This window comes from Pseudooceanicola sediminis (genome assembly GCF_003575965.1).
Taxonomy (GTDB): Bacteria; Pseudomonadota; Alphaproteobacteria; order Rhodobacterales; family Rhodobacteraceae; genus Pseudooceanicola; species Pseudooceanicola sediminis.
The window spans coordinates 57,672-144,458 of the sequence record NZ_QWJJ01000015.1 but is presented as its reverse complement, the minus strand read 5'-3'; the positions used below and the strand labels follow the sequence as shown (position 1 = coordinate 144,458).

Sequence of the window (86,787 nt, the reverse complement as noted above, 5' to 3'; positions counted from 1 at the left end):
CACCGCCACCCGTTCCGTCCGCCCCGTCTCGCGTCCCGTCGTGCGCCTCAGCGCCGCCGGTGAAGGGGGTTCTAGAGTTTACCACCCAAACCCGCAACCCCTTTTTCAATGAAAACCGATATTTTTTGAAGTTCATCAAAAATCGTTTAATTACAGCCGGTTGGAGGCAGACCAATCCAGCTGGCCCGGGATCGCCTTGCCTTGGCATCTGCCCGCGACGGGTGGTCAGGACAAGATATTGGGTTACCCACAGGCTTATCCCCAAGTGCTGCGAAAACCTGCCCGGAGTCACCGGGAATCGACCGGCAAGCGACTCGAATCTCTCTCCCCGGAGGATGAACGACCCCGGGCAGGCGCCTCCCGCCCCCTTACGAGTCACTTGCGGTTTCAACGTCGGTATCTGGGCGGTATCTGGGCGGTGCGATTGCGGTAATCAGCCCCCCGCCAGATGCGGGACATGCGCAGCCCCTGCGCTGTCGTGAGTATCCGCCCCCTCACACGCCTGAGCCGACGATGGGAAAGCGACGCCGCTGGCCCGGGGAGGTCGCACGGCAGGGCCAAGTCGGGAGGCGCAGGGTCGCGTCGGGGTCCAGCACAGACCGGAAGGGAACGCCCCCCCGGTCGACCGCCCGCCTTACGCCTGCACTTTCGGATCCGGGAACGGGAGGGCAGGCCTTATCCGGCAGAATGAGACCTTGCACAGCCCTGCCCTGTCACCAACCCGACGGGGTGCTGAACAAGGAAAGCCAAAAGCGCGCGCCACATCCGCAATGGAGAGGCGCACCACCCATGCGGCCATATGGAGAAGTGAGCGTATCAGGCCGGAGAGATGTCACCGGACCCACAGGACGAACCGCCCCCTGCTGACAATGCGCGAGAGGATCGCAGCGAGACGGAGGTGCGGACGCCCCCTACCCTTAATAGGGAGGGGAGAGCATTGCGGGGCGTGCGGGCGGGGTCGCCTGTTGGGTTACGCCGGCCCGCGAGCGCATCGGCGCAGCGATATCAAAGATAGAGAGAGGGAGGGAGGGAGGTTGCGAGAACCGGGAAGCCCGGAAACGACAAAGGGCCCCGCGGGGCCCAGCATCGTCGTTTCGTCATTGGTCGGGCTGAGAGGATTCGAACCTCCGACCCCCTGCTCCCGAAGCAGGTGCGCTACCAGGCTGCGCTACAGCCCGACCGTGGAAGGCGGGGTACATAGATTGCCGCGCTTTGGCAAGAGAGAAACCGCGCCGATCAGGACGACTTGCGCAGACGCATCAGCGGACCGATGCGCATGGCGGACGGCGTGCCGATACGATTGCGGGTGCGCAGCACAGGTTGCTGCGATGTCCGCCCGGCCAGGGATTCACGCAGCACGATATAGAGACCCGATGCGATGATCAGCCCCGCCCCTGCGATCACGTTCACCCCCGGCAGCTGATCGAACAGCAGATAACCAAAGGCGGTGGCCCAGATGATCTGGGAATATTGCATGGGCGCGACGATCGCGGCCTCGCCCGCCGTGTAGGCGGCAATCACGCAGAGCATCCCCAGGATCGACAGGCCCGCGATGGTGGCGAAGCCCAGCATGTGCATGCCCGCAACCGGATGGTAGTTCGACGGCAGTAGGATCATCGCCAGCCCCATCAGCGCAAAGTTGGCCATCATCGGGTACAACAGCATGACCACGCTCCGCTCGTCCCGGCCGATCTTGCGCACGATGACCGAGGCGAAGGCCCCGGCGGTCGCGGCGACGAGGGCCGCGAGGTGGCCAAGGTTCAGCGACGCGCCACCGGGGTTCAGCACGATGCCGACGCCGATCAGGCCGACGATCACCGCCATCCAGCGATGCAGACGCACCTTTTCGCCCAACAGCGGGATCGAGATCACCGTGATCAGCAGCGGGGTGGCGAAGAAAATGGAATAGGCATCGGCCAGCGGCAGCACGGAAAATGCGTAGAAAGCCGAGCTGTTGGCCGTGACCGTGAACAACGTCCGCAACAGCATCCACCAGGGATGCGCCGGAATCAGCGTGCCCGGCTTGGCATCGCGCATCAGCATCACGCTGGTAAGCGGAAAGCCGAACAGGACTGAGAAGAAGACGATCTGGAAAGACGAGTAATCCGCGCCCAGCAATTTCACGACCACGTCGTGACTGGAATAAACCGCATAGGCGAGCAACGCGAAAAGGATACCCCGAGTATTTCCAACCATGGCAAAAGCGACTCCTGAGTGCTGTTGCGACAACACTGGCGCTGCGGTGCGGAATGGCAAGGGTCGGCTGGGCGGCTGGGGTCGAACCTGCGCAGATTTTGCGCAGGTTCGCTGTTGTGCCTTACAGGCTGGCGTTCAGGGCCGCGACAACGGCATCGCCCATCTGGCTGGTGGTGGCGGGGGTCACGCCGGCCTCGTTCAGCAGATCGGCCGTGCGCACGCCATCGGCCAGAACCTTTTCAACCGCAGTTTCAAGGCGCGTTGCCTCTTCTCCGAGGTCGAAGCTGTAGCGCAGGGCCATCGCAAAGCTGAGGATACAGGCACAGGGGTTGGCCTTTTCCTGACCGGCGATGTCGGGGGCGGAGCCGTGCACGGGTTCGTAGAGCGCCTTGGGGCGGCCATTGGCCATCGGCGCGCCGAGCGAGGCCGAGGGCAGCATCCCGAGCGAGCCGGTCAGCATCGCCGCGAGGTCGGACAGCAGGTCGCCGAACAGGTTGTCGGTGACGATGACGTCGAACTGCTTGGGCCAGCGGGTCAGCTGCATTGCCCCTGCGTCGGCGTACATGTGGCTGAGCTCCACATCCGGATATTCGGCGTCGTGGATTTCCTGCACGACATCGCGCCACAGGATGCCCGATTCCATGACGTTGGCCTTTTCCATCGAGCAGACCTTGTTGGACCGCTTGCGCGCCATTTCAAACGCGGAGCGGGCGACACGGGCGATTTCGGATTCCGTGTAACGCTGCGTGTTGATGCCGACGCGTTCGTTGCCCTCGCGGATGATGCCGCGCGGTTCGCCGAAATAGACGCCGCTGGTCAGTTCCCGGATGATCATGATGTCGAGGCCGGAGACGACATCCTTTTTCAGCGACGAGAAGTCCGCCAGCGCGTCAAAGCACTGGGCCGGGCGCAGGTTGGAAAACAGGTCCATTTCCTTGCGCAGACGCAGCAGGCCACGTTCGGGTTTCACCGAGAAATCGAGGTTGTCGTATTTCGGACCGCCGACAGCCCCCAGCAGCACCGCGTCGACCTCTTGCGCCTTGGCCATGGTGGCGTCGGTCAGGGGCACGCCATGCGCGTCGTAGGCGCAGCCGCCGACGAGGTCTTCGCTGACGTCGAACGTGATGCCACGCTTGTCCGCATACCAGTCGATGATCTTGCGGACCTCGGCCATGACTTCGGGGCCGATCCCGTCACCGGGGAGGATAAGAAGCGAGGGGTTGCTCATCTTGGGCTGTCCTTCCTGAAAGCTTTGCGACCTCGGGTAAACGTAGCCGGGGCAAAGTTCAAGATTTGACGGAGGTCAGCGCGGCAGGAGGAGATCGACCCAGACCAGGCGGTGGCGGCTGGCGCGCGCGGCGGTATCGGCCAGGGGCGGCGTGTCGGGCCACAGCACGCCGCTGGCCTCTAGCGTGAGATCGGCGGAGGGCAGCACGTAGTCGACGCGCATCGGGCCGGGGCCGTCGGTTTGCGGCCAGTCGACGGTGTGGTTGCCCTGGGCGCCGCGCGGTGCGGGGTCTTGCAGCGCGGGATGTGTCAGCAGGTCACGGATCGCCTGCCGCCGCCCCGCGCCGCGGTCCGGGTCGAGGTTGGCACCGCCAGCGATCACGAAGGGCGGAGAAAGCCGCGCCGGGTCGGTCAACGCCTTGGTCCAGAACGCGATTTCATCGTGATTGCGCCGACCGTTGCGGTCCTCGGGCCCATCAAACACCGGGGTCGTGGCGCGAAATATCGCGAGGGAGAGGCGGAAGGCGCCAACGTCGACCGGCACGATCCAATGACCGAGAGAGGAGAGGCGCTGGACGTCGTGGCCGGGGTCTTCGGGGCGCATCAGCGTGCCCGGCTGGTCGCGCCACAACAGGGCCGAGAAATCCTGCACCGGCGCTGCGATCGCAAAGCGCGACAATACCGCCATACCACCCGCGCCGCTGAAACGACCATAGCCCTGAGCATCGCGCGCCTCGCCCCGCCGACCGTTGCCGTCGAGATCGAGGCCGGTGGGCATTCCCGTGTTGGGGCGGGGCGCAAAGGCGTGCTCAAAAGGCGTGGCGAGGGTGGCATTCAGCGCCCCGAGGGCCAGCCCCTCGACATCGAAGTCGACCCCGGAGAGGACAAGGATGTCGGGCCGTGCGGCGGTGATGATCTGCGCGACGGCGGCAACTTGCGGATCTGCGCCGCCAAGAATATCGCGCAGCAGCAGGCCGGGGCCGTCGCGCCCAAGCTCGGTGTCGTAGTAGGCGACGCGGATCGTTCCGGCGCCGACGCTCAGCGGGATGATCATACATATCAAAAGGATAGAGATCAGAGCCCAGCGGGACAGCCCGCGAAAATTGCCAGCCATTGATCTGCCCCCTGCCCTAGCAGCCCGTTTGCCGTGTTGACGTGGCCGCACCTGCTGCCTGCGCCTGGTGCCTGCGCCTGGCCGTTGATCACTGGATCCTGGCTAGGTCAGAGCGGCTAAGAAACGGTTAACCCTGTCTGGGATGCAACGAAAAAGGCCCCCGGTGAGGGGGGCCTTCGGCATCGGGCAAGAGAGCTGTTTCAGACCCAGGGGCGGGCCTGGGCGGCCTGGGCCTCGAACGTGTCGATGGCGGCGGATTTTTCCAGCGTCAAACCGATATCGTCCAGCCCTTCCATCAGGCAATGCTTGCGAAAGCTGTCGACCTCAAAGCTGAAAACTTCTCCGTCCGAGGTGGTAACGGTCTGGTTTTCAAGGTCGATTTCCATCCGGGCGTTGGCGCCCTTTTCCGCATCGCTCATCAGGACATCGACGACTTCTTGCGGCATGACGATGGGCAACATGCCATTCTTGAAGCAGTTGTTGAAAAAGATGTCGGCAAAGCTGGTCGAGATCACGACCTTGATGCCGAAATCCGCCAGTGCCCAAGGCGCGTGTTCGCGCGAAGAGCCGCAGCCGAAATTGTCACCGGCGACAAGCACTTGCGCATCGCGGTAGGCGGGTTTGTTCAGCACGAAATCGGGCTTTTCGCTGCCGTCGTCGTTATAGCGCATCTCGTCGAACAGGTTCACGCCGAGGCCCGAACGCTTGATCGTCTTGAGGAACTGCTTTGGGATGATCATGTCGGTGTCGATGTTGACCAGCGGCATCGGCGCCGCAATCCCCGAGAGTTTTTCGAACTTTTCCATCTGTCGTCTCCTGGCCGGAGGGCACGTCGGTATCCTGTCGGTATCGTGTCTGTACCTGATCAGTTTTTCAGGCGGTCGGGAGAGGGATGCAGCCCTGCCCCGTCTGACCCTGTGCCTGTCCGATGTGCCCTCAGTCTCCGGTGTGGGTGAAATTGAAATAGGTGTGAGGCGCGGGCGGCAGGGACCGCCAGCGCGAAATCGTTCAGTGGCCCTTGCGTCGGATGAACCACGTAAAGGCAAGCAGGCCGATCCCTTCGGACAGCAGCTGGAAGCCCAGCAGAATGCCCAGCAGGGTGCTGGCCGCCGCGGCGATGTTGAAGAACACGAGCAGGCCGATCCCGATGGAGGCCGCCGCCGAAAGCAGCATGACCCAGCGTAGCCGCGTCTGGCCCAGTTGCAGCCCCATCAGCAGGCGCACGACCCCCATGACCAGAAAGACCACGCCAAGGATCAGCGTCAGCGACACGGTACCCGCCAACGGGTTGGCCAGCATCCAGACCCCGGCGACGATGCTGAGCAACGCCACGAAGCCATTGAAGAACCGCCCCGAGACGCCACCGGCGCGAAACAGGATCCAGGCCTGCACCACGCCGCTGAGCAGGAAGAACACCCCGACGATGGTCGTGACGGTCAAGGAGGCGGCAAAGGGGTTGGCCAGGGCCAGAATGCCGCCAAGTGCCAGCAGCACCCCGATCATCAGCAGTATGGATGATACGCGCATGGTCATTTCCTCTTTCCGTTGCCCGGCCTCGGCCAGCGTCTGCCTACATCATGTCCCGCACGTCGGTCAGCTTGCCCGTGACAGCCGCAGCCGCCGCCATCGCGGGGGACATCAGGTGGGTGCGTCCCCCCTTGCCCTGCCGCCCTTCGAAGTTGCGGTTGGAGGTGGCGGCGCAGCGTTCACCCGGTGCCAGTTGGTCGGGGTTCATCGCCAGGCACATCGAGCACCCCGCGAGGCGCCATTCGAAGCCGGCCTCGATGAAGATGTCGGCAAGACCTTCTTCTTCGGCCTGGGCACGCACGAGACCCGAGCCGGGCACGACCATGGCGCGCATCCCGTCCTTGATCTTCTTGCCTTTCAGGATCGCGGCGGCGGCGCGCAGATCCTCGATCCGGCCATTGGTGCAGGACCCGATGAACACGGTGTCGATGGCAATGTCCGAGAGTTTCTGACCCGCTGTCAGGCCCATGTATTCCAGCGCGCGCTTGGCGGCCTCGACCTTGCCACCGGAAAAGCTTTCGGGGGCGGGCACGACATCGGTGATCGCCAGCACGTCCTCGGGCGAGGTGCCCCAGGTGACGACGGGGGCGATATCTTCGCCCTTGATGGTGATCACCTTGTCCCAATGCGCGTCGTCATCGGAGTACAGGGTCTTCCACCAATCCATCGCCGCTTCCCACTGGGCACCCTTGGGGGCGTGGGGGCGGCCGTTGACGTAGGCAAAGGTCGTGTCATCGGGGGCGATCAGGCCCGCACGCGCGCCGCCTTCGATCGCCATGTTGCAGACGGTCATGCGGCCTTCCATCGACAGCGACCGGATCGCCTCGCCGCAGTATTCGATGACATATCCGGTGCCGCCTGCGGTGCCGGTCCTGCCGATCACGGACAGGGTGATGTCCTTGGCGGTGACACCGGGGCGCAGCTGGCCGGTGATCTCGACCTTCATGTTCTTGGATTTCTTCTGGATCAGGGTCTGGGTGGCAAGGACATGCTCAACCTCCGACGTGCCGATGCCGTGGGCCAGGCTGCCGAAGGCACCGTGCGTCGCCGTATGGCTGTCGCCGCAGACCACGGTCATGCCCGGAAGGGTCCAGCCCTGTTCGGGGCCGACAATATGCACGATGCCCTGACGGACATCGTTGACCGGATAGTAGTGCACGCCGAATTCGCGGGCGTTCGTGTCCAGCGCGTCGAGCTGAATGCGCGAATCCTCGTTGTCGATCACGCCCGAGGCGCGGTCGAGCGTGGTCGGCACGTTGTGATCGGGCACCGCGATGGTGCGTTCGGGCGCGTGCACCTTGCGGCCGGTCATGCGCAGACCCTCAAACGCCTGCGGGCTGGTCACTTCGTGCACCAGGTGACGGTCGATATAGAGAAGGCAGGTGCCATCGTCGGCTTGTTGCACGACATGGGCGTCCCAGATCTTGTCATAGAGGGTTTTGGCTTGCGAAGACATGGCGGTCCTCTCCCTTGGAATTTCGTGGATTTTCGGAAATGGGGGATTTCGAATGATGGAACGCACGGGAAAGACCCCGCGCCAGAATCATAGCTGGGCGAGGATCGTCAGTGTCGCGCCAAAAAAGCGCCAGGGCAGGCGCGCGCGGTCATCCATGTCGAAAATCTGCGTCATGAGACGCTATGTATTCCGAAGCTTGATTCCCTGCAAGAGCGGCTGAAGCACCGCCGGCATACGCCACGCGGCATCTGTCATCTCGGGCGTCATCTCGGGCGTCATCTCGGGATCCGCGCGGCTATGGCCGGTCAGGATCGCATTCTGGCCGATCCGGGTCAGTACCGCGTCGGAGCGCGCCACCTCGGCGCGCAGCCGGTCGACCGGGCTGATCGCGGGGGCCGCATCGCCAACCGTCCGGGTCAGCACACCGGGCGCGCCGCACCAGGCTTCGGCCACGTCCGCGACCTCGAAAATCTCGACCGAGAGGTTGTCCAGCACGGCCGCATGGGCATGAAACATCCGCGCCATCGCATAGCCCAGGCTGCCCGGATCGGCGCAGAACGCGATCCGCAGCCCGATGTCGTCACCGGAGGGCACAGAGGCGGGTGCGCAGGCGGCGGAGGCGACCGCACCATCCAGCCGCCGCAGATAGGCCTGGATGTGCGAGGATGTCAGGTGCGTGCCGGTCAGCTGGCGCAGGTCGATCAACGCGCGCGGGGCGCACATCGTCCCCACCATCTGAAAGGATTGCGCCGCAACCTGGAGCAATTCGGGCGGATGCGGCGTACCGACCACCTGTGCCACAACCAGATTCGAGGCCGGATGAAGCACGACCCGGAGCGTTTTCAAATCTCTATTCATTTTTCAACCATGACAGTACGTGCGACTCGTATGGGGATCTCTCCCATCAGGAAATAAGCATGTATACAGCAGAAAAGCGTTCTTTTTGCCCTGAATGACGCAAATTGGCGTCTCTTTTTTGCCCGGCGCGACGCAATCCCGCATCATCCTGTCCAGAAATGGCTGCAAAGCGGCGGACTCGTGGCCAGAGGGGGGGGCGCGACGGCTGGACGGGCTACCTGAGAACAGGGCGCGCCCCGTCGGTTGCGCGACAGGTCGCCGCCCGCGCCGCAATGTGCCAGAGTGCACGGAGACACCAGGCGGAGGATACGTGACGCAGATGCAGGATTTCGAAACGTTGCTTGCCGCGATGATGGCGCGGGTCGAGGCGCTGAGCCAAACCCTGTTTCGCCCCTGGAACGGCTATCAGATCCTGATCGCACTGGGACTGTTCGTGCTGGCGCATGTCGGTGCCAAACTGCTGCGCCCGCGCCTGCATGACTGGTTGCGCACGCGCGAAGGCTGGCCCAAGTGGCGTCTGCGAATGCTGCTGGTCCTGCTCAAGCGGCTGCGACTGATCCTGTTCGTCGGGCTGTTGTGGCCAACCATCTGGATCATGCAGGAAACCACATGGCCATCGCGCAGCTACCTGCTTGGCATCCTGGGATCGCTGGCCTTTGCCTGGCTGGCGATCACGCTGCTGACCCGCCTGATCGCGAACCATGAATTGCGCATCCTGGTGCGGGTCGGCGGCTGGGTCTGGGCAACGCTGATGATCCTGGGCCTGTCGGACGATGCGCAGGTCCTGCTGGACCGCGTGTCGTTTTCGCTGGGGAATACGCGGTTGTCGGTCTGGGTCCTGTTGCAGGCGGCGGTGCTGCTGACCGCACTGCTGAGCCTGGCGCGCTTTCTGGCCCATGCCAGCGCCGCCAGCATCAGCCGATCCCGCGACATCAGCCCTTCGATGCAGGTTCTGGCGGTCAAGTCGGTGCAGATCCTGCTGTACGGAATCGCCTTCTTTTCAGGGTTGCGGGCCGTCGGCGTCGATTTGACCGGCCTCGCCGTGCTGTCGGGCGCGATCGGCGTCGGCCTTGGGTTCGGCCTGCAAAAGGTCGTCTCGAACCTGGTCAGCGGCGTCATCATCCTGCTGGACAAGAGCATCAAGCCGGGCGACGTCATCAGCCTGGGCGAAACCTTCGGCTGGATCAACGCCCTTGGCGCACGATACGTCAGCGTGGTCACGCGTGACGGGCGCGAATACCTGATCCCGAACGAGGATCTGATCACCGGACAGGTGGTAAACTGGTCGCATTCCAATGAATTCGTGCGCCTCGATATCCATTTCGGCACCTCTTACGCCAGCGACCCGCACAAGGTGCGCAAACTGGCGATCGAGGCTGCGCGCGGGGTGTCGCGGGTGCTGGTCGACCGCCCGCCGGTCTGCCACATCACCGGGTTCGGGGACAGTTCCGTCGACTATATCCTGCGCTTCTGGATCCGCGACCCGACAGGCGGGCTGACCAACATCCGCGGCAATGTGCTGCTGGCCCTGTGGGACACCTTCCACGCCAATGACATCGTCTTTCCCTTTCCCCAACGAGAGGTGCGCCTGCTGGAGGGATCGTCGCTGCAGATGCAGCGCGGAACCGGCCCGCAGCCCGCGGAGAGCGAGGCCGGCGCGCGACCGCGGCCCGATCTGTCGTCCTTTCCGCACGCCGGACCGGAACAGGAAGGGCCCGAACAGGAAGGGCCGGAACAGGAAGGACGGGCCCCCACAGACCCCAGGGCGGCGGGACCGGACACCAAGGCGTGAGGGAACCCCACCGCGCCGCAGCGTGTTTGTTGCGAAAGGAGGTCTCCATCATGGCCCACAAGCTGACCCTGAAAGAGAAAACCAGTCTGACGCATGACGTGAACCAATACGTCTTTACCCGGCCCGAGGGGGTAGAGTTCACCCCGGGCCAGGCGACCGAATTGTCACTGGAAGATCCCGCGTGGCAGGACGAAGGCCGCCCCTTCACCTTTACCTCGCAACCCGAGGATTCCACGCTCGAGTTCGTGATCAAGTCCTATCCCTCTCATGACGGCGTGACGGAGCAGCTGGGCGCGCTGAAGCCGGGCCAGTCGGTCGAGATCGTCGACCCCTTCGGCGCGATCAGCGACGCGGGGCCGGGCACCTTCATCGCCGCCGGGGCCGGGCTGACACCCTTCATCCCGATCCTGCGCCACCGGATGCAGGCGGGGACGCTGAAGGGCTGCCGGCTGATCTACACCAACAAGTCGGAGGCCGACATCATCCTGCGCGAGGAATGGGAGGCGATGCGCGATCTCGAAACGGTGTTTACCGTGACGGACGAACCGGGCAAGACGGTGCGCCGCGCCCGCGTCGACCAGGCCTTCCTGGCCGGGGTGATCGACGACTTCAGCCAGCGGTTCTATCTCTGCGGGCCCGGGGATTTCGTCGATGACGTGCGCGACGCCCTCAAGGCCCTGGGCGCCAAGGCCGACCGGATCATCACCGAAGAGGGTTGGTAGGGCATCCGCCCGGCACCGCCAATGCGGTGCCCGCGCCGGGCCTTCTGCGACCGGCCCTTTTGCGAAATGCCGGTCCTTATGCCGGGCGTTTTGCAAAATCAGGTGCCACGGGGCCTTTCCATTCGCGCCGCGACCCCTTAAAGGCCGCAGATCGAACGCACGCCAGATGCCGCCAGACAGCGCTGCCCGTCCCGCCGCCCCGACCCGCCGACCGGCCCCACCAGGGCCAGGCCCGGTGCGCCGGGACCGGCTACAGGACAGGTACGCTGGCGTCGCTCTCGGGCCTGCGCGCGCGCAAATGCGCGCCCGTGTGCGACCGATTGTACGCGTTTCGTTGAAATGAACGCCCGGCCTTGCTATCTTGGCCCCATGCCCAGCACCGGGGTTCCGGCGGTGCGCTGCCAGGGAGGACTATGTCCTGTCACTCGACGCAACTGCGGATCACTCCGCGCATGAAGGGGCCACGCTCATGACGGCTCCGAAAGAGCTCTCGTCCAAGGACCAGCTCGACCTCATCCTGCAATCGCTGGACGACGACAAGGCCGAGGAGATCGTCACGATCGACCTCGCCGGGAAATCGTCGATCGGGGACTACATGATCGTCTGCTCCGGCCGCTCCTCGCGGCAGGTCTCCTCGATTGCCGACAAGCTGTCCGAACGTCTCAAGCACGCCTCGGGTCGCACGGCCAAGATCGAAGGCAAGGAAACCGGCGATTGGGTGCTGATCGACACCGGCGACATCATCGTCCATGTCTTCCGCCCCGAAGTGCGCGAATTCTACCAGCTCGAAAAGATGTGGCTGCAACCGGGCAGCGCGGCCCCGTCCGCCTGAGTCCGGCAGCCCCCTCATGAAGCTGCATGTCTGCGCCATCGGCCGGCTCCGCTCCGGGCCTGAAAAGGCGCTGATCGACGACTACCTGGATCGCGCCGGCAAGACCGGACGCGCCTTGGGACTGGGCCCCGCCTCGGTCTCCGAAGCCGAGGACAAGAAGGGTGGCGGCATGTCCGCCGAAGCCGCCCTGCTGACCCGGATGATCCCCGACGGTGCCGCCATCGTGGCGATGGACGAACGCGGCAAGCTCCTCACCTCCCCCGACTTCGCAAACCAGCTTGGCCGATGGCGCGATGACGGCATCCGCGACGCCGCCTTCCTGATCGGCGGCGCCGACGGGCTCGACCCGGGCCTGCGCGCCCGCGCCGACCTGGTCCTGTCCTTTGGCAAGATGGTCTGGCCGCATATGCTGGCCCGCACGATGCTGGCCGAACAGCTCTACCGCGCCACGACGATTCTCGCAGGCGCCCCGTACCATCGCGAATAATCGTTTCCCTGGTCCAAGTATCCCGGGGGAATCCGCCGCAGGCGGATGGGGGCAGCGCCCCCTTTGTGACCCCATCCCCGCAGAACCCGCCACTTTGGGCCCGGTTTGCGCGAACCCGGTTCACCCTGCCCCTGCAACCCGCTAGAACGGCCCTGAAACAGGCAAAGGATCAGATCAGATGCGCATTCCCAAACCCGTCGTCCTGTGCATCCTCGATGGCTGGGGGCTCAGCGACACGACCGAGGCAAACGCCCCGGCCCTGGCCGACACCCCGACCTATGACCACATCATGGCCACCTGCCCGACCGCGACGCTGATCACCCACGGCCCCGATGTCGGCCTGCCGAAAGGCCAGATGGGCAACTCCGAGGTCGGCCACACCAATATCGGCGCGGGTCGCGTCGTGGCCATGGACCTGGGCCAGATCGACCTGGCGATCGAAGACGGCTCCTTCGCGGAAAATGCCTCTCTCAACGACATGATCGCGACGCTCAAGGGCACCGGCGGCACCGCCCACGTCATGGGCCTCGTCTCGGACGGTGGCGTGCATGGGTCCCTGCCGCATATCATCGCGGCCGTGCAGGCGATCACCGGCGCCGGTGTTCCCGTCGCCCTTCACGCAATCACCGACGGCCGCGACGTCGCCCCGCGATCCGCGCTCGGCTTCCTTGAGGAACTGGGCGCGGCCCTGCCCGACACGGCCCGCATCGCCACCCTCTCGGGGCGCTACTACGCGATGGACCGCGACAATCGCTGGGATCGCGTGCACTTGGCCTATGACGCCATGGTCAACGCACGCGGTGAAACCGCCGCCACACCCGAGCAGGCCATCGAACAGAGCTATGCGGCGGGCAAGGTCGATGAATTCATCCTGCCCACCGTGATCGGTGATTTCGGCGGCGCACGGGACGGTGACGGCTTTTTCTGCCTGAACTTCCGGGCCGACCGCGCCCGAGAGATCCTTGCCGCCATCGGCAAACCCGATTTCGATGGCTTCGACACCGGCCCGCGTCCGAAATGGGCGGCGCTGCTGGGCATGGTCGAATATTCCACCGATCACTCGACCTACATGACCACTTGCTACCCCAAGCAAAAGATCGTCAACACCCTCGGCCAGTGGGTCGCGGCGCACCACAAGACCCAGTTCCGGCTGGCCGAAACCGAAAAATACCCCCATGTGACCTTCTTCCTTGATGGTGGCGTCGAGGTGCAGAAGGACGGCGAAGACCGCTTCATGCCGCTTTCGCCCAAGGTCGCGACCTACGACATGCAACCCGAGATGTCCTCGGTCGAGGTGACGGACCACTTCGTCACCGCGATCGAACAGGGCTATGACCTGATCATCACCAATTACGCCAACCCCGACATGGTCGGCCACACCGGTGACCTGCAAGCCGCCATGGCGGCCTGTGCCGCCGTCGACAAGGGGCTGGCCCGCGTCGTGGCCGCGCTGCAAAAGGCCGGTGGCGCGATGCTGCTGACCGCCGATCACGGCAATTGCGAGGTGATGGTCGACCCCGTCACCGGCGGGCCACATACCGCCCATACCACCAACCTCGTCCCCGTCGCCCTGATCGGCGGGCCCGAAGGGGCCGCGCTGCGCTCCGGTCGCCTCGCCGATATCGCGCCGACGCTGCTACAGCTGATGGGGCTGGAAAAACCGGCCGAAATGACCGGGGAAAGCCTGATCGAATGATCTCGGGGCGACTGGCCCCCCTGCGCACCGCCACCCTGCTTGCGGTGGCGCTCGCATTTGCGCAGGGCACATCTGCGCAGGAAATGCCGCAGAACGTGGCGACGCAAGACGTGGCGACGCAGGCCCGCGCCGCGGCGGACGATCTGGATGCGGCCTCGCGGGCGCTGGACAGCGCCGCTCGGGCAAGCGACCGGACAGCGGCCCTGACCGACGCCATCCGCGCCTACGAAAAAGGCCTGTCCGCGATGCGCCAGAGCCTGCGCGAGGCCGCCCTGCGAGAGGCCAGCTTGCAGCGTGAATTCGACGCCCAGCGGGACGAGATCGCGGCCCTTCTGGCGGTGCTGCAAACCCTGTCCCTCGAACCCGCGCCGGTGCTGATGCTGCATCCCTCCGGCCCCATCGGCACCGCCCGGTCGGGCATGCTGATGGCCAAGGCCGCACCTGCCCTCAGCGACAGGGCCGTGGCCCTGGGCCAGCGACTGGCCGAGGCGAAGGACCTGCGCACCATCCAGCAAGGCGCCGCCGATCAGCTGGCGCGCGCCCTTGCCGGCATGCAGCAGGCCCGCACCGACCTGTCGCAGGCCGTGTCGGAACGCACCGATCTGCCGCGCCGCTTTACCGCGGACCCGATGAAGACGCAGCTGTTGATCGCCACCACCGAAACCCTGCGCGATTTTGCCGCCAGCCTGCCCGATATCGCGGATGATAGCGCCGGGGCAGATCCCGCCCTGCCCGAGCTGCACATAGACAAGGGGCATATTCCCCTGCCGGTGCAGGGACGTGTGCTGCGCCGCGCGGGCGACAGCGACGCCGCCGGGATCACCCGCCCCGGGCTGGTTCTGGCTACCCGCCCCCGCGCGCTGGTGACCACGCCGACGGCGGCGACCCTGCGCTATCTCGGTCCCCTGCTGGACTACGGAAACGTGATGATACTTGAACCGCAATCGGGCATACTCTTCGTGCTTGCCGGACTGGATACGGTTTATGGAAAGATCGGCGAAGTCCTGCCCGCCGGCGCGCCAATCGGCCTGATGGGGGGCAACGACCCCGCTGCGGGCGCGATTGTGGCACAGGCGCAAGACGGCTCTGGCGGTGACCGCCCGGAAACGCTTTATATAGAGGTCAGGCAGGGAAACGAACCGCAAGACCCCGAAACCTGGTTCGAACTCACGAAGGATACGCAATGATGAAGAAATTCGCCATGGCAGCAATCGCCGGCATGACCGTCGCGGTTGTCGCCACGACGCAGCTCGCCCCTCCGCTGCTCGCGCAGGACAAATCCGACGACGCCAATGTCTACGAGCAGCTGGACCTTTTCGGCGACGTCTTCGAGCGGATCCGCAGCCAATACGTCGAACCCGTCGATTCCAAGAAACTGATCGAAGCCGCGATCTCGGGAATGCTGACCTCTCTCGATCCGCACTCCAGCTACCACCCCCCGGAAGAGGCCGCGGACCTGCGCGTGCAGACGCGCGGCGAATTCGGCGGCCTCGGCATCGAGGTCACGCAGGAGGACGGCTTCGTCAAGGTCGTCTCGCCGATGGATGACACCCCGGCGGCCATCGCCGGCGTCGAGGCGGGCGACTTCATCACCCATGTCGATGGCGAAAGCCTGCTGGGCCTGACACTGGACGATGCGGTCAAGATGATGCGCGGCCCGGTCGGGTCCGAAATCGTCGTCACCATCGTGCGCGAGGGCGAGGCCGAACCCTTCGACATCACCATCGTGCGTGACACGATCAAGCTGACGGCGGTGCGCGCCCGGACCGAAGGCAATACCGTGGTTCTGCGCATCAGCGCCTTCAACGACCAGACCTTTCCCAACCTCGAAGCAGGGCTGAAGGAACAGATCGACGCGGCCGGCGGCATCGACAGGATCAACGGCGTCGTCGTCGACCTGCGCAACAACCCCGGTGGCCTGCTGGTGCAGGCGATCAAGGTCTCCGACGCCTTCCTCGACAAGGGCGAAATCGTCTCGACCCGCGGCCGCAACCCCGGCGAGGGCGACCGCTACAACGCCGAAGCGGGGGATATGATCGACGGCAAGCCCATCGTCGTGCTGATCAACGGCGGGTCCGCCTCGGCCTCCGAAATCGTCGCGGGCGCCTTGCAGGATCACCGCCGCGCCATCGTCGTGGGCACCAAGTCCTTCGGCAAGGGCTCGGTCCAGACGGTGATGCCCCTGCGCGGCGACGGCTCGATCCGGCTGACCACCGCACGCTACTACACGCCGTCGGGGCGCTCGATCCAGAACCTCGGCGTCTCGCCCGACATCGTCGTCGAACAGCCCCGCACCGACCCCAACGCCCCCCCCGAGGAAGACGACACCCCGGCCCGCGCCATGCGCTCCGAGGCGGACCTGCGCGGCACGCTGGACAACGATTCGCTCTCCGAGGACGAGATCAAGAAGATCGAGGAAGAACGCGCCAAGGCCGAGGAAGCCGCCAAGCTGCGAACCGAGGATTACCAGCTCGCCTACGCGATCGATATCCTCAAGGGCCTCTCGGCACTCGGACCGCAATACAGCGTCACCGCCACCCCGGCCTCCGACGAAGCGTCGGTCAAACCCTGAGCAACGCCGCCTGCCCCGAAACAACCCCCGTGCCCGTCCCGGCACGGGGTTTGTTCACCTGAACAGACGCCCCCGGCGCATCGCGGGCAGCGCAGATCGTATTGGCCTCTCGATCACGGATACAGGCGTCACGGACCGCGACCCCATGCTGCGGGCGCACATCCGACTATTCGTGACATCCCGCCCCTTGCCCGCCTCGGCCAGGCCCTCCGGATAGCCGGGACAGGAAAACCACGCTCCACGCCCTCTCCCCCCGAAACAGGCCCACGCCACGACGCGCGTCATACCAGCAACGCGTCCGCCAAAGCGGCGCATCAAACGCCCGCGCCCGCTCGACCTCCGCGATCGCAATCGCGCGGTGGCGCAGCATCTCACGCACCCCTCCCCCTGTCATCTGGCGATAAATACCCCCGCCGGAGGCCTCCTCCAGCCGCAAGACGCAAAACGGCCCGGACATCGCCCGGGCCGCTGCAAAACGCACTCTTCCAGAAGAGTTCTCAGAAAAACGCCTGCAAACCGGTCTGCGCCCGGCCCAGGATCAACGCATGTACATCATGCGTGCCCTCGTAGGTGTTCACCGTCTCAAGGTTGGCCGCATGGCGCATCACCTTGTATTCGATCTGGATGCCGTTGCCGCCGTGCATGTCGCGGGCCATACGGGCGATATCCAGCGCCTTGCCACAGTTGTTGCGCTTGATCATCGACACCATCTCGGGTGCGGCCATCGCCTTGTCGAACAGTCGTCCCACCCGCAGCGCCGCCTGAAGGCCCAGCGAAATCTCGGTCTGCATGTCCGCCAGCTTCTTCTGGAACAACTGCATCTGGGCCAGCGGCTTGCCGAACTGCTTGCGGTCCATTCCATAGTTGCGCGCACCGAACCAGCAATCCTCGGCAGCCCCCATGACGCCCCAGGCGATGCCATAGCGGGCGCGGTTCAGACAGCCGAAGGGGCCTTTCAAACCACTGACATGCGGCAACAGGGCCTCTTCGCCAACTTCGACGTTATCCATGACGATCTCGCCGGTGATCGAGGCGCGCAAGGACAGTTTGCCGCCAATCTTCGGGGCCGTCAGACCCTTCATGCCCTTTTCCAGCACAAAGCCGCGAATCGCACCGTCATGTGCCTCCGACTTTGCCCAGACGACGAAGACATCCGCGATCGGCGCGTTGGAAATCCACATTTTCGACCCGACCAGGCGATAGCCGCCCTCGGTCTTGATGGCGCGGGTCTTCATCCCGGCGGGGTCCGACCCGGCATCCGGCTCGGTCAGGCCGAAACAGCCGATCCATTCGCCGCTGGCCAGTTTCGGCAGGTACTTCATACGCTGCTCTTCGCTGCCATAGGCATAGATCGGGTACATCACGAGAGAGCTTTGCACCGACATCATCGAGCGGTAGCCCGAATCGACCCGCTCCACCTCGCGCGCGACAAGACCGTAGCTGACGTAGCCGGCACCGATCCCGCCGTATTGCTCGGGCACCGTGACGCCCAGCAGGCCGACTTCGCCCATTTCGCGAAAGATGTCGGGGTCGATGCCTTCGTCCAGGTACATCTTGTCGACCTTGGCGGCGAGGGTACCTTGCGCGAACTGGTTGGCCGAATCGCGGATCATCCGCTCTTCCTCTTCCAGCTGATCCTCCAGCAGGAACGGGTCCTCCCAGGCAAAGCTGGACATGTTCGGGCGATCCTTGTCCTTCAGGACGGGCTTGGTGGGGGTATCCATCGGTATCTCCTGCATTCTGTTGGGCACAGGTTAGGCGATTGCAGCCCCCGGCGCTAACGAGTAATTCTGCAAGGGTCATGAGTTATTCGCATGAAGGTGGCACGGATGCGCAAGTCATACATACCTTCGGTGGGCGAGCTTGAAGCGTTTTGCGCATGTGCGCGCATCGGCACCACCACGGGTGCGGCGCGTGATCTGGGACTGACGCAAAGCGCCGTCAGCCGCTCGATCGCGGCGCTCGAGGATCGCCTGGGGGTGGCGCTGTTCCTGCGGGCCCGCCAGCGTCTGTCACTGTCCGACGCCGGCCGCAGTTTCCTGCGCGAGGCCGAGGCCCTGCTGGAGCGGCTGGATGCGGCGGCGACTGGCGTCATGGCCTTTGCGGGCCAGCAATCGGTGCTGCGCATGGCCGTGCTGCCGAGCTTTGGGCGCAGCTGGCTGATCCCGCGCCTGAGTGCATTCCAGGCCGCCGCGCCGGGCATAAGCTATGACGTGGCCGCCCGGCTGGAGCCGGTGAATTTCGACACCGCGCCCTTTGACCTTGCCATCCAGCGGTCCAGCCACCGCAGCGCAGGCGCACAGCACCTGCATCTGCTGGACGAGGTGCTGGTTGCCGTCGCGGCCCCGTCCCTGGTCGCGCCGCGACGGCGACAGGGCGGGGCGTTGCGTGACATCGACCTGCCGGAGCTGCCACTGTTGCAGCAGAGTACCCGTCCGACCCTGTGGCCCGACTGGTTTCGCCAGGCCGACATCGATCCGCGTCGGTCGCTGCGCGGGGCGCGCTTCGATCATTTCGACATGGTGGTGGATGCCGCCATCGCCGGCCTCGGCATCGGGCTGGTGCCTGAAATCATCGCCCGTGCGGCCTTGCAGGACCGGCGGCTTGTCGCCGTGTCGGAGCGGCGGCTGGAAACCGGGCAGGCCTATACGCTGATCTATCCCGAGCGCAGCGCCGCCCGCCCCGGATTTGCGCGCTTCCGCGACTGGCTGAGTGCCGAAATCGCCGGGATATGGGCCTGAGAGCGGTATCCGGGGCAATGTCGCGTCGGCCTCCGGCGGGGATATTTCCGACAGGGAAACCTGCGGGGCGGCGCATCGGGCCCGCGGGCCGTGCAGATGACGGTGCCGTGAAGGGGGGTGAGATTGCGCTTGGCCGCACGTCGGTTAGGATGGGGCGACACGCCTTGCGCGCAGATGTCAGGAGTAGACATGACACCACAAGAGATCGAAAGACTGCCCTATCGCCCCTGTGTGGGCGTGATGCTGGTCAACCGGGACGGTGCGGTCTTTACCGGCCAGCGGATCGACAGCGAGGTTGCCGCCTGGCAGATGCCACAGGGCGGGATCGATGCCGGGGAGAGCCCCGAAGAGGCCGGTTTGCGGGAATTGTGGGAAGAAACCGGCATCACCGCCGACAAGGTGATGATCGAGGCCGAAACAGCCGAGTGGGTCACCTACGATCTGCCGCCGGAGCTGGCCGGGCGGATCTGGGGCGGGGCGTTTCGCGGGCAAAAGCAGAAATGGCTGCTGATGCGGTTCCGGGGGGCGGATGACGATGTGAAGATCGACACCGAACACCCGGAATTCAGCGCTTGGCGCTGGATGACACCGGACGCCCTGGTTGACAACATCGTGCCGTTCAAACGCGAGGTTTATGCCCGCGTCCTGGCAGAATTCGGAGAGCGCCTATGACCACCCTCACGCAGACCCTGCCCCAATCCCTGGTCCAGCACCCTCTGGTGAAATCGAGGCGCAGGCGGGCCTCAGCCGCGCTGTGCGCCCTCGCCCTGGCGACGTTGGTCGCGGGCCCGGCGCAGGCCCTGTCGTGCCTGGCCCCCGACGTGGCGCGCAGTTTCGACGAGGCCAGCACCTCGGACGCCCGATACATGGTGCTGCATGGCACCCTGGACCGGGGAACGCCGAGCCTGCCAGAGCAGGATCTGACCAACCCGGACCCCGAGGTGCAGCGCCTGCCCGCCCTGGTGCGCGGCAAGGCATTGACCGAGGACGGTTTTTCAGCCGCGGTGCAGGCGCAGATCACCATGGAGCTGGGGTGTACCGGCCCGTGGTGCGCCGCGCTGCCGGAGAACGGTGAAGTGCTGGCCTTTATCGAGCTGACCAACAATGGTCCGATCCTGCGGCTGAATGCCTGTGGCGGGCATCTCTTTGCCGATCCCAGCCCCGAGCAGATTGCCCTGATCGAGAGTTGCCAGGCCGATGGCTGCCCGGCAGGGGAGGAGGCGGAGGAAGAGGGCCAGCCCGCCTCGCCCGCCGAGAGCGCGCCTGAGGCGGACATCGAGCCGCAGGTGCTGCCCGAGACGAAGTAGCGTCAGGGCACACGCGCCGGGCCGGGCCGGGTCAGGGTCAGGGACGCCAGTCAAAGAAGCCGGGGCCGGCTTGTCTGAGCAGGTCGTTGGCCATGTCGCGCCCCAGGGCCGCACCATCCTCGATCGGGGCGGTTCGGTCATCGGTGAGGGATCGCGAGCCATCCGGGCGCAGGATCTCGCCGCGCAGGCGCAGCGTGCCGCCATCCAGTTCGGCCAGGCCGGCGATGGGGGTTTCGCAGGACCCGTCGAGCGTGGCGAGGAACGCGCGCTCGGCGGCGAGGCGCTGCGCGGTCACGTCATCATGGATCGCCTCGAGCAGGGCCGCGGTGGTCATGTCGTCGCGGCGGCGTTCGATGCCGATCGCCCCCTGGGCGATGGCGGGCAGCATTTCCGAGGGGTCGAGCGCGGCCTTGGCGACGTCGGCCATGGCGAGGCGATTGAGCCCGGCCATGGCAAGGAAGGTCGCCCCTGCCACGCCTTCGTTGAGCTTGCGCAGGCGGGTCTGCACGTTGCCGCGAAATTCCACCACGTGCAGGTCCGGCCGGCGCACGAGCAATTGCGCGCGACGGCGCAGCGAGGAGGTGCCCATGGTGGCCCCCTGCGGCACATCGGCCAGCGCCGGATAGGACAGCGAGACGAAGGCATCTCGCACATCTTCGCGCGGCAGGTAGCAATCGAGTACGAGCCCGGCGGGCTGTTCGACCGGCATGTCCTTCATCGAGTGTACGGCGATATCGATTTCCCCGTCGAGCATCGCCTGTTCGATTTCGCGGGTGAACAGCCCCTTGCCGCCGACCTCGCGCAGGGATTTGTCCTGGATGCGGTCACCGGCCGTCGAGATGCGCAGGACATCGAAGGCCGTGACCGGCAGATCGAAGGCCGCGGCAAGGCGATCGCGCGTTTCATGCGCCTGGGCCATTGCGAGAGGCGAGCCGCGGGTGCCGATCTTGAGCGGTCGGTCGGGTGTCGGAAGAAGGATTTTCATGCCCGAAAGCTCTATTGTGGAGGGGCGAGAGAGGCAAGAGGCCAGGACGATCCGCGCGCAGGCGTTGTTTTCCCCTTCGGGGAGGATATTTGGAACAGGGAAACCGGGGATGGGTCATCCACCCCGGCCGCATCGCTTGACAATCCGGGCGGTGGACGCGACCAGAGGGGTCAGTTTTGGAAGGGCAGCACATGAGCGAGAAGACAATCCTGCGGGCGTTGAAGGGCGAGGTGCTGCCGGTGCCGCCGATCTGGATGATGCGACAGGCGGGACGGTATCTGCCGGAATATCGCGCCACTCGCGCCAAGGCGGGGGATTTCCTGTCGCTCTGCTACAACCCGGAGCTGGCGGCGGAGGTGACCCTGCAACCGATCCGCCGCTATGGCTTCGACGCCGCGATCCTGTTTGCCGATATCCTGCTCTTGCCGCAGGCGCTTGGGGCCGATCTTTGGTTTGTCACCGGCGAGGGGCCTCGCCTGTCGACGATCACGGACCGTGCCGGGTTCGATGCACTGAAACCGGCGAGCGATGTCCATGCCGTGCTTGCGCCCATCTACCAGACGGTGAAGATCCTAGCGCGGGAGTTGCCGAAAGACACCACGCTGATCGGGTTCGCCGGCGCGCCCTGGACCGTCGCGACCTACATGATCGCCGGGCGCGGGACGCCGGACCAGGCGCCGGCCCATGCCCTCATCGCTGAAAACCGCCCGGTGTTCGAAGCCTTGATCGAGCGGATTACCGAGGGGACGATCGAGTATCTTTCGGCACAGATCGAGGCGGGGGCGGACTGCGTCAAGCTGTTCGACAGCTGGGCCGGATCGCTGTCGGGAGAGGATTTCGACCGCTACGCTCTGGCACCGACGCGCCGCATCATCGCCGAACTGAAGGCCCGCCATCCCGACATCCCGATCATCGCCTTTCCGCGTGAGGCCGGCGCGCGATACATCGGATTTGCCAAGGCGACCGGCGCGGATTGCGTCGCCATCGACAATTCCGTCAGCCCCGAATGGGCGGCGGCGCATGTGCAGGTCGACGGCTGCGTTCAGGGCAACCTGGCCTCGGCGCACATGGTTACCGGCGGCGAGGCCCTGGTGCAGGAAACCCGCGCGATTGTCAGGGCCTTTTCAAAGGGGCCGCACATCTTCAACCTCGGCCACGGCATTACGCCGGACGCCGATCCAGACAACGTGCAACGCATGATCGACGCGGTGCGCGGCGGCTGAGATTGCCTGCGCGCTAGGGGGCATTGTCGCTGCCGTCCCGGGTCGGTTCGGCGGTGCCGTCCTCCATCGCCTGAAGGGTACGATCCATCGCGCGGCGCTTGTCCAGCTGGATGTTCAGCGACGCGCCGAGCAATATCAGGAACGCGGTGATATAGAGCCAGAACAGCATCGCAACCGCCGCCCCGAGCGATCCGTAAACCTCGTTGTAATTGGCGAAGTTCGTCAGGTAGAGCGAAAAGGCGACCGAGGCGATGCCCCAGCCCGAGACCGCCAGCCCGGCCCCAGGGGTTGCCCATTTCAGACGTTGGCCACGGTTGTTCGGCCCGTAGCGATAGATCAGCGACAGACCGATCAGCAGTGCCAGGATCGCCGCCAGCCAGCGCACGATCTCGATCAGGATGCTGGTGACAAAGCCGAGCGGCACAAAGCTCAGCACGACGGGCAGGATCACCACGGAGCCCAGTGTGACGATCCCTACCCCCAGCAGCGCCACCGTCAGCGTCAGGGCGGTCAGGTAGTGGCGCAGGTTGCCCCGGTTCGGGTCGCCATGGATCATGTTCAGCCCCAGGATCAGCGATGCCACCCCGGAGCGCGCCGACCAGATCGCCACGCCCAGTGAAAGCACCCCTGCCCAGCCGAGTGTCGACCCGCTGCCCGAACTGATCTTGAGAACCTGGTTCTCGACCAGGTCGAAGATCTGATCGGGAATGATCTCGCGCAGCACGCTCAGCTCATCCACCACGACGGATGGATCCGACACCAGACCCCAGAGCGATATCATGGCAGCAATACCGGGAAAGAACGCCAGCATGCCGTAAAAGGCCACGCCCGCGGCAATCAACCCCATGTTGATCTCGCCTATCTGCCGACCCATTGCCGTCAGCAACTGCCAGAACCGTTTCAACGCATGCAAGACCGATTGCCCCCGGGATGTCCGCCTGTGCCAAACCTAGCGTGATGGCGCGGCCCGCACAGCCTTGCAACCGCGCGCGGGTGGATTCGGTTGGCGGGCGCGGCAATCCTGCATCGCCTCGCAAAGGCCTTCATGTGGCGTGGTCCGCAAGACGGGACGAAAGTCAGGTTGCCGAACGGCGCCGCGTCCGCAAGGTGCCTGTGCCGATAGCCATTTGCTCAGATCCACTTGGCCAGTGGCGGCAGGCTCATCAGCACGGCATTGGCATCATGCCCGGTTTCCAGGCCGAACCGGGTGCCCCGATCATAGACAAGGTTGTACTCGGCATACAATCCGCGGTGCACCAGCTGTGCCTCCTTGTCGGCCCCGTTCCATGGCTGTGCCATGCGCGCCGCGACCAGCGGGCGATAGGCGGGCAGAAACGCCTGGCCGACATCGCGGATAAAGGCGAAATCCGCGGCCCAGTCCCCCGAACAATGATCGTCCAGAAAGATCCCGCCAACACCCCGCGCACGCTTGCGATGCGGGATATGGAAATACTCGTCCGCCCAGGCCTTGAAGCGGGGATAGAACGCTGCATCGTGCCGGTCGCAATGGGCTTTCTGCACGGCATGGAAATGTGCGGTGTCCTCGGCGTATTCAATGCAGGGATTCAGGTCCGAACCGCCGCCGAACCACCAGGCATGGGGGGTCCAGAACATCCGCGTGTTCATGTGGACCGCCGGCACGTGCGGGTTCTGCATATGCGCAACCAGGCTGATCCCGCTGGCCCAGAAACGCGGATCTTCGGCCATCCCCGGCAGCCCCTTGCGCGCGGCCATGGCCGCCTGCGCGCGCGCGCCCAGCGTTCCGTAAACGGTGGAAATATTCACCCCGACCTTTTCGAACACCCGACCACCGCGCATCACGCTCATGACCCCGCCACCGGCATCCGATCCGTCGTCCGATGTGCGCCGCGTTTCGCTCACCTCGAATCGTCCCGGCGCACACTCGGCCATCGGCCCGCACACCAGTGCATCCTCCAGCGCCTCGAAGGCGGCAACGATCTCGTCGCGCAGCGCACGAAACCACGCGCTCGCCTGTGCCTTCTCCGTTTCCATGCTGTCGCTCATACCCGGCTCCCGTGTCATCTGGCCAGAAATACCCCCGGGGGGCCGCGCACCGCGCGGCGGGGGCAGCGCCCCCTCCTCACCCCGACGTCGATGGGTCCGCCGGATCAGTGGGCGGGTGCCGCAACCGGATCCAGCAGGGTGCGCCCGCCATCCACGGTCATGATCTGGCCCGTCATGAAGGACGAGGCCTCGCAGCACAGGTATTGCACCGCCTCGGCCAACTCGCTCGGCGGGGCGATGCGATGCAGCGGGGTATGTTCCTCGATATCCAGGCGATAGTCGCGATTGTCCTTCAGCGTCTCTTTCAGGCTCGACGACATCACCGACCCGAAGGCAACGGCATTGACCCGGATGCGATGCGGCGCCAGGGCCACGGCCAGGCTGCGCGTCAGCTGGTCCAGCGCGGCCGAGCTGACGGAATAGGCCAGCAGATCCGGGTGGGTGCGCCGTGCCGCGATCGACGACAGGTTCACGATCGCCCCCGCCTGACCTTCGGTCTGGCCTTCGGATTGCTTGATCATCCGCTTTGCCACCGTCTGGCTGACCCGCAGCGCCGTCAGCAGGTTCTGCTGCAACAATGTCTCGACGGCATCGTCATCCGGATTCAGCGGGTCCGACGGAATCACCTGCCGCGACGCGTTCACCAGGATATCCACGGTGTCGAAGGCGTCGATGGTTGCCGACAGCAAGTTCGCGATGCTCAGCTTTTCACGCAGATCGCCGGCGAAATAGCGCACGTTGCTGTCGTCGCTGATCTCGCCCAGCTCGGCCTGCAATCGCGCTTCGTCCATGTCGGCAAAGATCACGTTGGCTCCCTTGTTGGCAAAGAGCTTGGCAATGGCCAGCCCGATCCCGTTGGCCGCCCCGGTGACAATGGCCGTCTTGCCGGCAATCGAAAATGTCATCTGTGTTTCCCGTTTCGTCCCGCGCGCGGTGCACGGCCTGCGTGCTCCGATGCGGTCTCTTTGTCCTTGTGTCCCGCGCCGGACCTTACGCCCTGCGCCGCCCCTTGGCGAGTCGGGCGCTCCGCGCTCAACACCTTGAAGCTGCGGTCGCCCCCCAGGGCACTGACCTTGCCGAAAATCTCGTCAAGCACGGTCTCGTAGCCCAGGTGCCGGTTGGCCACCAGGTACAGGGTGCCGCGCGTCGACAGCAGCCGCGCCGCGGCCCGGATAAAGGCACGCCCCAACTCCGGATCGGCGGTGCGCCCGGTGTGAAACGGCGGGTTCATCACAACTGCATCGTAGGGGCTATCCCTGCGCCATTCGCGCGCGTCCTCCCAGTGAAAACTTGCGCGCGGGTCGGAAATGTTCGCGCGGGCACACTCCAGCGCCGCGTGGTCCGCCTCGATCAGGTCCAGCGTGGTGATCGCGTCGTTTTCCAGCAACCGCGCCGAAAGATAGCCCCAGCCGGCCCCGAGGTCGGCCACCCGCCCGCGCAGCGGCGGCAGGGTGTCGGCCAGGAACCGGGACCCCGGGTCGATCCCGTCGGCAGAAAACACACCCGGCGCAGTGACGAAACCGCCCGCGACCGTTTCGGTGCCCCCCTGCCAGTCGGCAAAGACGTCGCCGGCCATGTCGCGCGCCGACATCCAGAACATCTTGCCATGCGCCTTGTTGACAGGCCCCTCGACCGGCACGCGGGCCCGGCTCTCTTTCAGGATCGATTCGATCCCGTCTTCCTTCTGTCCATCTACGATGACCACACCGTCCGTCAGCCCCCGCGCCGTCGCGATCAGCGCCCGCGCGGCCGCCTTGGCCCTGGGCAGGCACACCAGCACCGCGTCATAGCGCCCCTCGGGGGCCACGGCGCAGCCATAGCCAGCGGCGGCAAAGGCGGCGTGATCGGGCCTGAACCCGGTGATCACATGGCAGCGATCCTTCGGCAGGGCCGACAGATCCGCACCGGCGCGCGGGGACAATATGGCGATGCGGCCCTCGGGCAGCACCAACCCGCCAGCCTCGAGGGCCAGCGTCAGACGAGCTCCGGTCATATTGGAAATTATTCCTTTTCCATCGTGCATTGCAGCGGATGCTGGTGCTTGCGGGCGAAATCCATCACCTGCGCGACCTTGGTTTCGGCAATCTCGTGGCTGAACACGCCGACGACCGCGACACCCTTCTTGTGCACGGTCAGCATGATCTCGAATGCTTCCGCGTGGGTCATGTGAAAGAACTGCTCCAGGATCAGCACGACGAATTCCATCGGCGTGTAATCGTCGTTCAGCAACAGAACCTTGTACAGCGGCGGGCGCTTGGTGCGCGGACGCGTATCGACAACGACATTGATGTCGCTGTCGTCGTCGGTTCTGTCTGCCATCATCGTCGGCCGGTTCATCGTCATAGCACTCAATCACCCGTCTCGGGGTACCGGGGCACCCGGATCGGGCGCAGGGGCACCCGTCACGGGCACATAGGGGTTTCGGGCTTTGAGTGAACTATATAACGTCCGCCCCGCCGGTTGAAAGACCTTCGGCGGGAAAGGCATTGCAAAAATGACGCAAAACATCACCACCATTGGCTTTGATGCCGATGACACGCTCTGGCACAACGAACGCTTCTTTCGCCTGACCGAGGGGCGATTCGTCGACCTGCTGTCGGATTATGCGGAACGCGACCACCTGGAGCGTACGTTGCTGGACGCAGAGCGTCGCAACCTGGGGCGCTATGGCTATGGCATCAAGGGTTTCGTGCTGTCGATGATCGAAACCGCGATCGAGGTGACGGACGAACGCGTGCCCGCCGCCGTCATCCGCCAACTGATCGACGCCGGACAAGAGATGCTGCGTCACCCCATCGACCTGCTGCCCCACGCCCGCGCCGCCGTCGAAGCGGCCGCACAGACCCACCGCGTGCTGTTGATCACCAAGGGCGACCTGCTGGACCAGGAACGCAAGCTGGCGCAATCGGGCCTTGGCGATCTGTTTCACGCGGTCGAGATCGTGTCGGACAAGACCGCCCCGGTCTATAGCCAGATATTCAACCGCCACGGAGACGGCGCCGCCCGGGCGCTGATGGTCGGCAATTCGCTGAAATCCGACGTCCTGCCGGTGATCGAGGCCGGCGGATGGGGCATTCACGTGCCGCATGGCGACACCTGGGCATTGGAACACGCCGAAGCCCCCGAACAGACCGACGGCAGCCGGTTCCGCGAACTGCCCGACCTTGGTCAGCTGGCCGCCCTGATGCGCGATATCGGCTGAATCCAGCGCCCCGCGCCGGTGATTCCGGCAGGTCTCAGCGCAAAAGCGCCGGTTTTGTGCGTGCCAAGATCGCGATCAGCGGCGGGGCCGTGCCCCCGGCGCAGGGCACGGCGCGCGCGCAATGGCGCGGACGACTCGGCGTGGGGCGGGCGATAGTCGCATAGCTCAGCGTCGCTTCACGTCCACTCACCAAGGCGTTAGTCCCTTGTTCTGTTGCATTTGCGTCAACACTGTGCCGGAAATGCGCCATTGACGGACCCTGTCCGCTGGCCGGTCTTGTAGGTGTCGCGGGTCACGTCACCACATATTGGCACTGCCGCCGCAAGGTGCAGCCTCGCCCTGCAATCCATTGAAACAATGCGCTTTGCCCGAAAGACACCCTGTGTTAGCCTTTTTCACAATAAAGAATGGTCAGCCGGAAAATCGGCGACCCAATCCGGACCAGCCGGAAATCCGGCGGCATCGAGGCAGATAGGTGACACAGTGACGGCGCGGCAGAGCAGTCGTCCCCTTTGGGGGCTCATTTCGACATTCGCAGCATTTCTTCTGGTGCTATTTCTCTCCACGGCAGCACAGGCAGCGCCCTATGCCGCCATCGTGATGGATGCCCGCACCGGCGAAGTCCTGCATTCAAGCAATGCCGATACCCGCCTGCACCCGGCCTCTCTCACCAAGATGCTGACGCTCTACATCGCCTTCGAGGCGGTGCGCAAAGGCGAGGTCAGCCTGGACACCGAAATCCGCGTGTCACGCAACGCCTCGCAGGAACCGCCCTCGAAACTGGGCCTGCGCGAAGGCCAGCGGATCAAGCTGCGCTACCTGATCCGGGCCGCTGCCGTGAAATCCGCCAATGACGCCGCCACCGCCATCGGTGATTACCTCGGCGGCAGCGAACCCGCCTTTGCCGCGCGGATGGATCGCACTGCCAAGGCGCTCGGCATGACCAGCTCGACCTTCAAGAACGCCAACGGCCTGACCCGTACCGGCCACCTGTCGACCGCGCGCGACATGGCCACGCTAGGGCGGCACCTGCTGTTCGACTATCCCGAATACTACAATCTTTTCGGGCGCAAGCAGACCTCGATCCCCGGCCACACGCTCTACAACACCAACCGCAAGTTCCTGTCGGCGTACAAGGGCGCGGATGGCATCAAGACCGGATATACCAATGCCGCCGGTTTCAACCTGGTCGCCTCGGCCGTGCGCGGTGATGTCCGCATCATCGCGGCGGTGTTCGGTGGCCGCTCGACCGCCTGGCGCAACCAGCGGATGGCAGAGCTGCTCGACATGGGCTTTGACCGTGCCCCCCGCAACGCGCCCCGCCTGGCCCCACCGGCTCCCAACTATGCGCCGCAGGATCCGCTGCTGATGGCGGGCAAGACGGTCAACCGCGTGATCTCGGTCACCCGGTCGCTGCGGCCCAGGGCGCGGCCCGGCCAGCCCGAACCGGTTCTCGTGGCCCAGGCGGACGCCGTCGTTCCCGCAGCCGCGGTCATTTCGCAGGGGGATCAGGATCCCGATGAAAGCGATACCGTGCTCGCCGCCGCAACCACCGACGATATCGCCCAGCAGGTTGCGGAACTGGTTGCCAGCAAATCCTACGATCCCCCCCCCGAACCCGAAGCGATCGAGGTTGCCGCCGCTGTCGTCGAACAGCCCGAATATGCCCGCCTCAATCCGATGCCACGGCCCAAGGACCTGCTGACGCAATTTCCCGCCGCCGTCCCGGCCACCGCGCCCGCATCTGCAAGCGCAGCCCCAACCGCCGAACCCGTCATCCAGGCAGAGCCCGCGGTGATCAAGCCCGCCGCCGTGGCAGAACCGGAACGCGTCGTCGTCACCCGGATGAATGCCTCGGCCGAGGCCCTGTGGGGGGTCAGCATCGGGCGCTACAATACCAAGGGCATTGCCGAGCGTATCCTGCTGACCACCGCGCTGTCCGAGATCGAAACGCTGGAGGGGGCAGAGCGCAAGGTGCTGCAAAAACCCACCGGGTGGGAGGCCAACTTTGTCGGCCTGACCCGGGACGCCGCCGACCGCACGTGCCAGCGCCTGACCGCGCGCAACATGACCTGCTTCATGGTCGGCCCCGGCACCTGAGCCGCGCTGCCGGCCTCCCCCTTATCCCGACATGCAAAAACGGGCGCCCCGCCGGGCGCCCGTTTTCATGTCGTGTCCCCAAGGCCTGTCTGTCGCGGGGGCGGCTGGCAGCTGGTCCCCCCCTGGGATGCGCAGATCGGGTCTCCGGGTCAGGCCTTCGGGTGATGGTCCCATTGTTCGGACAGGATGCGTTGTGAATTGCCGTCGGGGTCGTCGTATTGACCACTCCGCACCGTATACACAAAGGCGATCAGCCCCAGCCCGCCCAGAAACAGGGAAATCGGGATCAGCCAGACGAGAACTTCCATGGTCGTTACCTCAGTCGCAGCGCGTTGAGCGACACCGTGACCGAGCTGGCCGACATGGCCAGCGCCGCTATGAGGGGGGAACAGAAACCCGCCACCGCCAACGGCACGGCAATCACGTTGTAGAACGTCGCAATTCGGAAATTCTCACGAATGCGCCGGATTGCGCGAGAGGCGGTGAGAAGCACGTCGGGAATGGGCGACAGGTCGCCACCCAGAAGCACAATATCGGAGGCAACCCGCGCAGCGTCCAACGCAGAGGCGGGCGAGAGGCTGACATCGGCAGTTCTCAGCGCAACTGTGTCATTTAAGCCATCCCCGACCATCAGCACCTTGGCACCGGCGCTCTGCAAGGCGGCGATTCGTGCGGCCTTGTCGGCGGGCAGCAGCGCGGCCTGCCAATCGGTGATGCCCAGCTGCTCGGCCAGCCGCCGTACCGGCCCTTCGGCATCGCCCGACAGCAGAAGAACCCGCAGCCCCTGCGCCCGCAACGCGGCGATAGCCTGACTGGCGCCCGGGCGCAGATGGTCCTCGAACGTCAGCACATGCACGCGGCCACCGATCTGCAAATACGACGCCATCCCCACTGCCGCGCGCGGCAGCACCGGCGCCTCGCCCTGCGCGGCTGCGCCGTTGCCGCACCAGTCCGCCCGGCCCAGCCTCGCGCGGCGATCGCCCAGCAGCGCCTCGGTGCCATGGCCCGGCACCTCGCGCAGATCGCTTAGCTTAGCGGGCTCGACCCGCCCGTCGAGCGCCTGCACCAGCGCCCGGCTCAGCGGATGCGACGACCCCTGCGCCAGCGCCAGCGCCACCCCCAGCGTCGTGTCGTCGACATCGGCAAGGTTGGTCGCCACGGGCACCCCTGCGGTCAGCGTCCCGGTCTTGTCAAAGACCACGGTATCGACCAGCGCCAGCCGCTCCAGCGCGGTTTCATGCTTGATCAGCAACCCGCGCCGGAACAGCCGCCCGGACGCCGCCGTCGTCACTGCGGGCACCGCCAGCCCCAACGCACAGGGGCAGGTGATGATCAGCACGGCGGCGGCGATGTTCAACGCCACGCGCAGATCCCCGGTGCCCAGCCACCAACCCGCAAAGGCCAGCGCCGACAGGATATGCACCCCCGGCGCATACAGCCGCGCGGCCCGGTCGGCCAACGAGGTATAGCGGCTGCGCCCGCTTTCCGCGATGGCCACCAGATCGGCCATCCGATGCAACGAAGTATCACGCCCCACGGCTGTCGCCCGCACCAGCAACGGCCCCGTCAGGTTGACCTCGCCCGCGCTGACCGCCTGCCCCGGCGTCGCCTGCACCGGCAGCGTCTCGCCGGTCAGCAGGCTGCGATCCAGCTCCGACTCCCCCCCGACGACCACGCCGTCCACCGGCATCCGGCCACCGGGACGCACCCGCACCAGATCACCGATCGCGACCTCGGCCACCGGCACCGGCACCTCGGCCCCGTCGCGCAGGATCACGGCACGCGGCACCTCCAGCGCCGCCAGTTCCTCGGCGGCGGATCGCGCCATGGCGCGCGTGCGGTGATCCAGATACCGGCCGGCCAGCAGGAAAAAGGTCAGCGTCAGCGCCGCGTCGAAATAGGCATCCTCGCCCGACAGCGAGACCTCCCAAAGCGATGTGACCAGCGCCAGCACGAGGGCCAGCGTGATCGGCACATCCATGTTCAGCCGCCCGACCCGCAGCGCGCCCCAAGCGTTGCGAAAGAACGGCTGGGCGCAAAAGGCAATGGCGGGCAGGGTGATCGCGGCGCTGATCCAGTGAAACAGATCACGCGTCGCATCCTCGGCCCCCGCCCAGACAGACACCGACAACAGCATGACATTCATGCTGGCAAAGCCCGCCACGGCCAGCCGCATCAGCAGATCGCGCCCTGCACGGTCCGTCGCGGTGGCCGCGATGGCACCCGCATCCAGCTCATGCGCCTCGTATCCGGCGGCCACGACCGCCCGCACCAGCCTCGCCGCCTCGACCCCGGGCGACGCGCTGACCTGCGCACGTTTCAGCGTCAGGTTCACCCGCGCGCCCCGGACGCCGGGTTCCGCGGTCAGGGCGCGTTCCACCGTGTCGATGCAGGCGGCGCAATGAAGGCCGGGGATCGACAGCATCAGCGTCACGTCCTTCAGCGCGCGGGCGGCAATCTCGTCCGCCGCGGGGGCCACACCACAGGCCGGACAGGCCGCGAAAGGGGCCGCCTCGCTCATCGCGTCACGTGCAGGATGACCCGCTGGGTAAAAGCGGTGCCATCGTCGGCCGTGGCATTGATCCGCACGTCCCACTTGCCCCCGGCCAGCTCCAGCGGTGCTTCGTAGTAGCTGCCGTTCCAGGCAAAGGCCGGCGCGACATCCGCGCTGCGCACCGTGGCGCGGCCCACCACGGCCTGCAATTCTTTGGCGCGCACCGGCTGGCCTGCGCGATCGGTGATCCGCAGATGCACCCAGCCGTTCGCGTCATCGGCATAGATCGTCCACCCCAGCCTTTCCTGCGCGGCGCGGCGGGTGTCGAACTCCTGGCTGGCCACATAGGAATTCGCCACTTCCAGCCCCGGAAAGGTGCGCACCGCCTGCGTCGCCATCACCACGTTGACGGTGATGATCACGCCAAAGGCCGCCACGAAGCCCGCCAGAACATGCCAGCCCTTCAGGGTGAACCCAGGTTTCACTGCGTTTTCCATCAATTTTCCCTTCCATTGAAGACGGTGTCGCGGCTCGCCCGGTCGCCGTTGGTCATATCCTCGACCCAGACCCTGAAATTCGTGCGCTCCACTTCGGCAGGGTCGGTGGCCTGCGCCGCCTCCACATACAGCCGCACCAGCTCCGCACTGTCGGCGGGCACGACGACGGTTGCGTCACCGCTGCCCTCGACGGACGCGACCAGCGGGGCATCGCCCCCCACCGTCAGGCGGAATGGTCGCGCCTCACCCGTCTTGTTGCGCAGACGCAGGTCATAGACGTTGCGGATCGTGCCATCGGACAGGGTGATGAAGGTCGGGTTGCGCACCGGCGCAACCGTCATGTCGATATCCGAGCGGACGAACAGCGCGAACACCAGCCCCAGCCCGACCGCCCCCCAGAGCAGCGTGTACAGGATCGTGCGCGGTCGCAGCACGTGCCGCCAGATCCGGCGCGGGGCGGCGCCCGCGCGCTCGGCCGTCTCGTCCGTCAGCGCCATGTAGTCGATCAGCCCGCGCGGTTTGCCGATCTTGTCCATCACGTCGTCGCAGGCGTCGATGCACAGCGCGCAGGTGATGCAGGCCATCTGCTGACCATCGCGAATGTCGATGCCCATCGGGCAGACGTTGACGCAGGCGTTGCAATCTATGCAATCGCCCAGGGTTTCCTTGGCTGGAATCGGCCCGCCCACGCCGCGCGGCATCCCCGGCATGGCAAGGAATGGCGCGGTGCCGCCCGCCTTCGGGCCGGCGATGCGCAGGTCCATCGCCTTTGCGGCCCGTTCCTGCATCTCGGCCCGGCGGCGATGCTTGCCCCGAGGCTCGCCGCGCCATTCGCGATAGGCGACGGTGATCGTATCCTCGTCCATCATCGCCGCCTGGATACGCGGCCAGGGGCAGGCGTAGATGCAGATCTGTTCCCGCATGAAGCCGCCAAAGACAAAGGTGGTCAGCGTCAGGAACGCCATCGTGCCATAGGCGACAGGATGCGCGCTCAGCGTCACCAGATCCCGCAGCAGGGTCGGCGCATCGGCGAAATAGAACACCCATGCCCCGCCGGTCGCCAGCCCGATCAGCAGCCAGACCAGCCACTTTGTGACCCGCAGCCGCACCTTGCGAAAATCCCATGCCTTCTGGCGATGCAGGCGCAGGCGGGCGTTGCGGTCGCCCTCGATCCAGCGCTCGACCAGGATGAACAGGTCCGTCCACACCGTCTGCGGGCAGGTATACCCGCACCAGACCCGCCCCAGGGCCGAGGTGAACAGGAAAAGCCCCAGCCCCGCCATCACCAGCAACCCGGCGACGAAATAGAACTCGTGCGGCCAGATCTCGATCCAGAAGAAAAAGAACCGCCGACTTGCCATGTCGATCAGCACGGCCTGATCCGGCAGGTTCGGCCCACGATCCCAGCGGATCCAGGGCATCAGGTAATAAATCCCCAGCGTCAGCGCCATGATCCCCCATTTCAGGCGGCGGAATTTGCCCGTCACCCGGCGGGGAAAGATCGGCTCGCGCTTGGCATACAGGCTGGGTTCATCAAGGCGTGGCTGGGATGTCGACACGGGATTCGTCTCACTTCTGCGCAGGGTCGTCCCACGCGTTGTGACAGAGCGCGCCACCCCCCACCTTGACTTGCATCAATAGGGGCATCCCCGGGTCATGTTATTTCCGCGTCGCCCCGCCCTGCCACCGGCTGACCGGCGTAGCCATGGCCCTCGCCCTCGGCCCGGCGCGCCTGGGCCCGCACCCAGGACATGAATTCGCGCGCCAGCGGACGGATATGGCCCGGATGCCAGACCAGGTAATAGCCCTTCTTGCGGCGATCCTCGTACAACAGGCGCAATCGCCCCGCGACCAGGTCACTTTCGACAAAGGCACGCGCGATCACCGCCACCCCGCGCCCGTCGCGCGCCGCGTCCAGCATCAGGTTGCCCGGCAACGACGTCACGCCCTTGGACATGTCCAGATCGCGACCATGCCAGCGCAGGAATTCGCTTGCCTCGTTTGTGCCCAGTTCCTGCAACCAGTGATAGCCGGTCAGATCACCAGGATCGACCGTGCCCCCCTGCCCGACCAGCGCCGGGGCGGCGACAATCGCAATCGGCGTGTCCAGCAACAGCTCGGCTTGCAGGCCGCTCCACTCGCCCGTGCCATAACGAAGGCCCACATCCGCACCGCCCGGCCCGATCGCCTGTATGACCGGCGTCGGGTCCAGCATCAGCGACACGCCCGGATGACGCCGCTGAAAATCCGCGAGTCGCGGCATCAGGAAGGACGAGGCAAAGGCCGGCGTGCAGGTCACCATCAGAGGCCGTGCCGCATCCTGACCTGTTAATCTTTCAATAACGGATTCGATCGAAGAGACACCGCCGATCACCGCGTCGGCAACCTGCCGCCCCTCGTCCGTCAGGGCCAGCTGGCGCCCCCCCCGCTCCACCAGGGCCAGCCCCAGATGCGCCTCAAGCCCCTTTATTTGCTGACTTATCGCGGCATGGCTGACGTTCAGCCGCGCCCCCGCCTGAACGGTCGATCCGGTTTCCGCCAGGGCGGCAAGCGCCCTAAGCGCGCTGAGCGGGGGAAGGTTCATCCAATCAATCATGTAAGCCAGTCTTACACAACTTCAGGTTTCCTGAATAGGTCGGTGATGAGTTTTGGCGTATCAAAGTCAGCAGAGACGTAAAGAAGACCCACCAGAGGACAAAAGCCATGCTGAACATCTTTGCAAAATCTTTCCTGACCGCCAGCCGGTCCCCCGACACCGCCGCCGCACGCAAGGCCTCGCCGGACGATGCGAAACCGCGCCTGCGCGTCCCCACTCACCTGCGCGCAAAATAACGCGCCCTTCGGCCGGCAACCTGGCCACCCGACACAGGAGGATCCCACGATGGGCCCGTTTTATGACCGTTCCCAAGACCTCTACCCCTCTGACCTCGACGCGCGCGGCCGCCACCCGAATGGCCGCCCCTATCGCGATGCCCCGCGGCGCGCCCGCCGCGAACGCCTGCACTGGCTTCAGGATCTGATCGACTGGACCAGACCCTGAGGGCCGCGATGGCCCCCCAACCCCGGCATCAATCTCCCCGTGCCGGGCAAACTGAAAACCCCGCAGGCTATCGCGCTGCGGGGTTTCTTTTGTGGCGCACCCCGGCTCAGGATTTGCGCGAACAGGATGGACCGGGGCACGCCCGCCCGGCCGCAGGGGACGAACCGGCGGACGGGCTTGGCGTCGGGTCGGCGTTACTCGCCGCCGCCCAATTGGTGGACATAGCTGGCCACGGCGCGGATCTGCGCCTCGCTCAGCCGGTCGCCCCAGCTCGGCATCACGCCAAAGCGCGCGTTTTGCACGGTTTCGTGGATCGACGCATAGTCGCCTCCGTACAGCCAGATTGCATCCCGCAGGTTCGGTGCGCCCTGATCGCGGTCGCCCGTGGCGGCCTCGCCATGACACGACACGCAGTTCTCGGCAAAGACCTCTGCCCCACGCGGCACGACGCCCGCGTCCTGCGGCGTGCCCGACAGCGACATCACGAAATTGACCACCGCGTCGATATCGTCGTTTTCCAGGATGTCATCGGCGCCAAAGGCGGGCATCTGGCTATAGCGGGCGTCAGGGTCTGTCTCGTTGCGGATGCCATGGGTGATGGTGGTGTGGATCGCGTCGATCGAACCACCCCAAAGCCAGTCGTCATCCAGCAGGTTGGGATACCCCTTGGCCCCCGCCGCCCCTGACCCGTGGCACTGCGCGCACCAGGTCTTGAACACCGCCCCACCCGCAGAGGTGGCGTATTGGTTCAGCGCGCCATCCCCCGCGATCTCCTCCAGCGGAACGGAGACAAGTTGCTGGTTGATCCCGGCATTCGCCGTCTCGACCGCTGTCAGCTTTTCCTCAAGCTGGCCACGGGTGGAAAAGCCCAGCATCCCCGGGGTCGCGCCCCGCAGCAGCGGGATGGACGGGAACAGCACCGCATAGCCGATGCCCCAGACGATGCAGGCGTAAAAGGTGTACAGCCACCAGCGCGGCAGCGGCGTGTTCAGCTCCTCGATCCCGTCCCAGCTGTGGCCGGTGGTTCCGTGCTTGTCCTTCAGGTCATTGTCGCTCATCGCTCAGGCCTCCTTGTCGGCGGCAGCAGGCCGGTCATCGTTGCGAAAGGGAATGCTGGCCGTGTCGCGGTACACCCGGCGGCTGCCGGGGCGGAACACCCAGACAAAGACACAGACAAAGAACACGAACAGCCACAGCAACATCCAGCTGTCGGCAAATTCGCGCATCAGGGAATAGGTATCCATCTTTGCTCTCCCCTTAGCGGCTTGCGTCGGGCGTGAAGGTCGAAAAATCGACCAGCGTGCCCAGCATCTGAAGATAGGCGATCAGCGCATCCATTTCCGAAATGCCCGACCGCCCGTCGAAATTGCGCACCTGCGCCTTTGGATAGCGCGCCACCATGTCGTCCCAATTGCCGAACGGCTGGACCTGCACTGAAAAATCGGCTTCGGCGTTGGCGATCATCTCGTCCGTGTACGGCACGCCGACCACGCGATGCGCCTTCAGCTCGTCCTGGATATAGCGCCCGTCGATCGGCACATCGGCCAGAAAGGCGTACTTCGGCATCACCGATTCCGGCACCACGCTCTGCGGGTCGCTCAGGTGGTCGACATGCCATTCGTCGCTGTAGCGCCCGCCGACCCGCGCCAGGTCCGGCCCGGTGCGCTTGCTGCCCCACTGGAACGGATGGTCATACATCGACTCGGCCGCCAGAGAGTAGTGCCCATAGCGCTCCACCTCGTCACGCATCGGGCGGATCATCTGGGAATGGCAGACATAGCAGCCCTCCCGGATGTAGACATCGCGCCCCGCCAGCTCCAGCGGCGAATAGGGGCGCATGCCCTCCACCTCCTCGATGGTGTTCTGCAGGTAGAACAGCGGCGCGATCTCCACGATCCCGCCAATGCTGACGACCGCAAAGGAACAGACCAGCAGCAGCGTCGCGTTCCGCTCGAGGAACTTGTGCTTATCGAGAATACCCATGTTTTCCGCTCCTTATTCTGCCGGGACCAGGCCATTGGCCCGGGGTCCGCTGGCTTCGCCGATCTGGGGCGCGCGGGTGGCGGTCAGCCACAGGTTGACGCACATGATGATTGCGCCGCTCAGGTACATGACCCCGCCCAGCCCACGCACCACGTACATCGGGAACTTCGCGGCCACCGTGTCGGCAAAGCTGTTCACCAGGAACCCGTTGGCATCCACCTCGCGCCACATCAGCCCCTCCATGATCCCGGTCACCCACATCGACGCGGCGTAGAGAACGATCCCGATCGTCGCCAACCAGAAATGCCAGCTCACCATCGACAGGCTGTACAGCCCCACCCGGTTCCACAGCCGCGGCACCAGGAAATACAGGCACCCGAAGGTGATCATCCCGTTCCAGCCCAGCGCCCCGGAATGCACGTGCCCGATGGTCCAGTCGGTGTAATGCGACAGCGAATTCACGGCCCGGATCGACATCACCGGCCCCTCGAAGGTGGACATGCCGTAGAACCCGATCGCCAGCACCATCATGCGGATCACCGGATCGGTGCGCAGCTTGTCCCAGGCGCCGCTCAACGTCATCAGACCGTTGATCATGCCGCCCCAGCTCGGCATCCACAGGATGATGGAAAACACCATGCCCAGCGTGCTCGCCCAATCGGGCAGCGCGGTATAATGCAGATGGTGCGGACCGGCCCAGATATACAGAAAGATCAGCGCCCAGAAGTGGATGATCGACAGCTTGTAACTATAGACGGGCCGCTCGGCCTGCTTGGGCACGAAATAGTACATCATCCCCAGGAACCCGGCGGTCAGGAAAAACCCGACCGCGTTGTGACCGTACCACCACTGCGTCATCGCATCCTGCACACCGGAAAACAGCTGCACGGACTTGCCGCCCCAGATGCTGACCGGCACCGCCAGGTTGTTGACCACGTGCAGCATGGCGACCGTCACGATAAAGGCCAGGTAGAACCAGTTCGCCACGTAGATATGCGGCTCTTTCCGCTTGATCACCGTGCCCAGGAACACCGCCAGGTAGGCCACCCAGACAACCGTCAGCCACAGGTCGATATACCACTCCGGCTCGGCATATTCCTTGGACTGGGACCCGCCCAGGACATAGCTCAGCGCCGCCATCACGATGAACAGGTTGTAACCCCAGAACACGAACCACGCCAGGTTGCCGCCCCACAGCCGCACCGCGCTGGTGCGCTGCACGACATAGAAACTGGTACAGATCAGCGCATTGCCCCCAAAGGCAAAGATCACCGCACTGGTGTGCAGCGGGCGCAGGCGGCCAAAGTTCAGATACCCATCGGCCCAGCCGAAATTCAGCGCCGGAAACGCCAGCTGAAAGGCGATGAACACCCCCACCAGAAACCCGACGACGCCCCAGAACGCCGTTGCCACCACCCCGAACCGAATCACGTCGTCCATGTATTCGCCCGACAGATCGCGCACCACGACCTCTTCATCGGTGTGCCGCAGCACCACGATGAACATCCCCGCCGACACCGCCATCACCACCAGCGCATTGACCATATAGGCCAGGTCGCGTGCGTAATTCGCCGCGATTGCCGCCATCAGCGTGACAATCGCCAGCACGATCAGCTTTACTGCATTTGTCATATTCGTCCCTCTGTCCGTCCGGGCTGTCGGCCCCGCGCCGGGGTCCGTCCCGTCGCGCATTCGCGTCCTTGCCCGGCTGCTTATCACCGCTGCGTGATCGGCTTTCCTTGATCTGCATCAATCGCCACGGGCGGCTTGACCCAGATCAGGGCGGCGCATGGACAGGCGTGCTGGAATGGCCTCATCGCAATGCCAAGAGAGGGAGGCTGGAATGGCCTACAAATCTATCTTCACGGTCGTCACGCAAAACGATGACGCCCGGATTGTCCTCGACAACGCCGTCACCGTTGCCATCCGGCAGGACGCGCATCTCGATGTGCTCTGCCTCGGCATCGACCGCAGCCAGGTCGGCTATTACTACCCCGGTGAAAACGCGCTGATCCTGCAAGAGGCGATCGACACCGCCGTGGCCGAATCACGCGACCTGGAAAAGACCGTCACCCAGGCAATGGCCGGGGCGGAACTGCGCTGGTCCAGCGAGGCCGACGTGACACAGCTCGGCGACATCGGTCGCCATGTCGGCTGGCGCGCACGCTTTGCCGATCTCGTCGTCCTGCCAAAGCCCTACGGCCCGAACCGCCAGTCCGAACATGAACAGATCACCGAAGCCTGCCTGTTCGAAGGCCGCGCCCCGATCCTGATCCTGCCCGCGCAGGCCACCCCCGAGGCGCTGAAAACCCCGCTGATCGCCTGGAACGAAACACCCGAGGCCCTCGCCGCCGTGCGCGCCGCCCTGCCGCTGCTGCAACAGGCGCGCGACGTGCATATCGTGGTGATCGACCCGCCAGTGCATGGCCCGAACCGTTCCGATCCGGGCGGCCTGCTCGCGACATGGCTGGCCCGCCACGGCGTCTCGGCCAGTATCGAGGTCGTGGCGAAAACCATGCCCCGCGTCTCCGACCAGATCAGCCGCCACGCGCAGGACATCTCGGCGGATCTGATCGTCATGGGCGGCTATGGTCATTCGCGGTTCCGCCAGGCGATCCTGGGCGGCGCCACCCGCAACATGCTGGAGGCCAGCGAACTGCCGATCTTCCTGGCGCACTGAACCTCCGAAAACCGGGGCAGCGCGTCTCTCCCCCCGCTGCCCCACCTTGCCCCAGAACTGGCGTTGCACCCAAACTGCCCTCCCCCCAAACTGGTGTCGCCCTGAGCTGCCTTGCCCTGAGCGCCCCGCCTCTCGGCCTGCGCGCACCGCCCGATCATCCCCCCGGGATGCACCCCGCCCGTGTCCTGCCGGATCGACCCTACCGAGTGTGCACCACCGACCGCGCCCCACTGCACATGTCTCGCCACACCCCGGCGCAGACGCGACGCCCTCCCTGTCATCTGGCCCGAAATACCCCGGGTGAGGCGCCCCGCGCCGAGGGCAGAGCCCTCCCTCCCGCGCTCCGCACGCGCGTCTCCCCGCTGCCCGGTCGGGGGCTTTTCCGCACCGTTCGGATACCGCTTCGATACCGTCAAGATACCGACGTCCGAATCCTTTAATTTCAAGGGCTTGCACGACTGGGGACCGCCCCTTCACACCACCGCGTCACACCGCCGCCACCGCACCGCTGTGGGCACAAAAAAATGCCCCGCGCTCGCGCAGGGCATCTCCTGTCGTCCCGCGGCGACATCTCAGCTCAGGATACCGCCGTCGCTGTCATCCCCGGCTTCTTCCAGCAGGCGGCTGAAATCGGGCACGACGACATGACGCGTGCCCTCCAGCACGATCACCCCGTCGCGCTTCAGGGCCGAGATCTGCCGGCTCACGGTTTCCAGCGTCAGCCCCAGGTAATCTGCCATCGCCTCGCGCGTCAGCGGCAGATCAAAGACCAGTTTTCCGTTGGGAGTCATCAGGTTGAGCGTCGCATCCCGCCGCGCCACGATGGCCAGCAGGCTGGCGATCTTCTCGCGTGCGGTCTTGCGCCCCAGCACCAGCATCCATTCACGCGCCGCATCCAGTTCGTCCAGTGTCATCTGCAAGAGACGCTGCGCGATATGCGGCGTCGTCTCCATCAGCTGCTCGAACGGCTTCTTGCGAAAACAGCACATGACCAGCCCGGTCGTCGCCACCACGTCATAGGCAGCCCCGTCGCGGCCCGGCCGCCCCACGAAATCCGACGGCAGCAACAGCCCCACCATCTGCGTACGGCCGTCCTCCATCGCCTGCGTCAGCGTCGCCACGCCCGAAACGACGGACCCGACGAACTCCATCCGATCCCCCGCCCACACGACAGTCTGCCCCGCCTCGAAGCTGCGGTAATACTTGATTTCTTCCAACACGGCCAATTCATCGGCGTCACAGCGGGCGCAGACTGCCCGATGCCGTATCGGGCAAGCTTTACAATCTTGCGTGGAATGGGCGAGGTCAGTGTGCAGCATGATCGCCTGTATGTTGCCGGTGGCAGATTGATCTGGGTCAAGGAGGTCTCAGTGAGGCCCTGTTAAATCCTATGCCCATGGATATCAAAACGCAATTGTCCCGCCACGGCCTGTTTGACGCGAAAGTTCCGCGTTACACCAGCTATCCCACGTCGCCGCACTTCTCGGATGTGACCGGGCCTGCGGCCCATGCCGACTGGATCGCCGCCATCCCCCCTGGAGCGGCCATCTCGCTCTATATCCACGTGCCGTTCTGCCGTCACCTCTGCTGGTTCTGCGCCTGTCGAACGCAGGGCACGCAGAGCACGGCCCCCGTTGCGGCCTACCTGCAAACCCTTCTGAGCGAACTGAGAATGCTCAAGGCTCACCTGCCCGAAGGGGTCGCGCTCTCGCGCCTGCACTGGGGCGGCGGTACGCCCACACTGTTGACGCCCGCGATGATGGAAACCCTTGCCGGCGCCATTGCCGATGTCGCCCCCCTGGCACCCCACGCCGAGTTCTCGGTCGAGATCGACCCCAATGAGGTCGACGACGCGCGTCTTTCCGTGCTTTCGGCGGCAGGCATGAATCGCGCCTCGATCGGCGTGCAGGATTTCGACCCCCAGATCCAAAAGTGCATCGGACGCGAGCAGAGCTACGAGGTGACACGCGATGTTGTCGCTGCAATCCGCGATCACGGTGTCTACAGCCTCAACGCCGATATCCTCTATGGGCTACCGCATCAGACACCGGGAAAGATCACCCAGAGCGTTCAGAAATTGCTATCGCTCAGCCCCGACCGCGTTGCGTTGTATGGGTATGCCCACGTGCCCTGGATGGCGCGCCGTCAGAGCTTGCTGCCCGCCGATACACTGCCCGCCCCCGAACAGCGCCTTGCCCTGTTCGAGGTCGCGCGCCAGATGTTCCAATGGGACGGCTACGCGGAAATCGGCATAGACCACTTTGCCCTTGCAGGCGACGGGCTTGAGATCGCCCAGAAAGCCGGCCTGCTACGGCGCAACTTCCAAGGTTACACGGACGACACCTCAGATGTGCTGATCGGCGTCGGGGCGTCTTCCATCTCTCGGTTTCCGCAGGGGTATACCCAGAACAACGCCGCCACCTCGGGATATACGGCCGCCATCCGAAACAGCGTCTTTTCGACCGTGCGAGGACATGCCTTCACACATGAAGACCGCCTGCATGGCCGGATCATCGAGGCGCTGATGTGCGACTTCGAGGTCCGCACCGGCGAACTTTCCGCGCATTTCGACGTCGCGCCAACTGCGTTGACCGCAATGTTCAACGAGGTCGCGGCCCAGTTTCCCGATCTCCTGCGCGTCACGACAGATGGGCTGTTCATCCCGCAGCCAGTGCGCCCGCTGACGCGAATGATTGCCCGTGCCTTTGATCGTTACGACACTGCGCCCGCCCGTCATTCGTCGGCGATCTGAGGCGCCAAGCCGTCAGCGATCCAACGCGGCGGCAAAAAGATCCTGGGTATAGGCAGCCTGCGGGGCATCAAACACCTGCGCCGCCGTGCCGCTTTCCACCACGTCACCTTGCCGCATCACCATCACCCGGTGCGACATGGCGCGCACAACTTTCAGATCATGGCTGATAAAGACATATGCCAGACCGTATTTCTGCTGCAAATCGCGCAGCAAATCGACGATCTGCACCTGCACCGTCATATCCAGCGCCGACGTGGGTTCGTCCAGCACCACCAGCTTGGGCCGCAGGATCATTGCGCGGGCGATAGCAATGCGTTGCCGCTGCCCGCCGGAAAACTCGTGCGGATAGCGATGCATCGCTGCCGGATCCAGCCCGACTTCGCGCATCACTTCGGCGACCAGATCACGCTGCGGACGACCATCCCCGATCTTGTGGATCGACAGCCCCTCGGCGATGATCTGTTCGCACGTCATCCGAGGGCTGAGGGAGCCAAAGGGATCCTGAAAGACGATCTGCATATCCTTGCGCAGATGACGTAGCTGCCCGGTGGACCACTGACGGATGTCCTGACCTTCAAATCGGATCTGCCCCTCGGACCCGATCAACCGCATCAGGGCCATGGCCAACGTCGATTTGCCTGACCCGGATTCCCCGATGACCCCTAGGGTTTCACCGGCATGAACGGTCAGCGTGGCGTCGTTGACCGCCTTTACGTACCCGACCGTGCGCTTCATCAGGCCCGCCTTGATCGGAAACCAGATGCGCAGGTTTTCGGCCTCGAGCACGGCAGGCGCATCCGTCGCCGCGGCCTGGGGGGCGCCTGTGGCAGCGGCAGACAGCAGCATCTGTGTATAGGGGTGCTGCGGGTTGGCAAAAATCTGGTCTGTCGGGCCTGTTTCGACGATCTCCCCATCCTTCATGACGCAGACGCGGTCGGCGATGCGGCGCACGATTCCAAGATCATGCGTGATGAACAGCAACCCCATGGAGTTGTGATCCTTGAGCTCGGCCAGCAGTTCCAGGATCTGCGCCTGGATCGTCACGTCGAGCGCGGTTGTCGGTTCATCGGCAATCAGCAGGCCCGGCCGGTTGGCCAGGGCCATGGCAATCATGACGCGCTGACGCTGTCCGCCGGAAAGTTCATGAGGATAAGCGGTCAGGCGGGATTCCGCATCGCGGATACCGACCTGGTTCAGCAATGCGATAGAACGTTCGCGCGTCTCGGAGGTGATGATCCACGTGCGCAGGCGCGACGCCAGCAGGTATTTCCCGGCCCAGAGCACCGCGGTCAGCCCCGCCGCCCACCCCATCGCAACAAGCACCCCCGGCAATAGATCAGCGCCGAATGCCGGCAGGAAAGCCAGGCTCGGTTCGCTCGGCGCGGTGGACACGAAACTGGCATAGGCCGCCAGTGCCACCAGAAAGACCGCGACGCCGATGAAGAACGGCAGAGGCGTGAAGTTCATCCAGCCTTCGAGGAACCGCTTGCCCCTGCCGCGCCCCTTCAGCCCCTGGTGTAGCGCCATGGATTCAGCCAGCTGCTTTTCGATGGTGTGCAACGGGTTGAGCGATGTCATCGGCTCCTGAAAGATGAAGCTGATGTCATTGCCGCGCACCTTGCGCAGCAGCTGGGCATCGGCGCCGATCATCTCTTGCCCATCAAAGGTCGCACTGCCCGAAACCTCGGCGTTGTCCCCCAGCAAGGCGACTGTGGACATGGCCGTCACGGATTTTCCCGACCCCGACTCTCCCACCAAGGCCACGGTTTCGCCACGGTCGACGGAAAAGCTGACGCCCTTCACGGCCTCGTGCCTCTGGCCGTCCTGGCGGAACGCGATGCGCAGGTCGCGGACCTCAAGTATGCTCATTGAAACGTCTTTCTGGGGTCGAAGGCATCGCGCACCCCTTCAAAGATGAAGACCAGCAGCGACAGCATCAAGGCGAACACGATGAAGGACGTGAATGCCAGCCAAGGCGCCTGCAGATTTTCCTTGGCCTGCAACGTCAACTCGCCCAGCGATGGCGAGGACGACGGGAGCCCGAACCCGAGGAAGTCGAGCCCGGCAAGCGTCGAGATGGTGCCGGTGACAATGAAGGGCATCATGGTCAGGGTCGCGACCATGGCATTGGGCAGCATGTGGCGGAACATGATGGTGCGGTTCGACACCCCAAGCGCCTTGGCCGCACGCACGTATTCCAGGTTGCGAGCCCGCAGGAATTCAGCGCGCACGACTCCCACAAGGGCCATCCAGCCAAACAGCACGGTCAACCCGACAAGCAGCCAGAACCCGCGTCCCAAAATCGCGAACAGGATGATGATGACATAGAGAGAGGGTGTGGAGGACCAGACCTCGATAATGCGCTGGAACAGCAGGTCGACCCAACCGCCGAAAAAGCCCTGAACCGCGCCGGCAACAATGCCGATCAAAGACGACAGCGCGGTCACGATCAGGGTGAACAGGATCGACAGGCGAAAACCATAAATCACCCGTGCAAGTACATCGCGTTTCGTATCGTCCGTTCCGAGCAGGTTTTCCGCACTGGGCGGCAACGGGGCCGCACCCGGTCGGTCCACGGGGCTGTCATAGGAATAGGGGATCGGTGGCCAGATCGACCAGCCGTTTTCGATCGCCTCGCCATCGACGACGCCATCCTCGGCATCTGCCATGACCCCTTCGGGATCGTCGAAACAACTATCCAGACCACCGCTGTGAATAAGGCATTGCACCTCGGGGTCGCGATAGATCGCCTCGGTCTTGAAGTCGCCGCCAAAGGCCGTCTCGGGGTAGAACCGGAAGATCGGCATGTAATATTCGCCCCGATAATTGACGAGGATCGGTTTGTCGTTCGCGACGAATTCTGCAAACAGCGAAATACCGAACAACACCGCAAAGACGATCAGCGACCAGAATGCGCGACGGTTGCGGCGAAAGTTTCGCCACCGGCGCTGGTTCAGCGGCGAAAGCCAGCGTTTCGGGGCGTCGGGCACCGGAGCGGGCGCATCGTGGCCGGGAATGCGGGGTGGCGCGGTTTCAGGCTGCATCGGGTCTGTCATGGCCTAGCCCTCGCGCTTTTCGAAGTCGATACGCGGATCGACGAAGACATACATCAGATCGGACACGATCCCCACGACCAGTTGCATGAGCCCGAAAATGAACAGCGTGCCGAAGATCACCGGGTAGTCGCGCGCCACCGCGGCCTCGAATCCAAGCCGTCCGAGACCATCGAGAGAAAAGATCGTTTCGATAATCAGGCTTCCGGCGAAGAACACGCTGATGAAAACACCCGGGAATCCCGCAATCACGATCAGCATGGCGTTGCGGAACACGTGACCGTACAGAACACGGCGTTCGCTTTGCCCCTTTGCCCGCGCGGTCATGACGTATTGCTTCTTGATCTCGTCCAGGAACGAATTCTTGGTCAGCAGCGTCAGGGTGGCGAAAGCCGAGATGGTCGAGGCAAGGACCGGCAGCGCGATGTGCCAAAGGTAATCCAACGCCTTGCCGGCCCATGACAACTGGTTGAAATTGTCCGACGTAAGGCCGCGCAAGGGAAAGAACTGCCAGTAGGACCCACCGGCGAACAGCACCAGCAACAGGATCGCGACCAGAAACCCGGGGATCGCATAGGCCACGATGATGACGCCCGATGTCCAGTTGTCAAAGCTGGAGCCGTCCTTGACCGCCTTGCGAATACCCAGCGGGATCGACACCAGATAGGCAATCAGCGTCGACCAGAGACCGAGGGTGATCGACACCGGCATTTTTTCCAGGACCAGGTCAATGACACTGACCGAGCGGAAATAACTGTCCCCGAAATCCAGCCGCACGTAGTTCCAAAGCATCAGGCCGAACCGTTCAAGCGGCGGCTTGTCAAAGCCGAATTCCTTTTCCAGCTTTTCAATGAATTCAGGCGGCAGCCCACGCGCGCCCGCATAGGCGGAATCGTTCGAGCCCAGCATATCGGCGGCATCTCCGCCACCACCGGTAAATCCAGCCGTGACATCGCCCTGCCCCTGCACCTGAGCGATGATCTGCTCGATCGGCCCGCCAGGCACGAACTGCGTCAGCGTGAAGTTGATGATCATCATGCCCAGAAGCGTCGGTATGACCAACAGCAGGCGGCGAAGAATGTAGGCTCCCATCTGGCTGGTTTACCTCATCGCGCCAGCGGCCTTCAACTTGGCCGCCTTGTCCGCATTGTACCACCAGAAATCGAGGTAGCCGAGGTCATAGGGCGGGATGTCGGGATGTTCGAACATGTCGTAGTAGGCCACCCAGTATCCGGCCTTGTACCACGTTGGAACCATCAGCATTTCGTACCGTAGTGCCCGGTCGAGAGCGCGCAGGGAGGCATCCTGTTCCTCCTGACTTTGCGTCTCGAGCGAGGCGAGAATGATTTGATCGACGAGGTCACTGGCCAGCCCCGCCGGATTGAACACCGAGAATGCGGCTTCGGAAGAACCATACATCTGCATCAGGCCCGTGCCAGTCCCCAGTCCCGCACGATAGCCGTCATAGACCATGTCGTATTCGCGGTTGCGACTGCGATTGGTATATTGGCTGGGGTCGACCTTTTCAAAATCCGGCCGGATGCCGATCGCTTTCAGGTTCAGGGCATAGTTGTCCAGCACAGGTTCGAGCGAGCTGGCCGAGGCAGAGTTTATCGGGAAATCGATGGACAGCACCTCGCCTTGCGCATTCCGGCGGATACCATCATCGCCAACGGCCCAACCGGCATCGTCCAGCAATTTCATCGCCTTGCGGAGATTTCCACGATCATTCAGACGTTCGGGTGAACTGACGTGGATCCCAACGGGTGGCTCGGACTTGAGTGCGTCCGGCACCAGATCGCCCAGGCCCTCGAGAAACGCGAGGTCTTCGCCTGTCGGGACTCCGTTCGCCTGAAGCGGCGTATCCTGAAAATAGCTCTCACGGTGCTTGAACAGGCCATATTGCAGGCTCTCATTCGTCCACTCGAAATTGTATGCCAGCGCAATTGCCTCGCGCACACGCTTGTCCTTGAACTTTTCCCGGCCGAGGTTGAAGACGAAGCCCACGTTATTTGGCGGGATACCGTCAGGCAGCTCTGCCTTGACAACATGTCCCGCTTGAATTGCGGGAAAATCGTATTGCGTCGCCCATTGCCGAGAGCTGGTTTCGATGCGGAACGTATATTCGCCCGCCTTGAATGCCTCGAATGCAGCGGATTCGTCTGCAAAATACTCCACCCGGATCGTGTCGAAGTTATAGCGCCCCTTGTTGAGCGGCAGATCCTTGCCCCAGTAGTCGGGGTTGCGCTTATAGGTGATGCGGCGGTTCACGTCGTAACTGTCCAGCATGTATGGCCCGGACCCCGGAGAGGTCTCGAAGCGCGGTTCATCCAGGCGCGCACCGGTTTCCTCGAACCACTTCTTGCTGAACACGGTTGTCGCGCCGACCTGGTCGATCAGGGACCGGCGTGATATGTCGGTCGCAAAGGTGAACTTGACCGTATAGTCATCCAGCGCCTCGGCTCCGAGAACGCGCTTCTTGACCCCTGCAGAATACGACGGCAGCCCCTGTTCAATGAACAGGTTGTGCGAAAACACGACATCATGTGCCGTCAGCGGCGTGCCATCGGAAAATTTCGCGTCCTTGCGCATGTGAAAGATGACCCAGGTCTTGCCCTCGTCATACTCCAGGCTCTCGCAAAGCAGGCAGTAAGACCCGTTGTAGTCATCCGCCGCCTCGCCCAGCAGGCTTTCGTACATGGTCGAGGCCAGCGCACCCGCTCGCCCCTTTACGGTGAAAGGGTTTAGTGAATCGAACGTGCCCGAAGCCTGAATCGCGATATCGCCCCCCTTGGGCGCATCGACGTTGACGAAATCCAGATGGTCGAAATCGGCCGGGTACTTCAGTTCACCGAAATAGGAGTAGCCATGGCTCTTGATGATTTTCTCATCGCCCGTGGCGCTTTCCGTTGTCTCGGACGGCTCGCTCGGGGCTTCCTGTGCCCGTGCATCCGGCGCGACAAAGGCAAAAGTCGCAGCGGTCAGCGCCCCGAGTGCCAGCAATCTACGCCGCGACAAAGGCGCCTGAAACGGCAGTTGCATTGTTGCGATACGGAACGCGGGACGGTGCATTGAGGGCTCCTCGTCTATCCTTCTGGGCGCATTCGGCGTTTTGCCGCGAACCGATTTCTACCGATCCAGCCTGACAGGTAGGCTAATGTCGCATCTTGGCCATGTTCAAGTTGAGATTGCGTGAAGCCGTTGTGATCGGCAGGCCTCCACGTGAAAAAGGCCGCCAGCCCTGAGGCTGACGGCCCTGAAAAGCATCGCCCAGACCGGGATCAGTTCGACAGAGAGTCGAGATAGGCGATCACGTTGGCCCGGTCTTCGACCTTTGGCAGACCGGCAAAGGTCATCTTGGTACCCGGCGCAGCGCTACGCGGATTGGTCAGGAAAGTGTCAAGGTGCTCAGGCGTCCAGACATCGAAATGCTCTTCTAGGGCACCGGAGTAGCTGAACCCATCAACCGAATCGACGGCACGGTTGACCACACCATCCAGGTGCGGGCCGGTCGCGTTGGTGCCATCAACCTTGTGGCAGGCCTTGCACTTGTTGAAAACACGTTCGCCGGCACCCGCATCTGCAGAGGCAAAGACTTCTTCGAAGGATGGGCCTTCGGCCTCGGCACCGTCACCTTCGGCCGAGGCGGTCTCGATCAGATAGCCTTGGGCGTGTTCTTCCGCACCATGTTCGCCATAGCCGGTTTCGTAAAGCAGATCGCCCGCCCAGTTCCCCAAAAGGAAAACCAGAAGGGTGCCGCATACGCCGCCAACGATCTTCGTGATAGTCATTGTATCAAACATGAAAAGCCGCGCCCCTGATGAATCCGTCGCAAGTGTTTCGGCGGGTATCTATCCGCTTCCCCTCGCTCAACGCAAGGTGTAGTTACCGCGACCAATCGCCCTTTATGGCGATATGTCCAGAATAACACGGAATTAATCGTCATGAATCGTCGCATCGCGTTCCAGGGAGAGTTGGGTGCCTATTCCCATCAGGCCTGTGTCGAGGCGAAGCCGGAGTTCGAGCCGCTTCCCTGCCGCAGCTTCGAGGATGCCATTGCCGCCGTGCTGGATGGCACCGCTGAACTGGCGATGCTGCCCGTGGACAACTCTACCTTCGGACGTGTCGCGGACATGCACTACCTGCTGCCGGGCAGTGGGCTGAATATCGTCGGCGAGGCGTTCGTGCGGGTGCATATCAATCTGCTGGCGCTGCCGGGGACCAAGCTGGAGGAGATTACCTCCGCCACTTCGCACCAGATGTTGTTGGGACAATGCCGAGCCTTCCTGTCCGAACATGGCATCAGCCGCGTCACAGGCGCCGACACGGCTGGGTCCGCGCTGCTGATCTCTCAGCAGAGCGACCGGACCAGGGCCGCACTGGCCAGTGAACTGGCAGGCGAAGTCTATGGACTGGACGTGCTGGCGCGTCATATCGAAGATCAGGCCAACAACACGACGCGGTTCCTGATCATGTCGCGCGACCCGGACATGCGCCGGCGTGGTGACCATGGCATGATCACCACCCTGGTCTTCGAGGTTCGCAACATTCCTGCGGCGCTTTACAAGGCCATGGGCGGCTTTGCGACGAACGGCATCAACATGACCAAGCTGGAAAGCTACATGGTAGGGGGCAGCTTTACCGCCACCCAATTCTATGCCGATATCGAAGGCCATCCCGAAGATGCCAATGTGAAACTGGCACTGGACGAGCTGGGGTATTTTTCATCCAAGCTGGAAATCCTGGGCGTCTATCCGGCGGATGCGCAACGCGGCTGACCCTGCGGCCGCTTCATCAGACCTGACACCTTGACCCGGACCACTGTGGGCGAAGGCGGTGCGCGCGCCAACCCTGCCCGCTCAGGCCCGTCGCGATTTCTGCTTGCCTTCGATCGAGGCCGCCAGGTCGGACAACCTGTCCTGAAGGCGCTGCTGCATCGTACTTCGTGCCAGCCGCAATGACTGCACCAGCAGGCGCGCGGACAGGGTCTGAGGCTTTATCTCGGTTTCGAAACGCAGGCGTGTCCGGCTGCGCGACAGCGCCACCAGCTCAACCTTGATCGCGCCTGCCATGCCTTCGGATATGGCCGACATGCTCATCCGTTCGGGGTCGTCGAAATCCACCACGGTCAGGCGAAAGATGCGGGTTTTGCCACGCAGAGGAAAGGCGACGTCCCAGCAATTCTGGCTGTCGCCCTCTTCGATACGCTGAACGCTTGCACCACGACGTATCGCCGATCGTTCGAAACTCTTGAAATCCGTGACTCTGGCGAAAACCGTCTGGATCGGAGCTTCGATGTCCTCTTTCGCAACGATTTTCATAAATTGCCGCCGTGTTTCAGGTGGATCATGTTCACACCCGAAACAATCGCGTCAATCCAGACGGTCCGCAAGCCAATTACGTAGAAGAAATTCTGCAATTGCGCCCTTTCTGGGTGGCCGAATCAACGGATGGTCGCCGGCGAAAACCGTCGACAGCTCCTCGCGGCTTACCCAGAGGGCTGCTTCGATTTCCAACGGGTCGACGTCGATCCGGTCTGAAAGAGCCGTGCCGCGGCACCCGAACATCAGCGAGTTTGGAAAGGGCCAGGGCTGACAGCACAGGTATTCGACCGCCCCGACAGGCACCGAAGTTTCTTCCTGCACTTCGCGGCGGACAGCAGCCTCGATCGTTTCGCCCGGTTCGACAAAACCTGCCAGCAAGGAATACATCCCCTCGGGCCATTCGGGCGAGCGCCCCAGCAAGACCTGATTGTCCCGGGTGATCAACATGATCACCACAGGGTCGGTCCTGGGAAAATGGCGCGCTCCGCAGGATGGACAGCGCCGTTGCCATCCGGCCTCGATCACATCGCTCGGCTCACCGCAGCAGGCGCAGAACCGATGCGTCGCGTGCCAAGCATAAACTGCCTTCGCGGTTGCGGCCAACTCTGCATCCTGTCGTGACAGCCGTGCCATGACGCTGCGCAGATCGACAAAGATTTCATCGACAGTCAGAGATCGGGACAAAGGAAAACCCTGCGTCGGCCAGGCCTGCGCCGGGTCGGGAAAGCCACCCTGTTCGGGAGCCAGCGCCGTGAGATCCAGCGCGAATAACGGCGTGCCATCGTCCAGACCCAGAAATACGGCGGCTGCACCGACCTCGATCAGGGTAGAAGCGGCCACAGACATGCGAACCAGCGCGGCCTCGGCATCGACGAGGATACTGCCGCGCCAGAACAGTATCATCTGTGCCTCGGTGGCCTCCATGGCTGCCCGCATCGCTTCGGAATTACTCCTCAGGTGGGCGGCCCTGTCCAGGCCAGATCCACCAAACGTCACCTCCTCGGCAATTGCGACTGTCATGGGCTCTCCTTGAGACATTTGCCGCAACCTGCCCGCTTGCCTGAGGGAGCGCAATGTTGAAAGATCAGGCATCGACGCGCAAATCCAGGGCTATCAGCCGGGCAAAGTGGGCCCTTTGACGGCACCTCCGGTAACGTCACCCGGAAACCTTTATGGCAATGTCATGCGCAAGCCGCATGATGCGCGTCTACGAAACCGAGGGAGTCCAACATGTCGAATTCCAAATCATCCCACCTGTCGCGCCGAGGCTTCCTTGCCGGCACAGTCGCCGGTGCATCCTTGCTCAGCCTTCATCCCTTTTCGGCCCGCGCCGCTGGCGCGCAGGCCCACCTGCGCATCATGGAAACGACCGACCTGCACGTGCACGTGTTCCCTTACAACTACTACGCCGACAAGGCCGACGACACCGTTGGCCTGGCGCGGACTGCAGCCCATGTCGACACCATTCGCGCCGAAGCAACGAACTCGATGCTGATCGACAACGGCGACTTCCTTCAGGGTAACCCGCTGGGCGACTACATCGCCTATGAACGCGGCATGAAGGAAGGCGACATGCACCCCGTGATCGCCGCGATGAATACGCTTGGCTACGAAGCCTCAACTCTGGGCAACCATGAATTCAACTACGGCCTCGACTTCCTGATGAAGTCCGTCGCGGGTGCCAATTTCCCGGTGATCTCGGCCAACGTGGTCAAGGAAATGGCCGCCAGCCCGACCGGTGACAAGACGCTGCTGCCGCCTTACGTGATCCTCGACAAGACCATCGTCGTGGGCGACGGCAGCGCGCACCCCATCAAGATCGGCCTGATCGGATTCGTACCGCCGCAGATCATGAACTGGGATCGCAAGAACCTTGAGGGCAAGGTAAATGCCCGCGACATCGTCGAGACGGCCCGTGCCTACGTACCGCAGATGAAGGAAGAGGGAGCCGATATCATCATCGCGCTGTCCCATTCCGGCATCGGGTCGGCAAACCACGAAGATGGCATGGAAAACGCCTCGGTGCCGCTCGCCGCGGTCGAGGGGATCGATGCCCTGCTGACCGGCCACTCTCACCTCGTCTTCCCCTCGCCCACATTCGACAATTTCGCGGCAGTCGACGTGTCCGCCGGCACGATTCACGGCAAGCCCGCCGTCATGGGCGGCTTCTGGGGCTCGGATCTGGGCGTGATCGACCTGCTGCTGGAGCGCGAAGGCAATGAATGGCGCGTGGTTGCCACCGAAAGCGAGGCCCGCTCGATCTACAAGCGCAACGAAGATCGCTCGATCGACCCGCTGGTCGAAAGCGTGCCGACGGTACTTGCCGCGGCCCAGCAACAGCACGACGAGACGCTGGCCTATGTTCGCCGTGCCGTGGGCAAGACGGACACGCCGCTGCATTCCTATTTTGCACTGGTCGCCGATGATCCCTCGGTTCAGGTCGTATCAAATGCGCAGGAATGGTACATCAAGGACATGATGGTCGGCACCGAATTCGAAGGCTTGCCAATTCTCTCTGCCGCCGCGCCCTTCAAGGCCGGTGGTCGCGGTGGCCCCGAGTATTATACCGAAGTGCCCGTGGGCGATGTCGCGATCAAGAACGTCTCGGACCTCTACCTGTATCCCAACACAATTCGCGCGGTAAAGATCGACGGCGCGCAGCTGCGTGGCTGGCTGGATCGGTCGGCCGGCATGTTCAACCAGATCGAACCCGGCGCAACCGACGCGCCGCTGCTGAACACATCCTTCCCCAGCTACAACTTTGACGTGATCGACGGCGTGACCTACAAGATCGACCTGTCCAAACCGTCTCGCTACGATGGCGACGGCGTCGAGGTCAGCACTCAAAGCCGCATCGTGGACCTGGCCTATCAGGGCAAGCCCGTGACGGACGACATGACCTTCATCGTGGCAACAAACAACTATCGCGCCTCGGGCGGCGGCCATTTCCCCGGCACGGGCGATACCGTCGTGTTCGAGGGGCCGGATACCAACCGCGACATCATCGTGCGTTACATCGTCGACAAGGGCACGATCAGCCCGAAAGCCGACGCCAACTGGACCTTTGCGCCGATGCCCGACACGACAGTGCTGTTCGAAACCGGCCCGGGTGCCGCGAAATACGCCGACAGTGTCCAAGGGGTCGACATCGAACCTGCGGGTGAAGGCGAAGGCGGCTTTGCCTTGTTCCGCATCATGCTCTGACACGATAGCAGTTGAACATGCACAGGGCCGCAGCGCGGACTCCGGCCCTGTGCGCCCCGGCGCCCCGCCTAAGTTCTCGCAACGGAAGGCAAATCCGACCCTTTTCACAAGGTGTTGCGAATCCGGTCGGCGCCCCCTATATCAGCGATCGAGAGGTTGGCGCGGGCGAGCGCCTCGCCAACCCGGTCAGGTCCGGAAGGAAGCAGCCGTAACGAGCCCCGCTTGGGTCGTTGTCCAGCCTCTCACCTTTCCCCGCATCCAGCGCCGAGGGCGCCTGCGGGGGCGTCTTTCCCAGAACATTTACACTTACAGCTCCCGGGCGTTGAACGTATCGCAGCTGGTTATTTCGCCGGAAGTGTAGCCGGTCGTGAACCAGCGCGAACGTTGTTCAGACGTCCCATGCGTAAAGGTGTGCGGCTGCGGTACCCGCCCCGCCCGACGTTGCAGACGGTCATCGCCGATCATGCGCGCCGCATTCACCGCCTCGTCGATATCACCAGGTTCCAACAGCGCATCGACATGGGCGGCCCAGACCCCGGAAAGGCAATCTGCCTGCAACTCCAGCCGTACGGTCGCGGCGTTGCCCTGGGCCTCGGTCGCACCGCGTCGATAGCTGTCGACCTGATCCAGAATCCCGAGCTGGTTTTGCACATGGTGTGCGACCTCATGCGCGATGACGTAGGCCGCGGCGAAATCACCCTCAGCGCCCAGCTGGCGTGACAGGGTGTTGAAAAAATCGGTGTCCAGATAGGCTTTCTGATCCAGCGGGCAGTAAAACGGACCGGTCGCACCTGACGCCCCGCCACACGGACTGCTTGTCACCTGTGAAAACATCACAAGGCGCGGCGGCTGATAGGCCTCGCCGACCTGTTGGGGAAAAACTTCGCCCCAGACATCCTCCGTACTGGCCAGGACTTGCGACACGAAGACGCCTGCCTGCTCTTCCTCAGCGCTCAGCTCTCGGGTGGTTTGCTGGGTTTGCGGCGCAGCGGCGCCGTTCAGGATCGGGGTGACATCGATACCCGTGAACCAACCGATGGCCAGCACAACCAGGACACCGCCGAGGCCCAGACCACCTCCGATCATCCGGCCACCGCCGCCGGATCGCCGACGATCCTCGATATTCGAACTGGTTCTTGTGCCCCGCAGACGCATCAAAGTCTCCTCTCACGGGCAACGCGCCCTTATATGTGCAGGGCCAATGTGCGAAACAGGGATATGGTTCCCTCGCAGCATCTCGCTGCCGGGAGACCCGGCGTCGCCGTTGGCGGTGGACGCTGACTGCGCTGCCCTTTAACCTTGGGGCGACACCCACCACCGGCCCCGTGCCGGACCGCTACCGGAACAGGCCCCGCATGACTGAAACCGAGCAGACATCCCCTGGCGCCTACCAGGTTCTGGCCCGCAAGTACCGGCCGGAAACCTTTGCCGACCTGGTCGGTCAGGACGCAATGGTGCGCACCCTCAAGAACGCCTTTGCCTCTGACAGGATCGCGCAGGCCTTCATCATGACAGGCATCCGTGGCACCGGGAAAACCACGACGGCACGGATCATCGCCAAGGGGATCAACTGTATCGGCCCCGACGGAAACGGCGGACCCACCACCGAACCTTGTGGCAAATGCGAACACTGCCGCGCCATCATGGAGGGGCGGCACGTCGACGTGATGGAGATGGACGCGGCCTCCAACACCTCGGTCAACGACATCCGAGAAATCATCGACAGCGTGAATTACCGCGCCGCATCAGCGCGTTACAAGATCTATATCATCGATGAGGTGCACATGCTCTCGACCAGCGCCTTCAACGCGCTGCTCAAGACGCTCGAAGAACCGCCGGCACATGTGAAATTCATCTTTGCCACCACTGAAATCCGCAAGGTGCCGGTCACCGTGCTGTCGCGCTGCCAGCGTTTCGACCTGCGCCGCATCGAACCCGAAGTGATGATTGCCCTGCTGGAAAAGATCGCAGGGCGCGAAAAAGCCGAGATCACGCAGGATGCGCTGGCACTGATCTGTCGTGCGGCCGAAGGGTCGGCGCGCGACGCGACATCGTTGCTGGATCAGGCGATTTCCCACGGGGCAGGCGAAACCACGGCAGAGCAGGTGCGTGCCATGCTCGGGCTGGCCGACCGCGGCCGGGTGATGGACCTGTACGAGATGATCATGCGGGGCGATGCCGCCGCTGCGCTGACCGAGCTTTCGGGGCAATACGCGGCGGGCGCCGATCCGCTGGCGGTGCTGCGCGACCTGGCTGAAATCACCCACTGGATCAGCGTGGTCAAGATCACGCCAGACGCTGCCGAGGACCCGACCATCAGCCCGGACGAACGCGCACGGGGCGTTGATCTGGCGGCCCGCCTGCCCATGCGATCAATGACGCGCATGTGGCAAATGTTGTTGAAAGCACTGGAAGAAGTTTCTCTGGCTCCCAACGCGATGATGGCTGCGGAAATGGCCGTGATACGCCTGACGCATGTCGCGGAACTGCCCGCGCCAGAAGAGCTGGTGCGCAAGCTGAAGGATACGCCGAGGCCGGATGACGCCCCCGGTGGCGGAGGTGGCAACCCGGGCGGCGGTGGCAGACCCGTGCAGGGCACGGGCGCGCCTGCGGCGGGCGGGGGGGCCTCGGCTTACGCCTCGGCCGGCATCGGCGGCGGCGGCGCCCAAGCCTCGGGTGGCGCAAATGCGCTGCGCGCGCAGGACGTCGACCAGGCCTTGTCACGCTATCCCAGCTTTGACCATGTTATCGAACTGATCCGGTCGAACCGCGACATGAAGCTGCTGGTGGAGGTCGAGAATGGCATCCGCCTCATCTCCTACAGACCGGGAAGGATTGAGTTTTCTCCGGCACCCGGCGCACCGAAGGACCTGTCACAGCGCCTCGGCTCGCGGCTGCAGCTGTGGACCGGGAACCGCTGGGCGGTGGTGCTGGGAAACGAGAATGCCGAGGAAACGATCGCCGACAAACGCGATGCCAAGGCGCGCGAGCTGAAGGCCGCCGCGGCCGATCACCCGATGCTTAAAGCCCTGTTCGAGGCCTTTCCGAAATCCGAGATTACAGGCGTCCGCACATTGCAGGATATCAGCGCAGAAGTGCAGGCAGAGGCGTTGCCGGAGGTCGATGACGAATGGGATCCGTTTGAGGACGACTAAGGCGAAACCTCTGAAAACAGCGGTCTTTTGACCAAATCAGGCGTTTTGTCGCTGCGCCCGCCGGCGTGCCCCTTGCACTGGCCACGGCGGGCCGCGATATGGAACGAGAAACCAGTTTCGGGGTCAGGCCGTTGCGCCCGCGCCCCTGTAAATCAAGGAGAATGATGATGTTCAAGGGCCTCGGTCAAATGGGTGACATGGCGAAAATGATGAAGGCCGCCAAGGAGATGCAGACCAAGGTGACGGATCTGCAGGAAGAGCTGCACAACATCACCGTCACGGGCGAAAGCGGCGCGGGCCTGGTCAAGGCCGTTGCCAGCGCCAAAGGCGACCTGAAGAGCCTGGACATCGACCCGTCGATCTTCAACAGCGACGACAAGGAAGTGGTCGAGGATCTGATCCTGGCCGCCATCAAGGATGCCCAGGCCAAGGCCGCCGAACGGTCGCAGGAAGAAATGGGCAAGATCACCGAAGGCCTTGGTTTGCCTGCAGATTTCAAGATGCCGTTCTAGGCTGCCATGAGCGCCTCACGCGATATAGATGCGCTGATCGACATGATGGCGCGGCTGCCCGGGCTGGGGCCGCGCAGCGCCCGTCGGGCCGTTTTGCAGATGATCCGCAAGCGGGAACTGTTGCTGACGCCGCTGGCCGACCTGATGCACCAGGTCGCGGTGACGGTGCGCGAATGCGATCGCTGCGGCAACCTGGGCGGTGCACGGATCTGCGATATCTGCGCCAGCGAAAAGCGCGCGAATTCAGAGCTTTGCGTGGTCGAGGACGTCGCTGACCTTTGGGCGATGGAGCGCGGGGCGAGCTTTCACGGCCGGTATCATGTGCTGGGCGGGACGCTGAGCGCGCTGGATGCCGTCGGCCCGGACGATTTGCGCATCCCTCTTCTGGTGCAACGCATTGAAGAGGAAGGCATTTCAGAGGTCATTCTGGCCCTGAACGCCACCGTTGACGGGCAGACCACGGCGCATTACATCGCCGACCAGCTGGAAGGCCGCGTGCGGCTGACATCGCTGGCGCAGGGGGTGCCGATCGGCGGCGAGCTGGACTATCTGGACGATGGGACGATCACCGCCGCGCTGCGGGCGCGCAAGGATATCTGACACCGACGTCGGCATTTGCGCCCGGGAGACGGCTAAGCCCCTGATTTCGCAGAATGTCGACGTCGGTATTTGAACGGTATCTGAGCGGTATCCGAACGGTGTCATTTCAAATGCCGCCAACAGAGAGGCCCGGCTTGATGCCGGGCTTTTTTCTGCGCTGCAGGGGTAGATGCGGCGGCGCAGCATCCTCCCAGATAGGCTCCGATATGGCGGAGCAGATCCCTCCGTTATCCCAATCGCGCGAAGAAACTTGCAGAAACCGGGCCAATCATCGAATTTTTCACCTGTTACAGCGCAAATTTCCCCTTGAGAAATCAAGGAAATCCCCCGGCAGTCTGTCATCATGGGGTCATCGCCCAACACAGGAGCCAGACCATGCGCATCGGATGCCCCAAGGAAATCAAGAACCATGAATATCGCGTCGGCCTGACGCCGGAAAGCGCGGCGGAGCTGATCGCCCATGGTCATGAGGTGGTGATCGAGACCGGCGCCGGTGCAGGCATCGGTGCGTCGGACGTCGAATATACCGGCGCCGGTGCGACGCTCGGCACTGTCGAGGACGTCTTTGCCTGCGATATCGTCGTCAAGGTCAAGGAACCGCAGGCGGAGGAACGCAAGCGGCTGCGCCCCGGTCAGGTCCTGTACACCTATCTGCACCTGGCGCCCGATGCGCCGCAGACCCGCGACCTGCTGGACAGCGGCGCGACCTGCATCGCCTACGAGACGGTCACGTCGGCCAGTGGCGGGTTGCCCCTGCTGAAACCGATGAGCCAGGTTGCGGGGCGCATGTCGGTGCAGGCGGGCGCGCATGTGATGGAAAAGGCGCAAGGCGGCCGGGGTGTGTTGCTGGGCGGCGTGCCGGGCGTTGCGCCGGGCAAGGTGGTGATCATCGGCGGCGGTGTCGTCGGGCGCAATGCCGCCGCGATGGCGGTGGGTCTGGGTGCCGAGGTGGTGCTGCTGGACCGGTCGAATGATGTGCTGGAGGGGATCGACGCCCAGTTCGGCGGGCGGGTGAAGACGCAGTATTCGACGCGTACCGCGCTGGAAACGGTGCTGGCCACCGCCGATCTGGTCATCGGCGCCGTGCTGATCCCCGGTGCCGCAGCGCCCAAGCTGGTGACGCGCGAAATGCTGGGCACGATGCAGAAAGGCGCGGTCGTCGTCGACGTGGCCATTGATCAGGGCGGCTGCTTCGAGTCATCGCGTGCCACGACCCATGCCGACCCGACCTATGTCGAAGAGGACGTGGTGCATTACTGCGTCGCCAACATGCCGGGCGGCGTGGCCCGCACCTCGACCTATGCGCTGAACAACGCGACGCTGCCGCATCTGCTGCGCATCGCGGACAAGGGCGTGCGCGCGGCATTGCAGGCCGATCCGCACCTGATGGCCGGGCTGAACGTCGCTGCCGGGCGGATCACCTGCGCCCCGGTGGCCGAGGCGCAGGGGCTGGAATTTCTGGCCGCCGACAAGGCGCTGGACCTGGTCTGAGCCGCCGGTGCAGGCAACCGGCCCAGCCTGTGAGGGCGGGCCGGTTCCACCTTATTCAGCGGCGACCTTATTCAGCAGCGACGGCGGGCGTATTGGCCCAGTCGGGCAGCGCCCGCCCCGTCGCCAGCAGCGCGCCGAGACGCCCGAGTTCGTCCGAGTTCTTGGCCCCCCGGCCACATCCGGCAAAGGCCGTAAAGACGTTGTCGGACAGCGCCTTGTAGTGGGGGATATTGTCCGGCGTGAAGGTCGTCACGCAGGGCATCGTGGACACGGAGGCGATGTCGAGGCTGGGCATCCGGTCGCGCAGAAACCCTTCGATCTGCGCACCGACGCGGGCCGACCCACCCGAGCGATACCAGTCGGTGAAATCGGCGGGCGTTTCCAGCGCCACGTCCACCGTGTCGCCGCCCATCTTGAGGTACATCTTGCCATCGGGATAGCGGATCGGGGGCAGCAGATAGGGGTCTTCGCCATTCGGCAGCAGGACGATCAGGGTCGGCATCTGCGCCAGACGCTCCGCCTCGGCCTGCGACACCTCGAACAGCACGGCGGTCCGGGCAAAGGCCTGAAACGGCAGCGCATCGCCCGTCAGGGCGCGGGTAAAGCCGCCCGTGGCGATCAGGGCGCGGTCGGCGTGAAGGGTGCCGTCGCTGAGCCGCAGCGTGACGCCTGCGCCGGTGTCATCAATCCCTTGCACCACGTCGCGCAGCAGCGTCGCGCCCTGCGCGGTGGCGGCGGTGATCTGCGCGCGCACCAGTTCGCGCGGGTTGATATGCCCGGCATTGCTGCGCTCAAGAAAGCCGACGGTGCCGGGGTGAAAGTCGAAATAGGGAAACCGGGCCGCAAGTTCGGCGTCGCGCAGTACCTCGCAGGGGACACTGTCGCGCAGGCGGGTGCTGTCGAGGCGCTGCATCTGCGGGGTGCCTTCGGGCCCGGCCATCAGGGACCCGGCCTCGGTGAAAAAGCGCACGCCGCTGGTGGCCTCGATCTCGCGGTAGCGGGCGATAGAGGCGCGCGACACCCTGCTCCAGAAGATCCACGGGTCGAGCTGACGGGTGATGCGCCCGGCGTCATAATGGCTGGCGAAGGGGCCGGTATGGGTGGCGGGATCGGTGGGTTCATCCGGGCCGATCAGCGTGACCTCGTGCCCCTCCAGCGTTAGGTGGCGGGCGGCGGCGGCACCGATCATTCCGGCGCCAACTACGGCAATGTGCATGGGCGGTGTCCTTGTCGTGATCCTGTCTGCCGGCAGGTTTGACAGGACAGGCGGCGGGCGCAAGCCCCTGCCCCCCCGGACACGGCAAAACACCCCGAATGCAAAAGACCCGGAGCTTTTCAGCGCCGGGTCCTGCAAAAGTATCAGACGGTGGGGCCGTGGCCTTATTCGTCGTCGTCTTCGTCGTCGTCCTCACCGCCCTTGGGCAGGTTGAACAGGCTGTCGGCGTCGTATTCGGGCTTTTTCTTGTACTCGTCGTCGTCATCATCGTGGTCATTGGATAACGTGAAGGTTTCCAGACCTTCGATGGCGGTCGGCATCCGCGATTCGGTTTCCATCCCGAGGCTCTGCTCGGTCGAGAGCAGTTTGCGGCGCTCGTCATCGGTCATCGCGGCCCCGTCGGCGGCCCGTTTCTGCGCGGCCTTCTGAACGGCGGCATCCAGTTCGGTCTGCTTGCAGAGCCCGAGCGCAACCGGGTCGATCGGCTGCATGTTGCCAATGTTCCAGTGGGTGCGTTCACGGATCGACTGGATCGTCGGCTTGGTGGTGCCGACCAGCTTGGCAATCTGGCCATCGGTCAGCTCGGGGTGGAATTTCACCAGCCAGAGGATCGCGTTCGGACGGTCCTGGCGTTTGGACAGCGGCGTGTAGCGCGGGCCACGACGCTTTTCCTCGCCCACGGCCGAGGGGTTGAATTTCAGCTTGAGGCGGTTGGTCGGATCGGCCTCGGCGCGATCGATGTCTTCCTGGTCCAGCTGGTTGTTCGCAACGGGGTCGAACCCCTTGACGCCAGCGGCGACATCGCCGTCGGCGATGCCCTGGACCTCAAGCTCGTGCATGCCGGTGAAATCGGCAATCTGCTTGAAGGTCATCGTGGTGTTGTCCACCAGCCAGACCGCGGTGGCCTTGGCCATGAGAGGTTTGCCAGTCATGTCGAAACTCCTGAACGTCAAATCTTCCCCGCTGCCTGGCGGGACCAGGCGCACCGCCGGGGCGATGCAGGTTACCGTTGTGGGGGAACTTGGCCGCTATATAGTCAGCTTTGCACGGAAATGGAAGAGTCGAATGCGCAGGCACCTTATTCGCAGGGCGATGACCCTGGCACGCGACCTGGCCCTGTTGCTGAGCGCCGCCCTGTCGCTGGCCCCTGCGGCGCGGGCCGGGGACGTGGCGGGCCGTTTCGATTACTACGTGCTGTCGCTGAGCTGGTCGCCGGGATGGTGCGCGGCGCAGGGGCGCGCGTCGGGTTCGGCGCAATGTGCACCGGGCAAGGCGTTCGGCTGGGTGCTGCATGGTCTGTGGCCGCAGAACGAGGTCGGCTATCCCGCCGATTGCGCCAGCCCCCTGCCCGACCCGAGCCGCGCCGAGACGGCGGCGATGGCCGATATCATGGGCACCGGCAGCCTGGCCTGGCACGAATGGCAAAAGCATGGGCGCTGTTCGGGCCTGAGCGCACAGGCCTATTTCGCGCTGTCGCGCCGGGCCTATGACAGCGTCACGCGCCCGGCGCTGCTGCGCGCGGTGCCCCGCGACCTGCGCCTGCCTGCCAGCACCATCGAGGCCGCGTTTCTTGAGGAAAATCCGCAGCTTGAGGCGGATGGGCTGACCATCACCTGCAAGGCCGGCCGGATACAGGAGGCGCGGATCTGCCTGACGAAGTGGCTGGACCCACGCCCCTGCGCGCCCGATACCCGGCGCGATTGCCGCGCGACGGATGCGCTGTTTCACAGCCTGGGCGGGTCGGATTAGAGCGTATCGACCACACCGCCATCGACCCGCAGCGAAGCGCCCGTCGTGGCGGAACTGAGCGGCGAGACGGCATAGAGAGCCATGTTGGCGACCTCCTCGACCGTGGCGGCGCGCTGGATGATCGAACTGGGACGGTTCTGCATGACGAAATCGCGCGCCGCATCCTCGACGCTTTGGCCGGCCTCGGGGTTCAGGCCTTCGGTCATGCCGTCGGACAGGGTCGGCCCCGGCAGCAGCGAATTGACGGTCACGCCGGTGCCTGCCAGCCGCTTGGCCAGACCGCGCGCCAGCGCGACGTAGGCGGCCTTGGTCACACCGTAGTGAATCATGTCGGCGGGGATGTTGAAGGCCGATTCCGAGCCGAGGAACAGAACCCGGCCCCAGCCGCGGTCGACCATGCCCGGCGTGAGGGCGCGGGACAGACGCACGCCGCCCATGACGTTCACGTCCCAGTATTTCTGCCAAAGCGAATCCTCGGCCTCGAAGAAGTCCTGCGGACCGAAAATACCGGCATTGTTGATCAGGATGTCGACCGGACCGAGGTGAGAGAGCAGGGCATCGCAGGCCTCGGGCACCGACAGGTCGGCGGCGATCCCGCCGAGCGCGGCATCGGGCAACGCCGATTGCAGCGCATCGACGGCCTGCTGCACACTGTCTTCGCTGCGCCCGTTCAGGGTCACGCGGGCCCCGCATTCGGCCAGACGGCTGGCGATACCATAGCCGATGCCCCCGGTGGACCCGGTGACGAGGGCGTGCTTGCCTGAAAGATCAATCTGCATGGGCTTTCCTTTCGAATCTGCGCGCCTGTGAAACAGGCATGTGATCCCAACGGATTGCCCCCCTGCACCGTTCCGTCGGCACAGGGGAACGATGCAGGGGAACGGTGCAGAGACAAAGCGGAAGGGTCAGCCGCCGATGTTCAACACGATCTTGCCGATGTGGGTCGAGGATTCCATGTGGGCATGGGCATCCGCGGCACGGTCCATCGGGTATTCGCTGTCCATCACCGGGGCCAGCCGCCCCGCCGCCAGCATCGGCCAGACCTGTTCGCGCAGCGCCTCGGCGATCTCGGCCTTGGCCTGATCGGTTTGCGGACGCAGGGTAGAGCCTGTCACGGTCAGGCGCTTCGCCATGATCTGGGCAAAGTTCACCTCGGCCTTGGCGCCGCCGAGGAAGGCGATCATCACCAGCCGCCCATCGGGTTTCAGGGTCTGGATGTTGCGCGGGATGTAATCCCCGCCGACCATGTCGAGGATGACATCGGCGCCCCCCGCATCGGCCAGCACGCTGGTATAATCCTCGGTCTTGTAGTTGATCGCGCGTTCGGCGCCCAGCGAGACGCAGGCATCGCATTTTTCGGCCGAGCCGGCCGTTGCAAAGACCCGCGCCCCGAACAGGTGCGCAAGCTGGATGGCCGTGGTGCCGATGCCGGAGGAGCCGCCGTGCACGAGGAACGTTTCCCCCCCGCGCAGTCCACCGCGCATGAACACGTTGGTCCAGACCGTGAAAAAGGTTTCGGGCAGACAGGCCGCCTGGGCCATCGACATGCCTTCGGGCACCGGCAGGCAATGCGCCCAGGGGGTGACCACCTCTTCGGCGTAGCCGCCGCCGGGCAGCAGGGCACAGACACGCTGGCCCATGGCGGTTTCAGGGACACCCTGACCCACGGCAACCACCTGGCCTGATGCCTCGAGACCGGGAAGGTCGCTGGCACCGGGGGGCGGCGCATAGGCGCCCGCCCGTTGCAGCGCGTCGGGGCGGTTGACCCCGGCGTAGGCCACACGCAGACGGACCTGCCCGGGGCCGGGCGCCGGCACCTCGCGTTCGCCCAGCACCAGAACCTCCGGTCCACCCGGTTTGGAAATCTCGATCACCCGCATATGAGGTGCTCCCTTCGTCTTGAACTTGTCTGATCGTGTCGTTCTGACGCGCGTCGTCGCGCCCTGCCACCCCCCGCGCCATTGCCGCGCAGTGGCAGGGATGACCCTTGGCGACCTATTGCCCGAAAGAGCCGGGCATGTCGTTGGGCCGCTGCGGCGCGCGCAGACGCGACAGCAGTGCCATCGGCCCCTTGGCGAGCGCCTGTCCGAGGCGGCTGTCGGACATACGGGCCTTGGCCTTTTCGAACTGCATGACACCGGCGATGCGACGATCGAGGAAATCCCACGTCGCCTGCTGGCCCAGCGAATCATCCCCGAGCCAGTAGAGGACGGTCGCGGAATAGACACCGGAGAGGGTCATCCGCTTGGTGTACCAGTTGACGTCATCGGAGGTATCGCCAAGAGCCCGCCAGACCGCATCCGCGCTGCCCCAGACCGCCTTTGCCCCATCCGAGGCATTTTGCGGCAGGGCGAACAGGGTAGCGCCCCGGCGCACCAGTTCGCGGTCGGCCAGTTCAAGCCGGATGCGGATCGCGCGGGCCACCTTTTCGCTGTAGCGCAGGCCGGAGTGATCCTCGGCCGCGAAACGGCGTACCATCTCGGCGTCGCCCCGCTTGTGATAAGCCAGCGCGAGGTCAATGGCGCCACGGGGATAGAGCGCCCTGGCCAACCCCATGGGCACCTCGGCGTCGGCGGCGGCGGCTTTCAGCGTGGCCTCGCTCCAGCCGTCGAAGGGGACGTGGGTCAGCGCCGCATCCAGCAACAGGTCGGCGGCGCCGTGCGGGTGATCGGGGTCGGTTTCAGCGTCGAATTGGGTATCGTCCGTCATGCTGTTTCTCCTTTTCCGCTGTCCGGCGGGCAACTGGCCCACCGCGCACGCACGGCCAAGGGGGCACGCGCGGCGATACTGGACAAATAGGGCGGCCATTGCTATACGGCCACTTCCTGCAATCTGATGCAACTCTAACTTAGGAAGGTGGTGACAACCACATGCAGGTCAGTGTTCGCGACAATAACGTCGACCAGGCCCTTCGGGCCCTGAAGAAAAAGCTGCAGCGCGAAGGCGTGTTCCGCGAAATGAAGCTCAAGCAACATTTCGAGAAACCGTCCGAGAAGAAAGCGCGCGAGAAAGCCGAAGCGATCCGTCGTGCCCGTAAATTGGCACGTAAGAAATTGCAACGCGAAGGCATGCTCTGAGCGCCTTTTGCCTGAGCTTTTCGTTCAGACGAACCTAAGAAACAGATGATCCCCCGCGGCCAACGCCCGGGGGTTTGTCATTTCCGGGGCCCGCCGCGGCGACGGCCCGGTGAAATGCCCCCCTTTCCACGTCACGGACCCTGCGGCGCGGAAAAGCGGCGCCCTGTCAGGAACAATCCCGTTTCGGCCCGAGGACAGGCTGCGAGGACACGAACCGCGCAATGCGTCCGGCAAATTTCCGCCGAATCATGCGATTCGGCAAAAGTTTTCCAAAATTTTTATGACATTTTCTTGAAATCGGAACTGGACTGTATAGTTCAATTCTCTCCGAGCAGGTCCGAGTCGGCTGCCCGGCCATTTCTTTTGGGCCTTGAAAGAGAGGTCCGCCGCTGATTTCCGAAAGGTCCACCACGATGCCCCGCGCGCGTCTTTTCACGCTTGTTGTTCTTGTGATGTTTGTGGTGGTTCATGCCATCGCCATCCCGGTTGCCCTGATCAATCCCGGCCTGTTCGAAACCTCCCTGGCCCAGGAAGACGGACCGCTGGAATATGGCACGGCGATCTTTCTGCTGGTCTCTGCCCTGCTGCTGATCTGGCGTGGTCGGCAGCTGCAACACCTGGGGCGGCGTTTCGGGGCCGGGCTGACCTGGCTGTATGCGGCACTGTATGCGTTTGTCGCGGGCGAAGAAGTGTCCTGGGGCCAACGGATCTTTGACTGGCAGTCGGGCAGTTTCTTTGTCGAGCACAATTTTCAGGCCGAAACCAACCTGCACAACCTGGTGATCGGCGACACGCAACTGGCCAGCACGATTTTCGGCAACGACCTGACGCCGGTGCTTTTGGCCTACCTCATCCTGCTGCCGATCCTGTACCCGTTGGCGGGCTGGGTGCGCAAATTCGCCAGCGCACTGGCCGTTCCCGTGCCCAGTATGCTGCACGCCGCGCTGGCGATCGTGGCATCGGTGACGATGGTCGTGATCGGGGGCGTCCCGCGCCAGTTCGAATTGTACGAATTCGCCTTCAGCCTGATGTCGCTGATGATTTTCGCCAATCCGCGCAACCCGGATCTGTATGGCGAGGTGTCGCGGCGCGGCACGCGCGAAGAGTCCGCAATGGGCCAGTTCAACCCCGCCGAGTAACCTCTAGACCGGCAGCGCGGTGGTGCGGAAGACGGTGCGCAGCGCAAAGGAACTTTGCATCCGCTGCACACCCGGCAGGCGCGCCAGGCTTTGACGGTGAATGCGCGCGAAATCTTCCGAACTTTCGGCAACGACCTTGAGCAGATAGTCCGCCGTGCCCGCCATGAGGTGACATTCAAGCACCTCGGGCACGCGGGCGACGGCGGTTTCAAATGCCTCCAGCAGCTCGTCCGCCTGTCCCGACAGGCCGATTTCGACGAAGACGGTCGTGGCCAGCTGCATCTTGCGCGCATTCAGCAAGGCAACGTAGTCGCGAATATAGCCATCCTGTTCCAGGCGCTGGACCCGGCGATGACAGGCGGATTGCGACAGGCCGACCTTGTCGGACAGATCGGCGTTGGACATCCGCCCCTGCTTTTGCAGTACACGCAGGATCGAGCGATCCATCTGGTCGAGCGACATCAAGGGTCTCCGGCAATTTCGCTGTTCAGGCGCAGGTTATCCTGCCGGAGAGGGAAGATGCGAGGCGATACATGCGCGGCGCGCAAAAAATGCGCCCCTGCCCACGTATCGCGCCGCACGACGCGCTAGTCCGCCCGTGGCCGGGGGTCGGATTTGAGCACGTCGCGGATTTCCAGCAGCACATCGAGCTGGGTCGGACCGGCGGGCTTTGCCTCGGCGGGGGCGGCCTCTTCCTCGGCCATGACGATGGATTTGGCCTTGTTCAGGTAGCGCACCAGCATGAAGACCACGAAGGCCACGATGAGAAAGTTGATCACGGCCGACAGGAAGGCCCCGTAGGCAAAAACCGCTGCGCCGGCTTCGCGGGCCGCATCCAGATTGTCGTAGGGGCCGCCGCCGGAAAGAATGAAATAGTTGTTGGTGAAATCCAGCCCGCCTGTGAACAGCCCCAGAACCGGGTTCAGCAGGTCCGAGACCATGGATTTGACGATGGCGGTAAAGGCCGCCCCGATGATGATGCCGACAGCCATGTCCATGACATTGCCCTTGGCGATGAAGGCGCGAAATTCTTTCAGCATAGCCCCGTCCTGTGTTGTGGTGACGACCCGCCCCGGTGGGCGATGTGTATTATTTGACCCTGCAATCTGCATCCACGCACCGACTTTTCCAATCGCCTTTGCAGACCCGCGCTGTTTTTTCACCCAGCCCGACGATATATCGAGGGGAATTGGCAACAGGAGGTTCCGATGTTCCCCGACGATTTCTTGATCAACGACAAGTGGCCCGCCCAGAATCCGAAAATCATCCAGCTGTATTCCTTTCCGACGCCGAACGGGGTGAAGGTCTCGATCGCGCTGGAGGAGATGGGGCTGGAATACGAGGCCCACAAGGTGCCGCTGGGCGATGAATTCGTGCGCAGTCCGGAGTTCCTGTCGCTGTCACCGAACAACAAGATCCCCGCCATCATCGACCCGAACGGGCCGGATGGCAGCGTTGTGCAGCTGTTTGAATCCGGCGCGATCCTGATCTACCTGGCCGAAAAGACCGGCAAGCTGATGCCCGTGTCGGGGCCTGGCAAGTACGAGGTGATCAAGTGGCTGATGTGGCAGATGGGCGGTCTGGGTCCGATGCTGGGACAGCTGGGGTATTTCTACAAGTTCGCCGGCAAGGAGATCGAGGATCCCCGCCCCGTCGAGCGTTTCGTGAACGAGGGCAAGCGCCTGCTGAACGTGATCAACACGCAGCTTGAGGGCAAGGACTGGGTGACCGGCGAATTCTCGATCGCGGATATCGCCATTGCGCCCTGGCTGAACGGGATCGCCTTCTACGGCGCCCACGACGTGCTGGAATGGGACAGCTTCGGGAACCTTCAGCCCTATGTCGAGCGGTTCTATGCCCGCCCGGCCGTGGAAAAGGGCAAGAACATTCCTGCGCGCTGAGGCGTGCGGCATCGATTGGAAAGGCGGCCCCCACCGGGGGGTCGCCTTTTTTCATCGCGCCGGTCGGTAGTGAATGCGGGTGCCTCCGGCGGGGGTATTTGAGGCCAGATGACGCGGGAGGCCGCGCATGTGTCAGCGTTTGCGGATAAATTCCGTGCGCAGGACCAGCCCCTTGATCTCGGGGTGGCGACAATCGACTTCGTCGGGGTTGGTGGTCAGGCGGATCGTCTTGATCACCGTGCCTTGTTTCAGGGTCTGACCTGCGCCCTTGACCTTGAGATCCTTGATCAGCACGACCTGGTCACCATCTGCCAGCGGCGTTCCCTGGGAATCCACGACCTGGATCTGGTTGCGCGCGGCGAGGTCTGCGGCGGGCATCCATTCACCCGTCACCTCGTCATAGACATAATCGTCATCGTCGCTCATCACTGGGTCTTTCCTGGGTCGTATCGGGGTTACGGGACGGTGGGGTTACGGGACGTCGGGGTTACGAGACGGCGGGCGGGGCGTCTGAGCCGCAGCGGAGCGCGCCGCCCGTCGATGGGGCAATCAGCCGCGCAGCGTGCCGCCGGTGGCTTTTTCGACCTTTTCGACGATCTTGGCGGAGATCGCTTCGATGTCCTTTTCCTTCAGCGTTGCGTCGCTGGGTTGCAGACGCACCGTCACGGCAAGGCTTTTCTTGCCCTCGCCCAGACTGCCGCCGATGAATTCGTCAAAGACGCGCACGTCGGTGATCAGCGCCTTGTCGGCACCGGCAGCGGCGTTGACCAGGGTCAGCGCCTCGACCGAGGTGTCCACAACGAAGGCGAAGTCACGCTCAACGGCCTGCAGCCCGTTGAGCACCAGCGCGCCGCGCGAAGCGGAGGCGTTGCGCGGCAGCGGAATCTGCTCGGGCCAAATCGAGAAGGCGACGGCTGTGCCCTTGATCCCCATGTCCCGCAGCACCCGGGGGTGCACTTCGCCGAACACGGCCAGCATCTTTTTCGGGCCGAGGCAGATGCGGCCATGGCGACCCGGGTGCCACCAGGTGTCGCCGTCGCGCAGCACCTGCACCTTGGCGGGGGCGCCGATGGCCGACAGGATCGCCTCGGCATCCGCCTTGGCGTCGAAGGTGTCGACGGGGCGCGCCGCGCCGTGCACGTCTTTCGGTGCGGTCTGACCGACCAGCAGACCCGCGACCTGCATCTGCTGTTCGCCGGGTTCGCCGCCATGCCAGATCGCGCCGACCTCGAACAGCGCCATGTCGTTCATGCCGCGCGACTGGTTGCGCGCCGCCGCCTGCAGCAGTCCGGGCAGCAGATCCGGGCGCAGGTGCGACATTTCCGAGGAGATCGGGTTGCCCACCATCGTCGCATCATCGCCGCCGCCGAACAGCGTGGCCGAGGCCTTGTCGATGAAGGAATAGGTGACGCATTCGTTGTAGCCGAGCGCCGCCGCGGTGCGCCGCGCCAGTTGTTCGCGTTTTTGCAGCGGGGTCAGGATGGGTTTGGGCACGCCGGGCGCAAGACGCGGCATCGGCTTCGGCTCAAGATTGGAGAGGGAGGCGATGCGGGCCACTTCCTCGACCAGGTCCGCCTCGCCCTGCACGTCGGGACGCCAGGACGGGACATGGGCCATGTCATCGCCATCCATCACGAAGCCGAGGGCCGTCAGCGTCGCGCGCTGCGTCTCGGCCGGGATGTCCATGCCGACGAGGGAGGAGCAGCGGTCGGTATCGAGGCGGTAGGCGCGCGACACGTCGGGCACGGCACCGGCGACGACCGCCTCGGTGACAGTGCCGCCGCAGAGCGACACGATCAGCGCGCAGGCGCGGTCCAGCGCCTCCATGTTGAAGGCCGGGTCGATACCGCGTTCATTGCGATAGCGCGCGTCGGAGTTGATCTTGAGCGCGCGCCCACCGGTGGCGATCGAAACGGTGTGCCAGTACGCGGCCTCGACGAAGACGTCGGTTGTGTCTTCGGTACAGCCGGACACCTCGCCGCCCATGATGCCGCCGATGCTCTCGACCCCGTTGTCGTCAGAGATGACCAGCACGCCTTCGGGGATCGTGTAGGTCTTTTCGTCCAGCGCCAGCAGTTCTTCTCCGCCCGTGGCGCGGTGGATGCGCAACCCGCCTGCGACCTTGGCCGCATCAAAGACGTGCAGCGGGCGGTTCAGGTCGTAAGTGAACAGGTTGGTCACATCGACGAGGGTCGAAATCGGGCGCAGACCGATGGCGCGCAGCTTGCTCTGCAACCACTCGGGGCTGGGGCCGTTCCTGACGCCCCTGATGACGCGGCCGGCAAAGACGTGGCACCCGTCGGCGGCGCCCGCGTCGATGGTGACGGAGATCGGGCAGGCGCCCTCCTCGGTCAGGGTATAGTCGGGCAGCGCTTTCAGGGTGCCGAGGCCACGCGCGGCCAGATCACGCGCGACACCGTGCACGCCGAGGGCATCGGGGCGGTTCGGCGTGATCGCGATCTCGATCACCGGGTCGACGGTTTCGGGGCGGTTTTCGGCCAGCCAATCCGCGAAATCCTGACCGACCTCGCCGGAGGGCAGTTCGATGATGCCGTTGTGTTCGTCCGACAGCTCCAGCTCCTTCTCCGACGCCATCATGCCGAAGCTTTCGACGCCGCGGATCTTGCCGACGGAAATGGTGATGTCGAGGCCGGGAATATACATGCCCGGTTTCGCCAGAACGACCGTAATCCCGGCGCGCGCGTTCGGGGCGCCGCAGACGATCTGCGTCTCGCCCTCTGCCGTCTGCACCTTGCACACGCGCAGCTTGTCGGCATCGGGGTGCTGCTCGGCCTCGAGCACGCGGGCGATGGTGAAGCCGCGCAGCTTGGCGGTGGGATCCTCGACGCCTTCGACCTCAAGCCCGAGGTCGGTCAGCGCCTCGGTGATTTCGTCCAGCGTGGCGGTGGTGTCGAGGTGTTCTTTCAGCCAGGAGAGGGTGAATTTCATCGGGTCAGTCCTTCAGGCGGGAGGCGAGGTCGTCTTGATCGCCCATACGGTAGAGTTTGATTTCGCGGACCAGCCGCAGCGTCGGTTTGGCGGCAAACAGGAGCGAGCCGATCAGGAACAGCCAGGTGCCGGGGGTCATCAGGCGTTCGGAGAAAAAGAAGATGGAGCCGAGCACGAAGCAGAAGGCCGCGCCGAAATCAACCAGAGTGTAGGCGATCTCGAAGCGGGCATAGAGGCGTTTCGAGTGCTCGGTCCGTTGGCGGTTTTCGTGGCGGAAGAGGGTCATGGGGCTGTCCATTTCAAATTTCCGTAGGGCGGGGTTCACCCCGCCTGTGACGCTGGCGCGGCGGCCACCGAAGGCGGGGTGAACCCCGCCCTACGGAGAGCTGAGAGGATCACACCCCGCCCCGGATCGTCGGCACCTGCAACGCGCTGAAGCCATAGTGGCGCAGCCAGCGCAGGTCGGAATCGAAGAAGGCGCGCAAATCGGGGATGCCGTATTTCAGCATCGCGATGCGGTCGATGCCCATGCCGAAGGCAAAGCCCTGCCATTTGTCCGGGTCCACGCCACCGGCGCGCAGCACGTGTGGGTGGACCATGCCGGAGCCGAGGACTTCGAGCCAGCCGTCGCCTTCGCCCACCTTCACGGTGCCGTTTTCCCAGGAACACTGGATGTCGACCTCGGCCGAGGGCTCGGTGAAGGGGAAGTGAGAGGCGCGGAAACGGGTTTTGACCTTGGTGCCGAAATAAGCGGTAAAGAACTCCTCAAGCACCCATTTCAGGTTCGCCATGGAGAGATCCTTGTCGAGCGCGAGGCCCTCGACCTGGTGGAACATCGGCGTGTGGGTCTGGTCGAAGTCGGCGCGGTAAACGCGGCCCGGCGCGATGATGCGGATCGGCGCGCCCTGCTCCTGCATGGAGCGGATCTGGACCGGGCTGGTGTGGGTGCGCAACACGTGCGGCGGGCGGTTGTCGCCTGTCGCGCGGTGCATGTAGAACGTGTCCATCTCGGCCCGGGCGGGGTGGTGGCCGGGGATGTTGAGGGCGTCGAAGTTGTACCAGTCGGTTTCGACCTGCGGGCCTTCGGCGACGGCAAAGCCCATGTCGGCAAAGATCGCGGTGCATTCTTCCCAGACCTGGGAAACCGGGTGGATCGTGCCCTGACGCGCGGTGCCACGGGCGGGCAGCGTCACGTCGAGCCATTCCGCGCGCAGGCGGGCGTCAAGCGCGGCGTCGCCAAGGGCCGCCTTTTTCGCGGCGAGGGCCGAGTTGATCTCGTCCTTCAGGGCGTTGAGGGCGGGGCCGGCGGTCTGGCGTTCCTCGGGCGTCATCTTGCCCAGCTCGCGCATCTTCAGGCTGACTTCGCCCTTCTTTCCGACGGCCTGCAGGCGCAGGTCCTCAAGCGTGGATTCATCGCCCGCATCGGCGATCGCCGAGAGGTATTTTGCCTTAAGATCGTCCATCGCGGCCTCCGTTCACAGACCGCGAGTGGGTATCACAGCAGCCCCGGAATGCAAGTTTGTTAGGGCGTTCAGAGGGCGTTCCAAGCGGGTTGCAGACACGAAAAACCCCGCTCGGTGCCGAGCGGGGTTGAATCTGTGACATTTCCGTTCCGGGCGGACCCGGTGGGGAAAGATCAGGCGGCGGCGGGCAGAGCCGATTTGGCTTGCGCGACGATCGCACCGAAGGCTTCGGGTTCGTTGACGGCCAGATCGGCCAGAACCTTGCGGTCAACCTCGATACCGGCGAGCGCCAGACCGTTGATGAAACGCGAGTATGTCAGAGCCTCGTCGTGCATACGGACAGCCGCGTTGATACGCTGGATCCACAGGGCGCGGAAATTGCGCTTGCGGTTCTTGCGGTCGCGGGTCGCGTACTGGTTGGCCTTGTCGACGGCCTGACGGGCAACTTTGAACGTGCTCTTGCGGCGGCCATAATAGCCTTTTGCAGCGTCGAGAACTTTTTTGTGACGGGCGTGGGTTGTGGTACCACCTTTAACGCGGGACATATCCTGAACTCCTTAGCGTGCGTAGGGCATCATTGGCTTGATGATCTTCTCATCAGCCTTCGCCAGGATCGTGGTCCCACGGGCGGTGCGGATGAACTTGGTGCTCCGCTTGATCATGCCGTGGCGTTTGCCGGCCTGGCCAGCAACGATACGGCCGGTGGCCGTCACCTTGAACCGCTTTTTGCAGCTCGACTTCGTCTTCATCTTGGGCATTTTCGTCTCCTGTCATTCACGAGATGAAGCGCGACTCGGCATGCCACTTCGGCCGGCCGCGCAGATAGAAAGCGCCGTATAGGGGCAGAGGGGGGCTTTGGCAAGCCCGGTGTCCTTGGGAAATACGGCGCGCGCAACTGAACAGGCCCCGCCGCCAGCCCGATGCGCCCCTCAGAGGGCATCAAGCGCATATCCGATGACGCGAAACACGACATGCGGCATTTGCAGCGCAGCATAGACGGCCCTGTCCGTGCTGTAGATCCAGCCGATCATGGCAAGGCCAAGCACCGCCATGATCATCCCCCAGACCGCCGTGCGATGTTCGGCATAGGCCGTTACCAACGCGGGGATGGCCAACACCACCAACAGCACACCAATGCCGTAGAGGATATCGCTGGTCATCATGTCCATGGGGATGCACCATTTGCGAAGGCCGCGCCCCTGCCTGAACCAGGCGGATAGGGGCGCGGCCTGGTCATTCAGGATCGGCCGCGTAGATCAGACGTTCTTCGCAGGGCGCCACGCGCAGGATATTCGTCGTGCCGGGCTGGTTGAAGGGCACGCCGGCAGTCACGACGATCTGGTCGCTTGCCGACGCAAGGCCCGTGACGCGCGCGCCGCGGGCGGCATTGACCACCGCCTGCTTGAACCGATCAAGCTGACCGGTCATCAGGCAGTTCACGCCCCAGGACAGGGTCAGGCGCCGCGCCGTCCCGCGCAGGTGGGTCAGCGCCAGGATCGGGACACGCGGCTTTTCACGCGACACCAGCAGGGCGGTCGTACCGTGCTGGGTGAAACAGCAGATCGCCTTGATGTCCGTCGTTTCCGCAATTTCGCGCGCGGCGGCAACGATACCTTCGGCAACCGAGCCGCGCCCGGTCGTCGAACTGCGCTGCGCCTCGATCACCTCGCGGTAGAGCGGATCCGTCTCGACCTCGTGGGCGACGTTGTCCATGGTTGTGACCGCTTCGACAGGATATTGGCCCGCCGCGCTTTCGGCAGAAAGCATGACGGCATCGGTGCCTTCATAGATCGCGGCGGCGACGTCTGACACCTCGGCCCGGGTCGGCATCGGGCTTTCGATCATCGATTCGAGCATCTGCGTCGCGACGATGACCGGTTTCGCAGCAATGCGGCACTTGCGGATCAGGCGTTTCTGGATGGGCGGCACCGCGTGAACCGGCAGTTCGACACCAAGGTCACCGCGGGCCACCATGATCCCATCGGAAACCGCAAGAATGTCGTCAAAGCTCTTCACCGCGGCAGGTTTTTCGATCTTGGAGAGGATCGCGGCACGCCCACCGGCGAGTTCGCGCGCCTCATCGACATCGGCGGGGCGCTGAACGAAAGACAGGGCCAGCCAGTCGACCCCCAGCTGGCAGACGAATTCCAGATCGGCGCGATCCTTCTCAGACAGGGCGGCCAGCGGCAGCACCACATCGGGAACGTTCACACCCTTGCGGTTGGAAATCGTGCCGCCGACGGTGACTTCGCAATTGGCGTAATCTTCGCCGCAGTCCTTGACGACGAGGCGGATCTTGCCGTCGTTGACCAGCAGGCTGGAGCCGGGCTCCAACGCTGCGAAAATCTCGGGGTGGGGCAGGTTCACACGGGTCAGATCACCGGGCGTGTCGTCGAGGTCGAGGCGGAAGGCCTCGCCGATCACCAGCTCCTCGGATTCGTTGCGGAACGTGCCGACGCGCAGCTTCGGCCCTTGCAGGTCGGCCAGAATACCGATGGTGCCGTCCGTGTCGCGTTCGATCTGGCGGATGATGCGGTGCTTTTCACGGATTTCATCGTGACTGCCGTGCGACATGTTCAGTCGGAACACGTCCGCACCGGCCTGATGGAGCGCACGGATCGTCTCATAATCCGAGGACGATGGCCCCAGAGTTGCGACGATTTTGGTATTGCGCTGACGTTTCATTAAGGTCATCCCCTGTTCTCGCGGCCCGGAAACCCCGGATGTTAGCGTTCACATCGCACATTATGGCGTCTTTGCAAACTTGCCAATGGAGGTGACACCCTCATGACATACACCCCTTACGAAATCATTGGCAGGGATCGTCCGTCACGCTGGCTGGTCACCTGCGATCATGCTGCGAACACCGTACCCGATTTCGTCGGCGGGGGTAGTCTGGGCCTGTCGGAAACCGACATGCACCGCCATATCGCCTATGACGTGGGCGCCGCCGGGCTGACCCGTGCGCTGGCCGAGGCACTGGATGCGCCGGCAATCATGTCGAATTTTTCGCGTCTCGTCATCGACCCGAACCGGGGCGAGGATGATCCGACACTGCTGATGAAACTGTATGACGGCACGATCATCCCCGCCAATCGCCATGCGGATGCACAGGAGTGCGAGGCCCGGCTGAACGCCTGCTATCGCCCCTATCATGCGGCACTGGCAGACCTGGCCGCGCGGCAGCCCGATACCGTGATCCTGTCCGTGCATTCCTTTACCCCGCAGTTGAAGGGGCGCCCGCCGCGCCCCTGGCAGGTCGGTGTCCTGTTTGCCGCCGACGAGCGCCTGACCACGCCGCTGATTGCGCGGCTTGAGCAGGAAGGCGACCTGTGCGTCGGCGCCAACCAGCCCTATGGCGGACACCTGCCCGGTGACGCGATCGAAAGGCACGCGATTGAGCACGGTCGCCTGAACGCGCTGATCGAGCTGCGCAACGACCTGATCGGGGAAGAGGCCGCGCAGCGAGCCTGGGCCGCGCGACTGGCCCCGATATTGCAAGCTGCACTGGCCGACACCAACCTCTAGGTTGGATAGCGGCTTTTGATCGTAGACCCTGACCTCTGATTTTAGACACTGGCCTATGAAGCAAAGGATTCAGAGATGCCCCATATCGTTCTGGAACACGGCGGGCTGGATCAGCCGCTGGCCCCGCTGATGCAAGCGCTGGCCGAGGCCGTCGCCGCCCATCCGGCCGTTCCGCGCGCCGCCGTCAAGGTCCGGGCGCAGCAGGTCGACTATCTGCTACTGTCGGGTGAGCCGAGCTTTGCCCATGTCACGCTGCGCCTGATGGACACGCGCGGCCCGGACCAGCACAATGCGCTTGCAGATGCCGTAGTGGACGTCTTGCGGCGCGATCTGCCCGAGACATGTGCGCTCTGCGTCGAAACGGTGGCGATCCCGAAGGCATCGTTCCGCAAGCGCTGAGATGAGAGGAGAGATGACGATGGACGACCAGACCCGTATCGAGCTGGAGGCCGCAGCCTTTCGCGCCCTGCGCGCGCACCTGATGGAAAAACGCCCGGATGTGCAGAACATCGACATGATGAACCTGGCCGGGTTCTGCCGCAACTGCCTGAGCCGCTGGTACCAGGAGGCCGCAGCGGAGCGCGGCATCGAAATGAGCAAGGAGGCGGCGCGCGAGGCCTTTTACGGCATGCCGTTCGAGGATTGGAAGGCCGCGCACCAGACCGACGCGAGCGACACGCAGAAAGCCGCGTTCGACACGGCCTTTCGCGAAAACGTCGGCACCCCTGAGCGCTGACCGAGAGAGCTGCCCCCCGCGCTGGCCTATTCGACGAGAGGCTGAGCGCCGGGAGCATCGCCCGAAGGCTGTTGCGGCGCAGGGGCCTCGGGCAGGGGCGCCTCGGGCGGTATGTCCTGCACCGGGGCGGCGCCCAGATCGGTTGTCGTCACGGCATCCGCCGAGGCATCGACAGCCACCGGGTTGCCAGCCGTGACGATAAATCCGATGGTCCCGACCACGGTGTCGCGGCCGAATTTGCGATGCCGGATCTCTCCGTCAACGATATAGAGGTCAGCCATCTCGTAATCTTCGTAGCTGCCGTCATCCTGACGGACGCGAACGGCAGGTTCCCCCTCGACCGTCGTGCGAGAGAAATAGTCCGGATCGGCGTTGTCGGCGACCTGGTAGAGGATCAGCATGACCGCCTGCGGATCGTCGATCCGTTCATCCCGCAGCTGGCAGACCTTTTCTGCACCGGCAATGCCTACACCGGCCACCGCCCCCGCCGCCAGCGCAGCAGGCGAGAGCATCGCGGCAGAGGAAACGGCGCTGACGGCCGAGCCGACCAGACCCGCTGCGTCCTTCAGTCCCAACCGCTTTTTCTCCGGCGCACCAGCGTCCGGACCACCCGCCACGTCAGAGAGTACATAGAAGCCTCTGAGCCCCTCGCCGCCGCCCATTGCGGGCACGCCCGCCAAGGTGCCTGCCGCCGTCGCCCCCATGAGCGCAGCGGAGCGGGTACCGATCAACTGGCTTGGCCGATAATCGCACAGCCGGATGTCTGCCACCGCCGGCGCGGTCAGGGCCAGCACGGTCAGGATCGAATGAAAGGCGAGACGCATGATAAATCTCCCGACCGAAGGACGCCGGTCGCAGGGTTCGTGATCAGCCAACGCGATGCGATGGCCCGCAAACGCAGGGAACGCGCCAGAGCCTGGCGCGTTCCTGTCGTTCTCTCATTCTATCCGCAGGCCCCGGGCGCACCAATCACAATCGGACTGGCCGCGCCGCCGTCGGCGTCAGATCGCCGTCTTCAGGCTTTCCTCGAGATAAATCTCGCGCAGGCGCCTGGCGACGGTGCCGGGCGTCCCGTTCCCCAGCGTCACACCGTCGATTTCGACCACGGGCATGACAAAGGCACTGGCCGAGGTGGTAAAGGCTTCGTCTGCCTGCTTTGCCTCGTCGATGGTAAAGTTGCGCTCCTCGACCTCCATCTGCGCCTCGGCGGCCAGGCGCAGCACGGCGGCGCGGGTGATGCCATGCAGAATATCCGTCGACAGTTCGCGGGTGATGATCTTGCCACCCTTGACGATATAGGCGTTGTTCGATGTGCCTTCGGTCACGAAGCCGTCCTCGACCATCCAGGCATCATCGCAACCGGCCTTCTTGGCCATCATCTTGCCCATGGACGGATAGAGCAGCTGCACCGTCTTGATGTCGCGCCGACCCCAGCGGATATCCTCGATCGAAATGACCTTGGTGCCCGTCTTTGCCGCCGGGCTGTCGGCCAGACCGGGCTTGTTCTGGGTGAACAGCACGATGGTCGACGGCGTCGTCGACGGATCGGGAAACGCGAAATCCCGGTCGCCCGGCGCGCCACGGGTGATCTGCAGATAGACCAGCCCTTCCTCGATTTCGTTGCGCGAAACCAGCTCCCGGTGGATCGCCAGCAACTCATCCATGCTGACGGGGCTGGCCATGTCCAGCTCACCCAGTGACCGTTCCAGCCGCGTGGCGTGCCCGGGAAAATCGATTAGCTTGCCATTCAGAACGCTTGTCACCTCGTAGACACCATCGGACATCAGGAAACCCCGGTCGAAGATCGAGATCTTCGCCTCTTCCTCGGGCAGATAGTCACCGTTCACGTAGACAATGCGGCTCATTGGACACTCCTTGAAAATCGCCCGTCGCGGGGCGATCCCCCGGGGGTACTGTCGGTTGTCGGTCTATTGCCCTGACGCCACGCGCAAGGACAAGGGGAATTCACGCCGGCGGGGCCTCAGCCCCACAGATCCGGCGTTGCGGGATGCACGCCCGCCTCGTCATAGTGCAGCGGGACCTCTCGATCCTGCGCCATCAACAGCGGCCCATCCAGATCGGTCACCAACGCGCCCTGCGCCACCAGGACCGCAGGCGCCATGGCCAGCGACGAACCGACCATGCAGCCCACCATCACGCCATATCCCTGCGCCAGCGCGGCCTCGCGCAGGGCCAACGCCTCGGTCAGCCCCCCGGTCTTGTCCAGCTTGATGTTCACGACGTCGTACTTGCCCTTCAGCTTGGGCAGGCTGGCGCGATCATGGCAACTCTCGTCGGCACAGACCGGCACCGGGCGCTCCATCCCGATCAGCGCATCATCCAGCCCGGCGGGCAGAGGCTGCTCGACCAGGGTGACACCAAGACGGATCAGGTGCGGCGACAGATCGGCATAAACCTCCGCGCTCCACCCTTCGTTCGCGTCGATGATGATGCGGGATTGCGGTGCCCCACGGCGCACGGCCTCAAGCCGGGGCATGTCATCGGGCGTGCCCAGCTTGATCTTCAACAAGGGCCGATAGGCGTTCTTGGCCGCCTGGGCTTCCATTGCCGCAGGCGCGTCAAGCGACAGGGTATAGGCGGTGATCTCGGGGCGGGGCGCCGACAGCCCGGCCAATTCCCAGACCGGTTTGCCCGCGCGCTTCGCCTCCAGATCCCACAGCGCGCAATCCACCGCGTTGCGTGCGGCGCCCGGCTCCAGCAGATCCTGCAACCCCTTCCGGGTAATGTCGCGGGGCAGGGCCGCAATCTGCGCCTCGACCGACGCCAGCGTCTCGTCGTAACGGGCATATGGCACGCATTCCCCGCGCCCCACGACATCTCCATCGCGCAAGGTGACCGTCAGAACCTCTGCCTCTGTCCGCGCCCCACGGCTGATCCGGAAAACCTGCGCCAGGGGGAACTTGTCCCGCGTCACATCAATCTGCACGTCCTGCTCTCCTCATCTGGCCATAAATACCCCCGCCGGAGGCCTCCGCCGATCCCGGCAGCGCCCCCGATGGGATGGGTCGTTACCCGAGCGCCACCAGCGCATCCACCAGGCGCCCCGCGCCCATGCGGAACGGGTCGACCGCAGGCAGTCCCATCCGCTCTTCCACTTCGGCAAGATAGGCTTTCGCGTCGTCTTCCCCCAGATGCTGCGTGTTCACCGAAATTCCGATGACCGTGCAGCCGGAGTTCACCACATGCGCCAAGGTCAGGGCCACGTCGCGCAGCGCCTCGAGCGTCGGCAACTTGTAAGACGGCAAACCGCGCATGTGCTCGCGCGTCGGCTCATGGCACAGCACCAGGGCATCGGGTTGTCCACCGTGCACCAGCGCCATCGTCACCCCGGAATACGAAGCATGGAACAAGCTGCCCTGCCCCTCGATCATGTCCCAGTGATCCGGGTCGTTGTCCGGCGTCAGGTATTCGATCGACCCGGCCATGAAATCCGCAATCACCGCATCCAGCGGCACGCCTTCGCCCGTGATCAGGATGCCGGTCTGGCCCGTGGCGCGAAAGCTGGACTTCAGACCCCGATCCTTCATCTCCTTGTCCATCGCCAGCGCGGTGTACATCTTGCCGACCGAACAATCGGTGCCGACGGCCAGGCACCGTTTGCCGCTCCGCTTTTCACCATTCGCGATGGGGTATTGCACGGTGGGGATGCGCACATCGTGCAGCGTGCGTCCCGTCGCCTCGGCCACGGCTTTCAGGTCGGCTTCGTTGCGCAGCAGGTTGTGCAGGCCCGACGCGATGTCAAAGCCCTCTTCCAGCGCCTCGATCAGAACCTTCTTCCATGCCTGGGAAATCATCCCGCCGCGGTTGGCCACGCCGATCACCAGCGTCTTGGCACCGGCCGCCTTGGCTTCGGCCAGCGTCATGTCGGTCAGGCCGAGGTTGGCCTTGCAGCCGTCCATGCGGAACTGGCCGACGCAATTGTCGGGGCGCCAGTCCTTGATACCCTGCGCGACTTTGGCGGCAAGTGCATCGGGCGCGTCCCCGAGGAAAAGAAGATACGGTGTCTCGATCATGTCGTCATACTCCCAGCAGACTTTCCATCAGCTTGCGCGGAATCCGCATCAAGGTGTTTGCAAATTCAGCGCGGGTTAGCCCGAATGCGCAAGTTTGTCCGAGATTGGACAGTCTCTGCCGAAGATTCTTTCGCCGCAACGCAGAAGCAGTGCCGCAGCGCAAAATCAGCTTGAAGATAGTCGCGCAACTTAATACCAAATGGAAAAACAAATTCGTAATTTACTTACCCAAGGATCCCGAGATGTCCTTTCGCATCCAGCCGCAGCCCCCTGCCCGCCCGAATCGATGCCAGCTGTTCGGTCCCGGCTCGAACACCAAGCTGTTTGCCAAGATGGCGGCCTCGGCTGCGGATGTGATCAATCTTGACCTCGAGGACGCGGTTGCCCCCGACGACAAACCGCAAGCGCGCCGCAACGTGATCGAGGCGATTGGCGATGTCGACTGGGGGAACAAGACCCTCTCGGTCCGAATCAACGGGCTCGACACGCCCTGGTGGTATCGCGACGTGGTCGACCTGCTGGAAAACTGCGGCGAGCGTCTCGACCAGATCATGATCCCCAAGGTCGGTTGCGCCGCGGATATCTATGCCGTCGATGCCCTTGTCACCGCAATCGAAACCGCCATGGGGCGCAGCAAACGCATCGCCTTCGAGGTCATCATCGAGAGCGCGGCCGGCCTTGCGCACGTAGAGGAAATCGCCGCGTCCTCGCCCCGTCTCGAAGCGATGAGCCTGGGAGCGGCAGATTTTGCGGCCTCCATGGGAATGCAGACAACGGGCATCGGGGGCACACAGGAAGACTACTACATGTTGCGGGACGGCCAGAAATACTGGGCAGATCCATGGCACTGGGCGCAAACGGCGATCGTCGCCGCGTGCCGCACGCATGGTCTGCTGCCGGTTGATGGACCCTATGGCGACTTTTCCGACGACGATGGCTTTCGTGCGCAATCGCTGCGTTCGGCCACGCTGGGCATGGTCGGAAAATGGGCCATCCACCCGAAACAGATCGCTCTGGCGAACGAGGTCTTCACGCCATCTGACGCGAAGGTTTCGGAAGCACGCGAGATTCTGGCCGCCATGGAGGAGGCCCGTAAAACGGGTGCCGGAGCGACGGTTTATAAAGGACGACTAGTTGACATTGCATCTATAAAGCAGGCACAAGTGATTGTGAGACAAGCCGAGCTGATCGCCGCGGGGGAGTGACTGCAGGCATGCTCGGCGAAGCGCCCGTGAGAGGAGGACTCACGGGCGCTTCCCTTTTTCAGCCATAGCGGGAGTGCGGCGTGATGGCCCTTGGAACATGCGGCGACGTATGGACTTGCCGCCCCGCTACATCCTGCCGCCAACTCGGACACGACGGTGCTAACGCGATTGTGTCGGCCCCTGCATGGCTCTGGCACGCGCGCACTCTTGGCAAATCATTACAACGCTTTAGGTTGCAGCCCGACACGATTTTCGCAGCCAGCGACCGGAGATTGCCATGCACCTTCCCAAGACCGCCCTTGCCATCGGCCTGACCGGCCTTTGCCTTGCCACGCCTGTCTTTGCGCAGGACGTGATCGAAACTCCGATCGCCAAGGTCTTTGCCGGACAATGGATGCAGAGCAAGGAAGCCGACAAGAACGGCCTGTTGATGTACCTGACGCAGGAGCGCGCGCAGGTGGGTGAGTATTTCTCGATTCGCTGCGACGAAGGCGCGCCTTCGGTCCGGTTGGGTTTTGCCGACAAGCTGCCCGGAGTGCCGGGAAAGGCGGGGCGCGGCAAGGCGTATACCGCCGAGGTCCGCTTTGCCGTTGATGGCAACGAAGGCGGCTATCTGGTGGCGTACACCGGCGCGACGAAAGATCCCAACATCGCCTCAGGCACAGTGCATGGCTACAAGATGCTGTTCCCGGACGCCGCGGCACGCGACACCTTTCTCGACATCCTGCGGCGCGGTCAGCAGCTGACCGTGGGCGGGCAGACCTATCCGGTCAGCCTGACGGGCGCGGGCCAGGCCATTGCGGAACAGGCCGCCTATTGCGACTGATCCATCAGGCGCGTTCGTCCTTGGGCGAGCCCATGACAACATAAGAGGTCAGCGCGTTGACATGGGGCAGCGTGCCCAGCACGTCTGTGTGGAACCTCTTGTAGGCGGCGAGATCCGCCGCCTCGACCCGCAGCAGGTATTCGCGTGATCCGGTGATGTTATGGCATTCGCGCACCTCGGGCGAGGCCGCGATCGTCTGTTCGAAGGTTTCCTGGGACAGCTTGGTATGTTCCGACAGGCCCACGCTGACATAGGCAACGAACCCCACCCCCATTGCCATCGGATCAAGCACCGCACGATAGCCCAGGATCACGCCGCTTTTCTCAAGCTCCTGCACGCGGCGCAGACACGCCGAGGGTGACAGGCCGACGCGATCGGCCAGATCAAGATTCGACACGCGGCCGTCCTTGGAGAGAACGCGCAATATCTTTCGGTTTATGTCATCCAGTTTAGCCATTTGTTGCAAAATCTCTTACAAAAATCCGCACATTGCAATCCGTAGCGCTGCGTCGTCGCATATGATTGCAATCACCTTCCCCCTTCGCAACGCCATAACCCGAGGCATCCATGACGACGCTGACACTGAACTTTCTTGCGGCACTGATCCTTTTCTGCGTCGTGTCGTCCGTCACTCCGGGGCCGAACAACCTGATGGTGATGGCGTCGGGCGCGAACTTTGGCTATCGGCGCACCCTGCCACATATGCTGGGCATCGCGTTCGGTTTCGCCGCGATGGTTCTGCTGGTCGGGATCGGCCTGATGCAATTGTTCGAAACCCTGCCGATGTTGCGCCAGATCCTGACCGTGGCCAGTGTTGCCTACCTGTTGTACCTGGCGTGGAAAATCGCCAACGCCGCCCCGCCGGGCAATGAGACCGACCCGACACGCCGCCCGATGAGCTTTTTACAGGCCGTCGCCTTTCAATGGGTTAACCCAAAGGCCTGGACCATGTCACTGACGGCGATCACCATCTACGCGCCGGGCCGCAGCCTGCCGGCGGTGGCACTGATCGCCCTGGTGTTCGGCCTGGTCTGTCTGCCGTCGCTGTCGATCTGGGTGGTGCTGGGGCAACAGGTCCGCCGGCTGTTGCGCAACCCGACCCGCCTGCGCGCGTTCAACTGGTCGATGGCGGCATTGCTGGTGGCATCGCTTTATCCGGTGTTCCTGCACTGACGGGCAGGCCGGAGGCCGCGTCCGGCGGCAGATCCGAGCCGGCGCGGGCGCGCCATATCTTGCCTTATTGCATCCCGAGCCTGTCGCCGTCATATAACCAGCAGTGAAAGTGGGAGTCCCGGATGACCAATTACCTCGACTTTGAACGCCCCCTTGCCGAGATTGAAGGCAAGGCCGAAGAGCTGCGTGCCATGGCCCGGCAGAACGAGGATATGGACGTCGAGTCCGAGGCGGCGGCGCTGGACAAGAAAGCCGCCGACATGCTGGTGGACATGTATGCCAAGCTGACGCCCTGGCGCAAATGCCAGGTGGCGCGCCACCCCGACCGCCCCCATTGCAAGGATTACATCGCGAACCTGTTCAGCGAATACACTCCGCTGGCGGGCGACCGGAACTTTGCCGATGACCTGGCCCTGATGGGTGGCCTGGCACGTTTCAACGACCGCCCCGTGATGGTGATCGGCCACGAAAAGGGCAACGACACCAAGAGCCGGATCGAACGGAATTTCGGCATGGCCCGGCCCGAAGGCTATCGCAAGGCGATCCGCCTGATGGAAATCGCGGACCGTTTCAACATGCCCGTGATCAGCCTGGTTGATACCGCCGGGGCCTATCCCGGCAAGGGTGCCGAGGAACGCGGTCAGTCCGAAGCCATTGCCAGGTCTACGGAAAAGTGCCTTCAGATCGGCGTGCCGATGATCAGCGTGATCATTGGCGAGGGCGGATCGGGCGGCGCTGTCGCGATTGCCGCGGCGAACCGCGTCGCGATGCTGGAACATTCGATCTATTCCGTCATCTCGCCCGAGGGCTGCGCGTCGATCTTGTGGAAGAACGCGGAAAAGATGCGTGAGGCCGCCGAGGCCATGCGGGTCACCGCCCAGGACCTGCACAACCTGGGTGTGATCGACCGGATCATCGGAGAGCCGGTCGGCGGCGCACATCGC

86 protein-coding genes, 1 tRNA gene and 1 other RNA gene (1 of these 88 cut by a window edge) are annotated in these 86,787 nt (G+C 64.1%); 35 read left to right on the top strand and 53 right to left on the bottom strand.

Going from position 1 to position 86,787, the window contains the following annotated elements:
- Window positions 1-1,101: 1,101 nt before the first annotated feature.
- The 8 genes from DL237_RS16460 to DL237_RS16420 all read right to left on the bottom strand — a co-directional run bounded on the left by DL237_RS16460 (window position 1,102) and on the right by DL237_RS16420 (window position 8,366).
- Window positions 1,102-1,178: transfer RNA gene (locus tag DL237_RS16460), tRNA-Pro, on the bottom strand.
- 58 nt (window positions 1,179-1,236) lie between these two features.
- Window positions 1,237-2,196, bottom strand: a complete 960-nt coding sequence (locus DL237_RS16455) for a DMT family transporter (protein WP_119400176.1) — start codon at window positions 2,194-2,196, stop codon at window positions 1,237-1,239.
- Window positions 2,197-2,317: 121 nt separating this feature from the next.
- Window positions 2,318-3,424 carry a 3-isopropylmalate dehydrogenase gene (gene leuB / locus DL237_RS16450; protein ID WP_119400175.1) on the bottom strand — a complete coding sequence of 369 codons (1,107 nt, stop codon included), beginning with the start codon at window positions 3,422-3,424 and terminating at the stop codon, window positions 2,318-2,320.
- 75 nt (window positions 3,425-3,499) lie between these two features.
- Window positions 3,500-4,537: an endonuclease/exonuclease/phosphatase family protein gene (locus tag DL237_RS16445; RefSeq protein WP_233545028.1), complete on the bottom strand. Its 1,038-nt coding sequence runs from the start codon at window positions 4,535-4,537 to the stop codon at window positions 3,500-3,502.
- A 200-nt stretch (window positions 4,538-4,737) separates the two neighbouring features.
- Window positions 4,738-5,343, bottom strand: a complete 606-nt coding sequence (leuD, locus tag DL237_RS16440; RefSeq protein WP_119400174.1) for a 3-isopropylmalate dehydratase small subunit — start codon at window positions 5,341-5,343, stop codon at window positions 4,738-4,740.
- Window positions 5,344-5,545: 202 nt separating this feature from the next.
- The gene (locus DL237_RS16435) at window positions 5,546-6,064 is read right to left on the bottom strand and encodes an HdeD family acid-resistance protein (protein WP_158585669.1); all 519 of its coding nucleotides are present in this window, start codon (window positions 6,062-6,064) and stop codon (window positions 5,546-5,548) included.
- Between the two features lie 43 nt (window positions 6,065-6,107).
- On the bottom strand, window positions 6,108-7,520 hold the full coding sequence (gene leuC, locus DL237_RS16430; protein ID WP_119400172.1) for a 3-isopropylmalate dehydratase large subunit: 1,413 nt from the start codon (window positions 7,518-7,520) through the stop codon (window positions 6,108-6,110).
- Between the two features lie 180 nt (window positions 7,521-7,700).
- Complete coding sequence (locus DL237_RS16420; protein WP_119400171.1) at window positions 7,701-8,366, bottom strand: hypothetical protein; 666 nt, start codon at window positions 8,364-8,366, stop codon at window positions 7,701-7,703.
- A gap of 331 nt (window positions 8,367-8,697) precedes the next feature.
- On the opposite strand from DL237_RS16420, the gene DL237_RS16415 reads away from it, so the two are divergent.
- The 7 genes from DL237_RS16415 (at window position 8,698) to DL237_RS16385 (ending at window position 16,479) form a co-directional block, all read left to right on the top strand.
- Window positions 8,698-10,170 (top strand): mechanosensitive ion channel family protein, encoded by a 1,473-nt coding sequence (locus DL237_RS16415; RefSeq protein WP_119400170.1) that lies wholly within the window; start codon window positions 8,698-8,700, stop codon window positions 10,168-10,170.
- 50 nt (window positions 10,171-10,220) lie between these two features.
- On the top strand, window positions 10,221-10,892 hold the full coding sequence (locus tag DL237_RS16410) for an FAD-binding oxidoreductase (protein ID WP_119400169.1): 672 nt from the start codon (window positions 10,221-10,223) through the stop codon (window positions 10,890-10,892).
- A gap of 469 nt (window positions 10,893-11,361) precedes the next feature.
- Window positions 11,362-11,724, top strand: coding sequence for a ribosome silencing factor (rsfS, locus tag DL237_RS16405; RefSeq protein ID WP_119400168.1), 363 nt, complete (start codon window positions 11,362-11,364; stop codon window positions 11,722-11,724).
- A gap of 16 nt (window positions 11,725-11,740) precedes the next feature.
- On the top strand, window positions 11,741-12,211 hold the full coding sequence (gene rlmH / locus DL237_RS16400) for a 23S rRNA (pseudouridine(1915)-N(3))-methyltransferase RlmH (RefSeq protein ID WP_119400167.1): 471 nt from the start codon (window positions 11,741-11,743) through the stop codon (window positions 12,209-12,211).
- 178 nt (window positions 12,212-12,389) lie between these two features.
- On the top strand, window positions 12,390-13,907 hold the full coding sequence (gene gpmI, locus DL237_RS16395) for a 2,3-bisphosphoglycerate-independent phosphoglycerate mutase (RefSeq protein ID WP_119400166.1): 1,518 nt from the start codon (window positions 12,390-12,392) through the stop codon (window positions 13,905-13,907).
- Complete coding sequence (locus DL237_RS16390; protein ID WP_233545027.1) at window positions 13,904-15,094, top strand: murein hydrolase activator EnvC family protein; 1,191 nt, start codon at window positions 13,904-13,906, stop codon at window positions 15,092-15,094. The genes gpmI and DL237_RS16390 overlap by 4 nt, the downstream gene beginning before the upstream one ends.
- Window positions 15,094-16,479 carry a S41 family peptidase gene (locus tag DL237_RS16385; RefSeq protein WP_119400186.1) on the top strand — a complete coding sequence of 462 codons (1,386 nt, stop codon included), beginning with the start codon at window positions 15,094-15,096 and terminating at the stop codon, window positions 16,477-16,479. Before DL237_RS16390 ends, DL237_RS16385 begins: the two co-directional genes overlap by 1 nt.
- A gap of 497 nt (window positions 16,480-16,976) precedes the next feature.
- Here DL237_RS16385 and DL237_RS16375 read toward each other — a convergent pair whose 3' ends face one another.
- A complete protein-coding gene (locus DL237_RS16375) occupies window positions 16,977-18,203 on the bottom strand; it encodes an acyl-CoA dehydrogenase (RefSeq protein ID WP_119400164.1) in 1,227 nt (408 codons plus the stop codon).
- Window positions 18,204-18,308: 105 nt separating this feature from the next.
- Between DL237_RS16375 and DL237_RS16370 the strand changes: the two genes are divergently transcribed.
- The 3 genes from DL237_RS16370 to DL237_RS16360 all read left to right on the top strand — a co-directional run bounded on the left by DL237_RS16370 (window position 18,309) and on the right by DL237_RS16360 (window position 20,527).
- Complete coding sequence (locus tag DL237_RS16370) at window positions 18,309-19,220, top strand: LysR substrate-binding domain-containing protein (protein ID WP_119400185.1); 912 nt, start codon at window positions 18,309-18,311, stop codon at window positions 19,218-19,220.
- Between the two features lie 189 nt (window positions 19,221-19,409).
- Complete coding sequence (locus tag DL237_RS16365; protein ID WP_119400163.1) at window positions 19,410-19,892, top strand: RNA pyrophosphohydrolase; 483 nt, start codon at window positions 19,410-19,412, stop codon at window positions 19,890-19,892.
- Window positions 19,889-20,527 carry a hypothetical protein gene (locus DL237_RS16360; RefSeq protein ID WP_119400162.1) on the top strand — a complete coding sequence of 213 codons (639 nt, stop codon included), beginning with the start codon at window positions 19,889-19,891 and terminating at the stop codon, window positions 20,525-20,527. The genes DL237_RS16365 and DL237_RS16360 overlap by 4 nt, the downstream gene beginning before the upstream one ends.
- A gap of 37 nt (window positions 20,528-20,564) precedes the next feature.
- On the opposite strand, the gene hemC is transcribed toward DL237_RS16360, so the two are convergent.
- Window positions 20,565-21,512 carry a hydroxymethylbilane synthase gene (gene hemC / locus DL237_RS16355; protein WP_119400161.1) on the bottom strand — a complete coding sequence of 316 codons (948 nt, stop codon included), beginning with the start codon at window positions 21,510-21,512 and terminating at the stop codon, window positions 20,565-20,567.
- 191 nt (window positions 21,513-21,703) lie between these two features.
- Here hemC and hemE point away from each other — a divergent pair, with 191 nt between their 5' ends.
- Window positions 21,704-22,735 carry a uroporphyrinogen decarboxylase gene (hemE, locus tag DL237_RS16350; protein WP_119400160.1) on the top strand — a complete coding sequence of 344 codons (1,032 nt, stop codon included), beginning with the start codon at window positions 21,704-21,706 and terminating at the stop codon, window positions 22,733-22,735.
- Window positions 22,736-22,748: 13 nt separating this feature from the next.
- On the opposite strand, the gene DL237_RS16345 is transcribed toward hemE, so the two are convergent.
- The 5 genes from DL237_RS16345 to clpS all read right to left on the bottom strand — a co-directional run bounded on the left by DL237_RS16345 (window position 22,749) and on the right by clpS (window position 27,082).
- On the bottom strand, window positions 22,749-23,648 hold the full coding sequence (locus DL237_RS16345; protein ID WP_119400159.1) for a YihY/virulence factor BrkB family protein: 900 nt from the start codon (window positions 23,646-23,648) through the stop codon (window positions 22,749-22,751).
- A gap of 218 nt (window positions 23,649-23,866) precedes the next feature.
- Complete coding sequence (gene hemF, locus DL237_RS16340; protein WP_119400158.1) at window positions 23,867-24,760, bottom strand: oxygen-dependent coproporphyrinogen oxidase; 894 nt, start codon at window positions 24,758-24,760, stop codon at window positions 23,867-23,869.
- Between the two features lie 104 nt (window positions 24,761-24,864).
- Window positions 24,865-25,665, bottom strand: coding sequence for an SDR family NAD(P)-dependent oxidoreductase (locus DL237_RS16335; RefSeq protein WP_119400157.1), 801 nt, complete (start codon window positions 25,663-25,665; stop codon window positions 24,865-24,867).
- Window positions 25,662-26,753, bottom strand: coding sequence for a class I SAM-dependent methyltransferase (locus tag DL237_RS16330; protein ID WP_119400156.1), 1,092 nt, complete (start codon window positions 26,751-26,753; stop codon window positions 25,662-25,664). Before DL237_RS16330 ends, DL237_RS16335 begins: the two co-directional genes overlap by 4 nt.
- A gap of 8 nt (window positions 26,754-26,761) precedes the next feature.
- Window positions 26,762-27,082: an ATP-dependent Clp protease adapter ClpS gene (clpS, locus tag DL237_RS16325; RefSeq protein WP_407691918.1), complete on the bottom strand. Its 321-nt coding sequence runs from the start codon at window positions 27,080-27,082 to the stop codon at window positions 26,762-26,764.
- Between the two features lie 172 nt (window positions 27,083-27,254).
- On the opposite strand from clpS, the gene DL237_RS16320 reads away from it, so the two are divergent.
- Both DL237_RS16320 and DL237_RS16315 read left to right on the top strand, forming a co-directional pair.
- On the top strand, window positions 27,255-27,962 hold the full coding sequence (locus DL237_RS16320) for an HAD family hydrolase (RefSeq protein WP_119400155.1): 708 nt from the start codon (window positions 27,255-27,257) through the stop codon (window positions 27,960-27,962).
- Window positions 27,963-28,511: 549 nt separating this feature from the next.
- Window positions 28,512-30,062 (top strand): D-alanyl-D-alanine carboxypeptidase family protein, encoded by a 1,551-nt coding sequence (locus tag DL237_RS16315; protein WP_267897035.1) that lies wholly within the window; start codon window positions 28,512-28,514, stop codon window positions 30,060-30,062.
- 149 nt (window positions 30,063-30,211) lie between these two features.
- On the opposite strand, the gene ccoS is transcribed toward DL237_RS16315, so the two are convergent.
- From ccoS to DL237_RS16290, 5 genes are all read right to left on the bottom strand, one after another.
- Window positions 30,212-30,370: a cbb3-type cytochrome oxidase assembly protein CcoS gene (gene ccoS / locus DL237_RS16310; RefSeq protein ID WP_119400153.1), complete on the bottom strand. Its 159-nt coding sequence runs from the start codon at window positions 30,368-30,370 to the stop codon at window positions 30,212-30,214.
- Window positions 30,371-30,375: 5 nt separating this feature from the next.
- Window positions 30,376-32,583 carry a heavy metal translocating P-type ATPase gene (locus DL237_RS16305; protein WP_119400152.1) on the bottom strand — a complete coding sequence of 736 codons (2,208 nt, stop codon included), beginning with the start codon at window positions 32,581-32,583 and terminating at the stop codon, window positions 30,376-30,378.
- A complete protein-coding gene (locus tag DL237_RS16300; protein ID WP_119400151.1) occupies window positions 32,580-33,053 on the bottom strand; it encodes a FixH family protein in 474 nt (157 codons plus the stop codon). Before DL237_RS16300 ends, DL237_RS16305 begins: the two co-directional genes overlap by 4 nt.
- Window positions 33,053-34,612 (bottom strand): cytochrome c oxidase accessory protein CcoG, encoded by a 1,560-nt coding sequence (gene ccoG, locus DL237_RS16295; protein WP_119400150.1) that lies wholly within the window; start codon window positions 34,610-34,612, stop codon window positions 33,053-33,055. The genes DL237_RS16300 and ccoG overlap by 1 nt, the downstream gene beginning before the upstream one ends.
- 95 nt (window positions 34,613-34,707) lie before the next feature.
- A complete protein-coding gene (locus DL237_RS16290; protein WP_233545026.1) occupies window positions 34,708-35,637 on the bottom strand; it encodes a LysR family transcriptional regulator in 930 nt (309 codons plus the stop codon).
- A gap of 119 nt (window positions 35,638-35,756) precedes the next feature.
- Here DL237_RS16290 and DL237_RS20995 point away from each other — a divergent pair, with 119 nt between their 5' ends.
- On the top strand, window positions 35,757-35,885 hold the full coding sequence (locus DL237_RS20995; protein WP_267897033.1) for a hypothetical protein: 129 nt from the start codon (window positions 35,757-35,759) through the stop codon (window positions 35,883-35,885).
- Between the two features lie 49 nt (window positions 35,886-35,934).
- A complete protein-coding gene (locus DL237_RS20630; protein ID WP_158585668.1) occupies window positions 35,935-36,093 on the top strand; it encodes a hypothetical protein in 159 nt (52 codons plus the stop codon).
- Between the two features lie 194 nt (window positions 36,094-36,287).
- On the opposite strand, the gene ccoP is transcribed toward DL237_RS20630, so the two are convergent.
- From ccoP to ccoN, 4 genes are read right to left on the bottom strand one after another with little or no spacing between them, the layout of a single operon-like run.
- Complete coding sequence (gene ccoP / locus DL237_RS16285; protein WP_119400148.1) at window positions 36,288-37,151, bottom strand: cytochrome-c oxidase, cbb3-type subunit III; 864 nt, start codon at window positions 37,149-37,151, stop codon at window positions 36,288-36,290.
- A gap of 3 nt (window positions 37,152-37,154) precedes the next feature.
- Complete coding sequence (locus tag DL237_RS16280) at window positions 37,155-37,337, bottom strand: cbb3-type cytochrome c oxidase subunit 3 (protein WP_119400147.1); 183 nt, start codon at window positions 37,335-37,337, stop codon at window positions 37,155-37,157.
- Window positions 37,338-37,350: 13 nt separating this feature from the next.
- The gene (gene ccoO, locus DL237_RS16275) at window positions 37,351-38,076 is read right to left on the bottom strand and encodes a cytochrome-c oxidase, cbb3-type subunit II (RefSeq protein WP_119400146.1); all 726 of its coding nucleotides are present in this window, start codon (window positions 38,074-38,076) and stop codon (window positions 37,351-37,353) included.
- Window positions 38,077-38,088: 12 nt separating this feature from the next.
- Window positions 38,089-39,708 (bottom strand): cytochrome-c oxidase, cbb3-type subunit I, encoded by a 1,620-nt coding sequence (ccoN, locus tag DL237_RS16270; protein ID WP_119400145.1) that lies wholly within the window; start codon window positions 39,706-39,708, stop codon window positions 38,089-38,091.
- A 211-nt stretch (window positions 39,709-39,919) separates the two neighbouring features.
- On the opposite strand from ccoN, the gene DL237_RS16265 reads away from it, so the two are divergent.
- The gene (locus DL237_RS16265) at window positions 39,920-40,756 is read left to right on the top strand and encodes a universal stress protein (RefSeq protein WP_119400144.1); all 837 of its coding nucleotides are present in this window, start codon (window positions 39,920-39,922) and stop codon (window positions 40,754-40,756) included.
- A gap of 572 nt (window positions 40,757-41,328) precedes the next feature.
- On the opposite strand, the gene fnrL is transcribed toward DL237_RS16265, so the two are convergent.
- Window positions 41,329-42,075 (bottom strand): transcriptional regulator FnrL, encoded by a 747-nt coding sequence (fnrL, locus tag DL237_RS16260; RefSeq protein ID WP_119400143.1) that lies wholly within the window; start codon window positions 42,073-42,075, stop codon window positions 41,329-41,331.
- Window positions 42,076-42,152: 77 nt separating this feature from the next.
- Between fnrL and hemN the strand changes: the two genes are divergently transcribed.
- Entirely contained in the window at window positions 42,153-43,508 is a 1,356-nt protein-coding gene (hemN, locus tag DL237_RS16255) for an oxygen-independent coproporphyrinogen III oxidase (protein ID WP_119400142.1), read from the top strand.
- Between the two features lie 12 nt (window positions 43,509-43,520).
- On the opposite strand, the gene DL237_RS16250 is transcribed toward hemN, so the two are convergent.
- The 5 genes from DL237_RS16250 to DL237_RS16230 form a co-directional block, all read right to left on the bottom strand.
- Complete coding sequence (locus DL237_RS16250; RefSeq protein ID WP_119400141.1) at window positions 43,521-45,377, bottom strand: ABC transporter ATP-binding protein; 1,857 nt, start codon at window positions 45,375-45,377, stop codon at window positions 43,521-43,523.
- Window positions 45,374-46,564, bottom strand: coding sequence for an ABC transporter permease (locus tag DL237_RS16245; RefSeq protein ID WP_233545025.1), 1,191 nt, complete (start codon window positions 46,562-46,564; stop codon window positions 45,374-45,376). The genes DL237_RS16250 and DL237_RS16245 overlap by 4 nt, the downstream gene beginning before the upstream one ends.
- A 3-nt stretch (window positions 46,565-46,567) precedes the next feature.
- Window positions 46,568-47,653: a microcin C ABC transporter permease YejB gene (locus tag DL237_RS16240; RefSeq protein WP_119400139.1), complete on the bottom strand. Its 1,086-nt coding sequence runs from the start codon at window positions 47,651-47,653 to the stop codon at window positions 46,568-46,570.
- Between the two features lie 9 nt (window positions 47,654-47,662).
- A complete protein-coding gene (locus DL237_RS16235) occupies window positions 47,663-49,633 on the bottom strand; it encodes an extracellular solute-binding protein (RefSeq protein ID WP_233545024.1) in 1,971 nt (656 codons plus the stop codon).
- 209 nt (window positions 49,634-49,842) lie between these two features.
- Window positions 49,843-50,364 (bottom strand): c-type cytochrome, encoded by a 522-nt coding sequence (locus DL237_RS16230; protein ID WP_119400138.1) that lies wholly within the window; start codon window positions 50,362-50,364, stop codon window positions 49,843-49,845.
- Window positions 50,365-50,505: 141 nt separating this feature from the next.
- Between DL237_RS16230 and DL237_RS16225 the strand changes: the two genes are divergently transcribed.
- On the top strand, window positions 50,506-51,339 hold the full coding sequence (locus tag DL237_RS16225) for a prephenate dehydratase (RefSeq protein ID WP_119400137.1): 834 nt from the start codon (window positions 50,506-50,508) through the stop codon (window positions 51,337-51,339).
- An 81-nt stretch (window positions 51,340-51,420) separates the two neighbouring features.
- Here DL237_RS16225 and DL237_RS16220 read toward each other — a convergent pair whose 3' ends face one another.
- Window positions 51,421-51,882, bottom strand: coding sequence for an SRPBCC family protein (locus DL237_RS16220; protein ID WP_119400136.1), 462 nt, complete (start codon window positions 51,880-51,882; stop codon window positions 51,421-51,423).
- Between the two features lie 51 nt (window positions 51,883-51,933).
- On the bottom strand, window positions 51,934-52,905 hold the full coding sequence (gene nudC, locus DL237_RS16215; protein ID WP_119400135.1) for an NAD(+) diphosphatase: 972 nt from the start codon (window positions 52,903-52,905) through the stop codon (window positions 51,934-51,936).
- Between the two features lie 210 nt (window positions 52,906-53,115).
- Here nudC and DL237_RS16210 point away from each other — a divergent pair, with 210 nt between their 5' ends.
- Together DL237_RS16210 and ffs are read left to right on the top strand one after the other, a co-directional pair.
- A complete protein-coding gene (locus DL237_RS16210) occupies window positions 53,116-55,089 on the top strand; it encodes a bifunctional 2',3'-cyclic-nucleotide 2'-phosphodiesterase/3'-nucleotidase (protein WP_119400134.1) in 1,974 nt (657 codons plus the stop codon).
- Window positions 55,090-55,239: 150 nt separating this feature from the next.
- An RNA gene (gene ffs / locus DL237_RS16205) (signal recognition particle sRNA small type) lies at window positions 55,240-55,336 on the top strand.
- 59 nt (window positions 55,337-55,395) lie between these two features.
- Here the strand turns inward: ffs and ypfJ are convergent.
- Window positions 55,396-56,244: a KPN_02809 family neutral zinc metallopeptidase gene (gene ypfJ / locus DL237_RS16200; RefSeq protein ID WP_119400133.1), complete on the bottom strand. Its 849-nt coding sequence runs from the start codon at window positions 56,242-56,244 to the stop codon at window positions 55,396-55,398.
- 200 nt (window positions 56,245-56,444) lie between these two features.
- On the opposite strand from ypfJ, the gene DL237_RS16195 reads away from it, so the two are divergent.
- From DL237_RS16195 to ald, 4 genes are all read left to right on the top strand, one after another.
- Window positions 56,445-58,244, top strand: a complete 1,800-nt coding sequence (locus DL237_RS16195) for a DNA polymerase III subunit gamma/tau (protein WP_119400132.1) — start codon at window positions 56,445-56,447, stop codon at window positions 58,242-58,244.
- Window positions 58,245-58,411: 167 nt separating this feature from the next.
- Window positions 58,412-58,756 carry a YbaB/EbfC family nucleoid-associated protein gene (locus DL237_RS16190; protein ID WP_119400182.1) on the top strand — a complete coding sequence of 115 codons (345 nt, stop codon included), beginning with the start codon at window positions 58,412-58,414 and terminating at the stop codon, window positions 58,754-58,756.
- A gap of 6 nt (window positions 58,757-58,762) precedes the next feature.
- On the top strand, window positions 58,763-59,356 hold the full coding sequence (recR, locus tag DL237_RS16185; protein ID WP_119400131.1) for a recombination mediator RecR: 594 nt from the start codon (window positions 58,763-58,765) through the stop codon (window positions 59,354-59,356).
- A gap of 375 nt (window positions 59,357-59,731) precedes the next feature.
- Complete coding sequence (gene ald / locus DL237_RS16180; protein WP_119400130.1) at window positions 59,732-60,847, top strand: alanine dehydrogenase; 1,116 nt, start codon at window positions 59,732-59,734, stop codon at window positions 60,845-60,847.
- A 67-nt stretch (window positions 60,848-60,914) separates the two neighbouring features.
- Here the strand turns inward: ald and DL237_RS16175 are convergent, their stop codons facing one another.
- Both DL237_RS16175 and DL237_RS16170 read right to left on the bottom strand, forming a co-directional pair.
- The gene (locus DL237_RS16175; protein ID WP_119400129.1) at window positions 60,915-62,063 is read right to left on the bottom strand and encodes an NAD(P)/FAD-dependent oxidoreductase; all 1,149 of its coding nucleotides are present in this window, start codon (window positions 62,061-62,063) and stop codon (window positions 60,915-60,917) included.
- A gap of 164 nt (window positions 62,064-62,227) precedes the next feature.
- Window positions 62,228-62,995 (bottom strand): DUF1013 domain-containing protein, encoded by a 768-nt coding sequence (locus tag DL237_RS16170; RefSeq protein ID WP_119400128.1) that lies wholly within the window; start codon window positions 62,993-62,995, stop codon window positions 62,228-62,230.
- Window positions 62,996-63,128: 133 nt separating this feature from the next.
- Here DL237_RS16170 and DL237_RS16165 point away from each other — a divergent pair, with 133 nt between their 5' ends.
- Window positions 63,129-63,812, top strand: coding sequence for a ribonuclease T2 (locus DL237_RS16165; RefSeq protein ID WP_233545023.1), 684 nt, complete (start codon window positions 63,129-63,131; stop codon window positions 63,810-63,812).
- Here the strand turns inward: DL237_RS16165 and DL237_RS16160 are convergent.
- The 3 genes from DL237_RS16160 to DL237_RS16150 all read right to left on the bottom strand — a co-directional run bounded on the left by DL237_RS16160 (window position 63,809) and on the right by DL237_RS16150 (window position 66,521).
- A complete protein-coding gene (locus DL237_RS16160) occupies window positions 63,809-64,591 on the bottom strand; it encodes an SDR family NAD(P)-dependent oxidoreductase (protein ID WP_119400126.1) in 783 nt (260 codons plus the stop codon). The genes DL237_RS16165 and DL237_RS16160 overlap by 4 nt on opposite strands.
- Before the next feature lie 126 nt (window positions 64,592-64,717).
- Window positions 64,718-65,692, bottom strand: coding sequence for an NAD(P)H-quinone oxidoreductase (locus tag DL237_RS16155; protein WP_119400125.1), 975 nt, complete (start codon window positions 65,690-65,692; stop codon window positions 64,718-64,720).
- 115 nt (window positions 65,693-65,807) lie between these two features.
- On the bottom strand, window positions 65,808-66,521 hold the full coding sequence (locus DL237_RS16150) for a COQ9 family protein (protein ID WP_119400124.1): 714 nt from the start codon (window positions 66,519-66,521) through the stop codon (window positions 65,808-65,810).
- Window positions 66,522-66,682: 161 nt separating this feature from the next.
- On the opposite strand from DL237_RS16150, the gene rpsU reads away from it, so the two are divergent.
- Both rpsU and DL237_RS16140 read left to right on the top strand, forming a co-directional pair.
- Window positions 66,683-66,889, top strand: a complete 207-nt coding sequence (gene rpsU / locus DL237_RS16145) for a 30S ribosomal protein S21 (RefSeq protein WP_085306716.1) — start codon at window positions 66,683-66,685, stop codon at window positions 66,887-66,889.
- Between the two features lie 413 nt (window positions 66,890-67,302).
- Window positions 67,303-68,028, top strand: coding sequence for a hypothetical protein (locus DL237_RS16140; RefSeq protein WP_119400123.1), 726 nt, complete (start codon window positions 67,303-67,305; stop codon window positions 68,026-68,028).
- A gap of 3 nt (window positions 68,029-68,031) precedes the next feature.
- Here the strand turns inward: DL237_RS16140 and DL237_RS16135 are convergent, their stop codons facing one another.
- Complete coding sequence (locus DL237_RS16135; protein ID WP_119400122.1) at window positions 68,032-68,490, bottom strand: Lrp/AsnC family transcriptional regulator; 459 nt, start codon at window positions 68,488-68,490, stop codon at window positions 68,032-68,034.
- 125 nt (window positions 68,491-68,615) lie between these two features.
- Window positions 68,616-69,068, bottom strand: a complete 453-nt coding sequence (gene mscL / locus DL237_RS16130; protein ID WP_119400121.1) for a large conductance mechanosensitive channel protein MscL — start codon at window positions 69,066-69,068, stop codon at window positions 68,616-68,618.
- 168 nt (window positions 69,069-69,236) lie between these two features.
- Between mscL and DL237_RS16125 the strand changes: the two genes are divergently transcribed.
- Window positions 69,237-69,929, top strand: coding sequence for a glutathione S-transferase family protein (locus tag DL237_RS16125; RefSeq protein WP_119400120.1), 693 nt, complete (start codon window positions 69,237-69,239; stop codon window positions 69,927-69,929).
- Window positions 69,930-70,061: 132 nt separating this feature from the next.
- Here the strand turns inward: DL237_RS16125 and DL237_RS16120 are convergent, their stop codons facing one another.
- The 8 genes from DL237_RS16120 to pyk form a co-directional block, all read right to left on the bottom strand.
- Window positions 70,062-70,355 (bottom strand): alkylphosphonate utilization protein, encoded by a 294-nt coding sequence (locus DL237_RS16120; protein WP_119400119.1) that lies wholly within the window; start codon window positions 70,353-70,355, stop codon window positions 70,062-70,064.
- 123 nt (window positions 70,356-70,478) lie between these two features.
- Window positions 70,479-72,878: a phenylalanine--tRNA ligase subunit beta gene (pheT, locus tag DL237_RS16115; protein ID WP_119400118.1), complete on the bottom strand. Its 2,400-nt coding sequence runs from the start codon at window positions 72,876-72,878 to the stop codon at window positions 70,479-70,481.
- A gap of 4 nt (window positions 72,879-72,882) precedes the next feature.
- Window positions 72,883-73,164: a YrhK family protein gene (locus tag DL237_RS16110; protein ID WP_119400181.1), complete on the bottom strand. Its 282-nt coding sequence runs from the start codon at window positions 73,162-73,164 to the stop codon at window positions 72,883-72,885.
- A gap of 109 nt (window positions 73,165-73,273) precedes the next feature.
- Entirely contained in the window at window positions 73,274-74,341 is a 1,068-nt protein-coding gene (gene pheS / locus DL237_RS16105) for a phenylalanine--tRNA ligase subunit alpha (protein WP_119400117.1), read from the bottom strand.
- Between the two features lie 173 nt (window positions 74,342-74,514).
- On the bottom strand, window positions 74,515-74,886 hold the full coding sequence (rplT, locus tag DL237_RS16100) for a 50S ribosomal protein L20 (RefSeq protein WP_119400116.1): 372 nt from the start codon (window positions 74,884-74,886) through the stop codon (window positions 74,515-74,517).
- 12 nt (window positions 74,887-74,898) lie between these two features.
- Window positions 74,899-75,099 carry a 50S ribosomal protein L35 gene (gene rpmI / locus DL237_RS16095; RefSeq protein WP_119400115.1) on the bottom strand — a complete coding sequence of 67 codons (201 nt, stop codon included), beginning with the start codon at window positions 75,097-75,099 and terminating at the stop codon, window positions 74,899-74,901.
- Between the two features lie 171 nt (window positions 75,100-75,270).
- Window positions 75,271-75,510, bottom strand: coding sequence for a hypothetical protein (locus DL237_RS16090; protein ID WP_119400114.1), 240 nt, complete (start codon window positions 75,508-75,510; stop codon window positions 75,271-75,273).
- Between the two features lie 64 nt (window positions 75,511-75,574).
- Window positions 75,575-77,026 carry a pyruvate kinase gene (gene pyk / locus DL237_RS16085; protein ID WP_119400113.1) on the bottom strand — a complete coding sequence of 484 codons (1,452 nt, stop codon included), beginning with the start codon at window positions 77,024-77,026 and terminating at the stop codon, window positions 75,575-75,577.
- Between the two features lie 102 nt (window positions 77,027-77,128).
- Between pyk and DL237_RS16080 the strand changes: the two genes are divergently transcribed.
- From DL237_RS16080 to DL237_RS16070, 3 genes are all read left to right on the top strand, one after another.
- Window positions 77,129-77,869, top strand: coding sequence for an N-formylglutamate amidohydrolase (locus DL237_RS16080; protein WP_119400112.1), 741 nt, complete (start codon window positions 77,129-77,131; stop codon window positions 77,867-77,869).
- A gap of 75 nt (window positions 77,870-77,944) precedes the next feature.
- Complete coding sequence (locus DL237_RS16075; protein ID WP_119400111.1) at window positions 77,945-78,268, top strand: 5-carboxymethyl-2-hydroxymuconate Delta-isomerase; 324 nt, start codon at window positions 77,945-77,947, stop codon at window positions 78,266-78,268.
- 19 nt (window positions 78,269-78,287) lie between these two features.
- Window positions 78,288-78,605, top strand: coding sequence for a DUF1244 domain-containing protein (locus tag DL237_RS16070; RefSeq protein WP_119400180.1), 318 nt, complete (start codon window positions 78,288-78,290; stop codon window positions 78,603-78,605).
- Window positions 78,606-78,631: 26 nt separating this feature from the next.
- On the opposite strand, the gene DL237_RS16065 is transcribed toward DL237_RS16070, so the two are convergent.
- The 4 genes from DL237_RS16065 to dgcN form a co-directional block, all read right to left on the bottom strand.
- Window positions 78,632-79,429, bottom strand: a complete 798-nt coding sequence (locus DL237_RS16065; RefSeq protein WP_119400110.1) for a hypothetical protein — start codon at window positions 79,427-79,429, stop codon at window positions 78,632-78,634.
- A gap of 177 nt (window positions 79,430-79,606) precedes the next feature.
- Window positions 79,607-80,470 (bottom strand): D-amino-acid transaminase, encoded by an 864-nt coding sequence (locus DL237_RS16060; RefSeq protein ID WP_119400109.1) that lies wholly within the window; start codon window positions 80,468-80,470, stop codon window positions 79,607-79,609.
- A 116-nt stretch (window positions 80,471-80,586) separates the two neighbouring features.
- Window positions 80,587-81,552, bottom strand: a complete 966-nt coding sequence (gene dgcA, locus DL237_RS16055) for an N-acetyl-D-Glu racemase DgcA (protein WP_119400108.1) — start codon at window positions 81,550-81,552, stop codon at window positions 80,587-80,589.
- An 82-nt stretch (window positions 81,553-81,634) separates the two neighbouring features.
- Window positions 81,635-82,639, bottom strand: coding sequence for an N-acetyltransferase DgcN (gene dgcN / locus DL237_RS16050; RefSeq protein WP_119400107.1), 1,005 nt, complete (start codon window positions 82,637-82,639; stop codon window positions 81,635-81,637).
- A 242-nt stretch (window positions 82,640-82,881) separates the two neighbouring features.
- Here dgcN and DL237_RS16045 point away from each other — a divergent pair, with 242 nt between their 5' ends.
- Together DL237_RS16045 and DL237_RS16040 are read left to right on the top strand one after the other, a co-directional pair.
- Window positions 82,882-83,844 carry an L-malyl-CoA/beta-methylmalyl-CoA lyase gene (locus DL237_RS16045; protein WP_119400106.1) on the top strand — a complete coding sequence of 321 codons (963 nt, stop codon included), beginning with the start codon at window positions 82,882-82,884 and terminating at the stop codon, window positions 83,842-83,844.
- Window positions 83,845-84,121: 277 nt separating this feature from the next.
- The gene (locus DL237_RS16040; protein WP_119400105.1) at window positions 84,122-84,670 is read left to right on the top strand and encodes a hypothetical protein; all 549 of its coding nucleotides are present in this window, start codon (window positions 84,122-84,124) and stop codon (window positions 84,668-84,670) included.
- Between the two features lie 4 nt (window positions 84,671-84,674).
- On the opposite strand, the gene DL237_RS16035 is transcribed toward DL237_RS16040, so the two are convergent.
- Entirely contained in the window at window positions 84,675-85,127 is a 453-nt protein-coding gene (locus tag DL237_RS16035) for an Lrp/AsnC family transcriptional regulator (RefSeq protein WP_119400104.1), read from the bottom strand.
- A 119-nt stretch (window positions 85,128-85,246) separates the two neighbouring features.
- Here DL237_RS16035 and DL237_RS16030 point away from each other — a divergent pair, with 119 nt between their 5' ends.
- Complete coding sequence (locus DL237_RS16030) at window positions 85,247-85,843, top strand: LysE family translocator (protein WP_119400179.1); 597 nt, start codon at window positions 85,247-85,249, stop codon at window positions 85,841-85,843.
- A gap of 122 nt (window positions 85,844-85,965) precedes the next feature.
- Window positions 85,966-86,787, top strand: partial view of an acetyl-CoA carboxylase carboxyltransferase subunit alpha gene (locus DL237_RS16025; RefSeq protein ID WP_119400103.1) — the 5' portion only. The gene runs 141 nt beyond the window's last position; 822 of the gene's 963 nt are visible here — the first part of the coding sequence; it begins with the start codon at window positions 85,966-85,968; the stop codon falls past the right edge of the window.

What these genes read in the sequence shown, in the direction of transcription:
- DL237_RS16455 (WP_119400176.1), bottom strand. Translation starts at nt 2,196, where the DNA reads ATGGTTGGAAATACTCGGGGTATCCTTTTCGCGTTGCTCGCCTATGCG.
- leuB (WP_119400175.1), bottom strand. Translation starts at nt 3,424, where the DNA reads ATGAGCAACCCCTCGCTTCTTATCCTCCCCGGTGACGGGATCGGCCCC.
- DL237_RS16445 (WP_233545028.1), bottom strand. Translation starts at nt 4,537, where the DNA reads ATGGCTGGCAATTTTCGCGGGCTGTCCCGCTGGGCTCTGATCTCTATC.
- leuD (WP_119400174.1), bottom strand. Translation starts at nt 5,343, where the DNA reads ATGGAAAAGTTCGAAAAACTCTCGGGGATTGCGGCGCCGATGCCGCTG.
- DL237_RS16435 (WP_158585669.1), bottom strand. Translation starts at nt 6,064, where the DNA reads ATGCGCGTATCATCCATACTGCTGATGATCGGGGTGCTGCTGGCACTT.
- leuC (WP_119400172.1), bottom strand. Translation starts at nt 7,520, where the DNA reads ATGTCTTCGCAAGCCAAAACCCTCTATGACAAGATCTGGGACGCCCAT.
- DL237_RS16415 (WP_119400170.1), top strand. Translation starts at nt 8,698, where the DNA reads ATGCAGGATTTCGAAACGTTGCTTGCCGCGATGATGGCGCGGGTCGAG.
- DL237_RS16410 (WP_119400169.1), top strand. Translation starts at nt 10,221, where the DNA reads ATGGCCCACAAGCTGACCCTGAAAGAGAAAACCAGTCTGACGCATGAC.
- rsfS (WP_119400168.1), top strand. Translation starts at nt 11,362, where the DNA reads ATGACGGCTCCGAAAGAGCTCTCGTCCAAGGACCAGCTCGACCTCATC.
- rlmH (WP_119400167.1), top strand. Translation starts at nt 11,741, where the DNA reads ATGAAGCTGCATGTCTGCGCCATCGGCCGGCTCCGCTCCGGGCCTGAA.
- gpmI (WP_119400166.1), top strand. Translation starts at nt 12,390, where the DNA reads ATGCGCATTCCCAAACCCGTCGTCCTGTGCATCCTCGATGGCTGGGGG.
- DL237_RS16390 (WP_233545027.1), top strand. Translation starts at nt 13,904, where the DNA reads ATGATCTCGGGGCGACTGGCCCCCCTGCGCACCGCCACCCTGCTTGCG.
- DL237_RS16385 (WP_119400186.1), top strand. Translation starts at nt 15,094, where the DNA reads ATGAAGAAATTCGCCATGGCAGCAATCGCCGGCATGACCGTCGCGGTT.
- DL237_RS16375 (WP_119400164.1), bottom strand. Translation starts at nt 18,203, where the DNA reads ATGGATACCCCCACCAAGCCCGTCCTGAAGGACAAGGATCGCCCGAAC.
- DL237_RS16370 (WP_119400185.1), top strand. Translation starts at nt 18,309, where the DNA reads ATGCGCAAGTCATACATACCTTCGGTGGGCGAGCTTGAAGCGTTTTGC.
- DL237_RS16365 (WP_119400163.1), top strand. Translation starts at nt 19,410, where the DNA reads ATGACACCACAAGAGATCGAAAGACTGCCCTATCGCCCCTGTGTGGGC.
- DL237_RS16360 (WP_119400162.1), top strand. Translation starts at nt 19,889, where the DNA reads ATGACCACCCTCACGCAGACCCTGCCCCAATCCCTGGTCCAGCACCCT.
- hemC (WP_119400161.1), bottom strand. Translation starts at nt 21,512, where the DNA reads ATGAAAATCCTTCTTCCGACACCCGACCGACCGCTCAAGATCGGCACC.
- hemE (WP_119400160.1), top strand. Translation starts at nt 21,704, where the DNA reads ATGAGCGAGAAGACAATCCTGCGGGCGTTGAAGGGCGAGGTGCTGCCG.
- hemF (WP_119400158.1), bottom strand. Translation starts at nt 24,760, where the DNA reads ATGAGCGACAGCATGGAAACGGAGAAGGCACAGGCGAGCGCGTGGTTT.
- DL237_RS16335 (WP_119400157.1), bottom strand. Translation starts at nt 25,665, where the DNA reads ATGACATTTTCGATTGCCGGCAAGACGGCCATTGTCACCGGGGCGGCC.
- DL237_RS16330 (WP_119400156.1), bottom strand. Translation starts at nt 26,753, where the DNA reads ATGACCGGAGCTCGTCTGACGCTGGCCCTCGAGGCTGGCGGGTTGGTG.
- clpS (WP_407691918.1), bottom strand. Translation starts at nt 27,082, where the DNA reads ATGATGGCAGACAGAACCGACGACGACAGCGACATCAATGTCGTTGTC.
- DL237_RS16320 (WP_119400155.1), top strand. Translation starts at nt 27,255, where the DNA reads ATGACGCAAAACATCACCACCATTGGCTTTGATGCCGATGACACGCTC.
- ccoS (WP_119400153.1), bottom strand. Translation starts at nt 30,370, where the DNA reads ATGGAAGTTCTCGTCTGGCTGATCCCGATTTCCCTGTTTCTGGGCGGG.
- DL237_RS16305 (WP_119400152.1), bottom strand. Translation starts at nt 32,583, where the DNA reads ATGAGCGAGGCGGCCCCTTTCGCGGCCTGTCCGGCCTGTGGTGTGGCC.
- DL237_RS16300 (WP_119400151.1), bottom strand. Translation starts at nt 33,053, where the DNA reads ATGGAAAACGCAGTGAAACCTGGGTTCACCCTGAAGGGCTGGCATGTT.
- DL237_RS16290 (WP_233545026.1), bottom strand. Translation starts at nt 35,637, where the DNA reads ATGAACCTTCCCCCGCTCAGCGCGCTTAGGGCGCTTGCCGCCCTGGCG.
- DL237_RS20995 (WP_267897033.1), top strand. Translation starts at nt 35,757, where the DNA reads ATGCTGAACATCTTTGCAAAATCTTTCCTGACCGCCAGCCGGTCCCCC.
- DL237_RS20630 (WP_158585668.1), top strand. Translation starts at nt 35,935, where the DNA reads ATGGGCCCGTTTTATGACCGTTCCCAAGACCTCTACCCCTCTGACCTC.
- ccoP (WP_119400148.1), bottom strand. Translation starts at nt 37,151, where the DNA reads ATGAGCGACAATGACCTGAAGGACAAGCACGGAACCACCGGCCACAGC.
- DL237_RS16280 (WP_119400147.1), bottom strand. Translation starts at nt 37,337, where the DNA reads ATGGATACCTATTCCCTGATGCGCGAATTTGCCGACAGCTGGATGTTG.
- ccoO (WP_119400146.1), bottom strand. Translation starts at nt 38,076, where the DNA reads ATGGGTATTCTCGATAAGCACAAGTTCCTCGAGCGGAACGCGACGCTG.
- ccoN (WP_119400145.1), bottom strand. Translation starts at nt 39,708, where the DNA reads ATGACAAATGCAGTAAAGCTGATCGTGCTGGCGATTGTCACGCTGATG.
- DL237_RS16265 (WP_119400144.1), top strand. Translation starts at nt 39,920, where the DNA reads ATGGCCTACAAATCTATCTTCACGGTCGTCACGCAAAACGATGACGCC.
- fnrL (WP_119400143.1), bottom strand. Translation starts at nt 42,075, where the DNA reads ATGCTGCACACTGACCTCGCCCATTCCACGCAAGATTGTAAAGCTTGC.
- hemN (WP_119400142.1), top strand. Translation starts at nt 42,153, where the DNA reads ATGGATATCAAAACGCAATTGTCCCGCCACGGCCTGTTTGACGCGAAA.
- DL237_RS16250 (WP_119400141.1), bottom strand. Translation starts at nt 45,377, where the DNA reads ATGAGCATACTTGAGGTCCGCGACCTGCGCATCGCGTTCCGCCAGGAC.
- DL237_RS16245 (WP_233545025.1), bottom strand. Translation starts at nt 46,564, where the DNA reads ATGACAGACCCGATGCAGCCTGAAACCGCGCCACCCCGCATTCCCGGC.
- DL237_RS16240 (WP_119400139.1), bottom strand. Translation starts at nt 47,653, where the DNA reads ATGGGAGCCTACATTCTTCGCCGCCTGCTGTTGGTCATACCGACGCTT.
- DL237_RS16235 (WP_233545024.1), bottom strand. Translation starts at nt 49,633, where the DNA reads ATGCACCGTCCCGCGTTCCGTATCGCAACAATGCAACTGCCGTTTCAG.
- DL237_RS16230 (WP_119400138.1), bottom strand. Translation starts at nt 50,364, where the DNA reads ATGTTTGATACAATGACTATCACGAAGATCGTTGGCGGCGTATGCGGC.
- DL237_RS16225 (WP_119400137.1), top strand. Translation starts at nt 50,506, where the DNA reads ATGAATCGTCGCATCGCGTTCCAGGGAGAGTTGGGTGCCTATTCCCAT.
- DL237_RS16220 (WP_119400136.1), bottom strand. Translation starts at nt 51,882, where the DNA reads ATGAAAATCGTTGCGAAAGAGGACATCGAAGCTCCGATCCAGACGGTT.
- nudC (WP_119400135.1), bottom strand. Translation starts at nt 52,905, where the DNA reads ATGACAGTCGCAATTGCCGAGGAGGTGACGTTTGGTGGATCTGGCCTG.
- DL237_RS16210 (WP_119400134.1), top strand. Translation starts at nt 53,116, where the DNA reads ATGTCGAATTCCAAATCATCCCACCTGTCGCGCCGAGGCTTCCTTGCC.
- ypfJ (WP_119400133.1), bottom strand. Translation starts at nt 56,244, where the DNA reads ATGCGTCTGCGGGGCACAAGAACCAGTTCGAATATCGAGGATCGTCGG.
- DL237_RS16195 (WP_119400132.1), top strand. Translation starts at nt 56,445, where the DNA reads ATGACTGAAACCGAGCAGACATCCCCTGGCGCCTACCAGGTTCTGGCC.
- DL237_RS16190 (WP_119400182.1), top strand. Translation starts at nt 58,412, where the DNA reads ATGTTCAAGGGCCTCGGTCAAATGGGTGACATGGCGAAAATGATGAAG.
- recR (WP_119400131.1), top strand. Translation starts at nt 58,763, where the DNA reads ATGAGCGCCTCACGCGATATAGATGCGCTGATCGACATGATGGCGCGG.
- ald (WP_119400130.1), top strand. Translation starts at nt 59,732, where the DNA reads ATGCGCATCGGATGCCCCAAGGAAATCAAGAACCATGAATATCGCGTC.
- DL237_RS16175 (WP_119400129.1), bottom strand. Translation starts at nt 62,063, where the DNA reads ATGCACATTGCCGTAGTTGGCGCCGGAATGATCGGTGCCGCCGCCGCC.
- DL237_RS16170 (WP_119400128.1), bottom strand. Translation starts at nt 62,995, where the DNA reads ATGACTGGCAAACCTCTCATGGCCAAGGCCACCGCGGTCTGGCTGGTG.
- DL237_RS16165 (WP_233545023.1), top strand. Translation starts at nt 63,129, where the DNA reads ATGCGCAGGCACCTTATTCGCAGGGCGATGACCCTGGCACGCGACCTG.
- DL237_RS16160 (WP_119400126.1), bottom strand. Translation starts at nt 64,591, where the DNA reads ATGCAGATTGATCTTTCAGGCAAGCACGCCCTCGTCACCGGGTCCACC.
- DL237_RS16155 (WP_119400125.1), bottom strand. Translation starts at nt 65,692, where the DNA reads ATGCGGGTGATCGAGATTTCCAAACCGGGTGGACCGGAGGTTCTGGTG.
- DL237_RS16150 (WP_119400124.1), bottom strand. Translation starts at nt 66,521, where the DNA reads ATGACGGACGATACCCAATTCGACGCTGAAACCGACCCCGATCACCCG.
- rpsU (WP_085306716.1), top strand. Translation starts at nt 66,683, where the DNA reads ATGCAGGTCAGTGTTCGCGACAATAACGTCGACCAGGCCCTTCGGGCC.
- DL237_RS16140 (WP_119400123.1), top strand. Translation starts at nt 67,303, where the DNA reads ATGCCCCGCGCGCGTCTTTTCACGCTTGTTGTTCTTGTGATGTTTGTG.
- DL237_RS16135 (WP_119400122.1), bottom strand. Translation starts at nt 68,490, where the DNA reads ATGTCGCTCGACCAGATGGATCGCTCGATCCTGCGTGTACTGCAAAAG.
- mscL (WP_119400121.1), bottom strand. Translation starts at nt 69,068, where the DNA reads ATGCTGAAAGAATTTCGCGCCTTCATCGCCAAGGGCAATGTCATGGAC.
- DL237_RS16125 (WP_119400120.1), top strand. Translation starts at nt 69,237, where the DNA reads ATGTTCCCCGACGATTTCTTGATCAACGACAAGTGGCCCGCCCAGAAT.
- DL237_RS16120 (WP_119400119.1), bottom strand. Translation starts at nt 70,355, where the DNA reads ATGAGCGACGATGACGATTATGTCTATGACGAGGTGACGGGTGAATGG.
- pheT (WP_119400118.1), bottom strand. Translation starts at nt 72,878, where the DNA reads ATGAAATTCACCCTCTCCTGGCTGAAAGAACACCTCGACACCACCGCC.
- DL237_RS16110 (WP_119400181.1), bottom strand. Translation starts at nt 73,164, where the DNA reads ATGACCCTCTTCCGCCACGAAAACCGCCAACGGACCGAGCACTCGAAA.
- pheS (WP_119400117.1), bottom strand. Translation starts at nt 74,341, where the DNA reads ATGGACGATCTTAAGGCAAAATACCTCTCGGCGATCGCCGATGCGGGC.
- rplT (WP_119400116.1), bottom strand. Translation starts at nt 74,886, where the DNA reads ATGTCCCGCGTTAAAGGTGGTACCACAACCCACGCCCGTCACAAAAAA.
- rpmI (WP_119400115.1), bottom strand. Translation starts at nt 75,099, where the DNA reads ATGCCCAAGATGAAGACGAAGTCGAGCTGCAAAAAGCGGTTCAAGGTG.
- DL237_RS16090 (WP_119400114.1), bottom strand. Translation starts at nt 75,510, where the DNA reads ATGGACATGATGACCAGCGATATCCTCTACGGCATTGGTGTGCTGTTG.
- pyk (WP_119400113.1), bottom strand. Translation starts at nt 77,026, where the DNA reads ATGAAACGTCAGCGCAATACCAAAATCGTCGCAACTCTGGGGCCATCG.
- DL237_RS16080 (WP_119400112.1), top strand. Translation starts at nt 77,129, where the DNA reads ATGACATACACCCCTTACGAAATCATTGGCAGGGATCGTCCGTCACGC.
- DL237_RS16075 (WP_119400111.1), top strand. Translation starts at nt 77,945, where the DNA reads ATGCCCCATATCGTTCTGGAACACGGCGGGCTGGATCAGCCGCTGGCC.
- DL237_RS16070 (WP_119400180.1), top strand. Translation starts at nt 78,288, where the DNA reads ATGGACGACCAGACCCGTATCGAGCTGGAGGCCGCAGCCTTTCGCGCC.
- DL237_RS16065 (WP_119400110.1), bottom strand. Translation starts at nt 79,429, where the DNA reads ATGCGTCTCGCCTTTCATTCGATCCTGACCGTGCTGGCCCTGACCGCG.
- DL237_RS16060 (WP_119400109.1), bottom strand. Translation starts at nt 80,470, where the DNA reads ATGAGCCGCATTGTCTACGTGAACGGTGACTATCTGCCCGAGGAAGAG.
- dgcN (WP_119400107.1), bottom strand. Translation starts at nt 82,639, where the DNA reads ATGATCGAGACACCGTATCTTCTTTTCCTCGGGGACGCGCCCGATGCA.
- DL237_RS16045 (WP_119400106.1), top strand. Translation starts at nt 82,882, where the DNA reads ATGTCCTTTCGCATCCAGCCGCAGCCCCCTGCCCGCCCGAATCGATGC.
- DL237_RS16040 (WP_119400105.1), top strand. Translation starts at nt 84,122, where the DNA reads ATGCACCTTCCCAAGACCGCCCTTGCCATCGGCCTGACCGGCCTTTGC.
- DL237_RS16035 (WP_119400104.1), bottom strand. Translation starts at nt 85,127, where the DNA reads ATGGCTAAACTGGATGACATAAACCGAAAGATATTGCGCGTTCTCTCC.